This is a genomic window from Leadbetterella sp. DM7, from assembly GCF_040829825.2.
Lineage (GTDB): Bacteria > Bacteroidota > Bacteroidia > Cytophagales > Spirosomataceae > Leadbetterella.
In genome coordinates this window covers 1-115,343 of sequence record NZ_JBFOLH020000002.1, presented here as the reverse complement: position 1 = coordinate 115,343, position 115,343 = coordinate 1, and the positions used below count along the sequence as shown (strand labels likewise).

Annotated in this window: 108 protein-coding genes (1 of these 108 running past the window's edge); 43 read left to right on the top strand and 65 right to left on the bottom strand. The window is 50.0% G+C overall.

Features of this window, described 5'->3' with window-relative positions; translation table 11 throughout:
* The 6 genes from AB2U10_RS02380 to AB2U10_RS02355 form a co-directional block, all read left to right on the top strand.
* Nucleotides 1-132: the 3' portion of a hexameric tyrosine-coordinated heme protein gene (locus tag AB2U10_RS02380; RefSeq protein ID WP_367915555.1), read on the top strand. It extends 102 nt beyond the left edge of the window; only the last 132 of its 234 coding nucleotides appear in the window; its start codon lies beyond the left edge, outside the window; it ends in the stop codon at nt 130-132.
* An 89-nt stretch (nt 133-221) separates the two neighbouring features.
* Nucleotides 222-482 carry a hypothetical protein gene (locus AB2U10_RS02375; RefSeq protein WP_367915556.1) on the top strand — a complete coding sequence of 87 codons (261 nt, stop codon included), beginning with the start codon at nt 222-224 and terminating at the stop codon, nt 480-482.
* A 2-nt stretch (nt 483-484) separates the two neighbouring features.
* Nucleotides 485-907, top strand: coding sequence for a cytochrome C (locus AB2U10_RS02370; protein WP_367915557.1), 423 nt, complete (start codon nt 485-487; stop codon nt 905-907).
* Nucleotides 908-959: 52 nt separating this feature from the next.
* Nucleotides 960-1,688 carry an iron-sulfur cluster repair di-iron protein gene (ric, locus tag AB2U10_RS02365; RefSeq protein WP_367915558.1) on the top strand — a complete coding sequence of 243 codons (729 nt, stop codon included), beginning with the start codon at nt 960-962 and terminating at the stop codon, nt 1,686-1,688.
* 107 nt (nt 1,689-1,795) lie between these two features.
* On the top strand, nt 1,796-2,341 hold the full coding sequence (locus AB2U10_RS02360; protein WP_367915559.1) for a HugZ family pyridoxamine 5'-phosphate oxidase: 546 nt from the start codon (nt 1,796-1,798) through the stop codon (nt 2,339-2,341).
* Between the two features lie 158 nt (nt 2,342-2,499).
* Nucleotides 2,500-2,709, top strand: a complete 210-nt coding sequence (locus tag AB2U10_RS02355; protein ID WP_367915560.1) for a hypothetical protein — start codon at nt 2,500-2,502, stop codon at nt 2,707-2,709.
* A gap of 72 nt (nt 2,710-2,781) precedes the next feature.
* Here the strand turns inward: AB2U10_RS02355 and coaE are convergent, their stop codons facing one another.
* From coaE to AB2U10_RS02340, 3 genes are read right to left on the bottom strand one after another with little or no spacing between them, the layout of a single operon-like run.
* Nucleotides 2,782-3,372: a dephospho-CoA kinase gene (gene coaE, locus AB2U10_RS02350; RefSeq protein ID WP_367915561.1), complete on the bottom strand. Its 591-nt coding sequence runs from the start codon at nt 3,370-3,372 to the stop codon at nt 2,782-2,784.
* A complete protein-coding gene (locus tag AB2U10_RS02345; protein ID WP_367915562.1) occupies nt 3,360-4,364 on the bottom strand; it encodes a glycosyltransferase family 2 protein in 1,005 nt (334 codons plus the stop codon). The genes coaE and AB2U10_RS02345 overlap by 13 nt, the downstream gene beginning before the upstream one ends.
* A gap of 21 nt (nt 4,365-4,385) precedes the next feature.
* Nucleotides 4,386-4,721 (bottom strand): YbaB/EbfC family nucleoid-associated protein, encoded by a 336-nt coding sequence (locus AB2U10_RS02340; RefSeq protein WP_367915563.1) that lies wholly within the window; start codon nt 4,719-4,721, stop codon nt 4,386-4,388.
* Nucleotides 4,722-4,874: 153 nt separating this feature from the next.
* Between AB2U10_RS02340 and AB2U10_RS02335 the strand changes: the two genes are divergently transcribed.
* Nucleotides 4,875-6,083, top strand: a complete 1,209-nt coding sequence (locus AB2U10_RS02335; protein WP_367915564.1) for a M20/M25/M40 family metallo-hydrolase — start codon at nt 4,875-4,877, stop codon at nt 6,081-6,083.
* Nucleotides 6,084-6,100: 17 nt separating this feature from the next.
* Here AB2U10_RS02335 and AB2U10_RS02330 read toward each other — a convergent pair whose 3' ends face one another.
* Nucleotides 6,101-6,805 (bottom strand): DUF4488 domain-containing protein, encoded by a 705-nt coding sequence (locus tag AB2U10_RS02330; RefSeq protein WP_367915565.1) that lies wholly within the window; start codon nt 6,803-6,805, stop codon nt 6,101-6,103.
* 22 nt (nt 6,806-6,827) lie between these two features.
* Between AB2U10_RS02330 and hisB the strand changes: the two genes are divergently transcribed.
* Nucleotides 6,828-7,952: a bifunctional histidinol-phosphatase/imidazoleglycerol-phosphate dehydratase HisB gene (gene hisB, locus AB2U10_RS02325; RefSeq protein WP_367915566.1), complete on the top strand. Its 1,125-nt coding sequence runs from the start codon at nt 6,828-6,830 to the stop codon at nt 7,950-7,952.
* Nucleotides 7,953-8,039: 87 nt separating this feature from the next.
* Here hisB and AB2U10_RS02320 read toward each other — a convergent pair whose 3' ends face one another.
* The 3 genes from AB2U10_RS02320 to AB2U10_RS02310 are packed head-to-tail and all read right to left on the bottom strand — an operon-like array spanning nt 8,040 to nt 10,117.
* Nucleotides 8,040-9,044: a hypothetical protein gene (locus AB2U10_RS02320; protein ID WP_367915567.1), complete on the bottom strand. Its 1,005-nt coding sequence runs from the start codon at nt 9,042-9,044 to the stop codon at nt 8,040-8,042.
* Nucleotides 9,045-9,080: 36 nt separating this feature from the next.
* Complete coding sequence (locus tag AB2U10_RS02315) at nt 9,081-9,569, bottom strand: hypothetical protein (RefSeq protein WP_367915568.1); 489 nt, start codon at nt 9,567-9,569, stop codon at nt 9,081-9,083.
* On the bottom strand, nt 9,566-10,117 hold the full coding sequence (locus AB2U10_RS02310) for an RNA polymerase sigma factor (RefSeq protein WP_367915569.1): 552 nt from the start codon (nt 10,115-10,117) through the stop codon (nt 9,566-9,568). Before AB2U10_RS02310 ends, AB2U10_RS02315 begins: the two co-directional genes overlap by 4 nt.
* Before the next feature lie 133 nt (nt 10,118-10,250).
* Between AB2U10_RS02310 and cysM the strand changes: the two genes are divergently transcribed.
* Together cysM and AB2U10_RS02300 are read left to right on the top strand one after the other, a co-directional pair.
* Nucleotides 10,251-11,126 (top strand): cysteine synthase CysM, encoded by an 876-nt coding sequence (gene cysM, locus AB2U10_RS02305; protein WP_367915570.1) that lies wholly within the window; start codon nt 10,251-10,253, stop codon nt 11,124-11,126.
* Nucleotides 11,127-11,202: 76 nt separating this feature from the next.
* On the top strand, nt 11,203-12,384 hold the full coding sequence (locus AB2U10_RS02300; RefSeq protein WP_367915571.1) for a glycoside hydrolase family 88 protein: 1,182 nt from the start codon (nt 11,203-11,205) through the stop codon (nt 12,382-12,384).
* Between the two features lie 6 nt (nt 12,385-12,390).
* Here AB2U10_RS02300 and AB2U10_RS02295 read toward each other — a convergent pair whose 3' ends face one another.
* The 3 genes from AB2U10_RS02295 to AB2U10_RS02285 form a co-directional block, all read right to left on the bottom strand.
* Nucleotides 12,391-13,533 carry a hypothetical protein gene (locus AB2U10_RS02295; RefSeq protein ID WP_367915572.1) on the bottom strand — a complete coding sequence of 381 codons (1,143 nt, stop codon included), beginning with the start codon at nt 13,531-13,533 and terminating at the stop codon, nt 12,391-12,393.
* A 76-nt stretch (nt 13,534-13,609) separates the two neighbouring features.
* Nucleotides 13,610-14,233, bottom strand: a complete 624-nt coding sequence (gene pyrE, locus AB2U10_RS02290; RefSeq protein ID WP_367915573.1) for an orotate phosphoribosyltransferase — start codon at nt 14,231-14,233, stop codon at nt 13,610-13,612.
* Nucleotides 14,230-15,516 carry a hemolysin family protein gene (locus AB2U10_RS02285; protein ID WP_367915574.1) on the bottom strand — a complete coding sequence of 429 codons (1,287 nt, stop codon included), beginning with the start codon at nt 15,514-15,516 and terminating at the stop codon, nt 14,230-14,232. Before AB2U10_RS02285 ends, pyrE begins: the two co-directional genes overlap by 4 nt.
* Nucleotides 15,517-15,648: 132 nt before the next feature.
* Here AB2U10_RS02285 and AB2U10_RS02280 point away from each other — a divergent pair, with 132 nt between their 5' ends.
* On the top strand, nt 15,649-16,338 hold the full coding sequence (locus tag AB2U10_RS02280; protein ID WP_367915575.1) for an NUDIX hydrolase: 690 nt from the start codon (nt 15,649-15,651) through the stop codon (nt 16,336-16,338).
* Between the two features lie 194 nt (nt 16,339-16,532).
* The gene (locus AB2U10_RS02275; RefSeq protein ID WP_367915576.1) at nt 16,533-17,600 is read left to right on the top strand and encodes a Gfo/Idh/MocA family protein; all 1,068 of its coding nucleotides are present in this window, start codon (nt 16,533-16,535) and stop codon (nt 17,598-17,600) included.
* Nucleotides 17,601-17,660: 60 nt separating this feature from the next.
* Here AB2U10_RS02275 and AB2U10_RS02270 read toward each other — a convergent pair whose 3' ends face one another.
* Nucleotides 17,661-20,105 (bottom strand): glycosyltransferase family protein, encoded by a 2,445-nt coding sequence (locus AB2U10_RS02270; protein WP_367915577.1) that lies wholly within the window; start codon nt 20,103-20,105, stop codon nt 17,661-17,663.
* A 149-nt stretch (nt 20,106-20,254) separates the two neighbouring features.
* Here AB2U10_RS02270 and AB2U10_RS02265 point away from each other — a divergent pair, with 149 nt between their 5' ends.
* Nucleotides 20,255-20,986, top strand: coding sequence for a glycosyltransferase family 2 protein (locus AB2U10_RS02265; protein WP_367915578.1), 732 nt, complete (start codon nt 20,255-20,257; stop codon nt 20,984-20,986).
* Here AB2U10_RS02265 and bshB1 read toward each other — a convergent pair.
* Genes bshB1 through AB2U10_RS02225 form a run of 8 tightly spaced genes read right to left on the bottom strand, consistent with a single transcriptional unit; the run spans nt 20,978 to nt 30,767 of the window.
* Nucleotides 20,978-21,697, bottom strand: coding sequence for a bacillithiol biosynthesis deacetylase BshB1 (gene bshB1 / locus AB2U10_RS02260; RefSeq protein ID WP_367915579.1), 720 nt, complete (start codon nt 21,695-21,697; stop codon nt 20,978-20,980). The two genes, AB2U10_RS02265 and bshB1, sit on opposite strands and share 9 nt — an antisense overlap.
* Nucleotides 21,697-22,902 carry a peptidoglycan DD-metalloendopeptidase family protein gene (locus AB2U10_RS02255; RefSeq protein ID WP_367915580.1) on the bottom strand — a complete coding sequence of 402 codons (1,206 nt, stop codon included), beginning with the start codon at nt 22,900-22,902 and terminating at the stop codon, nt 21,697-21,699. Before AB2U10_RS02255 ends, bshB1 begins: the two co-directional genes overlap by 1 nt.
* Before the next feature lie 35 nt (nt 22,903-22,937).
* The gene (locus AB2U10_RS02250; RefSeq protein ID WP_367915594.1) at nt 22,938-24,053 is read right to left on the bottom strand and encodes a glycosyltransferase family 4 protein; all 1,116 of its coding nucleotides are present in this window, start codon (nt 24,051-24,053) and stop codon (nt 22,938-22,940) included.
* A gap of 33 nt (nt 24,054-24,086) precedes the next feature.
* Nucleotides 24,087-25,172 carry a DegT/DnrJ/EryC1/StrS family aminotransferase gene (locus tag AB2U10_RS02245; protein ID WP_367915581.1) on the bottom strand — a complete coding sequence of 362 codons (1,086 nt, stop codon included), beginning with the start codon at nt 25,170-25,172 and terminating at the stop codon, nt 24,087-24,089.
* A 6-nt stretch (nt 25,173-25,178) separates the two neighbouring features.
* Complete coding sequence (locus tag AB2U10_RS02240) at nt 25,179-26,420, bottom strand: ABC transporter ATP-binding protein (protein ID WP_367915582.1); 1,242 nt, start codon at nt 26,418-26,420, stop codon at nt 25,179-25,181.
* A 6-nt stretch (nt 26,421-26,426) separates the two neighbouring features.
* Complete coding sequence (locus AB2U10_RS02235; protein ID WP_367915583.1) at nt 26,427-27,269, bottom strand: ABC transporter permease; 843 nt, start codon at nt 27,267-27,269, stop codon at nt 26,427-26,429.
* Between the two features lie 8 nt (nt 27,270-27,277).
* Nucleotides 27,278-28,336: a hypothetical protein gene (locus AB2U10_RS02230; protein WP_367915584.1), complete on the bottom strand. Its 1,059-nt coding sequence runs from the start codon at nt 28,334-28,336 to the stop codon at nt 27,278-27,280.
* 1 nt (nt 28,337) lies between these two features.
* The gene (locus tag AB2U10_RS02225; RefSeq protein WP_367915585.1) at nt 28,338-30,767 is read right to left on the bottom strand and encodes an SLBB domain-containing protein; all 2,430 of its coding nucleotides are present in this window, start codon (nt 30,765-30,767) and stop codon (nt 28,338-28,340) included.
* Nucleotides 30,768-31,025: 258 nt separating this feature from the next.
* Here AB2U10_RS02225 and AB2U10_RS02220 point away from each other — a divergent pair, with 258 nt between their 5' ends.
* Together AB2U10_RS02220 and pheA are read left to right on the top strand one after the other, a co-directional pair.
* Nucleotides 31,026-32,903: a DNA topoisomerase IV subunit B gene (locus AB2U10_RS02220; protein WP_367915586.1), complete on the top strand. Its 1,878-nt coding sequence runs from the start codon at nt 31,026-31,028 to the stop codon at nt 32,901-32,903.
* 12 nt (nt 32,904-32,915) lie between these two features.
* Complete coding sequence (gene pheA, locus AB2U10_RS02215; protein WP_367915587.1) at nt 32,916-33,989, top strand: prephenate dehydratase; 1,074 nt, start codon at nt 32,916-32,918, stop codon at nt 33,987-33,989.
* 35 nt (nt 33,990-34,024) lie between these two features.
* On the opposite strand, the gene AB2U10_RS02210 is transcribed toward pheA, so the two are convergent.
* Genes AB2U10_RS02210 through AB2U10_RS02185 form a run of 6 tightly spaced genes read right to left on the bottom strand, consistent with a single transcriptional unit; the run spans nt 34,025 to nt 39,192 of the window.
* Nucleotides 34,025-35,695 (bottom strand): hypothetical protein, encoded by a 1,671-nt coding sequence (locus AB2U10_RS02210; RefSeq protein WP_367915588.1) that lies wholly within the window; start codon nt 35,693-35,695, stop codon nt 34,025-34,027.
* Nucleotides 35,692-36,627, bottom strand: coding sequence for a bifunctional riboflavin kinase/FAD synthetase (locus AB2U10_RS02205; protein ID WP_367915589.1), 936 nt, complete (start codon nt 36,625-36,627; stop codon nt 35,692-35,694). Before AB2U10_RS02205 ends, AB2U10_RS02210 begins: the two co-directional genes overlap by 4 nt.
* A complete protein-coding gene (truB, locus tag AB2U10_RS02200; protein ID WP_367915590.1) occupies nt 36,624-37,304 on the bottom strand; it encodes a tRNA pseudouridine(55) synthase TruB in 681 nt (226 codons plus the stop codon). The genes AB2U10_RS02205 and truB overlap by 4 nt, the downstream gene beginning before the upstream one ends.
* On the bottom strand, nt 37,304-38,098 hold the full coding sequence (locus AB2U10_RS02195) for an undecaprenyl-diphosphate phosphatase (RefSeq protein WP_367915591.1): 795 nt from the start codon (nt 38,096-38,098) through the stop codon (nt 37,304-37,306). The genes truB and AB2U10_RS02195 overlap by 1 nt, the downstream gene beginning before the upstream one ends.
* Nucleotides 38,099-38,308, bottom strand: coding sequence for a DUF3098 domain-containing protein (locus AB2U10_RS02190; RefSeq protein WP_367915592.1), 210 nt, complete (start codon nt 38,306-38,308; stop codon nt 38,099-38,101).
* Between the two features lie 5 nt (nt 38,309-38,313).
* Entirely contained in the window at nt 38,314-39,192 is an 879-nt protein-coding gene (locus AB2U10_RS02185) for a cell division protein FtsX (protein ID WP_367915593.1), read from the bottom strand.
* Nucleotides 39,193-40,416: 1,224 nt separating this feature from the next.
* On the opposite strand from AB2U10_RS02185, the gene AB2U10_RS02180 reads away from it, so the two are divergent.
* Nucleotides 40,417-41,619 (top strand): ATP-binding protein, encoded by a 1,203-nt coding sequence (locus AB2U10_RS02180; protein ID WP_367916182.1) that lies wholly within the window; start codon nt 40,417-40,419, stop codon nt 41,617-41,619.
* 76 nt (nt 41,620-41,695) lie between these two features.
* Here AB2U10_RS02180 and AB2U10_RS02175 read toward each other — a convergent pair whose 3' ends face one another.
* The 4 genes from AB2U10_RS02175 to AB2U10_RS02160 are packed head-to-tail and all read right to left on the bottom strand — an operon-like array spanning nt 41,696 to nt 44,739.
* Nucleotides 41,696-42,556: a lysophospholipid acyltransferase family protein gene (locus AB2U10_RS02175; protein WP_367916183.1), complete on the bottom strand. Its 861-nt coding sequence runs from the start codon at nt 42,554-42,556 to the stop codon at nt 41,696-41,698.
* A gap of 6 nt (nt 42,557-42,562) precedes the next feature.
* Nucleotides 42,563-43,138, bottom strand: a complete 576-nt coding sequence (locus tag AB2U10_RS02170; RefSeq protein ID WP_367916184.1) for a bifunctional nuclease family protein — start codon at nt 43,136-43,138, stop codon at nt 42,563-42,565.
* Between the two features lie 49 nt (nt 43,139-43,187).
* On the bottom strand, nt 43,188-43,973 hold the full coding sequence (locus AB2U10_RS02165; protein WP_367916185.1) for a TIGR02757 family protein: 786 nt from the start codon (nt 43,971-43,973) through the stop codon (nt 43,188-43,190).
* The gene (locus AB2U10_RS02160) at nt 43,954-44,739 is read right to left on the bottom strand and encodes a DPBB and LysM peptidoglycan-binding domain-containing protein (RefSeq protein ID WP_367916186.1); all 786 of its coding nucleotides are present in this window, start codon (nt 44,737-44,739) and stop codon (nt 43,954-43,956) included. The genes AB2U10_RS02165 and AB2U10_RS02160 overlap by 20 nt, the downstream gene beginning before the upstream one ends.
* A gap of 111 nt (nt 44,740-44,850) precedes the next feature.
* On the opposite strand from AB2U10_RS02160, the gene kdsB reads away from it, so the two are divergent.
* Both kdsB and porX read left to right on the top strand, forming a co-directional pair.
* The gene (gene kdsB, locus AB2U10_RS02155; protein WP_367916187.1) at nt 44,851-45,597 is read left to right on the top strand and encodes a 3-deoxy-manno-octulosonate cytidylyltransferase; all 747 of its coding nucleotides are present in this window, start codon (nt 44,851-44,853) and stop codon (nt 45,595-45,597) included.
* Nucleotides 45,598-45,632: 35 nt separating this feature from the next.
* A complete protein-coding gene (porX, locus tag AB2U10_RS02150; RefSeq protein WP_367916188.1) occupies nt 45,633-47,198 on the top strand; it encodes a T9SS response regulator signal transducer PorX in 1,566 nt (521 codons plus the stop codon).
* A gap of 4 nt (nt 47,199-47,202) precedes the next feature.
* Here porX and AB2U10_RS02145 read toward each other — a convergent pair whose 3' ends face one another.
* A complete protein-coding gene (locus tag AB2U10_RS02145) occupies nt 47,203-47,880 on the bottom strand; it encodes a cell division ATP-binding protein FtsE (RefSeq protein ID WP_367916189.1) in 678 nt (225 codons plus the stop codon).
* Between the two features lie 3 nt (nt 47,881-47,883).
* Nucleotides 47,884-48,540, bottom strand: coding sequence for a fructose-6-phosphate aldolase (gene fsa, locus AB2U10_RS02140; RefSeq protein WP_367916190.1), 657 nt, complete (start codon nt 48,538-48,540; stop codon nt 47,884-47,886).
* 247 nt (nt 48,541-48,787) lie between these two features.
* On the opposite strand from fsa, the gene uvrC reads away from it, so the two are divergent.
* The 3 genes from uvrC (at nt 48,788) to AB2U10_RS02125 (ending at nt 51,376) form a co-directional block, all read left to right on the top strand.
* Nucleotides 48,788-50,596, top strand: a complete 1,809-nt coding sequence (uvrC, locus tag AB2U10_RS02135; protein WP_367916191.1) for an excinuclease ABC subunit UvrC — start codon at nt 48,788-48,790, stop codon at nt 50,594-50,596.
* Nucleotides 50,597-50,705: 109 nt separating this feature from the next.
* A complete protein-coding gene (locus AB2U10_RS02130; protein ID WP_367916192.1) occupies nt 50,706-50,963 on the top strand; it encodes a DUF6364 family protein in 258 nt (85 codons plus the stop codon).
* Nucleotides 50,960-51,376 (top strand): type II toxin-antitoxin system VapC family toxin, encoded by a 417-nt coding sequence (locus AB2U10_RS02125; protein ID WP_367916193.1) that lies wholly within the window; start codon nt 50,960-50,962, stop codon nt 51,374-51,376. Before AB2U10_RS02130 ends, AB2U10_RS02125 begins: the two co-directional genes overlap by 4 nt.
* A 56-nt stretch (nt 51,377-51,432) precedes the next feature.
* Here the strand turns inward: AB2U10_RS02125 and AB2U10_RS02120 are convergent, their stop codons facing one another.
* The 3 genes from AB2U10_RS02120 to AB2U10_RS02110 form a co-directional block, all read right to left on the bottom strand.
* The gene (locus AB2U10_RS02120; RefSeq protein WP_367916194.1) at nt 51,433-52,581 is read right to left on the bottom strand and encodes a PQQ-dependent sugar dehydrogenase; all 1,149 of its coding nucleotides are present in this window, start codon (nt 52,579-52,581) and stop codon (nt 51,433-51,435) included.
* A gap of 159 nt (nt 52,582-52,740) precedes the next feature.
* Nucleotides 52,741-53,502 (bottom strand): SDR family NAD(P)-dependent oxidoreductase, encoded by a 762-nt coding sequence (locus tag AB2U10_RS02115; protein WP_367916195.1) that lies wholly within the window; start codon nt 53,500-53,502, stop codon nt 52,741-52,743.
* 113 nt (nt 53,503-53,615) lie between these two features.
* Nucleotides 53,616-54,950: an alpha-L-fucosidase gene (locus tag AB2U10_RS02110; RefSeq protein ID WP_367916196.1), complete on the bottom strand. Its 1,335-nt coding sequence runs from the start codon at nt 54,948-54,950 to the stop codon at nt 53,616-53,618.
* A gap of 264 nt (nt 54,951-55,214) precedes the next feature.
* Here AB2U10_RS02110 and AB2U10_RS02105 point away from each other — a divergent pair, with 264 nt between their 5' ends.
* Genes AB2U10_RS02105 through AB2U10_RS02065 form a run of 9 tightly spaced genes read left to right on the top strand, consistent with a single transcriptional unit; the run spans nt 55,215 to nt 60,915 of the window.
* Entirely contained in the window at nt 55,215-55,700 is a 486-nt protein-coding gene (locus AB2U10_RS02105) for a DUF2249 domain-containing protein (protein WP_367916197.1), read from the top strand.
* Between the two features lie 12 nt (nt 55,701-55,712).
* Nucleotides 55,713-56,540: a DUF2249 domain-containing protein gene (locus tag AB2U10_RS02100; RefSeq protein ID WP_367916198.1), complete on the top strand. Its 828-nt coding sequence runs from the start codon at nt 55,713-55,715 to the stop codon at nt 56,538-56,540.
* 7 nt (nt 56,541-56,547) lie between these two features.
* On the top strand, nt 56,548-57,825 hold the full coding sequence (locus AB2U10_RS02095) for a cytochrome C oxidase subunit I (RefSeq protein ID WP_367916199.1): 1,278 nt from the start codon (nt 56,548-56,550) through the stop codon (nt 57,823-57,825).
* A gap of 2 nt (nt 57,826-57,827) precedes the next feature.
* Complete coding sequence (locus tag AB2U10_RS02090) at nt 57,828-58,151, top strand: metal-sulfur cluster assembly factor (RefSeq protein WP_367916200.1); 324 nt, start codon at nt 57,828-57,830, stop codon at nt 58,149-58,151.
* Between the two features lie 10 nt (nt 58,152-58,161).
* The gene (locus AB2U10_RS02085; protein ID WP_367916201.1) at nt 58,162-58,587 is read left to right on the top strand and encodes an RrF2 family transcriptional regulator; all 426 of its coding nucleotides are present in this window, start codon (nt 58,162-58,164) and stop codon (nt 58,585-58,587) included.
* A 13-nt stretch (nt 58,588-58,600) separates the two neighbouring features.
* Nucleotides 58,601-59,356, top strand: coding sequence for a DUF2249 domain-containing protein (locus AB2U10_RS02080; protein ID WP_367916202.1), 756 nt, complete (start codon nt 58,601-58,603; stop codon nt 59,354-59,356).
* A 4-nt stretch (nt 59,357-59,360) separates the two neighbouring features.
* The gene (locus tag AB2U10_RS02075) at nt 59,361-60,134 is read left to right on the top strand and encodes a class I SAM-dependent methyltransferase (RefSeq protein WP_367916203.1); all 774 of its coding nucleotides are present in this window, start codon (nt 59,361-59,363) and stop codon (nt 60,132-60,134) included.
* 37 nt (nt 60,135-60,171) lie between these two features.
* Nucleotides 60,172-60,681: a hypothetical protein gene (locus AB2U10_RS02070; protein ID WP_367916204.1), complete on the top strand. Its 510-nt coding sequence runs from the start codon at nt 60,172-60,174 to the stop codon at nt 60,679-60,681.
* 54 nt (nt 60,682-60,735) lie between these two features.
* Nucleotides 60,736-60,915 (top strand): type II toxin-antitoxin system PemK/MazF family toxin, encoded by a 180-nt coding sequence (locus tag AB2U10_RS02065; protein ID WP_367916205.1) that lies wholly within the window; start codon nt 60,736-60,738, stop codon nt 60,913-60,915.
* Here the strand turns inward: AB2U10_RS02065 and AB2U10_RS02060 are convergent.
* The 5 genes from AB2U10_RS02060 to AB2U10_RS02040 all read right to left on the bottom strand — a co-directional run bounded on the left by AB2U10_RS02060 (nt 60,910) and on the right by AB2U10_RS02040 (nt 68,000).
* The gene (locus AB2U10_RS02060) at nt 60,910-61,278 is read right to left on the bottom strand and encodes a CoA-binding protein (protein WP_367916206.1); all 369 of its coding nucleotides are present in this window, start codon (nt 61,276-61,278) and stop codon (nt 60,910-60,912) included. The two genes, AB2U10_RS02065 and AB2U10_RS02060, sit on opposite strands and share 6 nt — an antisense overlap.
* 8 nt (nt 61,279-61,286) lie before the next feature.
* Nucleotides 61,287-62,120, bottom strand: coding sequence for a sugar phosphate isomerase/epimerase family protein (locus AB2U10_RS02055; protein WP_367916207.1), 834 nt, complete (start codon nt 62,118-62,120; stop codon nt 61,287-61,289).
* Between the two features lie 179 nt (nt 62,121-62,299).
* The gene (locus AB2U10_RS02050; RefSeq protein WP_367916208.1) at nt 62,300-62,656 is read right to left on the bottom strand and encodes a DUF4260 domain-containing protein; all 357 of its coding nucleotides are present in this window, start codon (nt 62,654-62,656) and stop codon (nt 62,300-62,302) included.
* Nucleotides 62,657-62,915: 259 nt separating this feature from the next.
* Nucleotides 62,916-65,183, bottom strand: a complete 2,268-nt coding sequence (locus tag AB2U10_RS02045; protein WP_367916209.1) for an aconitate hydratase — start codon at nt 65,181-65,183, stop codon at nt 62,916-62,918.
* A gap of 45 nt (nt 65,184-65,228) precedes the next feature.
* Nucleotides 65,229-68,000 (bottom strand): bifunctional aconitate hydratase 2/2-methylisocitrate dehydratase, encoded by a 2,772-nt coding sequence (locus AB2U10_RS02040; protein WP_367916210.1) that lies wholly within the window; start codon nt 67,998-68,000, stop codon nt 65,229-65,231.
* A 192-nt stretch (nt 68,001-68,192) separates the two neighbouring features.
* Here AB2U10_RS02040 and topA point away from each other — a divergent pair, with 192 nt between their 5' ends.
* The 3 genes from topA to AB2U10_RS02025 all read left to right on the top strand — a co-directional run bounded on the left by topA (nt 68,193) and on the right by AB2U10_RS02025 (nt 73,815).
* Complete coding sequence (gene topA / locus AB2U10_RS02035) at nt 68,193-70,658, top strand: type I DNA topoisomerase (RefSeq protein WP_367916211.1); 2,466 nt, start codon at nt 68,193-68,195, stop codon at nt 70,656-70,658.
* Nucleotides 70,659-71,357 carry an SIR2 family NAD-dependent protein deacylase gene (locus tag AB2U10_RS02030; protein ID WP_367916212.1) on the top strand — a complete coding sequence of 233 codons (699 nt, stop codon included), beginning with the start codon at nt 70,659-70,661 and terminating at the stop codon, nt 71,355-71,357. It abuts the gene before it with no gap.
* Nucleotides 71,358-71,460: 103 nt separating this feature from the next.
* On the top strand, nt 71,461-73,815 hold the full coding sequence (locus tag AB2U10_RS02025) for a TonB-dependent receptor (RefSeq protein WP_367916213.1): 2,355 nt from the start codon (nt 71,461-71,463) through the stop codon (nt 73,813-73,815).
* A 199-nt stretch (nt 73,816-74,014) separates the two neighbouring features.
* On the opposite strand, the gene AB2U10_RS02020 is transcribed toward AB2U10_RS02025, so the two are convergent.
* Together AB2U10_RS02020 and AB2U10_RS02015 are read right to left on the bottom strand one after the other, a co-directional pair.
* The gene (locus AB2U10_RS02020) at nt 74,015-74,587 is read right to left on the bottom strand and encodes a 50S ribosomal protein L25 (protein ID WP_367916214.1); all 573 of its coding nucleotides are present in this window, start codon (nt 74,585-74,587) and stop codon (nt 74,015-74,017) included.
* 2 nt (nt 74,588-74,589) lie between these two features.
* A complete protein-coding gene (locus tag AB2U10_RS02015) occupies nt 74,590-75,540 on the bottom strand; it encodes a ribose-phosphate pyrophosphokinase (RefSeq protein WP_367916215.1) in 951 nt (316 codons plus the stop codon).
* Between the two features lie 112 nt (nt 75,541-75,652).
* On the opposite strand from AB2U10_RS02015, the gene AB2U10_RS02010 reads away from it, so the two are divergent.
* Complete coding sequence (locus AB2U10_RS02010; RefSeq protein WP_367916216.1) at nt 75,653-76,051, top strand: hypothetical protein; 399 nt, start codon at nt 75,653-75,655, stop codon at nt 76,049-76,051.
* 44 nt (nt 76,052-76,095) lie between these two features.
* On the opposite strand, the gene AB2U10_RS02005 is transcribed toward AB2U10_RS02010, so the two are convergent.
* The 3 genes from AB2U10_RS02005 to AB2U10_RS01995 are packed head-to-tail and all read right to left on the bottom strand — an operon-like array spanning nt 76,096 to nt 78,640.
* Nucleotides 76,096-76,896, bottom strand: coding sequence for a DUF3822 family protein (locus AB2U10_RS02005; RefSeq protein WP_367916217.1), 801 nt, complete (start codon nt 76,894-76,896; stop codon nt 76,096-76,098).
* Entirely contained in the window at nt 76,893-77,324 is a 432-nt protein-coding gene (locus AB2U10_RS02000) for an NUDIX domain-containing protein (protein WP_367916218.1), read from the bottom strand. Before AB2U10_RS02000 ends, AB2U10_RS02005 begins: the two co-directional genes overlap by 4 nt.
* The gene (locus AB2U10_RS01995) at nt 77,324-78,640 is read right to left on the bottom strand and encodes a DEAD/DEAH box helicase (RefSeq protein WP_367916219.1); all 1,317 of its coding nucleotides are present in this window, start codon (nt 78,638-78,640) and stop codon (nt 77,324-77,326) included. Before AB2U10_RS01995 ends, AB2U10_RS02000 begins: the two co-directional genes overlap by 1 nt.
* 93 nt (nt 78,641-78,733) lie before the next feature.
* On the opposite strand from AB2U10_RS01995, the gene AB2U10_RS01990 reads away from it, so the two are divergent.
* The 5 genes from AB2U10_RS01990 (at nt 78,734) to AB2U10_RS01970 (ending at nt 83,828) form a co-directional block, all read left to right on the top strand.
* Nucleotides 78,734-79,324 (top strand): 3-keto-disaccharide hydrolase, encoded by a 591-nt coding sequence (locus AB2U10_RS01990; RefSeq protein ID WP_367916220.1) that lies wholly within the window; start codon nt 78,734-78,736, stop codon nt 79,322-79,324.
* 14 nt (nt 79,325-79,338) lie between these two features.
* A complete protein-coding gene (gene recA / locus AB2U10_RS01985) occupies nt 79,339-80,382 on the top strand; it encodes a recombinase RecA (protein WP_367916221.1) in 1,044 nt (347 codons plus the stop codon).
* Nucleotides 80,383-80,540: 158 nt separating this feature from the next.
* Nucleotides 80,541-81,308 (top strand): DUF3108 domain-containing protein, encoded by a 768-nt coding sequence (locus tag AB2U10_RS01980; RefSeq protein WP_367916222.1) that lies wholly within the window; start codon nt 80,541-80,543, stop codon nt 81,306-81,308.
* Between the two features lie 147 nt (nt 81,309-81,455).
* Nucleotides 81,456-82,775 carry a UDP-glucose dehydrogenase family protein gene (locus AB2U10_RS01975; protein ID WP_367916223.1) on the top strand — a complete coding sequence of 440 codons (1,320 nt, stop codon included), beginning with the start codon at nt 81,456-81,458 and terminating at the stop codon, nt 82,773-82,775.
* Between the two features lie 81 nt (nt 82,776-82,856).
* Complete coding sequence (locus AB2U10_RS01970; RefSeq protein ID WP_367916224.1) at nt 82,857-83,828, top strand: UDP-glucuronic acid decarboxylase family protein; 972 nt, start codon at nt 82,857-82,859, stop codon at nt 83,826-83,828.
* A gap of 77 nt (nt 83,829-83,905) precedes the next feature.
* Here AB2U10_RS01970 and AB2U10_RS01965 read toward each other — a convergent pair whose 3' ends face one another.
* Genes AB2U10_RS01965 through AB2U10_RS01950 form a run of 4 tightly spaced genes read right to left on the bottom strand, consistent with a single transcriptional unit; the run spans nt 83,906 to nt 86,814 of the window.
* On the bottom strand, nt 83,906-84,337 hold the full coding sequence (locus AB2U10_RS01965; RefSeq protein WP_367916225.1) for a PepSY-like domain-containing protein: 432 nt from the start codon (nt 84,335-84,337) through the stop codon (nt 83,906-83,908).
* A 28-nt stretch (nt 84,338-84,365) separates the two neighbouring features.
* Nucleotides 84,366-84,806, bottom strand: coding sequence for a PepSY-like domain-containing protein (locus AB2U10_RS01960; protein WP_367916226.1), 441 nt, complete (start codon nt 84,804-84,806; stop codon nt 84,366-84,368).
* Nucleotides 84,807-84,832: 26 nt separating this feature from the next.
* Entirely contained in the window at nt 84,833-86,143 is a 1,311-nt protein-coding gene (locus tag AB2U10_RS01955; RefSeq protein ID WP_367916227.1) for a sensor histidine kinase, read from the bottom strand.
* Complete coding sequence (locus AB2U10_RS01950) at nt 86,143-86,814, bottom strand: response regulator transcription factor (RefSeq protein WP_367916228.1); 672 nt, start codon at nt 86,812-86,814, stop codon at nt 86,143-86,145. Before AB2U10_RS01950 ends, AB2U10_RS01955 begins: the two co-directional genes overlap by 1 nt.
* 246 nt (nt 86,815-87,060) lie before the next feature.
* On the opposite strand from AB2U10_RS01950, the gene AB2U10_RS01945 reads away from it, so the two are divergent.
* Nucleotides 87,061-89,757, top strand: coding sequence for a DUF5695 domain-containing protein (locus tag AB2U10_RS01945; RefSeq protein ID WP_367916229.1), 2,697 nt, complete (start codon nt 87,061-87,063; stop codon nt 89,755-89,757).
* Between the two features lie 155 nt (nt 89,758-89,912).
* Nucleotides 89,913-91,811, top strand: a complete 1,899-nt coding sequence (locus AB2U10_RS01940; RefSeq protein WP_367916230.1) for a S9 family peptidase — start codon at nt 89,913-89,915, stop codon at nt 91,809-91,811.
* Nucleotides 91,812-91,935: 124 nt separating this feature from the next.
* On the opposite strand, the gene AB2U10_RS01935 is transcribed toward AB2U10_RS01940, so the two are convergent.
* The 16 genes from AB2U10_RS01935 to deoC all read right to left on the bottom strand — a co-directional run bounded on the left by AB2U10_RS01935 (nt 91,936) and on the right by deoC (nt 112,623).
* Complete coding sequence (locus tag AB2U10_RS01935) at nt 91,936-92,628, bottom strand: thioredoxin domain-containing protein (protein ID WP_367916231.1); 693 nt, start codon at nt 92,626-92,628, stop codon at nt 91,936-91,938.
* A 17-nt stretch (nt 92,629-92,645) separates the two neighbouring features.
* Nucleotides 92,646-92,852, bottom strand: a complete 207-nt coding sequence (locus AB2U10_RS01930; protein ID WP_367916232.1) for a DUF6132 family protein — start codon at nt 92,850-92,852, stop codon at nt 92,646-92,648.
* On the bottom strand, nt 92,845-93,105 hold the full coding sequence (locus AB2U10_RS01925; RefSeq protein WP_367916233.1) for a hypothetical protein: 261 nt from the start codon (nt 93,103-93,105) through the stop codon (nt 92,845-92,847). Before AB2U10_RS01925 ends, AB2U10_RS01930 begins: the two co-directional genes overlap by 8 nt.
* Nucleotides 93,106-93,123: 18 nt before the next feature.
* Nucleotides 93,124-93,321: a YgaP family membrane protein gene (locus tag AB2U10_RS01920; protein WP_367916234.1), complete on the bottom strand. Its 198-nt coding sequence runs from the start codon at nt 93,319-93,321 to the stop codon at nt 93,124-93,126.
* Nucleotides 93,322-93,333: 12 nt separating this feature from the next.
* Nucleotides 93,334-93,654: a rhodanese-like domain-containing protein gene (locus AB2U10_RS01915; protein WP_367916235.1), complete on the bottom strand. Its 321-nt coding sequence runs from the start codon at nt 93,652-93,654 to the stop codon at nt 93,334-93,336.
* Between the two features lie 12 nt (nt 93,655-93,666).
* The gene (locus tag AB2U10_RS01910; protein ID WP_367916236.1) at nt 93,667-95,076 is read right to left on the bottom strand and encodes an MBL fold metallo-hydrolase; all 1,410 of its coding nucleotides are present in this window, start codon (nt 95,074-95,076) and stop codon (nt 93,667-93,669) included.
* Between the two features lie 154 nt (nt 95,077-95,230).
* Nucleotides 95,231-95,548, bottom strand: coding sequence for a DUF202 domain-containing protein (locus AB2U10_RS01905; protein WP_367916237.1), 318 nt, complete (start codon nt 95,546-95,548; stop codon nt 95,231-95,233).
* Nucleotides 95,549-95,596: 48 nt separating this feature from the next.
* Nucleotides 95,597-96,241 (bottom strand): Crp/Fnr family transcriptional regulator, encoded by a 645-nt coding sequence (locus AB2U10_RS01900; protein WP_367916238.1) that lies wholly within the window; start codon nt 96,239-96,241, stop codon nt 95,597-95,599.
* A 174-nt stretch (nt 96,242-96,415) separates the two neighbouring features.
* Nucleotides 96,416-98,017 (bottom strand): RagB/SusD family nutrient uptake outer membrane protein, encoded by a 1,602-nt coding sequence (locus AB2U10_RS01895; protein ID WP_367916239.1) that lies wholly within the window; start codon nt 98,015-98,017, stop codon nt 96,416-96,418.
* A gap of 32 nt (nt 98,018-98,049) precedes the next feature.
* Entirely contained in the window at nt 98,050-100,998 is a 2,949-nt protein-coding gene (locus AB2U10_RS01890; protein ID WP_367916240.1) for a SusC/RagA family TonB-linked outer membrane protein, read from the bottom strand.
* Between the two features lie 177 nt (nt 100,999-101,175).
* Entirely contained in the window at nt 101,176-104,583 is a 3,408-nt protein-coding gene (locus tag AB2U10_RS01885; protein ID WP_367916241.1) for a family 43 glycosylhydrolase, read from the bottom strand.
* Between the two features lie 106 nt (nt 104,584-104,689).
* On the bottom strand, nt 104,690-106,882 hold the full coding sequence (locus AB2U10_RS01880) for an HAD family hydrolase (protein ID WP_367916242.1): 2,193 nt from the start codon (nt 106,880-106,882) through the stop codon (nt 104,690-104,692).
* Nucleotides 106,883-107,257: 375 nt separating this feature from the next.
* Complete coding sequence (locus tag AB2U10_RS01875; RefSeq protein ID WP_367916243.1) at nt 107,258-108,121, bottom strand: helix-turn-helix domain-containing protein; 864 nt, start codon at nt 108,119-108,121, stop codon at nt 107,258-107,260.
* Nucleotides 108,122-108,366: 245 nt separating this feature from the next.
* Nucleotides 108,367-109,068: a purine-nucleoside phosphorylase gene (deoD, locus tag AB2U10_RS01870; protein ID WP_367916244.1), complete on the bottom strand. Its 702-nt coding sequence runs from the start codon at nt 109,066-109,068 to the stop codon at nt 108,367-108,369.
* A gap of 131 nt (nt 109,069-109,199) precedes the next feature.
* Nucleotides 109,200-111,560, bottom strand: a complete 2,361-nt coding sequence (locus tag AB2U10_RS01865; RefSeq protein WP_367916245.1) for an aldehyde dehydrogenase family protein — start codon at nt 111,558-111,560, stop codon at nt 109,200-109,202.
* A 109-nt stretch (nt 111,561-111,669) separates the two neighbouring features.
* Nucleotides 111,670-112,623, bottom strand: a complete 954-nt coding sequence (deoC, locus tag AB2U10_RS01860; RefSeq protein WP_367916246.1) for a deoxyribose-phosphate aldolase — start codon at nt 112,621-112,623, stop codon at nt 111,670-111,672.
* A 242-nt stretch (nt 112,624-112,865) separates the two neighbouring features.
* Between deoC and AB2U10_RS01855 the strand changes: the two genes are divergently transcribed.
* Complete coding sequence (locus AB2U10_RS01855) at nt 112,866-113,393, top strand: hypothetical protein (protein WP_367916247.1); 528 nt, start codon at nt 112,866-112,868, stop codon at nt 113,391-113,393.
* Nucleotides 113,394-113,464: 71 nt separating this feature from the next.
* On the opposite strand, the gene AB2U10_RS01850 is transcribed toward AB2U10_RS01855, so the two are convergent.
* The gene (locus tag AB2U10_RS01850; RefSeq protein ID WP_367916248.1) at nt 113,465-114,637 is read right to left on the bottom strand and encodes a phosphopentomutase; all 1,173 of its coding nucleotides are present in this window, start codon (nt 114,635-114,637) and stop codon (nt 113,465-113,467) included.
* A 76-nt stretch (nt 114,638-114,713) separates the two neighbouring features.
* Between AB2U10_RS01850 and AB2U10_RS01845 the strand changes: the two genes are divergently transcribed.
* On the top strand, nt 114,714-115,046 hold the full coding sequence (locus tag AB2U10_RS01845) for a transmembrane 220 family protein (protein WP_367916249.1): 333 nt from the start codon (nt 114,714-114,716) through the stop codon (nt 115,044-115,046).
* The last annotated feature ends 297 nt before the right edge of the window (nt 115,047-115,343 follow it).

Below are 115,343 nucleotides of genomic sequence, written 5' to 3'. Positions count from 1 at the left end.
CAAACTGACCCCGAAGTCCGGAAAAAGCTGAGAAACGATTATGCGGCCGACACCGCACAGCTGATTGCTTCAGCCCAGGTCATAGCCCTTGAATTCCAGACGGTAGCCCGGGCCAATAATTACTGGAAGTAACAGGGATAAGCCTGTTAAACGGTGTACCGCCCGGCCAGGCACCGCGTCTGCCTTTGGGAAATAAAAGCTTAAAAATAATTTTTACGCGCATGAAAAAGATAATAAAAATGATGGTCCTGCTTTTAGCGTGTCTGCCTGTGTCAGGATACGCATGCGAAGTATGCAAGTCAAGGCAGCCGGCAGCGTTGAGCGGCATCACCCACGGCTCCGGTCCGCAGGGAAATGCAGACTATATGATCATCTGGGGGGCAGTGGTCATTGTGGGTATTACCCTGTTTTTAAGCATCAAATACCTGGTAAAGCCGCAGGAGTCGGCCCCTGATCATATTAAAAATATAATAATCGGGTAACTATGGAAGACAACAGGGTTGTAAAAGTATTTCTGGATGACGATCCGGTACCGTTTGCCGAATTTGCCCCGCCGGTGAAATTCGTATTGGATACCACCCGGATTCCTGACGGAAAGCACCGGCTGAAGATTGTTGCAAAATCTACAGACAATGTAGAGGGCGTCCGGACCATTCCTTTTGAAGTGAGGAACGGCCCTGCCATTGCAGTGGTCGGGCTGGAAGAGAATGAGGTGGTCAATGATCATGTGCCGCTCACCATCAATGCATACGGCAGTGAGCGCCGCGATATATTCGTGGTGACCGGCTCGGAAACACCCAAGGCTGTACCTTCGTGGGTATGGGCGCTTCTTATTGCTTTTGCAGGCTTTGCCTTGTTTTACCTCATCATGTACCTGAGTCCCGGTCTTTATAAATCGTTTGTTTGAGCGGGAATTCGTATACATGACCCATTTTACAGTAGCACTTAAAACAAATCGTATGAATATTACACATGAAACTATCGTAGGAGAGCTGGTAGCCGATGACTACCGTACCGCATCTGTCTTCAAACGGCACGGGGTAGATTTTTGCTGCAACGGCAATAAAACCATAGCGGATGCCTGTTCGCAAAAGGCCATAGAAAGCGACGGGCTGATCCGGGAACTGGAAGAGGCTGTCCGCAAAGCAGACGGAAGCGTTACCGATTACAAATCGTGGCCCCTTGACCTGCTGGCCGATTACATCGAGAAAAAGCATCACCGTTATGTAGACGCCCGTTTACTGGAAATAACGCCGTTCCTAGAAAAAATAGTGCGCGTGCACGGCGACCGGCACCCTGAGCTGGCAGAAGTGGAAGAGCTCTTTAAAGCCTCGGCCGGTGAGCTTACCGTGCACATGAAGAAGGAAGAGTTTATGCTTTTCCCTTATATCCGGAAAATGGTAAAAGCAAAAAGTGAAGGTACACCTGTGCAGGCTCCTTTCGGAACGGTACAGAATCCTATCCAGGCCATGATGGATGACCATGACGGAGAAGGAGAGCGTTTCCGGAGAATAGCAGAGCTGACCCGGGATTATACCCCTCCGGCAGATGCCTGCAGTACCTACCGGGTGACTTTATCGATGCTCAAAGAGTTTGAAGATGACCTGCATCTGCACATTCACCTGGAAAACAATATCCTGTTTCCCGGCGCTGTGCACCTGGAAGAATCTATGGCTGCGGTGGAATAAAAGCGGCCGTTTTAGCGTTTTAAAGAGAAGAAAATCGGATTTATCCGGACAGAAAGCTGGTATAGTTTAAATAATAAGATTAAATTTCCCAAAATTATTGAGTTAAAATGGAAAATACCCAATCGGAGGTGCAGAAGAGTACCCGGCAAACCAAACCTGTAACACCGCGTGTAAACGAGCTCATCAGCAGTTGTAAGTCGGTTATCCTGGCTACAGTTAATGAAGAAGGCGCCCCCAATGCCAGCTATGCACCGTTTGCCCGTATAGAAAACCGGTTTTATATTCTTGTGTCTTTCATGTCGCGCCATACCCGCAACCTGCGGGATGTGGGGAAAGTATCGGCCATGTTTATCGAAGACGAAGCCAATACCCGCCAGATCTATGCCCGTGACCGTTTGACACTCGATGTGCAGACCCGGGAGATCAAAAGAGGTACACCCGAATGGGAACAAGGAATTGAAAAGCTAAAGGAAAATCACGGTAAAGTACTGGATATCCTGGTGACCCTCGAAGATTTCATTATGATCGAGCTTACGCCGGTCACCGGTTCGTATGTTAACGGCTTCGGTAGCGCTTACTATGTCAATGGACAGCTGGAAATTATGGAGCATAGAAATGATGTAGCCCACCAGACAGCGGAAGCCGCGAATTAAGAAGGAAAAAGACAACAGGGACAGGAACTGCCGGCCGGTAGTTCCTGTTTTTGCTTTAACAGGAAGGAACTTCTTTGGTTCTGTCTTTGGAAGTGGCAGGAATTTTTATTTTATCCTGCAATAAAACATATTGTATATTTGTAATAAAACAGCGAATTATGACAACGATCACAATAAAAATAAATGAGCGAAATAATTATGGGAAAGCTCTTTTGGAACTGATCAGAATCGGAGTCAGTGAAAAGAAGGGTATTGAAGTTGTCGAAGAACCCAATGCTGAAACCTTAAGAGCTATGGAAGATGTTGAGAAGGGCAAAACTTTTAAAGTAAAAAATTCAAAAGAGTTGTTCGAAGAATTAGGCATATGAATTACCAGATTGAATTTACTGGCAAGATTAAGAAGGATATTAAATTAGCACAAAAAAGAGGCCGTAATATTCTTACCGGAAAGCCGGTGCGAGGAGACGCAACTCTGCATCCACCTTTAGCACCTGTGTGGTGATAAACTCTTCTTCATTATTGCTGATCACGAAGTCAGCCAGGGTCAGGAACTCTTCTTCGGTCTTTTGGTTCCGGATAATGTTTTCGATCTGCTCTTCTGAACGCCCGTCGCGCGTTTTTATCCGCTCTATTCGCAAAGACAGCGAGCTGCTGACCACAATGATCCTGTCCAGCCCGGAGCTTCGCGACATAATGGCCGCTTCTTTAAGCACATAGGGGGCATGTTGACGGTGTGCCCATCTTTCAAAATCCCGTCCTACGGCAGGGTGTACCGTTGCATTTAGCTTCAGCAGGAGCTCCGGGTTTCCGAAAACCTTCCCCGCTACGTATGCTCTGTTGTATTTTCCGTCGGTGAAATAGGCTTCGTTACCAAAAAGCGCCCGGATAGATCGCACGATTTCCGTATCTTCTTCCATCAGTACCTTAGCGCGTTCATCGGCTTCGTACACGGGTATTCCCAGTACTGAAAATACCCTGGCTACCGTACTTTTTCCGGTACCTATGCCCCCGGTGATCCCTACTTTGAGCATATTTCGGTATAGGTTTTCTTCTTCTTTACAAAATAGGCCCAGACCACTGAGCCGGCATACAGCTTCTTAAACCCGCCAAAGCTCTTTGAACGTTTCCCGATCAGGTAAGGTAACCACCGGTAAAAGACAAAATGCGCTTTCAGAATGGCCCACAGGTTCCTGACCGAGCCCTGAAGCAGGAAGCGCACCCCTGTAATTCCGTCGAGGGAGAGCCGCACAAACAGCAGGGGGAAAAGGTACTTCCGGGGCAGGTTTTTAAACATCATGGCCAGGTTATTCCTGAAGTTCAGGTAGGTCTTGAACGGGTTTTCGGCCGGAAGCGTGCCCCCGCCCACGTGATACACCACAGAGGCCGGCTGATAAGCCACCGTATATCCCTGGTTGTGCATGCGCCAGCAGAGGTCAATTTCTTCCATGTGGGCAAAAAAGCGGGCGTCAAATCCTTTTAACGAGCGGAAAACCTCTGCCCGTACAAAAAAGCAGGCGCCGGAAGCCCAGAAGATTTCCGAACGGGTATCGTATTGGCCTTTATCCTCTTCCTGCTCATCGAAAATTCGTCCGCGGCAAAACGCATAACCCAGGACATCCATGAATCCGCCTGCCGCGCCGGCATATTCAAAATGTGTTCTGCGGTGGTAATCGAGTATCTTGGGCTGTACGGCGGCTACATCACGCCGGGCCAGCGAAACCTGCAGGAGCGGCAGAATCCATCCGCGCGTTACTTCTACATCCGAATTAAGCAGGATGAAATAATCGTGCGTTAAAGTGGCCAGTCCGCGGTTGTACCCTTCGGCAAAGCCGTAGTTCTTATCCAGCAGCACCAGGGGCACCCCGGGAAACGCCGTTTTCAGATACTCTGCCGAAGCATCGGTAGAGGCGTTGTCTATCACCACCACTTCGGCCTCCGGGCTGTTATCGAGGGTGTTCTGAAGAAATTTTTCCAGGAAATGCTTCCCGTTGAAGTTCAGGATAACTACAGCTATATTTTTCAAGATAGGGTTCAGTGTGTCCTTTTATTTTTTAAACAGGTTATCCAGGTCAAAGCCGGGAATTTTGGGCATAAGGCCATCGGTCACTTTGGCCATTTCGTCCCGGGCCTCTTCTTCTACTTTGCGAAGAGCGTTATTGACGGCGGCCACAATGAGGTCCTGCGTTAAGCGGGCATCTTCAGGTTTGAACAGCTCAGGTTCCACGTCGATGCTCAGAAGCTCTTTCTTCCCGTTAACCATAGCTTTGACCATTCCGCCACCCGCTTCTCCTTCTGCCGTGATCTCACCGAGCTTTTCCTGGGCCTCCTGCATTTTAGCCTGCATCTCCTTTACCTTGCCCATCATATCAAATATAGACATATTTCGCTTATTTAGATTAACTTTGTAAGTAGGAATACGTTTGAATCTTATTCCCGGAAGAATAAAATCTAAACATATGCTTAAGCAATTTTAGTTGCAATTTGTTTAAGAAAAAACAGAAACTCTAGAAAACATATAAAAATATTGACATTTATGATACGTTTAACTGCCCTTTTTCTCCTGTTAAGCCTTTCTGTCTCTGCCCAGGTAATAGAAGAAGAACGTTTAAAAGCCCATGTGGAATATCTCTCGTCAGACCGGCTGGAAGGAAGAGGCACGGGTACTCCCGGGGAAAAGAAAGCGGGCGATTACATCATCAGGAGTTTTAAAAAGGCAGGCCTGAAGCCATATCCCGGCCAAAAGGGTTTCCGCCAGGAATTTATGGCTAAAAAAGGAGCTGCCGGAGAGGTGAAAGCCCACAACATCCTCGGTTATATGGATAACGGAAAACCCTATACCATTATTATCGGGGCGCACTACGACCACCTGGGCAAAGGCGACCAGGGCAGTTCCCTGAAACCCGGCTCTGTGGGTGAGATTCATAACGGGGCAGACGATAACGCCTCCGGGGTGGCCGGAATGCTGGAGCTGGCCCGGTATTACGCCACCAACAAAAAAACGGAGAATTACAATTTTCTCTTTGCCGCGTTTTCCGGTGAGGAGCTGGGGCTTCTGGGCTCTAAATACATGACGGAACATTCGGGAATTGATCCTGCAAAGATCAATCTTATGATCAATATGGACATGATCGGCCGCTACCGGGAAGACAAAGGACTGACCATCGGCGGTATCGGCACCAGTACCGTACTGGAGAAGTGGGGCCCTGAGCTGGGCATGTGCATGGAATTGAAATATACGCTTGATTCTACCGGCGTAGGCCCGAGCGATCATTCTTCGTTCTATCTCAAAGATATCCCCGTGCTTTTCCTGTTCACCGGGGCTCATGAAGACTACCACAAGCCCAGCGATGATGCCGACCTGCTGAATTACAACGGCATGAAACGCGTCACCAATTACGTGATTCAGCTGGTTTCCCACCTCGATGAATTGCCCAAAATCGACTTTAAGAAAACATCCAACCCGCATGCTAACGCTACACGAAGCTCTTTTAAAGTCACCATGGGCGTGATGCCCGATTATTCGTTTTCGGGCAACGGACTGAAAATTGACGGGGTCTCAGAAGGGCGTCCGGCTGAGAAGGCGGGTATCCTGGCCGGCGATATCCTGTTGAAGGTAGGGGAGAAAGAGATCAAAGATGTGTACGGTTACATGGAGGTGCTCAATACCGCCGAAAAAGGGCAGACGGTAACGGTGGAAGTACTGAGAAAAGGGGAGGTGGTGAGGCTGAAGCTCACTTTTTGAGTTTTTGAACCATATGGTTAATCCACCATACTCCATATCTCCTTGATCGGCTCCCCCTTCGAGCTCTTGCCCGAGTGTGTCCACTCCTTACCGCTAACAGAGGCCTCGAATTGCAACTCGGCCCCCACACGTGAATTGTCGCGGGAGAAAAATTCAATAATCTCGGTATACCTTCCGTCTTTCAGGGTGTACCTTCCGCCACCGGTTCCTGAGAATTCACCCGTTTGGGTATTGATGGCCAGCCACTGGAAATGACCGTCGGCCATCATCTTATACGTCCTCCTGGCTCCCGGTGTCATTTTGTTGATCACCCCCTGCGCGTTAGCCCGCCCGGTGATTACCCACAGCCCGGTTAAAGCATTTTGGGCATTGGCATCTACCCGGTTGAAGGTGACGCCGTTAAATTCAAGGGCTTTCTTTTTGGTTTTGTAGTTGAACGATTGCTGCGTTCCTACCTGTGAGGGATCGGCCGAGTTAAATTCTACCCGGATGTGCACGCTGCCGCCTTTTTGCATTTCATACCTCCCGCCCCAGGTTTTCAGAAACTCTTCCGGCTTGTATTCGGTGATCGAAATATAATTGCCGGTAGCCAGGATAAGCGTGGTTTGATCACCTGCCGTATTTTTCCAGCCGCCCGCCAGGGTCTGGCTTGTAGCCTGAAATGTTACCAGGCATAAAAAAGATAGGAGAATAGACTTCATGGTAGTAAGCGTTTTGAGCATTAAATTTGCCAAAAAAAGATAAATGCCGAAAGTACTGTTTATTGACCGCGACGGAACCATCATTGTTGAACCGCCGGTAGATTTCCAGGTAGATTCCCTTGAAAAACTGGAGTTTCTCCCGAAAGCTATTTCAAATTTAAGAAAAATATCGGAAGAAAAAGAATTTGAGCTGGCTATGGTCACCAACCAGGACGGACTGGGTACAGGCTCCTTCCCGGAAAATACCTTCTGGCCGGCCCACCAGAAAATGATGCGTACGCTGGAAAACGAAAATGTACACTTTGATGAGGTGTTTATCGACCGTACTTTTGAGCATGAAAACGCCCCTACCCGGAAACCCCGCACCGGGCTGCTGAGAAAGTATATCGGAAATGAGGACTACGATCTGGCCGGTTCTTTTGTGCTGGGCGACCGCCTTACCGATATGCAGCTGGCCGTAAACCTGGGTGCCAGGGGTATTTTTATCGGGAAGCAGCTGCCAGAAAACGCAACGGAAGAACAAAGGAAAGCTACGGCCCTGGTTACTGACAACTGGGATGAGATCTATGAATTCCTGAAAATGCCTGAACGCATTGCCGAAGTACAACGCACCACCAAAGAGACCGATATCTATATCCGGCTGAACCTGGACGGGCAGGGCCAAAGCGACATTTCTACCGGCCTGGGCTTCTTTGATCACATGCTGGACCAGCTGGCACGCCATTCGGGAGCCGACCTGACCATCCGGGTAAAAGGCGATCTGCATATTGATGAGCACCATACCATTGAAGATACCGCCCTGGCCCTGGGAGAGGCGTACCTGAAGGCCCTGGGCAACAAGAAAGGCATCAGCCGCTACGGGTACCTGCTGCCTATGGACGAGTGCCTGGCGCAGGTGGCCATAGATTTTTCGGGAAGGCCCTGGCTGGTGTGGGAGGCGGAGTTCCGCCGGGAGAAAATAGGAGAAATGCCCACCGAAATGTTTATGCATTTCTTCAAATCGTTTTCCGATACCTCCAAAAGCAACCTGAACATTAAAGTAGAAGGCGATAACGAGCACCATAAGATCGAATCTATCTTCAAAGCCTGGGCCAAAGCCATCAAAATGGCGGTGAAACGTGATCTGAAAGAGCTGGACAGGCTGCCGAGCACGAAAGGAACGCTGTAGGAAGTGAAAAACTAAAAACTAAAAGTTAAAAGTTATGGAAAATTCTTACTTATTATTCCGCAATTTTTAACTTTTAGTTTTTCACTTTCATCTAATCTTCACGTCTCCGTTATTCGCCTTAATAATAACCACTTTCTTCGGGGTGTCGTCTTCGCCGATCACAGCATTGAAATACCGGGTATTGTCGCTGCTTTTATCTTTCTTTACCCGTGCATCTACGCCCTGGCCTACAAAAAATTGTCCGTTGGTGGTCTGCACATCCAGGAAACCGCTGAACGAGGGCAGCTGGATATCGGAGTAATTGGTTTGGATCAGCAGCTTCTTCAGGTCCTGGTTCAGGTTGCCCAGCTTCAGGTCATTGGTGAAAGAGATGTTCAGCTCTATCTCTTCGCCCAGGTTATTTAAGAACGACTTCGAATATTTGAGGAATCCTTTGATGTTTTCCAGGTTGTCGGCCACCAGCACCCCTTTTTCGCAATTGAGATCGACATTTTTTGCGGTGGAGATCCGAACGGTAGAGTTGACCGAATTCAACGTGGCTCCTACCAGCTCCCTGATCTGGGCCGTGCTGAAACGCATGGTTATCTGGCTGTTGGTATTGTTGATTACCGGGGCTTTCAGGTTGCCGTGCTGCACGCTCACCTGTAGCGGCGCATAAAAATCAGGCAGCTCTACATCGCCGAAGCTGTTATTCACCTGCAGGTTGATGTTATCGGGCATATAGATGATGTAATCTACCGTGCAATAGCTGGTTTTGCGGTCGCGGGCCTGTATCAGGGCGGAGTTGCCCATCCAGGTCTGCAGCACCACCACCCCGTTTTTTACGTTATTTTTGATGTCGATATTGTCGAGATACCGGTCAATAAGGGTGTTGTTTACGGCATTGGCCCGTACCGTCACCTCTGCCCGGATGCTTTTTTTCTCCCAATGCACCACTTTCACATTCCCGAACTGGTTGGTCACGTTGACCTGTACGATATTCCGGGCGTCAAAGCTCAGGTTAAACTGTTTGACCTTTTCAATCCAGCCCTGCGTTTCGGCGAAGGCGAATTTTGCGGCAAGCACCAGTACTAAACAAATTACTTTTTTCATCCGTATCTATATTTTGTTGCGCCACAGGCAGCGCCTCTACAGGTAATTCTGCGAACGTTTTTCGGCTATTCTCGTTTGTTGGTTTAAGAGTTCGATCTGCCATTCCAGGTTCTGGATCATGGCCTGGATAAGAGCCTCCCGGTTCGGGTTGTTGGGCAGCTGGGCCTTCAGGTCTTCAAAATCCTGCTGCAGGTCTGAAAGATCTTTCGAGAAGGTATGTTCCAGTTCGGGCTGGTTGCTGACCAGCCGCTCCAGGCGGGCTTTCTTCTGATCCACTTTCTGGGCGTAGGTAACCAGGGCAGCGTTATCGTAAACTTCGGGATCGCCTCCTGCTTTATGGCCTGTTTTCAGACCGGCCAGGTAGCCGGCTCCCAGGAAGGTCAGCAGCACGGCCGCATAGCGGATATAGGCTCGCCAGGGCGTCTTCTTCCGGGGCAGCTGCGCTTGTATTTTCGTCCATGCTCCCGGTGGAACATCTTCTTCAAACGCAGCTTTATGGTGTCGGATATATTCTTCCAGCTTCATTTTCTTGTTTTGTATAGTTCAAGCAGCCTTTGTTTGGCCCGTATAAATTGTGAGCGTGATGTGACCTCCGATATCCCCAGTATTTCGCTGATCTCCTTGTGGTCATAGCCTTCAAAAAGATAGAGGCTCAATACCAGGCGATACCCGGAAGACAACTCATTCAGCAGCGTTTTCAAAATTTGTATCGTATGCTCATTTTCTTCAAAATCGTCGTTATCCTCATCTATAGGTTCAGCCAGAAACATATCCAGGTCTTCAAACTGTAACCGCCGGCTGCGGAGCCGGGCAATGCTCTTGTTCACCACGATCGACTTCAGCCAGGCTCCGAACGTAGAGTCGCCGCGGTAAAAGTCTATTTTCATGAAACCGTCTAAGAATGCCTCCTGCAGTATGTCTTCTGCCTCCTCCCGGTTACCTACAATCCGCAACGAGGTATTGTACATGGCTTTTGCATAAAGCCTGTACAGTTCATACTGAGCTTTTGAACTTCCCTTACGGCACAATTCTACCAGCTTAGTGGTTTCTTCATGAGTCGTAACAAATTGCAATTCTAATTGGGTTTCAGTATAAAGACAGGCATTGCCTGCCCGATGTTGCATTCCCCTTTAAAAAAAGTTAAATAAAGATACGTATTGCCCGGGAATCTTTTAGTTTTGTCATTTACATCATTCTTTTTAAAAAGTGCCGCAATTAATCGATTTAATTGGAAATACACCTTTGGCCAGGATCAGGAACCTGAATCCGAACCCGAATGTAAAGATATATGCCAAGCTGGAAGGGAATAACCCTGGCGGAAGTGTCAAAGACCGGCCGGCGCTGAATATGATCCAAAGCGCCATTGAGCGCGGTGATATCCGGCCGGGTACAAAGCTTATTGAAGCCACCAGCGGCAATACCGGCATTGCCCTGGCCATGCTGGCATCGCTCTACAAATACCCGGTAGAGCTGGTGATGCCGGCCAATTCTACCCGTGAAAGAGTGCTGACCATGGAGGCTTTCGGTGCGCAGGTAACTTTGCTGGAGTCTATAGAGGCCTGCCGCGACTATGCCGACGGGAAAGGCCGGGAAAACGGCTACTACCAGTTTAACCAGTTTGCCAATCCCGATAATTACCTGGCCCATTACAAGACCACCGGCCCGGAAATATGGCAGGATACCAAAGGACAAATCACCCATTTTGTGGCCTCTATGGGTACTACCGGCACTATTATGGGTACTTCCATGTACCTGAAAGAAAAGAACCCCGCTGTACAGGTGGTGGGCTGCCAGCCCGCTGAAGGAGCATCTATTCCTGGCATCCGCCGCTGGCCGGAGGAGTACCTGCCCCGGATCTTCGACCCGTCGCGGGTAGATATCATCCGGGATGTTTCGGAAGAAGAAGCCAAAGCCATGGCCGTGAAGCTGGCCCGGGAAGAGGGTATATTTGCCGGGGTCAGCTCGGGCGGACAGGCCCATGTGGCGCTGCGCCTTGCCGCAGAGCTGGAGTCGGGTGTCATTGTGTTTATTTGTTGCGACAGGGGCGACCGGTACCTCAGCAGCGGACTGTTCGGTGAATAAAATAGCTATGAGTAGTAAGCTATGAGAAACACGGCCAGCTCCGGCCGGGCAGCTCACAGCCAAAAAATAAATAAAGATGAAGATAAAATTTCTGTGTTTTGTGCTTTTTTTCCCGGCAATCCTGCATGCGCAGGAGGTTGACGGCCGGCTGATTGAAGAGAATTTTGCTTTTGCCGAAAAGCAATACCTGTTTATGAAGGAACAGAATCCTGCTCCTGACCGCATGCCCCAGTCGTACGATGCAAAGACCGGGAAATTCGATGCCCGCGATATTACCTGGTGGTGTTCCGGTTTTTACCCCGGGACACTCTGGTACATTTATGAGCAGACCGGCAGTGAGGCTATCCGTAAAGAAGCCGAACGGGCCCTCGCCGTCATTGAACCTAACCAGCATTTCACCGGGAATCATGACCTGGGCTTTATGATGTATTGCAGCTTCGGAAATGCCTACCGGCTCACCGGCAATGAAGCGTACAAGCCCGTTATCCTGAACGCGGCCAGGTCGCTCTCTACCCGTTACCGGCCGCAGATCTATTCCATCCAGTCGTGGAATAAGAACGACTACTTCAACTGCCCGGTGATCATTGATAACCTGATGAACCTGGAAATGCTGATCAGGGCCACGCAGATGGGAGGCGACTCCCGGTTCAGGGAAATTGCGGTGATCCATGCCAATACCACGCTGAAGAATCATTTCCGGCCCGACTACAGCTCGTACCATGTGGTAGATTATAACCTGGAAACCGGCCAGCCCCTGCGGAAAGCCACCTGGCAGGGAGCGGCCAATACCTCGGCCTGGTCACGCGGACAGGCCTGGGCGCTGTACGGCTACACCACGCTGTACGGGCTCACCCGCGATCCGGCGTATCTGAAGCAGGCCCGGGGCATTGCCGGGTTTATCCTGGATCATCCCAACCTGCCCGGAGATAAGATCCCGTACTGGGACTTTGACGCCCCGTTGCAACCCAAAGCCTACCGCGACGCTTCGGCCGGGGCCATTATTGCCTCGGCGCTGCTGGAGCTGGGGCAGTATACTTCAGGTGCTGAAAAAGACCGTTACGTGCGCGATGCCGGCCACATGATACGCTCGCTGGCATCCGATACCTACCGGGCAAAATACGGTGAGAACGGGGGCTTCCTGCTGAAGCACAGCGTGGGTGCATTACCGCTGAACTCTGAAATCGATGTTCCGCTTATCTACGCCGACTATTACTTCCTGGAAGCCCTCAAAAGATACAAAGACTGGTACCTGCGCTGAGCCATATCAGAAAGCCGAATAATAACCGGCCGCCTTGGCCAGCATATCCTTTTTGAGTAGGGCCAGGGCATCGCCCAGGATCTGCTCGTTGCCGGGAAAAGGCAGCGGCTTACCGCCGATTCTTTTCAGGCTGACATCGCTTAAGGCTCTTTTGTCGCCCTTGTACGTGGAAGCATAGTTTTCAAACCTCTGTACGGCGTTCACCTCCTGGTTGTAGAGCTCTTTCCGGCTGTTGCGGTCATAAATAACCAGGTGCCCTTTTACGGCGGCCTCTTTAAACTGGTAAACTTCTATTACGTCGGCGGTTACTTCTTTCTTGCGTGTGATCTTTTCGTTGCTGCGCGATGAAGAGCCGGCACTTTCTTCGATTTCCTTTTTGTCGCGGTACTCGCGGGTGCTCTCTTTCTCGGGTGAGATCACAAAGTCATTCAGCACCAGGGTAACTTCGTAATCGTACTTCTGACGGCGGTCGGCCGACAGGTATACCGTTTGCCAGCTCCTGCTGAGGTTGGTATTGCCCAGGTCACGGAAGGCCCCGGTAGCGGCCTTGCCCAGGCTGATCTTCGGGCTGATTTCGGTCTGGATCAGGATGTGCGTCGTGCCCAGGGTTTTGGCCTCGTCCTGCAACTTGCGGATATGGCTGGTTGAACCGTTAATGTTTTCCATTTCTTTCAGCTCGTTGTAAGCCTCACGGGCCGCCAGCTTGTTGCCCTGGGCTCCTTTTTCCAGGTTCTCCAACGCACAGGCATAGAGAAAATCGGCTGCTTTGTTCCGGTAAAGGGCCAGCTCACCGCTGAAATCTTCCAGCCGTATATCTGCTTTGTACCCGTTTTTGTCGGTAAGCGGCAGCAGCGGGCGGATAGAGGCCTGAACCCTTTCTATCTCTTCATATAGGTTCAGGATGAGAAGGTCGGCATCGTCGGCAGATTTGCGCTGGAGAGTCTCTATCTGCGCCAGCTTTTCCTGGAGATAGTATTTATAGGCGTCTTCCAGGCCCAGCACAAACCGGGGAGCTTTCTTTTTCTTTCCCTTCAGCTTGGAAACAGCCAGGCTGACCGCCTGTTTGTAGCGGCCGTTATCCAGTTCTTTTTTTACGGATGCACAGCTAAAGCAAATCCATAAGGCCAGTACGGCGATTATAGTTTTCATAGAAATAGCATTTATACGGTTTAGACCCCTTCCGGAAGAGAAGGTTAAAGGGGAACCGGGTATTAACAAATCGTTTTCAAAAGGCTTCGGGCCGGCGTCTCCATTTTTTCAGGAGGTCCAGGTCACCGGGGCTCACGTAGGCCTGCTTTACGGCTTCGTCGATCAGGTAGGTATAATTGCTCAGCGTAACCAGCTTCAGCTGCTTATCGGCGAAGTTCTTTTCTGCTGTTTTGAAGCCGTAGGTGAAAATGGCGATCATGCCCAGCACTTCTATTCCCTGCGCCTGCAAGGCTTCTGCGGCCTTGATCGAGCTGCCGCCCGTAGAAACCAGGTCTTCCAGCACTACCACCTTGCTGCCGGGTTCCAGGCGTCCTTCTATCTGGTTGCCCATGCCGTGCTCTTTGGGCTTGGGGCGTACGTACGAAAACGGCAATTGCAGGTAATCGGCTACCAGGGCCCCCTGGGCTATACCGGCCGTTGCTACCCCGGCAATAGCGGTGGCTCCGGGAAATTCTTTTCTGATGGCTTTGGCCAGCGCTTTCTTGATGAATGTGCGGGCCTCCACGTCGGAAAGCGTGATGCGGTTATCGCAATAAATGGGTGAATTCCAGCCGGAGCTCCATTTGAACGGGTTTTGCGGACTAAGTTTGACCGCCTGGGTTTTCAGGAGGATAGAGGCTATCTTTCGTGCAGTATTCATTCGCCAGGATTTGTTTTGCTTACCAGAATTTTATCTACCCGGTTTTTGTCCATATCCATAATTTCAAAGACAAAATCTTCCCAGTAAAACTTTTCACCGGTGGTAGGAATTTCTTTAAGGATGTGCAGGGCAAACCCGCCCATGGTATCAAAACCGGTGTATTCTTTGCGGTTGGGCAGGTCAATATCAAATTCAGAGAGGAAATCGTCAAAAGGCAGGGCGGCATCAATGAGGAAGCTGCCGTCTTCCCGCTCCACGATCTCGTATTCAAACTCGTTGGTTTCGGAGATATCCCCCACCAGGGCATCCAGGATGTCGTTCATGGTCACAATCCCCACCACAGAGCCGTACTCGTCTACGATCACCCCGAAGTGGATGCGCTCTTCCTGGAACTTCTCCAGCACCTGGTAGGCATGGTTGTTCTCGGCAATATAAAGGGCCGGCCGGAGAATGGGTTCCAGGTTTTCCAGCTCTTCATCCAGCGACTTGCCCAGCAGGTCTTTGATGTAGAGCAGTCCTTTGATATCGTTAATGCCGTCTTTGCAGACCGGGTAAATGGAGTGCTTCTTCTCAATGATCTTTTCCCGGTTTTCGTACAGGCTGTCGTCAATGTCGAGGTAGCTGATATCGTTAACGCTGGTCATCAGGGAAGTGATCTTCCGGTCGCCCAGCTGGAACACGTTCTGTACGATCTCGTGCTCTATCTCTTCGATAGTACCGTCAGAAGCACCTTCCTGGATAATGTTCTTGATTTCCTCTTCTGTAACCGAATTGTCGTTTTCTTTGAGCCCTATTATTTTAAATATCAGGTCGGAAGATTTGCTCAGCAGCCAGATAAAAGGCGAAGCGATCTTCGAAAGAATATTCATGGGCCGCACCACGATGATGGCGATATCTTCAGGAATGGCCATGCCTATCCGCTTGGGAACCAGCTCACCGAAGATCAGCGTAAGAAAGGTAACGATCACCGTAATCAGGGCCACAGCAACGTTATCGGCATAGGGAACAGGAAGGCCCATGCCTTCGAGGTAAGGAATCAGGTAGCCTTTGAATGTATTGCCGGAGTAAATACCGGTAAGAATGCCGATAACAGTAATTCCAATTTGTACAGTGGATAAGAAACGGGCAGGAGAATTAGCCAGTTCAAGCGCCTCGGCGGCACTCTTTTTTCCATTTTTAGCGGCTATTTCCAGTTTGGCTTTCCGGGACGAAACCAGTGCGATCTCGGACATCGAAAACATTCCATTCAGAAGAATCAGGAACAGAATTATAAATATTTCCATTTAGAAAAAGATAAGTATCTACTTACCTAACTTGTTTTATCTGCAAAGTAACAAAAAAAATATTTCATTTAAGGTTCGGCCAAACAAAATTAATCGGCGCTTACCTTTTACCTTTGCATTTTTATCCGAAGCATGATCATCTTTGTCAGTAACATTCCCGTTCATATTCTTGAAACGCCGGAGGCTGCGCTGTACTCGCAAACCATTAATCTTGAAAAAGACATTGTTAAGTTCAGCGAGATAACCGGCAACCCGCTTATCCGGAATGCCTCGCACCGGAGCATCCTGAATTTTATGGAGTTCCTCCAGGTTAACAGCAGCTCAACGCTGGCGGGGGTAACCTTTCTGGTAAAAAACCTGCGCCGCTTCAGGAAGTTCCTGAAAAAAGAGCTGCAGTTTGTGAAAGCAGCGGGTGGGGTAGTAGAGAACCATACGGGTAAGGTGCTGATGATGAAGCGGCTGGGGTTCTGGGATCTTCCCAAGGGAAAGGCTGAAAAAGGGGAAAAATCAGAAATTACGGCTATTCGTGAGGTAGAAGAAGAATGCGGCGTCACCGTATTCGCCGACCGCAGGCTGGTTAGTACCTGGCATACGTATTTTCAGAAAGGCAAGCTGGTGATCAAACGTACCCGGTGGTACAGCATGAAGCTGATCTCTGATGCCAAAATGGCGCCGCAGGTGGAAGAAGGTATTGAAGAGCTGGCCTGGATGGGCCCTGAAGAACTGGCGGAGGCCGTAAAGCAATCGTATCGCTCCATCATTTACGTGCTTGACCGTTACCGTGAAAGAGGGGTAACCGAAAAAAGTGATCCGGCCGGGTGACTTTTCCCGGTTAAGCGCGTCATAAAATAATACCCTGTTTTTTTGAGGGGAATTTATATTAGCAGCCCTTCTCTCGTTAGCTAACATACGCGACTTACGTATCCGCCTGCTTCCCTTTACCCGGAATATAAAATTACTTAAAGGAGTTTTTGACTCCTTTTTTTGTATTTTTGACTTTTAACCCGGATAAAATAGTGAAGATTAAAGTACTGGTAGCAGGCTGCGGCAATATGGGGATCTCCCATGCGCTGGCATATCATTCGATGAATGAATTTCAGATCTGTGGATTGGTTTCCAAAGGAGACAGCAAGGAAAAGCTGAATGAAAAGCTGGGCGGAGGGTATCCGCTCTACGGTGATTTCTACGAGGCCCTGCGTGACTCCCGCCCGGATGCCGTCTGTATTTCCACCTACCCCGATACCCATGAAGAATATGCCCTGGCGGCCCTGGAGGCCGGTTGTCATGTATTCCTTGAAAAACCCATTGCCGATACTGTTGAAGGTGCCGAACGCGTGGCCGCTGCGGCGCGCCGGCTGAACCGGAAGCTGGTGGTGGGGTATATCCTGCGGGTACACCCGTCGTGGATCAAATTTATTGAGGTAGCCCAGAGCCTGGGCAAGCCGCTGGTGATGCGGATGAACCTGAACCAGCAGTCGCACGGCTATATGTGGGATGTGCACCGCAACCTCATGAAAAGCCTGAGCCCTATTGTAGACTGTGGCGTGCATTACATTGACGTGATGTGCCAGATGACCCGCTCAAGGCCGGTTTGGGTGAGCGCCATCGGGGCCAGGTTAACTGACGATATCCCCGAATCCAATTACAATTACGGCCAGCTGCAGATACGCTTTGAAGACGGCTCAGTGGGCTGGTACGAGGCCGGCTGGGGCCCGATGATGAGTGAAACGGCCTATTTTGTGAAAGACGTGATCGGGCCGAAAGGCTGCGTTTCCATTGCCGGTAAAAATGCGGCTTCGGAAGGCAATTCGGATAATGTGGATGCCCACAGCAAAGCCGAATCCTTGAAAGTGCACAATGCAGCCATCAATGCGCAGAACGAATTTACCGAAGAAGACCGCTGGATAGACCTGAGCGATGAGCCGGACCATAACGAGCTTTGCCGGCGTGAACAGCAGTATTTTCTGCGGGCCATTGCTGAAGACCTGGATCTGAACGATCACCTCGATGACGCCGTATACAGCCTGAAAGTGGCTTTTGCCTGTGATGAGTCGGTGAAGACAGGAGACGTGGTGCGGCTCTGACAGCATACCATAAACGCGGATTTTTATGATTTTTACTCATAAAAATCCGCGTTACCTACATTAATCTTTATTTTTAACCCGGGTGTAAACTGCGCCCACGCCCAGAAGAACCAGCGCTACAGACGCAATCAGATCCAGCATTTTTCCTTTTTCTACCGCTGCCGGCTTAAATTCAAATACGATCTCGTGCTTACCGGCCGGTATTTCCATTCCTCTTAATACGTAATTGACCTTGTGGTGCGGGGTTTCTTTCCCGTCAATATAGCTTTTCCAGTCCTGGTTTCCCCGGTAATACATTTCAGAGAATACGGCAAACTGCGGGCTTTTTGTATCGGAGCTATACACCAGCTTATTGGGCGCATAGCTGGTAAGCCGGATAAGTTCGGTAGAATCAGGCGAGTAAGTTTTTGCAGTCAGCCCCTGGTTCTGCTGGGTCACGGCAGTGGTGGCTGCATGAAAATCAGCCAGCGCAGCCAGCTCCTCATCAGCAGCAGGCACTACTTTGAGGGTATCGATAAACCAGGCATTGCCCAATGCACCGGGGTTTCGCTGTGCCACCGGGCCGTTGGCTCCGTTGGTGATCAGGTATTTGGTATTCAGCATATCCAGTACCTGCATATTCAGCTGGTTGTCTTTGGTGATCAGCTGGTTATCGTACAGCTCCTGGGTTTTCTTCAGCTTGGCGCCGTGGTATCCGCCCAGCGACTTATGGAAATACGAGTCGCGGGCATCCTGGGTGAAAGAAGTAGTCACATTGATGACTTTGAAGTTCGGGTCGGTATCTTTGAGGATCTCCAGGTCAGCTGCGGTAGGGGTAAACTCGTTGGCTTGCCCCTTTTTGGCTGTGAAATCGTCGTTATTGAAATACCGCTTGTCCACACCGATCAGGTCATAGGCCAGTAGCAGGAAGATCACGTATGTAAACACCCTTTGGTTCAGCTTGTTATTGAAATAGGCCCAGATGCCGGTCAGCAGCAGTGCCGAGAGAATGAGCCCGCGCATCACATCGCTCCAGGCCATTCCCTGCCGGTCTGCCTGCAGCGAATACAGCAGCTTGCTGGCAAAGGCGTCTCCGGTAGACTGGGCAATGCCGGCTTTAAATTCTACGTCACGCGGGCCGGTGAAATCAACCGAGAAATAACCGATCAGCATAAGCGCTGCCAGTATGCCGGCGCTGTAATAGAGGGGTTTCCGGAGCGTGGGCCAGGTGAACCGGTCAGAGAACAGGGCAGATAGGGCATTGGCTGCACCCCATACCAGCAGGAAGTGCACGATCACCAGGGTCATGGTCACAGCCCTGAACTTGTTGTAGCCGGGTAATGCGTCAAAAATAAAGTTATTAAAGGCCGGGAAGTTGCTTCCCCACGACAAGGCAATGAAGAAAAGAGTGAGCCCCAGGTTGATCCATTTCCATCTGCCCCGGTTAATAAACAGGCCCAGGATGAACAGGAAGACCACCAGCACCCCTGAATAGGCGGGCCCGCTGGTGATAGACTGGTTTCCGAAATAAAGCGGCAGCTGCTGTATAAACTGCCCGGCCATATTCGGGTCTATCCCGTTAGAAACCATTGTTTTGTAGGTTTCCGATTTGTCGGAGAGGGCACCCACTGAACCTCCGCCCATAAGGTTAGGCACAATGAGGGTAAACGTTTCGTCAAGTCCGTAGCTCCAGCCGAAAGCATAATCGCGGGTCAGCCCCGAGTTCCCCACTGAGCTCTGCTTCAGCTCAGAGACACCGCGGGTTGATTCTTTGGAGTATACAAAGTTATTCCAGAGCCGCATGCTGTGCATGCCCACACCAATTACCACGGCTACGGCCAGGCAGCCGGTTACTTTGGCCAGGGTGCGGGTTTCTCCCGCCCGTATCATCTTAACGCCCTCGTATAGGAAATAGGCGAGGAGAATGAATATAAAGTAATAGGTTATCTGCAGGTGGTTGGCGTAAATCTCCAGCGAAAGAAACAAAGCCGTGAGGAAAGTTCCCAGCAGGTATTTTCGTTGAAAAATAAGGGAAAAACCACCCAGGATAGCAGGGGCATAGGCCAGAGCCAGTATTTTGGAGAGGTGTCCGGCCTCGGTATACAGCAGGTTATAGGTACCGAACGCATACGCAACAGCGGCAATAATGGCAACCCACAGGCTTTTGCGCAGGCTGATCATAAAGATAAAGAACCCGGTCATCAGCAGGAAGATCACATTCACGGGAGACGGGATAGCGGCATAAATGAAGCTTCCCAGCCGGCTGGTTAAGCTGTAAGGGTAGCTTCCCCAGATCATATTGGCAGGCATACCTCCGAAAACGGCGTTGGTCCACCAGGTATATTCACCGGTTTTTTTGTGATATTCCATGGCTTCGCGGGCATTCCCGGTGCTCATCACGTCGTCATGCATGGCTACGGCTTTACCGCTCAGTATAGGACTGAAGTACAGGAAAGTGATCACCAGGAAAAATAAAACGGCCAGCAGGTAGGGGAGGTATTTCTTAAACCCTGAAGTATTGTTCATAGTCTGTCTTAATTATAAGCCGGATACACCGGTTTAGTAAAATTATGCCAAATATAAGGTACGGGCGATAATAATTTAGCACTTCAGGTACCGGGTAGTTGTCTTTTAATGATTATTTTTCGGCATTATTTGTATTTCCCGGTTACCGTATGGCCCGTTTGTCAATTATCACTATCACCTATAATGCAGAAGAATTCCTGGAAAGGACCCTGGAGAGCATTGCTGTCCAGACCGACCAGGATTTTGAATACCTGCTGATCGACGGAGCCTCGCGCGACGGTACCCTGGCTATTGCCGCGCGTTACCGCGACAGGATCAACGTGCTGGTTTCGGAACCGGATAAAGGCTTGTACGATGCCATGAACAAGGGCCAGGCCCGGGCTTCGGGTACCTATGTCTGGTTTATGAATGCGGGTGATGAGATTGCCGAGCCGCATGCCGTGGCAAAGCTGAAAGGGCTGATGAGGGAGAACCCTGATGTGATCTACTCCGATACCCTGATGACAGACCATTCAGGAGCAGTTCTGGGCCTGCGTTCGGAGCTGATGCCCCATAAGATACCCGAAGCTCTGTCGTGGAAGAAATACGGCCTGGGCATGCTGGTATGCCACCAGTCGTTTATTGCCCGGAAGGCCATAGCCCCGGCTTACCGTACGGATAACCTCAGCGCAGATATCGATTGGGAGATAGAGTGCCTGAAAAGAGCATCAGGCATAGTGCAGTACCCGGGTATCCTGGCCCGGTACCTGATAGGCGGGATCTCGCACCGGCAGAAATGGAGGTCATGGAAAGACCGGTATGCGGTATTACGCCGCCACTTCGGCTTTTTTCCGAACCTGTATAACCATTTCCGGATCCTGATGCGTGCCGTATTACAGTAAATCAAACAGGCTGTTTACTCCCAGCATCCTGGAGCGGATAAACCCTTCACCGTAGCGGGCACCAATCTGGTGGCCGAACTCCGAGCCCCGGCTGTTCACAAATTCCAGGAATTCAGGTGAAGAAATGTAGCTGGCCGGCTCAGTAGATTCCGGGTCAAAAAACTGGCTCCGGAAGGCCAGGATACTGTCGGTTTTGATCTGCCAGAAATCGGAAACATCTACCACGAGGTCGGGCTTCAGGAAACGATCCTGGATATAATGAAAAGCGTTTTTGGGGCGCCAGGGCGCCTGCTCACTACCGTCGGCAGCATGGGTGACCACCTTGCGGAGGCCGCTGTAAAAGCAGGCTTCGGTACAGAGCTGCGCGGCCCGGCCGTGGTCGGGGTGGCGGTCTTCAGGCGCATTCATCAGCACAATCTCCGGCCGGTATTTCCGGATTACCCGGATAATCTCCAGCTGGTGTTCGGCATCGTTCCGGAAAAAGCCGTCTTTAAAACCCAGGTTTTCGCGGGCAGCCAGCTTCAGAATAGCTGCAGAAGCTGCGGCTTCTTCCAGGCGTAGCGGGCCACTGCCCCGGGTACCCAGCTCGCCCTGGGTGAGGTCGGCAATAACCACTTTCCGGCCGGCCGCTACTTCTTTGGCAAGGGTGCCTGAGCAACCCAGCTCCGCATCATCGGGGTGAGCGGCAAAAACCAGTATATCTGTTTTCATTATCGTACGCGGAGTCTTAGTCCGGGATAGATCTTTTTGTTTAAAGGGATTTTATTCAGCTGGGCCAGCTCCCGGGCGGTCATGTTGAACCGGCGGGCAATAGAAGAGAGGGTATCACCCCTTCTTACCGAGTGCCAGGCCTTCTGAACCGTTTTTACCGGTATTTCTTCTTCAAATTCATCCACGTCTTCGTGGTCATCCATGGCTTCGCCGGAAGCGGCATCGTTGCCGTTACGGTAGCTGGCCGGAACCGAACGTCCGCCCCGCAGGTAATCGTACAGGCGTGAAGAAAGGGTAAACTCCTGTGAACGGATCCGGATCTGGTTATTGGTATAGTCGTAGATGTTCTCGGTATCAAACTGGTTTCCTTCGTAGCGGGTTTCGTAGTGCAGGTGCGGGCCCGAGCTACGCCCTGTGCTACCGCCAAGGCCGATAACATCTCCTGCCTTTACCAGCGTGTTGGGCTCAAACGCAATCTTGGAGAGGTGCCCGTACAGGGTCTCCAGCCCGTTATAATGCCTGACCAGCACGGTTCTACCGTAACCGTTGTATGTTCCGCCGATCCGTACAATACCGTCAAAAGCCGCATAGACTTTGTCGCCGGTATCCAGGGCAAGATCGGTGCCCCGGTGCCATCGCTTGTTCCGCCAGCCGAAATGCGAGGAGAGCCGGAAGTCGTCGAGCATACGTGCCCAGTTCCGCCCTTCCTTCTCGTTATAGAGTGTAATGTTGATGACCTCATTAAAGCTTTTCGGCGCCATCCCGTAAGGGTTAAGGCTTTTGGTGTCCCAGACCGAATAATACGAGGCCACATTCACCATGTTTTCACTTCCGGCAAACTGGGCTTCCTCTTCAATCTCCACAATGAGCAGCTCACCTTCGTCAAGCGAGGAGGTATCTTCGTGCACAATGGTATTGATCTCGCGGAGCGGTTCGATCTTTATGCCTTCTTTGTAATTGGAAGCCGGGCCGGCAGGCGCAGCAGCCTTGTTGTTGTTGCTGCCTTCGTATTGGTTGGAGAACCGTAGCCGGGGCTCTTCTTCGAAAATAAAGTCAAATTCGTCTTTTTTGGTCGTCTCTTTCTTGGCCTGGGTGTTCTTGGACGATTGCGGTATTTTTGGCGCTGAGATTATTTTACCCTTTTCTTTCTGTGCATATCCTTGAAAAGCAAAACAGACAAGCAAGACAGTTATACATTTGTTCATATCCAGGTTCTTTCTTTTTTAACCCTCCAATCTTCTTAAATATTGTCGGGATTAAAAATAAAATTTTCATCCACAAGTGATTTGATTTTTCTCATGGAGTGTTCAAAACTGTAGCGCTCCAGCACTTTCTGCCGGGCGGCTTCTCCGCGGGCGGCTATTTCCGAAGCATTGACAGAGCGTATCAGGGCAGCCATTTCCTGCACGTCCAGGTAGCCGGCCTGCCACCCGGCATCCTGCTCTATGAATTCGTCGCCCCCGCCTGTATTTTTAAAAGACAGGATGGGCTTACGGCACAGGGCCGCTTCCAGCATGACCAGGGGGAACGGATCCTCCCGGCTGCAAAGTAAAAACAAATTCATGGCATTGATCAGTTCCACAGCCTTCGGAGTAGGAGGGAGCCAGGCAATTTTACCGGTAATGCCCAGCTTTGCGGCATCGTATTCCAGCTGGCTTTTCATGGGGTCATCTTCACGGATGCCGATCCAGGCAAACCTCACGGGCGCGTCGATGGTTTGGGCGGCAATCTGCACAAAAATATCCGGGGCTTTGCGCCAGTCGGCGTTTCCGCAGGCGCCTACCCACATATACCGGCTGTCGAGGCCCCATTCTTTCAATACTTCTGTCGGTTGCGACTGCCCGTGTATTTTCAGGATCTGCTCATTGTTGACAAACGAATGAATAACCCTGATCCGGGCGCTGTCTTCGTATTGGCGCAGATTGGCCGCAACAGCGTCAGAACAGGCCACAACAATATCGGAAAACCGGAACAGGAGTGCCGGCGCATCCGGCGGACCATACTGGCGAATAGAATAAGAGAGCTCGTGGATGTGCGTTATAAGCGGTACCTGCCAGGTGGCTTTCAGGTCGCTGAGCAGGTGAACACCGGCAATGGTATTGACATACACCAGCCCTATGCGATGCCGGGCCCGTATGGTTTCCAATACGGTAGGCGGATGTTCCAGCAGGCGGCGCCACCGCGACATTTCCGGGCGGTTCAGCGAGTAGGTAGTAAACCGGCTCTCGAATTCTTCCCGGAAAGTTCCCCAGTCATTGACCAGCAAAAGCACCACACCGTAACCGTTGTCCTGCAGGTAAGCCATGATATTGTACAGGAAGATCTGTGCCCCCGCACGGTTGGCATCATGACTCACAAACAATATTTCCTTCTTTTCCCGCAAGCCGGTTCAGATATGTTCGTTGATAATACGGGCTATTTTCCTCACAATCGCATGATCCAGGTCGGGGTAGAGCGGCAAAGAGATCACCCGGGGTGAAATGTCTTCACTCACCGGGCAGTCGTACTGCACCGGTACATACTTTAACGTATTAAGGGTAGGATAAAAATACCTTCTGGGGTATATATTTTCCTGTTTAAGCGCTTCAAGTACCTGTAACGTGGTGGCTACATCGGGTAAAACCACCGGGTAATAGGCGTAGTTATAAACCAGGTCGCTGGCTTTTTCGGTAGGCTTATGCAACCTGTCCCAGTTCAGCATTTCGTCATAGAGGGCAAAAACCTGTTTCCGGCCGGCAATAATGGCATCCAGGTGGCCCAGGTTAACCAGCCCCATGGCTGCATGAAACTCGGAGTTTTTACCGTTTACACCCGGCAGGAAATACTCGTCCTGAACATGCCCGAAGCTGCGCATCAGCCGGATGGTTCCGTAAAGTTCAGGATCATGGCATACCACGCACCCGCCTTCTACCGTATGAAAGACCTTGGTGGCATGGAAGCTGCAGGTAGAAACGTCGCCATAGGCCAGCAGCGAGCGGCCTTTGTATTCCACACCGAAAGCGTGGGCGGCGTCATAAATGATCTTCAGACCGTATTTTTTTCCTATGGCTTCCAGCTTTTCCACGTTGCACGGATTGCCGTATACGTGGGTGGCCAGTATGGCGGTGGTTTTTTCAGTGATAACGTTTTCTACCAGGTCGGCATTGATGTTCAGGTCTTCGCGATTAATATCCACGAAAACAGGCTTCAGGTTTTCCCACAGAATAGAAGTGGTGGTAGCGCAATAAGAAAACGGGGTGGTAATGATCTCGCCCGACAGGTTAAGCGCCTTTATGGCCAGCTGAATGGCGATGGTCCCGTTACCGGTAATGGCCAGGTAAGGCAGATCCAGCTTTTGCTGCAGCTTTTGTTCCAGCTCTACCAGCAGCGGACCGTTATTGGTCAGCCATTCCGAATCCCAGATCCTTGCCAGCATCTGTTCGTACTCCTGCCGCGGGGGAAGAAATGACTTGGTTACATTTATTCTGTCAGGCATAATTTATCAGGATAATTCGGTTTGCCAGGATTTCACCTGTATCATTTTCGGGCGGATAGCGCCCGGCCACTTGCCCACCCATTCGGTACCTTCGCGGTAGTCAATGATGTCAAAAGCAATGGCATCTTCAAAAAAGTACACCGGCGCCAGACGGTCGCGTACAATCATCACGGAAATATAATAGGAACCGTCGTTCAGGAAATCGCCGGGGATCTCGCAAACCGACTTTATAATACCCTTTCCGTAGATCTGAGCCTCATCGCCAATATTAAAAATGCACTCCCCGGTCATGCTGTAGAGAAATACGCTGACATTCAGTTCGGCATTGTCTACAAAATTCCAGTATTCCAGCTCCAGGCGAAGCGGGGTGGAGGTATCGAGGTTAGGACGGGTATGGCTTTCGTCAGGCACCAGCCGGATGCTCTTTATTTTGACAAAATCGTTTCCGGGTGCCGGGTTCGGATCGGTCCATACCTGCTCCAGCTGAAATTTGGAAACGTTTTTAACGTATTCGGTGATCACTTCGTCTATCGGACCGTTTTTGATGAGCTCACCTGAACGCAGGTAAACGCCTTTGTTGCAAAGCCCCTGAACGGCCGTCAGGTTATGCGAAACAAATAACAGGGTCCTGCCGCTGTTAGAGACGTCTTTCATCTTGCCGATACTCTTCTTCTGGAAGTCGGCATCGCCCACGGCCAATACCTCATCCACTACCAGGATTTCCGGTTCGAGGTGAGCGGCAATGGCAAAACCCAGGCGTACATACATCCCTGAGGAATACCTTTTTACCGGCGTATCAATAAATTTTTCAATGCCTGCAAAATCCACGATCGCATCAAAATGCCGGTTGATCTCCGATTTTTTCATTCCCAGTATGGCCCCGTTCAGGAAAATGTTCTCGCGGCCGGTCAGCTCGGGGTGAAAACCGGTACCTACTTCCAGCAGGCTGGCCATACGCCCCCTGATCTTGATGCTCCCGGTGGTGGGCTCGGTGATCTGGCTCAATATTTTCAGCAGGGTCGACTTACCGGCACCGTTGGCACCTACCAGGCCCAGCCTGTCGCCTTGCTTTACTTCAAAATAAATATCTTTCAGCGCCCAGAAATCCTGTTTTACCTGGTCGGGACTACCCGGATTAAGCAGCTTTTTCGACCAGCCGGTGATGGTATCCCGGAGGTCATCGTTCGATTTCCCTTTGCTGTTCAGGATATACTTCTTGGAAATATTTTCAACACTGAGTACGGTCATAGAAGGTCAGATGTGATCTACAAATGTATCTTCATGCTTTCTGAAGAACCAGATGGAATAAAAGAAAGTAACAAGAATAAATACAACCAGCGGGATAAAACTGTACCAGTTAAAGGGGGCGAAGTCGCCCAGCATGGCCCATCGCATGGCATCAATACACCCGGTAACGGGGTTCAGCAGGGCCAGGTTATAAAGGAGGTCGCCGTTAGAGGCATCCTTATAGGCGTCAGTCAGGTAAGCTACGGGTGAAAGAAAGGTACCGAACTGTACCACAAAAGAAATCAGTTGCCCTATATCACGGTATTTCACGTTCAGCACGGCGGCAATCAGCCCCACCCCGAAAGATGCCAGGAAAGTCAGGATCAGGATAAGCGGGATAAAGATGATCTTCCAGTCGGGCAGGAACTGGTAAAATATGCACAGACCGGCAAATACCGCAAGAGATACCACCACATCTACCAGTCCTATGAATATGGAAGACAGCGGGATGATCAGCCGCGGGAAATAAACTTTGGTGACCAGGTTGGAATTCAGCACCAGGCTGGTGCTGATGGTGGTGAGGCTTTGCGAAAAATAGAGCCATACCGTTACCCCGACCGATACGATCAGCATGTAGGGAATAGAGGTGTTTACCCCCAGCCGGCCCAGCCTTCCGAAAGCCAGCGCCATTACCAGGGTGGTAATGAGGGGGCGTATGGCAGCCCAGCCCACGCCCAGCACAGCCTGCTTATATTTGACAATAATATCGCGCTTGGCCAGGATCCAGAACAACTCATTATAGTCCCAGATCTCAGCGATATACTCTGAAATAGTTTTTTTATTGGTAATTACTCTGACTCTGGAATTCATAGATGGATTTATTCAGACATGATGTCCAGGTAAGATTTCCGGATCGAAATGAAGAAGATGGTGGCTATAAGCAGGATAAGCCCTGTCAGCCGGACACTTATCCCCGTTCGGAAATCAGCAACCAGGGGCAGCTTTACCGGTGTTAAGATCTGGAAAAACTGGGTCTGCTCTACCAGCAGGTTATTCAGGTTATCCAGGCTGTTCAGGCTGGTAAAGTACAGGTTAGACAAATAGGTATTGTCGCGGGTGAGCTTGGTCTGGGTCATCCCCGCCAGCGGGTTAACCACATCGGGCTGCTCAAAGGTAGCCCGGGCCAGGCGGGTGTCGTTCCCCCGTAACAGTACGCTGAGGCTGTCTACCCGCCTTTGCTGGATAGTAATCAGCTTCCGGGTTTTCCGGGTCTTCATTTCCGTATAGAAATCTTCCGTGGCCGAAAGCAGGATTTCCACCCAGGCTTTGGCCAGGAGCTCGTTGGTCAGCTTGGCAGAGAGGTTGTAGATAGAAGTTCCCTGTTGTTTTTCCATGTGGGTATCTCCTTCCAGCTTCATCACGATCTCTCCCATCACCTGGTTTTCAAAAGGTGTGAGATCGGCCGGCTTCTTTTTCTCAAATTTCACCTGGGCGTAAGAAGAGGGTGCTTTGAAGAAATTGCCGCCCCATTCTTTGGTTTTGATGTCGCTGCTGTCAATGAAGAAGTTAACAAACAGGTCTTTTTTTCCGAAAAGCTCTGTTTCGGTCATCAAGGCATTTTCAAAAACGGTTCTTGACATGATCACCATCGGGAAATTGGTGATGTCCATCAGCCCGCTGTTGTTGGAGGCATTGCCCATAAATGCCGTGGCAAGTCCGCCAAACTGGCTGTTGGCATTGCCCTCCAGGTCTATATTGAATTCAATGGCGGCTCCGTATGACTTGGTGGTGGTAAAGTAATTGTTTTTAGCCATGTCATACAGGTTACCGGCCACCAGCACAATCAGCAGGAGTTGCCAGTTACTGCCCAGAAACCGGAAGTAATTAAAGGTTGACTTTAAAAACTCTTTGGTCGAAATTCGTTCTGTGTTGTCCATACTATTTCGTAAGCCTGATTAAACCGATAATGGTTACAATAGTACCCAGTGTAGCACTGATAGTCGTTATGGTACCGGAAAGTTTGTTGAATTGCTCCGTGGTAGTTTCGGTTTTCGGAGGAATAACAATCTCGCTGCCCGGCTCTACTTTCGGGTGAAAACGCATGAACATGAACTTACGGGTACGGTCTACGTTACCGTTAGGATACCTTACGTAGGCGCTTCCCTTAGCCGATTTTTTAGTGAAACCTCCCGAAGCCGAAATGTAGTCGAGGAAGCTCTTACCGGAGTTGTATTTTACGGTGGTAGGATAAAGGATCTCCCCTTCTATCCGCACGGTTTCCAGCCTTTTGGGAATAACGATCTCGTCGCCGTCCTGAAGGATAAGATCATACGTGATGTCGTTCGGGTTGGCCAGGATCTTCTTGAGGTCTATCGGGATGTCTTCGTTGATATACGAATCAGCCACCTCACCTTCCGTGGTCGTTGTGGTAGTGGTCAGGGGGGCAGTGGTTACATCCAGTCCCTCGGTGGTTTTTATTTTGTTGCCGATATTCAGGTTGGTCAGGGTTTCTTCCCGTTTTTTCCGCTGGCGTTCGCTCAGAAGCGTTTTCCGCAGCAGCGTGGCGCCATTCATATACGCCAGGTCGGTCAGTCCGCCTGCCCGCTCAATAAGCCGCGATATCCTTTCGTCTTTGTATTCCAGTCCGTAAGGACCGGGGAACATCACTTCTCCCGATATTTTCACCAGGGTTTGCTTTTCGTAGTTGGGAGAGGTTCTGACAATGATCTCGTCAAACGGCAGAAGGTAAATGCTCTCGCGTGAATCCACCAGGCTGAGGTCAGGCCGCATATTGAACTGGATGATCTCGGCGATCTGTGCATCCGATTGTTTCGGATCAATATTCCTCTTTCTCCTCACGATCTCAATGCGGGAAAGCGAGGCCGCTTCGGTCAGTCCGCCCACCCGTACAATCACGTCCTGTACGGTCATGTCTTTTACATAGGGCAGCTCAATGCCTTCTTTGGCATCTTCGTGATTGATGGCCCCCTGGATACGGATAACCGACTGTTCGGTGAGCTCGTAAATGCTGGGAACGATGACCTCGTCGAGCCGTTTCAGCTTAAGATCTTCGGCCCGGCCTTCCAGGATATCGTTGTAGTTAACAGATATATTGGAAATGGAAAGGTCGTTGTTGGTGCGGTTGATGTTGATCCGGCCCTGGAGAGATTCTTCTTTCAGCCCGGCAGCAGAAGTGACCAGCTTGGTCAGTGTAGGATTGGAGTCGAGCGAATACTCACCCGGCCGGAAAACGGCACCGGTGATGGTCACCACGTTCTCTATCCGGTCAAGTACTTTCTCTACGACCAATGAGTCACCCATGTATACATTTTCATTGGGGAAATCAGGCTTATTGACGTTAACAATCCGGCGTTCACTGGAGGTGTTCCGGTAGATCTTCACAATATCGGAGTAGGCGTACTGGTTAAAGCCACCGGCAAATTTCAGGAGATCGCTGAGCTTTTCTCCCGGCTTCACTTCAAAAAGGCCGGTACGTTTTGTGAAACCGGAAACCGCCACGCGGGAGATAAACGGCCCTACCTGCACCACATCCTGATCCTGCAGCAGCCTGTCGCCGGAGGCATATCCTTTTACAATAAATTCATAAATGTCAAAATGAGCAATCTCCCGGTTGCCTCTTATCAGTACGATGTCGCGGTAGGTACCGATGTCATTGGGCCCGCCTGAAACGTGCAGCGCCGCCATCAGGTTGCTGAACGAGGTAAGCGTATAGGTACCCGGTGCAACCACCTCTCCGGTCACTTTTACTTTGATGGTTCTGAAGCCGGTAAGGGACACCCGTACAAAGGTGTTTCCCGTTTTGATGCCGGCATAGGTTTTGGAAAGAGCCGCTTTTATCTTTTCGGTAGCCGTGTCCATGTCGAGGTTAGCCACTGACACGACCCCGCTTTTTTCAAGCACAACGTAGCCGTCGGCATTTATCCTGGCTTTCTGAATATTCTGGGAAAATCCGTAAACTACCACTTCCAGCTCATCGCCGGGGCCCAGCACATAGTTATTGGGAGTGGCAATATTAATGGCCTGGGTAAGATCAAATTTGGAGTTGGCAAACAGTGAGCTCCCGAACGTTCTCCTGATGATGGCGGCCCGGGCTTCGTCAGCCGCTATTTCGGCTTCCCTGGCAAGGCGGTTGGTCTCTTCCGCCTGTACCGCCACCGTTTCTTCGGGTGTGAGGGCTATAGCACGTGCTTCCGTGGTGACGCCGGCAGGCAGCCGGCCTTCCCGTGTGGTGGTACGGTTGTTGGCGGGAACATTTTTCTGGGTCGGTTCTGCGGTTTTCTGAGTCGTGGCCTTGGTTTCTTTTTCCTTTTCCTGCGCAGTTACCGCCTTCTCCAGCGATAGATTCAATAATAAAATTAAAACTATCTTAACAATTAAATTTGTCTTCCTAACTTTGAACAATTTCATTTGATGCGTTTTCCCTTTGACTAAGAAACTACAAAAATACAAGAAGAAACTGAATAAATGAGAACTTTGCATTTAAAAGATAATTGAGGTGTGTAAAAGCGGCCGGGCCGGCCGGTGCCCTCAGGCAGGTTGCCGGCAGCAGATGGCCCTTTCGTCTTATTTTTTGTAAACGTTTGAATTGGTGGTTTAATATTTACTATGGCTGAGAATAATTACGACGAGAGCAGTATTCGTTCATTGGATTGGAAAGAACATATCCGGCTGCGCCCGGGGATGTATATCGGTAAGCTGGGCGACGGGTCGGCTCCGGATGACGGGATTTACGTATTGCTCAAAGAGGTGCTGGACAACTGTATTGATGAATATGCAATGGGCTTCGGGAAGTCAATTGAGGTTTCGATTGATGAAGGAAAAGTATTGGTACGCGATTACGGGCGCGGTATTCCCCTCGGTAAGGTAGTGGATGTGGTCTCCAAGATCAATACAGGGGCCAAATACGACTCCAAGGCTTTTCAGAAGGCTGTGGGACTGAACGGGGTAGGTACCAAGGCGGTAAATGCACTGTCATCTTATTTCAGTGTTACGGCTATACGCGACGGCGAGCAGAAATCGGCGGTTTTTGAAAGGGGAGAGCTGAAGTCGGAAAGCCCGGTTGAGCCTACAGAGGCCAAAAACGGTACCCTCGTGGTTTTTGAACCCGACAATACCGTTTTCAAAAATTACCACTTTATCGGGCAATACGTGGAAAACATGATCTGGAATTATTGTTACCTGAATTCCGGGCTGTCGCTGTACCTGAACAAGAAAAAGTTTTATTCGGCTAACGGGTTGCTCGACCTCCTGCTCCGTAAAACCGACGAGGCCTCGCTGCGCTACCCGATCATCCATCTCAAAGGAGAGGATATTGAGATGGCGCTCACCCACGGCAACCAGTACGGCGAGGAGTATTATTCTTTTGTGAACGGACAAAATACCACCCAGGGCGGCACCCATCTCTCTGCTTTTAAGGAAGCCGTGGTCAAAACCGTGCGTGATCATTACGGGAAAGACTATGCTTCAGAAGATGTGCGGCAGTCGATCATCGGGGCCATTGCGGTGCGGATCCAGGAGCCGGTTTTTGAGTCGCAAACCAAAACCAAGCTGGGTTCCAATAACATCAGCCTGGATGAAAACGCGCCCACCGTGCGGTCTTTTGTGAACGATTTCGTAAAAGAAAAGCTGGATAACTTCCTGCATATGAACCCGGAAGTGAAAGACGCCCTGAAACGACGGATCGAGCAGTCGGAGCGGGAAAGAAAAGAGCTGGCCGGGGTGAAGAAAATTGCCAACGAAAGGGCCAAAAAAGCCAACCTGCATAACCGCAAGCTGCGCGACTGCCGGTATCACCTGAACGACGAAAAGTTTGAAGGCAAGCAGGATACCATGCTGTTCATTACCGAGGGCGACTCGGCCAGTGGCTCCATTACCAAGGCGCGTAACCCCGAAACCCAGGCCGTGTTCAGCCTGAGAGGGAAACCCCTGAACTGCTACGGGTTAAGCAAAAAGGTGGTATACGAGAACGAGGAATTTAACCTTCTTCAGCACGCCCTTGATATTGAAAACGGTATCGAGACCCTCCGGTATAACCAGATCATTATTGCTACGGATGCTGACGTGGACGGATCGCATATCCGGCTGCTTTTGCTGACGTTCTTTTTGCAGTTTTTCCCTGAGCTGGTCCGGGAAGGACACCTCTTTATTCTTCAGACCCCGCTTTTCCGGGTGAGGAATAAAAAGGAAACCATTTATTGCTATTCAGAAGAAGAGAAGCTCAACGCTATCAGCAAGCTGGGCGGAAAACCCGAGATCACCCGCTTCAAGGGACTGGGAGAGATCTCGCCCCACGAGTTTGAAGGCTTTATTTCGAAAGACATCAAGCTGGATCCCGTGATCCTGGAGAAGGAATCGGCCATACCCAAGATCCTGAGCTATTATATGGGGAAAAACACCCCCGAAAGGCAGGTCTTCATTATCGATAACCTGATTATTGAGCAGGATATCCTGGAAGAGAAAGAAGTAGAGATTGTGGATGAATAACCAGATAGAAAAGTGACTTTAGAGAACGTAAGAAAGGAAATTGACCTCATTGATGAAAAGCTGATCGTATTGCTCAATGAGCGGATGCGCTGGGTACAGAAAGTAGGGGAGATCAAACGGGAGACCAAGGGCGCCATTTACCGGCCCGAACGGGAAAAGTGGATCGTGGAAAAGATGGTGGGCCTGTCGAAAGGCCCGCTCACCCCTTCTGCCATTGAAGCCATTTTCCTGGAAATTTTTGCGGCGGCCCGCAATATCGAGCTCCCGGAGAGGGTGGCATACCTGGGGCCGGAGGGCAGCTTTACCCACCAGGCAGCCGAGAGCCGCTTCGGTGCCATGTCAGAATACATGACCCTGCCCACCATCCGCTCGGTATTTGAAGCGGTGGAAACGGGGCGTGCCCGTTTTGGGGTCATCCCGATCGAAAATAACCAGGAGGGAATTGTTTACGAAACCATTGATCTGCTGAGCATGGCCGATGTTTCTATCGCGGCCGAACTGAAAATATCGGTGCATTTTACTCTGGCCACCGAAGCCGAAAACCCGGCCCGGATCAAACGGATCTATTCCAAAGACATTGCTTTCCGGCAATGCCGCGGTTTCCTGAACAAATACTTTGAGCAGCATAACCCCGAGGAGATCCAGGTGGAGTCTACCTCTAAGGCGGCCAAGCTGGCGGCAGGAGACCCGGAAGCCGCCGCCATCTGCAGCGAGATTGCCGCCAAGCTGTTCCGCCTTCCCGTTTTATTTCATAATATAGAAGATAACAGCAATAACCGCACACGGTTTATTATTATCAGCAAGAATTATGAAAACCAGCCCTCAGGAAACGACAAGACCACCATTGTGGCCCGGCTGCCCAAAACAGATGAGGCCGGATCACTGGCCCGTTTCCTGCAGGATTTCCGCAAGGGAAACATCAACCTGACCAAAATTGAAAGCCGGCCGTACAAAGGCAGCGAAGATTTCAATTTCTGGTTTTTTATGGAATTCCTGGGTTATTACAAGGATGAGAACTTCCAGAAGATCCTGAAAAAGCACGGCAGCTACATCAAAGTGCTGGGCAGCTACGTAAGAAACGCATAAAAGCTCAGCGCAATACAGGAAGGGTAGGCCCCAACCTATCTCTCCTGTTCCGCAGGCACATCCTTACGGTAGACGATCAGTTTCGCCGGCGTCAGAACCCGCTGAAGATAGAGTTTTTTAAACCCGTTTCCCCGGCGGGTTATTTTATAGATCCGGTAATGCTCTGCCGGCACGATATGGATAGGGAAAACCGCGCGGTAAAGATCCGAATAATAGGTGCGGTGAAGCAGGAAATCTTTGGGATTAGCGCGTATTTTGCTGACGGGAAATATGAACTGGTGCCTGTCTGATTCGAGGGTGAAAAACGTTTCCGTATCCGCCGTTCCGGAAATGATCAGGTAGTCGCCAACAATGCTGAAATCTGCCTTTTCACGACTGGTTTCGGCGCTCCACCGGCTGAAATTATCCAGTTCTGAGGAAGGGAATACATAGGCGCCGGCGGCCAGGGGCTCTTTCAGGAGCGGGTTTACCCTTGCCACATGGCTGGAATCGCTGTACCCGTTGACCCAGGTGCCGTTGACGCGGTAATTAATGGCGTCGGTGATGCAGTTATCCCGGAAATAAATCCCTTTGGCGGTGGCATTGTAATACGAGAGCAGCGCCCCGCCGAAAGTCAGCAGGGTCACCAGCCGGCTGCCTTTTTCCGAATAATTGGTCACGTAAAAGCCCCAGAGCGCTACCAGGAAAAACGAAGAGTTGATGGTATAGCGGCTGAGCACCGGGAAACCCGTGCGGGTGAGCCCCATCATAACACCGGTGGCCAGGAAGAAGGCGGCCATGCCCAGCAAAAACTGGTCTGCGGGGTTATCCTTAAGCTTTTGCAGGCTGCTTTTCTGCAAGGGATATTTTTTGAGCACCAGGTACAGCCATAACAGCACTACGGCCAGGCCGGTCAGCTGGGGCAACAGCTGTTTCAGGGAAGAGTTGGCCAGGCCCGTTGATATTTCTACCAGGTTCAGCGAATAGGCCCCTAAAAATTCAAAGCCGTAACGAATGGCGGCCACAGGGTTTTTCCAGGGCGAAATTACAGCCTCATTGGCCCATTCGGGCTTCGAGTATCCCAGGAAGTAAATGAATACGGTGAATACCGAGAGCAACGTCCAGAGAACGGTTTGCCTGTATTCCCGGCGGATAAGCAGCACCATAGCGCCCAGGATAAACACCAGTATGCCGTTGCCGTGCGAGAAAATGGCGGCCAGCGCAAAAACGAAGCCGGCGACAAAGCTTTTCCGGAAAACCAGGAAATACAGGCTCAGCAGCATGTACAGGATCACCGAAAAGTTCTGAAAGGGTACCATCAGCGATTGCAGGCCCTCATAATACTGGGCATGGAAGATCAGGAACGGTACCGGCAGCAGGGCTATCCATTGTACTTTCTGGATCCGGAGTACCCTGACCACCACCAGGAAAATGCCGATCAGGTTAACAAAGCCCAGCAGCGCCAAGGCTTTCAGCTCAAATTTTCCGGTCACCAGGTAGATGAGCAGGGTAAAAATACGGTCGTTGACCACCCGGTGCTCGTTGTTCAGCGAAACAAAGTTCAGGAATTTTTCGATAAAAGACTTTTCCGTAAAAAGATCATACACGGGCAGGATGATCCCGTGAAAATCGTCCCACCAGGGCACATTTACGGTAATGGCATTCTGAAAGCACCACAGCACCAGGATGCAGGCTGCTGAAAGGATGACAAACGTCTTCTTATTCATGATTTCAGTAGTTTCGCAGAGGTTTCCACGTCTGCCCTGATCTGGCGGATCAGCTCGTCTATGCTGTCGAATTTCTGCTCGTCGCGGATGAAATCCACGATCTCCACTTTAACGCTTTCGCCGTAAATGTCGTCAGAAAAATCAAAGATATACACTTCCTGGGTAATTCCTTTTCCTTCTACGGTAGGGCGTACGCCAATATTCATCACGCCACCGTACTTAATGTCTCTCACCCAGGTTTCTACTGCATACACCCCGTTTTTAGGGATCAGCTTGAACTCGTTGGGTGTTTTTACATTGGCGGTCGGGAAACCGATCTGGCGGCCCAGCTGCCGTCCCTTGACCACCGTACCGGAGAAGTCATACCTTCTTCCCAGCAGCTCATTGGCGGTTTGAATATCTCCTTCTTCCAGGGCCTTCCTGATCTTGGTAGAGCTGATGGTGATGTTGTCGATCTCCTGGCGGCTGATCTCCTCGATCTCAATTTTAAAGCGTTCCGAATGCTGGATAAGGTAGTCGATGCCGCCTTCGCGGTTCCTGCCGAAACGGTGATCATAACCGATCACCATGGCTTTGGTGCCGAAGCCGCTGATCAGCACGTCTTCTATATACTGCTCACAGCTGAGCTCTGAAAATTCACGGGTAAAGGGCAGGATGACCAGGTGGTCAAGACCCAGCTCTTCCAGCAATTCGATTTTTTCTTCAAGAGTGGTCAGGATACGCGTTACACGGGTATGGCTGTCGGGTGAAAGCACCAGCTTGGGGTGCGGCCAGAAGGTCAGCAGCACCGATTCGCCATTCACCTCTTTTGCTTTTTCCATCAGCCGCGATAAGATCTTGCGGTGCCCGATGTGCACCCCGTCGAAAGTTCCCGTCGTAACAATGGCGTTCCCTTTGGGTTTGAATTCGGAAAGATTATGGTAGATTTTCATAGGTTACTCTTGATTTGTTCTACAGCCTGGTCTACGGTAAGGGCCTCCGAAACACGAAAGTCGCCTATCCTTTCCCGCCGCAGGGCGGTCAGGTGCGCTCCGCTGTTGAGGGCCGTTCCGAGGTCACGGGCCAGGCTGCGGATATACGTGCCTTTTGAGCACACCACCCGGAAGCCGATTTCGGGAAAGGCCGAGAGGTCAAGGTCAAACGCTTCGATCTGGACCTCCCTTGATTTCAGCTCCAGGTCTTTGCCCTGCCTGGCCGACTCATACGCCCGTTTTCCGTCTACTTTTATAGCAGAATAAACAGGAGGTACCTGGTGTATGGTTCCCAAAAAGGAGCGGCGCGCGGCTTCGATCATTTCCGGTGTAATGTGTCCCGTAGGATATTCGGCGTCAGGCTGGGTCTCCAGATCAAAAGAGGGCGTGGTGCTGCCCACCCGGATTTTCCCCGTATATTCTTTGATCTGTGCCTGGTAAAGGTCTATTTCTTTGGTCTTTTTACCCACACAAATGACCAGCAGGCCGGTGGCCAGGGGGTCGAGCGTGCCGGCATGGCCCACTTTGATCTTATGAGGCTTAAAGGCGTAACGGATCTTATTGACCACGTCAAAGCTGGTCCATGTATAGGGTTTGTCGATCAGTAAAACCTCTCCGGCCTGAAATTCTTCGATCATCAGATAATTTGCAGACTTTTACCGCTGAGAATCATGGCAATGATCACTCCGCCTACCACGATCCGGTACCATCCGAAAGCCCGGAACCCGTGTTTGGATACGATTTCAATAAAGAATTTAATGGCCAGTATGGCCACCACGAAGCCCACCACGTTACCGATGACCAGGAGGTTGATCTCTTTGCTGCTCAGGGTAAGGCCCGAATCCAGGTATTTTTTGAGCTTCAGCACGGTAGCGCCGAGCATCATGGGGATAGCCAGGAAGAAAGAAAATTCCGCTGCGGCCTTCCGGGTCAGCTGTTGGGTCATACCGCCCACAATGGTGCTGGCCGACCGCGAAGTACCCGGAATCAGCGCCAGGCACTGGAACAGGCCGATCTTCAGGGCCTGCATATAGGTGATGTCGTCTGAGTTGTCAATAACGGGCCGGTTAAACCAGCGGTCTACAAACAGCAGGATGATACCGCCGATGACCAGGGTAATGCCCACGGTTAAGGGGCTTTCCAGCAGCGAGTCGATCTGGTCATTGAAGAGGAAGCCGAATACGGAAGCAGGAATAGCCGCCACTACCAGCTTGAAATAGAAATCAAATGACCGGAAAAAACGTTTATAGTATAAGACGAGCACCGAAAGAATGGTGCCCAGCTGGATGGCTATGGTAAAGAGCTTGACGAAAGCGTCAGACTCGAGGCCCATCAGGGATGAGGCAATGATCATGTGCCCGGTAGAGGATACCGGCAGAAATTCAGTAAGACCCTCAATGATCGCTAATATAATAGCGTGAATTAATTCCATTTATTTTTTCAGGATTGCGTAAAACTCATAGATAAACCCGGCAAAGGCAACCAGGGGCCCCAGGGTAATTCCTAAAAATCCGAAACCGAATTCCTGCTTGTCGAGGGTCATGATAATGAAACCCAGGATGATCACCCCCAGGCCGATAAGCATGTGTACATAGTTGGTCTTTTTGAAGGGCAGACCCGACTTTTCTGTTGAATTGTCCATTTTGATTAATATAATTTATCTAAATCCATTTTGTTATACCTCGCTACCGACTGGTAGGTGCTCAGGATACCGATGACCGGGCCGAGAACGAGGAGAATAAGAAACAGTATTGTTGTAAGCAGCGGATTGGCCAGGAGGGTCAGCCCTTCGACCTGTGCGGAAGCCGCATACTGGGTAAGGTAAATCAGCACAATGCTCAGCACCGCGGCCAGCAGTCCCTGGAAAAAGCCCGTGACCAGGAACGGCCTCTGGATGAACCAGTCGGTGGCGCCTACCAGCTGCATGGTACGGATAATGAACCGTTGCGAGTACAGCGCCAGCTTGATGGTGTTGTTGATGAGAAGCAGGGTGGCCACAAAAAAGATCAGCACAATGATGGCCACTACTTTATAAATTTTATTGACATTGCTGATAATTCCTTTCAGAAAGTCTTTCGGGTAATCTACTTCAGATACGCCCGGTATCTTGGCTATGCGTTCCTGCAGCTCCTGGAGGCGGCTTTCCGTAATGTTTTCTTCCTTCAGCTTGATGTTATAGGCATCACTGAAAGGGTTTTCCCCCAGCACTTCCTGGTAGTTTTCGCGGGTTTCCTGGAAAAAAACTTCAGCGGCTTTGTCTTTGGTGATTAAAGTGATGGCCGGTTTGCCTTTGACCGTTTCAGCAATATCCAGCTTCACCAGGTCGGCCCGCAGGTTTTGCACGGCCAGCGAGTCGAGAGATTTATCCATATACACCTGGACTTCCACGTTCTGGCGTACGTATTTGATCAGTTCTTTGGACGTAATGGCGATCCACCCGCAAAACCCGATCAGGAAAAGCGCTACAGTGAGGCTCACCGTGATCAGGATTCCCGGATAATTTCCCAGCTTGCTGTTGATATTCATTCCTGAAAATTTGAATATTGAAGCCCAAAGATAATTATTAATTTAGTAAGGTAGGGTATATGAGGGCTTTTTAAGGTTTTTTAGGAGTTGAAATCTCACGGATTAAAGAAATTAACTTAACGTGATTTCAAGAATCCCGAAACTGGGATTATTGATGAAATTTTCAATTTCAGTTTCTTGTGCAATCAGAGTTTTAGCAACATGCTCTGTCCTTAGATTCCTTATATAAACAAATATTTGGCAAATCGGGTTCAAGCGGAATAATACGAGACTGAACTAAGGATTTTAATTATAAACATGATGAGATAATATCACTTTTTACGTACTGCCAGCGTAACTACATAATCTTCGGGTGCGACAGGCACTTCGGGGTTGTCTATAACCGGAAGAATCTCGTAAAACGCAAGTTTATAACCCAAAAGGTAGTTCGTGCCCCACGTATTATTAAACCAAGGCTCTAAATCTGACTTGGGTATCTCCTTCTCCTTCAGAGCAGGCGAATAAACCGATTGTAAATACTAATAACAAGGAGGATGTCTTAGTTACCGTTAACATAACAAAAGATATTGTTTCAATCGTGTTAATAATTCATGTTACGCACTATTTCCAAACCACAATAGATACATAGATTTGATCTTCTTTATAAAACCTATGTGGTTAATAAATCTATTTAGTAACTCATGTTACGAACTATTTCCAAACCACAATAAATACATAGATTTGATCTTCTTTATAAAACCTATGTGGTTAATAAATCTATTTAGTAACTCATGTTACGAACTATTTCCAAACCACAATAGATACATAGATTTGATCTTCTTTATAAAATCTATGTGGTTAAATCTATTTCACGAAATGCGTAACATCAGTTAATAAATGATTGTACGATAAAGTTATATTTATCATTAAAAATATGCAATCACTTTTAGTCGAAAAATGAGTTGACGGTAAAATATTTTTCATTTTATATGTAAACCACCGCCCACTTCTATCTGTTCTTCTTTCATGACACCGTACTCAAAGAATCTAAAAACAGGCGAGGTAGGCGTTCACTTAGAAATATTTATCCAGGTAAATAATCCTTATAGTTAATTCACTTGCAGAACCATAACGAAACTAATGATTATAGCCCTAAAAAGTATATCATTTTTAAAAGTTTTTTTGGTTATAACCAAAAAAACTTTTCATTTTTAATCTATCTTTGTGGTTATAATCTGCAAAATTATGATTGTTCGAGAAGCATATTTGGAACAAATAAAACCGTTTATAGATAAACCGCTTATCAAAATCCTTACCGGAATCCGAAGAAGTGGCAAGTCTACCGTAATGCGGTTACTGAAAAACGAGCTGTTGGCCTCCGGTGTTCCGGAAGACCGGATTATATCCATTAATTTAGAGAGTTTTACGTATTCTGAACTAAGAAATGCCCGGGCATTGTATGATTATATGGCAGCAAGAAGTACAGGGAGGGTATATATTTTGCTGGATGAAATACAGGAGGTGGAAAGCTGGGAACAGGCCGTGAACTCTTTTTTGGTTGATTTTGATGCTGATATCTATCTTACAGGTTCTAATTCCCATTTGCTGTCGTCTGAACTGGCTACCTATGTGGCCGGGAGGTATGTTGAAATCTCCATTTATACCTTGTCTTATGCCGAAAGTCTGAAATTTAATTCCGAATATGAAGTAGATAATATTGCTGAGCCGTTTACTGAATATTTACGTAAGGGCGGTTTTCCGGTTTTATACACAGGCCACTATCCCGAAGAAACAGCTTATAAAATCGTATATGATATTTATTCTTCAGTGATTTTGCGGGACACGGTGCAGCGTTACAAAATCAGGGATGTGGAGCTTCTGGAGCGAGTTATAAAATATGCGTTTGATAACCTGGGCAACACATTCTCCGGGAAAAACGTAGCAGACTATTTTAAAAGTCAGCAAAGAAAAACAGATCTCAGCACAGTTTATAATTATCTTCATGCTCTGGAGGGGGCTTTTATCCTGTATAAAGTACCCCGATATGATGTGAAAGGGAAAGAAATACTAAAAACCCAGGAGAAGTTTTATGTGAGTGATGTTTCTCTGGTGTATGCCACTATGGGCTTCAGAGACCGCTCCATTTCGGGTATATTGGAAAACATCGTTTTTCTGGAGCTGAAACGACGGGGTTATAAAGTGTACATCGGAAAAGTAGACACCCGGGAGATAGACTTTATTGCCGAAAAGAAGAATGAGAAAATCTATATTCAGGTGGCGTATAAATTAGAATCGCCCGAAACCGTAGAAAGAGAATACGCCCCGTTGCTTTCTGTTGAAGACCATTATCCTAAGTATGTGGTAACGATGGATGATTTCTGGCAAGATACCATTGATGGAGTGAGGCACGTCCACATTAAAGACTTTTTATTAGCTGTTAATTTCTAAGCATATTGTATTTGTCAATAGGGTAGCAAAGAATATCCCTACATAAAACTGCGATGATAATTTAAAACGCTGAATATTATTCCCCCCGTTTCGCCATTTCCTTCAGCGCATTCCATTCGGCTATCATTTCCGGCATGTTCTGCTCAATGATCTGCTCTACTGTTTTGGTGACGCCTTCCAGGGTGCTGTTTTCGTCGATGTGAAGCGGCTTTTTGAATTTTACGGTCAGGGTGGTGTTTCTCCTCTTGTATTTCAGGCCGGTTTTATTGAAGGCCCGCCGGAAGCCATTGATCACTACAGGCACTACAATGGGCTTGTTGTCAAGGATAATATGGGCCGTACCTTTCCGGATAGGCGCATAGGGGCTGGTAGTACCCTGCGGAAAACTGATCACCCAGCCTTCTTTCAGGGCTTTTGATACGTTATCTCCGGCCGAACGGTCTACTTCCCGCTTGACATTTACGCCTTCTGCCCGCCAGCTGCGTTCTACCAGTATGGCTCCTGCCAGGCTGAAGACCTTGGGAATAATACCCGATTTCATGGTTTCTTTGGCCGCTATATAAAATATATATGCCCGCGGAGCCAGCAGGTAAACGGGAAACAGCTTTTTACCAAAGCCCCATTTCACATTGCAGAAGATATGATAGAAAGAGATTACATCGGCAAAGTAGGTCTGGTGGTTGGAGATGAAGAAGACGTTCCGGTCCGGGAGGTCTTTCAGGTATTCAATTCCTTCTATTTTGAGCTTGTTGGCTACGGCTATCCGCCAGAAAGTGGGCCAGCCGGCAACAAATATGATAATGCGTTTAAGAAACATAGAGTTTCCGAACGGATCCTTCTGGAACAGCCCGAGGATGTCCAGGTAGCTCAGGAACCGCAGGAATGGCCGCGAACTATCGCCGGGGCGGGGTAAGAAATTCCTAAGGGTTCTCAGCATTTTTTGTTAATTCCGTTTTTCGATCTCATCCCTGATTTGCGCAGCACGCTCGTATTCCTCATTGGCAATGGCCTCGCTCAGCATAGCGTTCAGCTCTTCGGTAGAAAGACCGGTCAGGCTGTTCCTGTTCCTGACCTTCACCTCTTTGGCAGGGGTTTCGGGCGGGGTTTCGTCGTCAGAAGAAATGCCGGCTACCGAAAGGACTTCCTCGGTAGTATAGATGGGTGCGTTAAACCGCAGGGCAATGGCCACGGCGTCAGACGGCCGGGCGTCAATATTTTTCTGGCGTATGCCATCGGTACAGATGATCCGGGAGTAAAAAACGCCTTCCTGGATGTCTGAAATATGAATTTCTTCTACCGAAAAGTCAAATGACTTGGCAAATGATTTGAAGAGGTCGTGGGTCAGCGGGCGGGTAGGAGAGAGTTTCTCCATTTCAATGGCTATGGCCTGCGCTTCAAACATGCCGATAATGATAGGCAGCCGCCGGTCGCCGGATACCTCACTCAGCACCAGTGTAAAAGAACCTGCCTGCAGCTGACTGGGTGACAAATTCAATATTTCTAAACGTATTCTTTCCACGGTGCAAATATAGTGTCCAATTTCAAGTTTATTCAACCCGCACGGGTGTTTATTCACTGAAATAATTTTCGATTCCCATGCCGAAAAGGGCGAAGTCGAAGCGGGCCGGATCATTTTCATCAAACGTTTTCAGCCGGAGTGTTATCTCTTCGGCCATGTCCCAGTCGGCCTTGGGCCGGGTAGTCAGGCCCAGTTTTCGGGCAATGTTCTCTACGTGCACATCGCAGGGGATGATCAGCTGGGAGGAACGGAGCTGCCGCCAGATGCCGAAGTCTACGCCTTTGTCGTCTTGCCGTACCATCCATCTCAGGAACATGTTCAGCCGCTTGCAGGCGCTGCGGTTGGCCGGGGTGGAGATGTGCTTCGAGGTGCGGACCGGCCCCCCGCTTCCGGCCAGGAAGGCCTCCCGGAAAGCGGTCAGGTTGGAACGTACGTTACCGCCCGGGTCGTTTTGCCCTAAAAAGGCAGCTTCCAGGCTGGCGTGCTTCCGGTAATGCTCTTTCAGGAAAGAAACGATGTAGAGCAGGTCGAAATCATTGAAGGTACGATGGCGGAATCCTTCCAGGGCCCGGAGCTCACTGCCGGTGGCATGTACCACAAAATCGTGGGGGGCATTGTCCATGCGGCTCATAAGCTCCGTGCATTTGGCAATAATGGTCTTACGCTGCCCCCAGGCCAGGATGGCGGCAAAGAAACCGGCTATCTCTATGTCTCCCGGCCGGGTGAACCGGTGCGGCAGGCTGACGGGGTCGTTCTCAATGAAATCCGGCCGGTTGTATTTCAGGTATTTTTCTTCCAGCAGCTCGTGCAGCGCCTCATTTGCTGACCACTTCATCCGCTCCGTCAGGTAAATAATATTCTACGGTGGCCCGCAGGCGGGCGTCTTTCGGCCGCAGCTGGTAATAGGCGTAGGGCGACAGCTTGATCATGATGTTCTCATCAGGCCCTTTTTCATTCAGGTTGCCGATCACCTTGGCCACAATGGTATGCCCGGTGGCCTCGTTGGTTATTTTGATATTGGAGCCAATGGGGGCTTTGCGGTGCAGCGCCAGGTATTTCGAAGACTTGTTCGGTGTGTTGATCACTTCAGCGATACCCGTTTCTCTCATGTTTTTACCCGTGGGCTTCAGCCTGAGCTCTTCTTCGCGGTGGGTAGTGGCGGCTATATTGGCAATGGTGGCGCCGTCTACAATGAGCTTTTCCCCCACCCGTATGGTATTGCTGGTAATTTTATTGGCTTCTACCAGGTTGGAGATATCCACATTATACATCCGCGAAATAGAGAAAACCGTTTCATTGGGCTTTACGGTGTGTACGGTGCTGGTGGTTGTCTGCTTTGCCGCTACTTCGGTTTTCTTTTCTGCGGAAACCGGGCTGTTTTTCGGAAATTTAATCACCTGGCCCACTTTGATGTCGCTATTGCCGTTGGCCAGCGAAGGGTTGAGTGTTTCGACGGTAGCAAAATTGGTATTGTACTTTTTAACCAGGCTGTACAGGGTTTCTTTCGGTGCTACCTTGTGCAGGATAAAGGCCCCTTCGTTTTGCCCGAAAGACGGTAAATACAGGACCATTGCGGTGAATGCGGCGATTAGTTGTTTCATTATTCTGAGGAAAGCTTAGTCTGCAAAGCTACTAATATTTTATGTCAAAGTCAAGAAGCTGGGATAATAAAAAATAGTGGTTAAATTTGTGGTAGAAATATACATAATCACTTGAAAATTTTAGGAATTATACCTGCACGCTATGCCTCCAGCCGTCTTCCTGCCAAGCTGCTGCTGGAGGTAAATGGCAAGAGTGTTCTGCAAATGGTTTATGAGCGCTGTCTCAAAGCCAACAGCCTTTCTGATGTGGTCATTGCCACTGACAGTACCCTCGTGGAAGAGCATGTCAGGAATTTTGGCGGTAACGTGGTGATGACCTCCGATAAGCATCCCAGCGGAACCGACCGCTGCGCAGAGGCCCTGAAAGTAATGGGAGGCACGGTCAATTATGACTTCGTGATTAATATCCAGGGCGATGAGCCGCTGATGGATCCGGAGAATATCAACCGGCTGAGCGCTTCTTTCAAGATTACTTCGGAGATTGCTTCCGTGTGTATCCGCATCAAGGAAACCGATGTGCTGCTGAACCCGAACGTGGTGAAGGTGGTCATGAACGAGCAGCAGGAAGCGCTGTATTTCAGCCGTTCGCCCATTCCGCACCTGCGGGAGGTGGCAACCGACCAGTGGGTAAGCCAGGCCGATTACTTCAAGCATATCGGCATGTACGGCTTCCGGGCCGATATCCTGGAGAAAGTGGTCAAGCTGCCCATGGCCCGCCTGGAGATCCAGGAAAGGCTGGAACAGCTGCGGTGGCTGGCTAACGGCTACAAAGTGAAGATGGTAGAGGTATTTTCAGATGGGATCGGAATTGATACCGAGGAAGATTTCCTGCGTCTGAAGCAATTTTTGAACCGGTAAAAACGTATTCCATACATAACACCAAAGAAATTTATATGCAGCGTAGTACCATATTGTGGGCTGATGACGAGATAGAACTCCTGAAACCATATATTGTTTTTTTAGAAACCAAGGGATATGACGTAACACCGGTGCCCAGCGGCGCAGATGCGCTTGACCTGGTAGAGAAACAAAACTTTGACCTGATCTTCCTCGATGAGATGATGGCTGGAATGACCGGCCTGGATACCCTTACCGAAATCAAGAAAATCAAGCCGAATATCCCGGTGGTCATGATCACCAAATCAGAAGAGGAACGGATCATGGAGGAGGCCATTGGCTCCAAAATTGCCGATTACCTCATCAAGCCCATTAATCCTAACCAGATCCTGCTTTCGGCCAAAAGGCTCCTGGAAAACAAGCGCCTGGTGGCTGAAAAGACCAATTCAAGCTATATGCAGGACTTCCGGCAGCTCACCATGCAGTACAATGAAGAGCTGGATTTCAGTGAATGGGCCGAGATTTACAGGAAGCTGGTGTTCTGGGAGCTGGAAATCGACGGTTCTACCGATAAATCGATGGAAGAGGTCTTCCAGATGCAGAAATCAGAGGCCAATACCCGCTTTGCCGAGTTTATTGAAGACAACTATGAAGACTGGATGACCAGCCCGAATGTGAAGAAGCCGGTCATGTCGCATAACCTGCTGAAGTCAAAGGTATTTCCGCACCTGCGGGAGGGAGATCCCCTGTTTTTTATACTGCTCGATAATTTCCGGCTGGATCAATGGAAGATCCTGGAAGAGATCATCAGCGATTTTTTTGTGGTGGAAGACGAAGATTCGTATTATTCTATTCTGCCTACGGCAACCGGCTATGCCCGTAATGCCATTTTCTCGGGCCTGACGCCCCTGGACATGTCAAGGCAGCATCCCGATCTCTGGATTAACGATGAGGGCGATAACGAGGAAGGGCTGAACAAGAACGAAGAAGAGTTCTTAAGGCGGCAGCTGAAGAAAAGCAATATCGGCAACAGCTTCAGCTTCCATAAAATCCTGAACAATACCCAGGCCAAAAACCTGGTAGACGGTTTCAATAACCTGTTGAAAGACGACCTGGTGGTAGTGGTTTTTAATTTCATCGATATGCTGTCGCATGCCCGCACAGACATGGCGGTCATCAAAGAGCTGGCCCCGGATGAGGCCGCTTACCGGTCTATCACCCGGTCATGGATCCTGCATTCACCTATCCTGGATTTCCTGAAGCTGATTGCTTCTAAAAACGGGCGGATGGTTATTACTACCGATCACGGCATGGTGAAGGTACGGAACCCCAAGCGCATTGTGGGCGACCGCAACGTGAATACCAACCTGCGCTATAAGCAGGGGAAAAATCTGAATCTCGACGATAAAGCAGATTTTGTGATCGAAGTGCGCCGGCCGGAAAATTATAAGCTGCCCAGTCCGAACCTGTCTACCTCGTATTTCTTCACGACCAATGATTATTTCTTCGCCTACCCGAATAATTATAATCATTATGTAAGTCATTACCGCGACACTTTCCAGCACGGAGGCGTTTCGTTGGAAGAGATGATCATCCCGGTGGTGAAGCTGAGAACGAAGTAAGCTGTTATACCGATAAGTCACGCACTTTACCGCCTTCGCAGTAAAGTGTTCTTTTCGGGTACTGCTCAATCAGGGCCAGCTCATGGGTGGCCATCAGTATGGCCGTTTTGGATACCTGGTTGATTTTGAAGAAAAGCTTCAGGATTTCAATCGATTTTTCCGGGTCAAGGTTACCGGTAGGCTCATCGGCCAGCAGGATCTCCGGGTGATTCAGCAGGGCGCGGGCAATGGCTATCCGCTGTTGCTCACCGCCCGAAAGCTGGTGGGGCATTTTCTTTAAGACATCAGGCAGGCTGACCAGCTCCAGCACTTCACGGATACGCGTATCAATTTCTGCCTGGTCTTTCCAGCCCATGGCACCCATGAAAAAGCGCAGGTTCTGGTGAACAGAGCGGTCGGTGAGAAGCTGGAAATCCTGGAAGATAATGCCGATTTTCCGGCGAAGGTACGGTACTTCTTTGTGTGCAATTTTTTCCAGCTGAAAACCGGCTACGTTTCCCGAACCTTTTTCCAGCCAGAGGTCTGCATAAAGGGTTTTCAGCAGGGAGCTTTTCCCGCTCCCTGTTTTCCCGATGAGGTATACAAATTCTCCTTCCGTTATGCTGAAGTTAACATCCGAAAGCACCAGGGTGTCTTTCTGATAAATATCTGCATGGGAGAGTGTGATGACCTCGTTTGCCATAGCTTATTGGTTTCCTTTCGCGTAATCAGCCAGGAATTTTGCCAGGCCGATGTCGGTTAACGGATGGTTAAGCAGCGCCAGGATAGCCGATAACGGACCGGTCATTACGTCGGCACCGATCTTTGCACAGTTCAGGATGTGCATCGGCGTACGTACCGAAGCGGCCAGGATCTCCGTGGCATATCCGTAATTGTCGTAAATCAGGCGAATGTCTTCGATCAGTGTCAGGCCGTCGGTGCTTACATCGTCTAAACGACCGATGAAGGGAGAAACGTATGTAGCACCGGCTTTGGCGGCTAAAAGGGCCTGTCCGGCAGAGAAAACAAGTGTACAGTTGGTTTTGATACCTCTTTCGGAGAAGTATTTGATGGCTTTTACGCCGTCTTTGGTCATCGGGATCTTCACCACGATCTGCTCATGAAGCTTTACCAGCTCCTGGCCTTCCCGGATCATCCCCTCGAAGTCGGTGGCGATGACTTCGGCACTGACGTCCCCGGTAACGATTTTACAGATTTCCTTGTAATGGTTTTTGATGTTTTCCTCCCCGGTGATACCTTCTTTGGCCATCAGTGAAGGGTTGGTAGTCACACCGTCTAAAATGCCCAGGCCCTGTGCTTCTTTGATCTCAGAAAGACTGGCCGTGTCAATAAAAAATTTCATGATTATGTATATCGATATGAGATAAGGTCAAAAAAAATGGCAAATTCACCGCTACAACCACCTACCCTTGCTACCTTCCGGTCCTGGGGGATTCAGCAGGAGCTGGTAATTTGCCGTCACAAAAGTAGCAAAAATTCTTAAAAGTGAAAAACTAAAAGTGAAAAACTAAAACTTAATGAACCGAAACTTTTCACTTTTAGTTTTTCACTTTTAACTTGATGTCCTAACTGTTCGTTGATTCTTTCGTATGATCAAATTTGATTATAAAAATGTTCTCCCCCTGCTTCCTTCTGAACCGGGTATTTATAAGTACTTTAATGAAGAAGGGCAGATCATTTATGTGGGGAAAGCGAAGAATCTCCGTAACCGGATCAGCAGCTATTTTCATAATTACGACCGTGCCGACCGCAAGACCCGAAAGCTGGTAGAAAGCATTCACCGGCTGGAATATACCATTGTGCCTACCGAATGGGATGCGCTTTTGCTGGAAAATAATCTCATCAAAGAGCATCAGCCCAGGTATAATATCCTGCTGCGCGACGACAAGACCTATCCTTACATCTGTGTAACCAACGAGCGCTTCCCGCGGGTGATCTCCACCCGGCGGATCGAAGACCGGGAGAGAGGGAAAATGTACGGGCCCTATGTGAGCGCCAAGCCCATGTATGCCCTGCTCGATATGTTTTCGCAGTTGTATACCATCCGGACCTGCAAGTACAACCTGAGCAGGGAAAATGTGGAGGCCGGGAAGTTCAAGGTGTGCCTCGAATACCATATCGGGAACTGCAAAGGGCCTTGCGAAGGCCTGCAGAGTGAGGAAGATTACATGAAGGAGATTGCCCAGGTGCACGATATCCTGAAAGGAAACCTCGGACCTGCGAGGCGGTATTTCCAGGAAAATATGGAGCATGCCGCGGCCAGAATGGCCTTTGAAGAAGCCCATAAGTACAAATTAAAGCTCGAATTCCTGGATAATTACCAGGCCAAAGCCACGGTGGTTACGCCTACCATCCGGGATGCGGATGTCTTTACCATCCAGTCGGATGAAACAGCCGCCTATGTCAACTACCTGAAGATCATCAACGGTTCGATTATCCAGACACAGACCCTGGAAGTTAAAAAGCGGCTGAATGAGCCCGACGAGGAGATCCTGAGCCTGATCATGCTGGAGCTGCGTACTACCTACGACAGCCACGCGCGGGAGATCATCAGTAATATTAAGCCGGATATCGATTTTAAGGCCAATATTATTGTGCCCCAGACCGGCGACAAGAAGAAGCTCCTGGAAATGTCGCTCAGGAATGTGATCTTTTACCGCCACGAGAAGGCGGAGAAAGAGGCCATTGCCCGGTCAGGGAACAACAACAAGCGCGACCGCGTGCTGATCAAGATGAAACAGGACCTCCGTCTGCCTACGCTTCCGCGGCATATCGAGTGTTTCGATAATTCGAATATCCAGGGTACCAACCCGGTATCGGCTATGGTTTGCTTTATTAACGGGCAGCCTTCTCCTAAAAATTACCGGCATTTTATTCCCCGTACAGTTGAAGGACCGGATGATTTTGCTACTATGCGCGAGGTGGTGGGTCGCCGGTACGCCCGCCTGGTGGAGAACGGTAACCCGCTGCCCGATCTGATCATTATTGACGGGGGCAAAGGACAGCTGTCGGCCGCGTGTGATGCGCTTAAGCAGCTGGGATTATACGGGAAGGTGCCGGTTATCGGTATTGCCAAGCGGCTGGAAGAGATCTATTTCCCGGAAGATTCCCTGCCCATTTATATTGATAAGAAGTCGGAGTCGCTTAAGCTTATTCAACGGTGCCGTGACGAAGCCCACCGTTTCGGTATTACCCATCACCGTAACCGGCGGTCAAAGAATTTCCTGATCAGCAGCCTGGAGTCTGCACCGGGTATAGGCAAAACCACCGCTACAAAAGTCCTGTCTTATTTTAAAACTATCGGGAATATCAAGGCCGCTACCGATGAAGAGCTGGTACAGGTGCTGGGCAAGGATAAGGCCCGGCGGATCCGGGAGTTCCTGGAGAATGAGAGCTAGATGTTAGTTCCGGGTGGCTGGTTCCGGCTTAGTGACGCGGTTTAAATTTGATCGTATATTTGGTGGCTTACGTATAAAATATTATTTTTACACGTAAAAGAATAATCCTATGACACAAGATGTTAAAGTTACCCTCAGCTTTGATGCGGATGTAGTAGAAAGGGCCAAGGCCTTTGCTGCATCGCAGGGCATTAGCTTATCCCGCCTCACCGAATTCCTCTTTGACAAGATCACTTCTGCACCCCGGCCCTACAAGAACCTGGAAGATATTCCTTTGGCTGATTTTATTCGTATGGTGGCGGAGCCGGAAGTCACTTATGAAAAGCCCCGGAATCTGAAAAAGGAGTATTTTGAGTCTAAGAAATGAAGCTATTTGTAGATGCTAATGTCATCGTTTCTGTTCTTAATCATGAGCTCCCGGTTTTCCCTTATTCTTCCCGGATTTTAAGCCTGTCGCAGTTTGACCGGAAATATATCCTGGCAACTACGCCCATCTGTCTGGCGATAGCCTTTTATTTCTCGGAAAAGAAATGCGGCCAGGTCAGAAGCCTGCAAAAGATCAGAATGCTTACGCAGTACCTGGAGGTGCTTACCGTGGGTTCGGAAGAAAACCAGGCGGTTTATTCCAACCCTATGATCAGGGATTATGAAGATGGCCTGCAATATTACGCTGCCCGGCATGCAGGCTGCGATTATATCATTACGGAAGATAAGAAGGGATTTTATTATTCGGAGATCCCGGTTTGTACTTCGCGGGAGTATTTGCTGAATTATATGTAGATATTGGGTTCCCGGCTACGCCCGAACGTAACCGGGAACCCAATTCATATCTGACCCTATTTCTTCTTAGGGACTACCTTCACGATCCGGCCGGGGCCTTCCAGCGAAAGATACAGGTAACCGTCGGGTCCCTGAACCACATCTCTCACACGGCCCACATCTTTCAGGATCACTTCTTCTTTGGCGGTGCCGTTTTCGAAATAGATCCTCGATACATGATTCAATGCCAGTCCGCCGGCAAAGAAGCTGCCTTTCCAGTCGCCGTATTTGTCAGAGGTCAGGTAGGCCAGTCCGCAGGCACCGATAGAGGGTGTCCACTGGAAAACCGGCTCTTTATAGCCTGCATGCTTTTTGCCCGAAATATCGGCACCGTCGTAGTTAATACCGTAAGAAACCAGGGGCCAGCCATAGTTTTCTCCTTTTTTGATCAGGTTGAGCTCATCGCCACCTCTGGGGCCGTGCTCGGTTTCCCAGATTTCGTTGGTTGAGGGGTTCAATGCCAGTCCCTGCGGGTTTCTGTGTCCGTAAGTGTATACCGTGGTAGGAGCGTTGTTTCCGGGAAGAACAGGGTTATCGGCCGGAACTTTACCGTCATCGGTCATGCGGTGCACCTTGCCCCACGATTCTTTTACGTTCTGGGCGTTCTTGTTGGGAGAATTGGCGCCGCCACGGCTTTCCGGGCCTCCTTCACCCACGCTCCAGAAAAGATAGCCGTTGTTGTCAAAGACGATCCGGCTGCCGTTATGCCCGCGCCACTTGTTGGTAGAAGAAGTGGTATGAAGGTTCTGGATATCGCTAAGGGCATTGTTTTTGACCTTAAAGCGAATGAGATTCATTCTTGAATTACCGCCTGCATTTTCGAGATAGGTGGTGTAAATCCAGCCGTTCTTTGCATAATCGGGGTGTAAAGTGATGTCGAGCAGGCCGCCCTGGCTTTCGTAAGCCACTTTGGGTACTCCGGAGAGCTCCGTCACTTTTCCGTTCGCAAGTATCCCGATCTTCCCGGATCTTTCCGTGAAGATGATAGCACCGTCAGGCAGAAATTTAAAACCCCATACCGCGCCTCTGTCGCCCAGGATAGTTTCAGTGGTCAGCTCCGGGCCGCCCGCCGATGGCCGGGTGATTTCCTCTTCCTGGGTGGCGGAAGGCTGGGCACATGACGCAAAGGTTATAAAGCCAAACAACAGCAATAATGCACTTTTCATTTTTTATCAGATTAGTTTTTATGAAGTAAAGATAAGAAATCAGCTTCATTTTCAAGAATGTTTAAATAAAAATCAGGCAGGGCTCCGGTTTAGGGAACCCCGCCTGCATTATCAAAACCCTGCATTAAGCCGTTGTTTATAACCGGGCCGTCTTTCCGTTTAAGCCATGGTCATCCCGCCGTCAATCACCAGCTTCATCCCGGTGATAAACCGGCTGTCGTCGGAAGCCAGGAACAGCACTCCCCTGGCGATATCCTCGTTGGTCGCATATTTTTTCATGGGGATACTGGCCTCAAATCCTTTCTTCACCTCTTCGCCCTGTCCGGGGGCAAATCCTTCTTCCAGCGAGCGCATCATGCGGTTGTCTACAGGTGCCGGGTGTACCGAGTTGACACGGATACCCCTGGGGGCCACTTCGTGTGCTACGGTACGGGTCAGGCCGATCACCGCATGTTTGCTGGTCACGTAAGCCGACATAGACGTGAAGCCCATAAGACCTGCTACGGAAGAGGTATTGATGATGCTCCCGCCGTCGTTCATTTCTGGGATCACGTATTTCATGCCCAGCCATACACCTTTTACGTTAACGGAAATCACCTTATCAAATACTTCCTCAGGATATTCGGTGATGGGTTTCACCACTCCCTCAATACCGGCATTATTGAAGAATATATCTATTTTTCCAAAGGTGCTTACGGTGTGCTGTACATACTTCTGCACATCTTCAGCCCGGGTTACATCGGCGGCTATATAGCTTACATTCGGGCTGTTCAGTTCGGCTACAGCCTTTTTCAGGGCTTCTTCATTGATATCCACAATCACTACCCGGGCGCCTTCCTGCAAAAACAGGCCGGCAGTGGTGGCCCCTATCGCACCGGATCCGCCGGTGATGACAGCAACTTTATTTTCTAATTTTCCCATGATACACTATATTTATTGATTACTTATTCAAAGTTAAAATGAATAAATACCAATAAATATTAGTTTCGTCATATGGGGGTATGATAAGGAACAGGATTTCCCTTTATCCAAAACTACTCGTCCGCCAGCTCAATTTTTATCTCCCGGATGGAGGAGTCGTACCTGGGGGCATCGGGCAGGGTGATCTCCAGCTGGCCGGAGCTGTTGAACGTGTAGCTTAAGGGCATCCCGGTTTCCAGGAGGTGGCAGCCGGTAACCTTACGGCCTTTCGTATCGATAATAACCCGGTTGTTTTCGGGGGGCTCAGCTACCCCGGCATACAATGTTTTTACCGGCCTCCAGGTTAAAAACACATTTGGGGTAATTGCCGTTATACCGGTCACCGGTTGAGTCTGGAAGACCGACTCCCCGTTGGTCAGCAACCAGGCTCCCATTTCGCGAAGCCGCTGAACGGCCGGCAAGGGCAAGCTGCCCTGCGCATCCGGGCCTACATTGAGCAGGTAGTTCCCGCCTTTGCTGGCATTACTGACCAGGTATCTCAGCATCTGGTTGGCCGGTTTCCAGTTGTAGTCCCCGGCATGATAGCCCCATGAGCGCTGCATAGTGGCCGGGGTTTGCCAGGGCTTGGCCTGAAGGGTTTTGGGGTAAACATTGTCCATCATTTCCAGGAAATCTATTTCATCTCCCGGGTTGTGCATGGCGATCCGCCCGTTAATGAGGCATTTGCTGCTGAGGCTTCGCACCGTTTTTATCAGCTCGTCGCGGCGTTCAGGCGTAATAAGGGGAGCCGCCTCGTTATCCCAGGTGTCAAACCACAGCATATCGGGGTCGTAACGGGTGAGCAGTTCCCTGACCTGGGGCAGCGATTTGCTTTGCCAGTATTGCTCAAACTCTTCCTGGGTGGGCTGCTTCTGGATCCAGTGCGGTTTTGCTCCGCCTTTTTGTTCCCAGTCGTGCCAGTGAGAGTAATAAAATCCGTACTTTAAGCCGTATTTCCTGCATGCGGCCACCAGCTCGCCCAGGATATCCCGGTTTTTGAAAGGGGTAGCGCCTATGTCGTAAGTAGAAACTTCAGAGTCCCACAAGGCGAAACCGTCGTGGTGCTTGGCCGTAATTACAAAATATTTCATCCCGGCATTCCGGGCTTCCCGGATCCAGGCATCAGCATCAAAAGATTCCGGGTTAAACCGGCCCGCCAGCTTCCTGTATTCTGATTCGGGCACTTCCAGGCGGGCCTGTACCCATTCGGCGTACCAGCTGTTCCCGTTGGGTAATGACTTGTCGGGCAACGTTCTTCCTTGGTAGCTGCCGCCCAGTATGCTGTAAAGTCCCCAGTGAACAAACATCCCGAACCGGGCTTCTTTGAACCAGGCGGCTTTATCTTCCTGTGCGTGACTTTTCCCGAAAATAAGAGCAAGGAGTGAAAGGGAAAGAATAATTTTTTTCATAAGGCATGTTTTATGTTTTAACCGTATCAGGTTGTCTCAATACGTCTTGCTCAAAAGCCCGGATGCGCACCGTTCAGCAGACGGGCAGCCCGGTTTCGTCCGATACAAATGTAAATTATTTTTTGATATGGCCCCATGAACCCCGGATAAGTTCTGTGCCCGGCTACCTTTTTGAAAATATAAAAGAATAAAAGTACTTTAATACTTTTATTTCTAAAAATTACCTATATTTGCCCTGAATTAAAAAACATAAATACTTTACGCATGTCAGCAGCGACCGAAAATATCATCAACGTTCAGGAGCTTGAGCCCCGGTTAAGGCACCAGACCATTTTTAATGTATTCAATACGCTCAAAGAAGGGGAGTACCTAGTGATTCACAATAATCACGACCCGATGCCTGTTCAGCACCAGCTTATGAACCTTCGTGGAAATATTTTTTCGTGGGAATATCTCCAGAAGGGACCGGAGTGGTGGGATATCAAAGTAACCCGGCAGGTTCCGCTTATCCCGACCGAAAAAGAAAACGATATTATCCTGAATATTCCCGTTCTTGAACCCCGGCAAAAGCATGCTTTGATCTTTCATCTTTTTGAAAGCCTGGAGCCGGGAGAAACGTTTATTATCCACAATGACCATGACCCCAGGCCGGTTTATTATCAATTGCAGGCGGAGCACGGTGATACTTTTACGTGGCAATACCTCCGGGAGGGACCGTTGTGGTGGGATATCCGGGTGAGCTTAAAATAATATTCCAACGATATGTTAATCAATGAACAAACTAAGATTGCGGCATTGCTGAAACATCATCCCGATGCTTTGGAAACCATTGTTACGCTCAGTCCTGATTTCAAAAAGCTGAGAAATCCTGTTTTAAGAAAGCTGATGGCCGGCAGAACCAGCATTGCCATGGCTTCAAAAATTGGCGGGTGCAGGCCTGAAGATTTCTTTAAGGCACTGGCGCCTCTGGGTTTTGAGGCCGATAGCTCGCCGGCTGCCTCCGGTGAAAATACTGCGAAAAAAGAGAAGCCGGAATACCTGCAGCATATAGCGCCTGAGCGCCTGGTTTACCTTGATGTGCGCGCCATGCTGGCCGAGGGGAATGATCCTTTGAAGTATATCCAGCAAAAGGTAAAATCATTAAACCCCGGCGAGGTACTGGTGATCATCAATAGTTTTGAGCCGGTTCCGCTGATCAAATTATTGGAAAAGCAGGGGTTTCAGGCGTTTGTTGATGGCAGAGATGCCGATACCGTTGAAACCTATTTCTATAAGCCAGACGGGGCAAACGTGTCGCAGGAGGTGGTTCTTCCCGGGGAAGAGGTGCAGGTACCGGGCGACTGGGAGAACCTGCTGAAGCACTTCGAAAATAAACGGGTGGAAATTGATGTGCGTCACCTGGAAATGCCGGGGCCCATGATGACCATCCTCGAAAACCTGGAAACCCTGCCGGAAGGCAAGGCCCTGTATGTCTACCACAAAAGAATACCTGTTTTTCTTCTTACCGAGCTGAAAGATAGAGATTTTGAATACCGGATAAAGGAAGTCCGCGACGGTGAGGTTTATCTTTTAATATTCAGAAATAAATAGTCTCCTCATGATTTCTCCTGTTATCGGCGGGCTACAGAAAACAACCAATTACAAAGTGGTTTTGCCCTTTTATATCTATGCCTCCCTGGGGTTTTTATCGGGCACGATCCTGCTTTTATTCAGTACGGATGCCGTGGGAGCCCATTATTTCAACCCGCATACCCTGGCTGTTACGCATACCATGGCATTAGCGTGGGGCACCATGATCATTTACGGGGCATCGCACCAGCTTTTGCCGGTGTTGGTAGAGGGGAAGCTGGACAGTGATCTCCTGGCCTACCTGACATTTGGCTTTTCTGCGGTGGGTATACCGGTTCTGGTTTTCGGGTTTTATGTTTTTGATATGGGCTTACCGGCACAAACGGGTGCGGTTCTGATCAATATTGGGGTTGTATTCTATGTGCTCAATGTATGGGCCAGCTCTTTTAAAAGTGACCAGAGAAACGTACATGCCTGGTTTGTGATCGCCGCCGCCCTGTGGTTGCTGGTCACCACTTTTTTCGGCTTGTTGCTGGTATGCAATTTTAGCTTGCCTGTCTTTGACCGCAACTCGGTCGAGTTCCTGTCCGTTCATGCGCACCTGGGCATTATCGGCTGGTTTGTATTCATGGTGATAGGGGTGGGGTCGAGGCTGATTCCCATGTTTTTGATCTCCAAATATACAAATGACAAGGTGTTGTGGCTGATTTTTGCCCTGATGAACCTGGCGCTAATCAGCTTTTCAGGGTTGTATCTTTGTGATTTTCCTGTGGGGCTGTTTTATATTCCCATTGCCTGCGGCCTGGTGGCTGTTTTCTTATTTGGCCGGCATTGCTACCTGGCCTACCGGGTCAGGATCCGGAAAAGTGTTGACCAGCAGGTAAAAACCTCTTTGATTTCAGTAGCCCAGATGCTTTTGCCTATCCTGGCACTCGTGATCGCATTGTTTTTCCTGCCGGGCGACAAATTCCCGCAAGCAGCACTCGTGTATGGTTTTTGTATTTTCTTCGGCTGGATAACCGCCATCATTCTGGGAATGACCTTTAAGACCATGCCGTTTATTGTCTGGAACCGGGTTTATCACAACAAAGCGCACCAGGCAAAGACACCTGCACCCAAAGAATTATTTAATGAACGTATTTATAAAGGAATGCTATACAGCTACCTGGCCGGTTTTATTATTTTTATCGCGGGCATTATCAGTTTAAACCCGGTGGTTTTAAAGACGGGTGCCCTGGCCCTGGTTCTTGCAGCGGTTTTGTATGTGTATAACGTGCTGATCATTGCCACTCATAAATCAAAATAACTATGGATATTATCACCAATAATAAGGAAAAATGCAATCATGCCCTGCTGGATCTGTACAATGTATATGACCCGGAGATCGGCTTGAATATTGTAGACCTGGGATTGGTCTATGAAATTAATTTTGATGAAACCGGCAAAAGACTGGAATGTGTCATGACCCTGACCTCCCAGTTCTGTCCTATGGGCGAAGCCATAACCACCGATGCAACCGACTCGCTGAGCGGTTCATTCCCGGGTTGGGAAGTGCATGTGAATCTCTCTTTCAATCCGCCCTGGGATATGAATAAAATTACGCCGGAAGGACGGGAATTTTTAGGACGATAAACAAAACCATATGCTGAGTTATACATGTAAAACGGCCATCAAGGCAGTTATTTATCTTTCGGGCAGAAGCGGGGATAAAATCAACATAAAAGAAATATCGGGCAGGATAAATGCAAGTGAGCACACGGTGGGTAAAATATTGCAGCTACTGGCCCGGAAAAAGATCATTAACAGCTTAAAGGGACCCACCGGGGGCTTTTACCTGAATCAGGAGCAGCAGGGGCAGGCCATTATCCATATTGTTGAAGCTATTGAGGGCGATACCGTTTTCCGGGAATGCGGGCTCGGCTTAAGCAAATGCTCTGCCACTCATCCGTGTCCCATTCACAATGAATACAAGGTGGCACGTGAATTAATGGAAAAGATATTCAGGGAAAGAAAGGTGGGCGACCTCTGCGGCTCGGTTACCAACGGATTATCTTATCTTATCGATTAAATATAGTTTAAAAATGATACTTGAAAAAAATACAGCAGGAGAGTTAGACGTGCGGGAGCTGATCCCCATTAAAAGGCACGAATTATTGATAAAGCTATTTAAAGATCTGCCGGTAGGCGATGATTTCGTGTTTATCAACGATCATGATCCGCTTCCTTTATTTTATGAGCTTCGCTCTATTTACGGTGATGTGGTGGGCTGGGAGTACCTGAACCGGGGCGGAAGGGAATGGAAAGTGGAAGTAACCCGCCTGGAAGAGTCGAAAGGGATTGAATTTGAAGATATATCTACTCTGCTCGACTTAAGAAAAGCAGACCCGAAAGACTGGAAGCAGATTGTTTTTCACCGGTACGGTATGATGGAGCAAAACACAACCATGGAGCTTATCTCGGCAGAAGATCCGGCTGAAATACACGGGATCTTCATCAGCAAATTTGAGGGGAAGCACAAATGGATCTACAAAAAGAAAACAGATGACGAATTTGTGGTTCATATCACCAAGCAGGACAACAGTGGCCTGGGTGACGACGGCTTTTCCGTAGTCAATGAATTTGACCTCCGGCCCTTTCCGCCTACCGAAAGGCATGAAATGTTTTACAGGGCATTTGCCGATATCCGGGCGGGAGAAGCCTTCGAATTTATCAACGATCACGACCCCAAGCCGTTGTATTACCAGATGGAAGCGGAAAGCAAAGAGCCCTTCCGCTGGGAGTATATAGAGAAAGGTCCGGAAGTCTGGAAGGTGAGAGTGGTCAAAGTAAAAGAGTAGGTGTATGAGCCACCAGACCATGAACACGGAACAGGGGCACTGGATATTGGCCAGGATGGGGAAACGGGTTTTGCGCCCGGGCGGAAAAGTGCTCACGCAAAAGCTGATTGACGGGCTGAATATTCGTACCGGTGATACGGTAGTAGAATTTGCCCCCGGAACTGGCTACACGGCCGATATTCTTTTGTCTAAACAACCCCTGGAATACTTCGGGATAGAACTAAACGAAGAGGCTGCCGATCGCTTAAAGAAGAAAATCAATTCGGAAAAGTACAGAATTATTAATGCAAGCGCATCTGAGACCGGCCTGGGGGAGGGTTCTGCAGACAAAGTAATCGGAGAAGCCATGCTTACCATGCAGGCAGACCACCGTAAATCGGAAATTATCAGGGAAGCCTACCGGATTCTTAAAAAAGGCGGCTATTATGGCATTCATGAGCTGGGTCTGACCCCGGATACCATGGCCGACGACGCCAAAAGAGAAGTGCAGCAGGGCCTGGCCAGGACTATTAAAGTTAACGCCAGGCCCCTGACCCGGAAAGAGTGGTGTACACTTTTGGAAAACGAGGGATTTACAATAAAAATCGTAGAGGAAAACCCAATGGACCTGTTGAAAGTATACCGGATTATTGAAGACGAGGGTATTTTAAGGACCTTAAAAATCGGGTTTAATGTGCTCACACATCCTGTGGAGAGAAAGAAAATCTTTGAAATGAGGGCTGTTTTTAATAAGTTTGAAAAAGACATGACCTCTTTCGCCATTATTGCTGAGAAATGAGGGGTATTCCGGAACTTTGAAACCAGGTCCAGCAGGTATGAATAAAGCATTGTATGATTTTTTTACGAATGACCACAGGCGTATTGAGGCCATTTTTGAAGAGGCGACCCGCAGCGGGCAGCAGGTGGATTTAGAAAAATACCATGAGTTCAGGGTGGGCTTGCTGACGCACATAAAAATGGAGGAAAAGATTCTTTTTGCCGCGGCCCAGAAAGCCAATGGCGGAGAACCGCTGCCCCTGCAGGCCAGGCTGCGCCTGGATCACGGTGCTTTAACGTCGTTAATGGTTTGTTTCCCGTCTCCTGAAGTGCTTAAAGCAATTACCTATATACTGGAACAACACGATATCCTGGAAGAAGAGCAGGGCGGCATGTATGAAGCCTGTGCAAAGCTGACCCAACACGAAACGCAGCAGATCCTGGAAAACCTGCAGAAAGTTACGCTGGTTCCGGTTCACCCTTTTAATGAAGCCGCCTATGTCATTGATGTGGCCAAACGCTCTATGGCCAGGGCCGGATTTAATTTTGACGAGATCATGTCGTTGTGAGCGGTTATAAGTGCGGTCTTTTACGGGATACAGAATAAGTTCTGAACTTTAATTGTGGTAACAATAAAGGCGTATCCTGTAAGGGTAAACTGTACGGTAGCTAACAAAAAAGGACAGATTGCCTTAGATCATATCCGGTCTGTAGATAAAGCACGACTGGGGAACAAAATTGCAGACCTGGATACGAATGCGCAAAAGAAGGTTATACAGGTACTCTCCGAAATGTTTTCATAAATTATATTGCCCCGTACTTAACATCACCAGTGTACAGCCTTCTACGGCTTCGATGCCATTTTCGGAAAGACGTGCTGCAAAAGCGGGGTTTTCGGCCCCCGGGTTAAAAATCACCCGTACCGGTTTTAACGACAGGATGAAATCTTCGTACTCTTTTTGATTCTGTTCAGACAGGTACAGGGTAACCGTATGGATATCCCGGCTGATCTCAGACGGGAGGGTTTTAATGGGCTGACCCGATACCTCTCCTTTTCTCCTGCCCAGAAGTTCTATGGCGATCCCGTGATTCAATAACCTTTCAGCGGCCAGGTACGCGTACCGCGACGGGTTCGGACTGGCGCCGATAATCAGTGTTTTCTTCATTCTTTTATTTATTGGCATATTGCATCCACCACTCCTCTGAAATAGCCTGCACTTTCAGCAATGCCGGCCAGGGGATCGTTCATGTCCTTCTCAAATTCCAGGCTGCAAACACCCGGGTATTGAACACTCTTAAGAACTTTGACAAAGGCCGGGATATCTATTACTCCCCTGCTTAGTTCGGTGGTTTTACCTGTACCTGCCGACTCGGTAATGTTTTTTAAATGAATGTCGAAAATACGGGTCGAATACCGTTTTAAATCCTTGACAGAATCATGTCCGTCACGGGCGTTATGGCCCATATCAAAGCAAATGCCCATTTTGGGGCTCAGGTTTTTGATCAGGTCATAAATGACGGTTGAGTTGGGATACAGCTTATCTTCAGGACCGTGGTTATGAATAGCATACCGGATACCGTATTCATCTGCTTTTCCGGAGATGTAGGCAAGATCTTCTTTGCGGGGAATACCGATAATTAAATCTACACCCACCCGTTTGGCATATTCAAAGGCATTATCTATCTCTTCCAGGCTCTTGGTCATGTATAGCGGGCCCACAGCATAACCTTTTACATCTGCATCTGCCAGTTTTTTATGGAAAGCCGCTATTTCAGCTTCTGTAGACTTAAGAGGAAGATGAAAATCTTTGATGCATAAATAGTGTATCTGCATCCTTTTCATCATTTTGAGTGAATCGTCCAGGTTAAAGTTAACAAAGCTATAGCCTGCAACTCCCAGTTTGGGTTTGTATTTTGAAGACGGACTGGCTTTTGTTGGAATGACAGGCAGAGAGAGTGCAGCAAACACCCCCAGGCCCTTTCTTACAAAGGTTCTACGGTTAGTCATATAGTGTAATGATAAATGGACTCAAGTATAAGAAATTTTGAGAAGAATAATAGCATATTCTGTTTGAAATAATTGATTTTCAAGAACCCTTTTAAAAGCTTTGTGATTGCACGGGTATGATAATTTAGTCCAAACCCGTTCTTTTGCAAAACCGCTTGTCATCGGCTCCGGGTATTGAGTTAATTCTTTTTTCCAATCCAACCCAAATGTGTATTTTTAAAATCATCTTTGAATTTCAGTCCGTAACCAAAAAATCTGTCCATTGCTGAATGTCCAAACAGAATTATACCTATTAACGAAATTAGCGGATTATTTAAATAGAATCCCAGAATTAGAACTGCAATGGCTACGAATTTATGATGAAAAAAATTATAGAGCCAGGCACCTGTTTTAGAACCTGCCCAATAACCAATCATTGAAAAATCGGGTAACAGGAGACAGGCAGGGAAGACCCACCATGCATAGTCTAATTGACTAAATAGAACTATTGAAAGCAAAAACTGCCCTAATTCTTCAAGTTTCAAAAGGGTATTCATCTTGTTTGGCGTAATATGTTTTAATTCCCAATCCCATTCATCTTAGTTAACACAATTTGTCTCCCGTCTGTTACAACAATAGTACGTTCGTGTTGTGCCATAAAGATACCTTTTGCATGATCGCAAATATATATCATCGATAGTCAATCCATCTGAACTCCGGATAATTAATGATACTAATTTTGCAATAAAAAACTCCCCGATCTTTCGACCAGGGAGTTATATGTTCAGACTCAATCAGCTTTGCTATTTCAATTACCTATGCTTCCTGTCCCTGCGCGATCAGATTCAACGCGGAGCCGGCTTTAAACCAGCCGATCTGGGCTTCGTTGTAGGTGTGGTTTGCCATGATCTCGTCTTTCGAGCCGTCTTTGTGGTGCGCTACCACAGTCAGTGGCTTGCCCGGTGCAAAGGTGGTCAGTCCCAGGATATCAAAGGTGTCGTCTTCCTGTATCTTGTCGTAGTCGGCCGGGTTGGCAAAGGTCAGCGCCAGCATACCCTGCTTTTTCAGGTTGGTCTCGTGGATCCTTGCAAAAGACTTCACCAGGATAGCCCGTACACCCAGGTGGCGCGGCTCCATGGCGGCGTGCTCCCGCGAGGAGCCTTCACCGTAGTTTTCGTCACCTACTACAATAGAACCGATACCCGCTGCCTTGTAGGCACGCTGGGTGGCCGGCACTTCGCCGTATTCACCGGTTAGCTGGTTCTTTACCTTGTTCGTGGCATCGTTGGCAAAGTTTACCGCACCGATCAGCAGGTTATTGGAAATATTATCCAGGTGGCCACGGTATTTTAACCACGGTCCGGCCATAGAGATATGGTCAGTGGTGCATTTCCCTTTGGCTTTGATCAGGAGCTTCAGCCCGGTCAGGTCGGTGCCTTCCCACGGCCGGAACGGATCCAGCAGCTGCAGGCGGTCAGATTTGGGACTTACCTTCACCTTCACGTTTTTACCGCTTCTTGCCGGTTTCTGGTAACCGGCGTCGATCACGTCAAAGCCCAGAGGAGGCAGCTCTATGCCCAAAGGCGGGTCCAGCTTCACCTGCTCACCCTTTTCGTTGGTCAGCATATCTTTTTGCGGGTTGAACGTCAGGTCACCGGCTATGGCGAATGCGGTCACTACCTCGGGCGATGCCACAAAGGAGTGGGTGTTCGGGTTACCGTCAGCTCTTTTGGCAAAGTTCCGGTTAAAGGAGGTGATAATGGAGTTCCGTTCCTGCTTTTCGGCACCGTGACGGGCCCACTGCCCGATACACGGCCCGCAGGCGTTGGCCAGCACTACCCCGCCGATTTTTGAGAAAGTGTCCAGCAGGCCATCTCTTTCGGCGGTAAACCGTACCATTTCAGAACCCGGTGTAATGGTATACTCAGACCTGGCTTTGATGTGCTTGTCAATGGCCTGTTGAGCCACAGATGCAGCGCGGGTCAGGTCTTCGTACGATGAGTTGGTACAAGACCCGATCAGGCCTACCGAAAGCTCCTGCGGCCATTTGTTTTTCTTCACGGCGGCGGCGAATTTCGAAAGCGGCCAGGCCAGGTCAGGCGTAAACGGACCGTTGATGCGCGGCTCCAGCTTCGAAAGGTTGATCTCGATCACCTGGTCATAGTATTCATGCGGGTTATCGATGCACTCCTGGTCCGGCCTTAAATAGTCTTTGATCCGGTTGGCACCAATGGCCACGCTTCTCCTGCCGGTTGCCATGAGGTATCTGGCCATCTTCTTGTCGTATCCGAAAATGGAAGTGGTAGCGCCGATCTCCGCACCCATGTTACAGATGGTGCCTTTACCGGTAGCTGAAAGCTTGTCGGCGCCGGTACCAAAGTACTCTACAATAGCGCCGGTACCGCCTTTTACGGTCAGCCTTCCGGCCACTTCCAGGATAATATCTTTGGGCGATGCCCATCCGCGGAGAGTACCCGTCAGCTTCACACCGATCAGCCTGGGCATTTTCAGCTCCCAGGCCAGGCCTGACATCACGTCACAGGCGTCTGCGCCGCCCACACCAATGGCCACCATGCCCAAACCGCCGGCATTGGGCGTGTGGGAGTCGGTACCGATCATCATACCGCCGGGAAAAGCGTAGTTCTCCAGCACTACCTGGTGAATGATCCCCGCGCCGGCCTTCCAGAAGCCGATACCGTATTTGTTGGAAACCGATGAAAGAAAGTCGTATACCTCCTTATTGGCTTCGGTGGCGGTCTTTAAATCGGCGGCTGCTCCAACCCGGGCCTGGATCAGGTGATCACAGTGCACCGTAGACGGCACGGCCACCTTTTCTCTTTTGGCCTGCATAAACTGCAGAAGAGCCATCTGGGCCGTAGCATCCTGCATGGCTACCCGGTCAGGGGCAAAGTCTACATAATCTACACCTCTTGCATAGGGCTTACCGGGAAGGTTCTCCCAAAGATGGGCATAAAGAATCTTCTCCGATAAGGTCATGGGTCTTCCTAAAAGCCTTTTAGCAGCTTCCACACGCTCGGGAATGCGGGCGTAAACGACTTTTATCATATCTAAGTCAAACACCATATCTGTAAAAATTTATCACTTAATCAATACTCCCAAGATCTGTAATTACCTGCTCATCTCTTTAATCGGGGGTGAAAATTTGGTCAGGTTTATGCCTTCTACCGCAGCGGTATATTCTTCCATATTCGGGATTCGTCCCAGGATAGCCGACAACACCACCACCGGTGTGGAGGCTAGCAGCGATTCACCTTTTTTGCGCTCGGAGTCTTCTACCACCCTGCCCTGGAAGAGCCGGGTGGAAGTCGCCAATACGGTATCTCCTTTTGCCGCTTTTTCCTGGTTACCCATGCAAAGGTTACACCCCGGGCGCTCCAGGTACATCATATTTTCGTATTCTGTACGGGCCGTATTTTTCGGGAAGAGGTCATTAAATTCAAACCCGGAATATTTCTGCAGCAGATCCCAGTCGCCCTCTTCTTTCAGCTCATCAATGATGTTATATGTAGGAGCTGCCACCACCAGCGGAGCATGGAATTCTACTTTACCCTGTTGCTTCTCGAGGTTCCGGAGCATCTGGGAAACCACTTTCAGGTCACCTTTGTGCACCATGCAGGAGCCTACAAACCCGAGGTCTACTTTTTTGCTTCCTTCGTAATACGAAAGAGGCCGGATGGTATCGTGTGTATACCGCTTGGAAACGTCCTGGTTGTTCACATCCGGGTCGGCAATCATGGGCTCTGCAATGAGATCCAGGTCAATGACTACTTCTGCGTAGTATTTGGCGTTGGCATCGGGGGTGAGGGCAGGCTTTATGCCCAACCGGATCTCATCGATCCGCTTGTTGGCTTTATCGATCAGTCCCTGGAGAACCTGGTTTTTATTGTCCATGCCCTTTTCGATCATGATCCGGATCCGGCCTTTGGCAATTTCCAGTGATTCGATCAGGGTATCATCCTGCGAAATACAGATAGAAGCTTTTGCTTTCATCTCCGCTGTCCAGTCAGTAAACGTAAAGGCCTGGTCAGCAGGAAGTGTACCGATATGCACCTCGATCACCCTTCCCTGGAATACATTTTCCCCGTTATACTGCGCAAGCATCTGGGCCTGGGTAGCATGCACCACATCCCGGAAATCCATGTGCTCTTTCATGTCACCTTTGAAGGTCACCTTCACCGATTCCGGAATGGGCATAGAGGCCTCGCCGGTAGCCAGCGCAAGGGCCACTGTGCCGGAGTCGGCACCAAAAGCTACCCCTTTCGACATCCGGGTATGCGAGTCGCCTCCTATGATGATGGCCCACTCGTCTACCGTAATATCGTTCAGCACCTTGTGGATCACATCGGTCATGGCGTGGTATTCGCCTCTGGGGTCACGGGCGGTGATAAGGCCGAACTCATTCATGAACTTCATCAGCTTCGGGATGTTGGCTTGTGCTTTCTTGTCCCATACCGAAGCGGTATGACAACCCGACTGGTACGCGGCATCAACACCCGATGAGATCACGGTGGCGGCCATTGATTCCAGCTCCTGCGCTGTCATCAGGCCTGTTGTATCCTGTGAGCCTACGATATTCACCTTTACACGAACATCCGAGCCGGCGTGTAAAACCTTGCCCGGTGTGGTACCTACCGCATTTTTGTTGAAGATTTTTTCTACGGCTGTGAGGCCCTGTCCTTCAATGGAGATTTCTTTTGACGGGGCAAATACGGGAGCTGCCTGCACTCCCAGGATTTCAGCGGCCACGGTCTGGATCTTTTTACCGAAGACAATAGCATAGGAGCCGCCGGCCCGGATGAATTCCATCTTTTGAGGCGTGAGCGACCTGGCAATATCGATCAGCTCCCGGTCGCCGTTATACAGCTTCTTTTTCCGGGTATTGATGGTCAGAACGGTACCTGTAGCTACAGAGTACACTTCTTCGAGGATAGGTTCATTGCTTTCATTGCGCACAACGTTACCGTCTGCATCCACTTTTTTTACCCAGTTTTTAAGGTCGATACCTATCCCGCCGGTCACGTCAACAGTGGTAAGAAAAATGGGCGAAATGCCGTTGGTACCCCCTACAATAGGAGCAATGTTCACAAACGGCACATACGGACTGGCCTGCTTACCGGTCCAGAGGGCCACGTTGTTCACCCCTGACATACGCGATGAGCCCACGCCCATGGTACCTTTCTCGGCAATCAGCATCACGCTCTTGTCGGGGTGCTGTGCCTGCAGGGCCCGGATTTCTGCCTGGGCCTGCGGAGTGATCATGCATTTGCCGTGAAGCTCCCGGTCTGAGCGGGAGTGTGCCTGGTTACCCGGAGAAAGCAGGTCAGTGGAAATATCTCCTTCACCGGCAATATAGGTCACTATTTTAATTTCTTCGGGCACTTCCGGCAATTGGGTGAAGAACTCCGCTTTGGCGTAGCTTTCAAGAATTTCTTTCGCAATTTCGTTGCCGCTGCGGAAAGCCTCCCGCAACCGCTCTATGTCTGCATCGTACAGGAAGACCTGGGTCTTAAGTACGTTGGCCGCTTCTTTGGCAATGGCGGCATCGGTACCCAGGGCAAGGTCAAGCAGCACTTCAATAGAAGGCCCCCCTTTCATATGCGATAACAGCTCAAATGCAAAAGCAGGTGTGATTTCCTCTATTGCGATCTGGCCTGAAATGATCTCCTTTAAAAATTTAGCTTTTACACCTGCAGCGCCGGTAGTTCCGGGCAATGTGTTGTAAATAAAGAAATTAAGAGAGTCTTCCCGGTGCTCGTTCTGCGGGTCCTTGATCTGTTCAATAATTTCACCCAGCAGCTCGGCGTCGTCAATGGGTTTAGGGTGAAGCCCCTGGGCTTTGCGTTCTTCAATTTCTTTAGTGTATTCCTTATAAATATTCATAAACAGATGTTACAGATGTTACTGTAATAACCCTCAAAAATACAAACTGATTTCCAATTGCTACAAGAAGTTTCTTATTTAGAAATGTTCAAAATATTTGACGTTTTTCGGCTATTTAATTCATTTTTTGCAACTTTTATAAGAAGTTAAGCTAAAGTATCCTTTATTTTGCGGCAACTTTTTAAAAAGTACATGTCAAAAAACCTCGTCATAGTAGAATCCCCTGCTAAAGCCAAAACCATTGAAGGATATCTTGGAAAAGATTTTGTTGTCAAATCCAGCTTCGGCCATATCCGCGACCTGCCTGAAAAAGAGCTGGGCGTGGATATTGAGAAAGACTTTGAACCTACCTATAAAGTATCAACCGATAAGGTAAAAGTAGTCAACGAGTTAAAAAAGGAAGCCAAAGACAAGGAGGTCTGGCTGGCTACTGACGACGACCGGGAAGGGGAGGCCATTTCGTGGCACCTGAAAGAGGCCCTGGGGCTGAAAGACGACACCAAGCGGATCGTATTCCGGGAAATTACCAAAAATGCGATAGGGAAAGCCATAGAAAACCCCAGGACCATTGACCTGGACCTGGTAAACGCCCAGCAGGCCCGTCGTATCCTCGACAGGCTGGTGGGCTTCCAGCTTTCGCCGGTGCTCTGGCGTAAGATTAGGGCCGGAGACCGCAAGAATCTCTCTGCCGGGAGGGTGCAGTCGGTGACCGTGCGGATCGTAGTGGAGCGGGAACGGGAGATCGAGAATTTCCAGGTGACCTCTTCCTATAAAATACAGGCCGATTTTAACGTAGGAAACGGCAAGCAGCTGTCTGCCGAGCTACCGAAAAACTTTGAAACCCTGCAGGAAGCCGAGAAATTCCTGAACGATTGTATCGCGGCGGTATTTTCAATAGCCAGCCTGGAGGTGAAGCCCACTACCAAGAGCCCGGCAGCTCCTTTTACCACCTCTACTTTGCAGCAGGAGGCCTCCCGGAAGCTGAGCTTTTCGGTGCAGCAGACCATGACCCTGGCCCAACGGCTCTATGAATCGGGAAAGATCACGTATATGCGTACCGACTCCACGAACCTTTCGGCAGAGGCTATAGAAGGTGCCAAAGGGCAGATCATCAGCGCTTACGGGGAAAAATTCTCGAAGCCCCGGGTTTTCAAAACCAAGGATAAATCAGCCCAGGAAGCGCACGAAGCCATTCGTCCCACCGATTTTTCGGTGAGTAGCGCCGGGGCCGACAGAAATGAAAAACGGCTGTACGACCTGATCTGGAAACGGGCTATTGCCTCGCAGATGGCTGACGCGCAGATTGAACGTACCATTGCCAAAATAGGGATCTCCACCCGGCCGGAAGAGCTTACCGCCTCGGGTGAAGTGATCAAGTTCGAAGGATTTCTCAAAGTATACCTGGAAGGAAACGACGAAGAAGACGAAGAGAGCAAAGGTATGCTGCCGCCGCTGAACATCGGGCAGGAGCTCGGGCTTATCCGGATGAAGGCCACCGAACGTTTCAGCCGGCCGCCGGCCCGTTATACCGAAGCCAGCCTGGTGAAAAAGCTCGAAGAGCTGGGCATAGGCCGTCCTTCTACCTACGCGCCTACTATTTCCACCATCATCAAACGGGAATACGTGGTGAAAGAAGACCGCCCCGGACAAACCAGGGACTACCGCGAGCTGACGCTGAAAGAAGGCGAGATCACCTCAGAGGCCAGAACAGAGACCTACGGAAGCGAGAAGGCCAAGCTTTTCCCGACCAACCTGGGCATGATTGTTAACGATTACCTGGTAGAGAACTTCGAGGAGATCCTGAACTACAAGTTTACGGCCGAGGTAGAAGATGAGTTTGATGACGTGGCCGAGGGAAAGGTTTCGTGGCAGAAGATGATCCAGAACTTTTACCAGGATTTTCATAATAAGGTGGAGCAGGCGGCTGAAGGCGCCTCATCGGCCACCAGCTCCAATGAGCTGGGCGTAGACCCGGAGAGCGGACGGAAGCTCTTTGCCAAAGTGGGCCGTTTTGGCCCTTATCTGCAGATCGGGGAAGCCACAGACGAGGAGAAGCCGGTTTTTGTTTCCCTCAAAAAAGGAACCCTCATTTCCAGCCTGACCTACGAGGAGGCACTGGCCATCCTGAAAGGACCCAAGCTGCCTTTGGAGCTGGGCCTGCATGAGGGGCACCCCGTTGTAGTGAACGAAGGCCGCTATGGCCCGTACGTGCTGTATAACGGCAAATTCTATAACCTCGACAAGGGCGAAGACCCGCTGACGGTCACCAAAGAGCGGGCCGTGGCCCTGATTGAAGCAAAGCAGGCCGGCGCAGACGGCTCGCTGCCGCGTGAGATGGCTGCGTTTGAAGGGCAGCCCGTAGTGATTGGGAAAGGCCGCTTCGGCCCTTATGTAAAATGCGGAACTACCTATTACAATATTCCGAAAACCGAAGATCCACTGACCATTGACGACGAGAAGGTGGCCGAGATCATCCGGAACGGTAAGAAAGAGGCCGCTAATAAGGTAATTAAGGAATTCCCGGAGAACGATAAAGTAAAGGTATTAAACGGCCGTTACGGCCCGTATATCCAGATCGGCAAGCGGAATGTGAAGATCCCGAAAGGAACCGTGCCGGAAGAGCTGACCCTGGAAGATTGCCTGAAGCTGGGTGAATAGATGAAAAGGAAGCTGGTAGTGCTGTCAGGGGCAGGCATAAGTGCCGAAAGCGGTCTCAGGACTTTCCGCGACATGGGCGGCCTGTGGGAAACCTACCGGCTGGAAGATGTGGCGACCCCTGAAGCCTGGGAAAGAAACCCGCAGCTTGTGCTGGATTTTTACAATGAACGGCGGCGCCAGGCTTTTACCGCAGAACCTAATGCGGGCCATAAGGCGCTGGCAGCGCTCGAAGACTGCTTTGATGTCCGGATTATCACCCAGAATGTAGACGCGCTGCACGAAAAAGCCGGCTCTTCGCGCGTGCTGCACCTGCACGGAGAGCTGTCGAAAGTAAGAAGTGTGACCAACTCCGGCCTGGTTTATGATATAGGCGGAGACGCGATTCAATGGGGTGACCGGGCGGATGATGGCGGACAGCTCCGCCCGCATATTGTGTGGTTCGGAGAAATGGTGCCCATGATTGAGCCTGCCGCTGACCTTTGCCTGAACGCCGATATCTTTGTGGTGGCAGGAACCAGCCTGCAGGTATATCCTGCCGCCGGACTGGTGGGTTACGTGGGAGAGGAGGTGCCCAAATTTGTGATAGACCCGCATAAGCCGGATTATCGTTTCAATATAAAAAATACAGAATTCATCCGGGAGAGTGCCGCTGTGGCGCTGCCCGTGCTGGCTGAACGCCTGAGAACCCTATACGCATAACCGCGTTTTCCTCCACTTATCCGGTAAAAATTCCGTTTCTTCAAAATCAGACGCAACCCATAGCCGTTCCTGTGCATCTTCGTAGAAAGAAAAGCTGTTACTTATGAAAAAAATGTTGTTTTCCTGCCTGGCAGGGCTGGTATGCTACGGCGTTATGGCCCAGGAACAATGGCCTGTCAGGGGAAATGTGAAAGATGCTTCCTCGCACGAACCCGTTGAATTTGCTACCGTGGTAGCCCGCCGGCTGCCCGATAGCACTGTAGTTCAAAGTGTTTTTACAGACAGCCTGGGGAGCTTCGCCATGACGGTTCCCGGCGGAACCTACTATCTTCAGGTTAACCTGGTGGGCTATGAACCTCTGAGCACGGCATCTTTTGCCGCGGGTACAGCCGCGCCGCAGGAGCTGCTTCTCCGGGCCAACAGCCGGGTGCTGGCGGAGGTGACCGTGCAGGGGCAGAAGCCGGCCATTGAGCGCCAGGCCGACCGCATGATCATGAATATAGCCGGTAACAGCATCTACAAAACGGCTATGAATGCCCTGGATGTCCTTAAAAAAGCGCCGGGTGTGCGGGTAAGTCCTGACGGTGCCATTTCATTAGGAAATAACATCACTCCTAAGGTGTTTATTGACGGCAAAGATGTACCTATGAGCGGTGCCGAGCTCAATACTTACCTGAATACCCTGGAGCCCGACCGTATCGAGACCATCGAGATCATCACCAGCCCTTCAGCCCGGTACGATTCGAAATACAAGGCCATTGTGAACATCCGGTTAAAGCGGGATAAAAACCTGGGCTGGACGGGAAGCTATACGCTGGCTTACCGGCAGCACCGGTTCTCTGACCTGAGTAATAACGTGAACTTAACGTATAAAACAAAAAAGGCGGCGTTTACCGCGGCCGGAAACTATAATCCGGGCAAGGGGTATTACCAATATGACGGCACCCAGAACCTCTTTGGAGGCAACAGCCTGGATACGTATACCGACGTGGTTTCCAGCTCCACCAGCGTGCCTTTACGGGCGGGAATGGATTACTTTTTCAATAAGAACCATTCGGCGGGGCTGACCTACCGCTTTTATAAACGGAACGAGACGAAAGACAATGCAACCGATAACCTGATCACGAAAAGCGGGGTGTCTGTACTCCAAAAGACAGGCCAGTACTCTGAACCCCTGGACCGGAATAATTCGCTGAATGGATACTACTCCGGAAAATTCGGGAAATCCACGCTGGATGTGCTGGGCACGGTGGCCCGCTATATCAGTAAGGAGTTCCAGGATATCGATACCCAGGAAGGCGGAGAGACGGTAGAGCGGCTGAAGTCAGGGGTGGCCAGTGGGATCGATATTTTTTCATCCCAGGCCGATTTCCGGACGCCCCTGCTGAAAGGAAATTTTGAGACCGGCGTGAAGCTGGCCTTCACCGGAACCGATAACGACGTGCATTTTGATATCCTGAAGGAGAACGGCTTTGAAAAGGACCCGCTGAGAACCAATCATTTTATCTACAAAGAGCGCATTATGGCCGGCTACCTGAACTATGCCGGAGCGTATAAAAAGATCACCTGGCAGGCCGGCCTGCGGATTGAAAACACGGATTCCGATGCGCGTTCGGAAAGTACGGATAATGTAACCCTCCGGAATTACACGCACTGGCTGCCTACGGCCATGCTGGGCTGGAAGGTGAACGAGGATCATATGCTGGGGCTCACCTTCACCAGCCGGCTGAGAAGGCCGTATTTTGAAGAGCTGAATCCCTTCCAGTTTTATGTGAGCCCGTTTACCTATGCGGAGGGTAACCCTTTCCTTTTACCGGAGAGAACAGACATGCTGGAGCTGACCTACAGCTTTAAGAATTACGGCCTTTCGGTGAGAAGCGGCAAGACCACCGACAATATACAGCAGGTGCCGTATTATAATCCGGAAACGTTCATGACCCGCTATTACCGTGAAAACCTGTCGAAATCTGTTTTTCACTCCATCGGGTTTAACGGCTCAAATAGTGTGCGGAAATGGTGGAATGTGCAGTATTACGGCCAGGTTTCAGCAGACAATGCCTATTATTTCATTAACGGTAAGCCCCTGGATAAGTATGTGGTGTCTTCTTACCTCGGGGGCTCACAAGCCTTTACCCTGAAGAATAACTGGACCATTGATAACTCACTCTTTTATTTTGTGGGCGGAGGAGATGCCATTTACAAAGTGGTGCCGTTCTGGAACCTGAATTTAGGTGTTCAGAAAGTTGTTAACAAGGTGGTTCTGAAGCTGAGCCTGGATGACGTCTTCAATACCGGTAACCAGCGGATCCGGTCAAACAGCCCCGATGTAATTGATACGCAGTTTGTGCAGTACTACGGTTCCCGGAAAGTACGGCTCCAGCTCATTTACCGCTTCGGGAAATCGACCTATAAGGCACGTCAGACGAATAAGACGGAAGAGGAGAACAGGGCAGGGTGAGGAAGTGAATAACTAACAGTGAATAACTAACAGTGAACAACTAACAGTGAACAACTAACAGTGAATAACTAACAGTGAACAACGAACAGTGAACAAATTAGATAAGGATTTCCGGACTATTCACTGTTAGTTATTCACTGTTCACTAAAAAAATCCCCGGGTTCGCCGGGGATTTTCATTCCAGATAGCAAGATCGCTCTTATTTCTCTGCATTCAGCTGCCCTCTCAGCGCACGTGGAATAGTCACGCTGGCTACAGGGTTGGCAACCGGATCAATGATGGTCAGTTCCGGAAGTTCAATTGACTTCACCCGGATCGATTTGCCCAGTCCCAGATCGGTTACATCCAGGTTCACAAACTCAGGGATCAGCTTAGCCGGTCCTTTCACACGGATTTTTCTCAGTGTCTGTACCAGCTTACCCCCTTGTTTTGCTCCTTTTGCTGTTCCGGTAAGACGGATAGGAATGGTGGTGGTAATCACCTTGTTAGGATTGATCTCCAGCAGGTCTACGTGAACAAGCGAGTCATTAACGGGGTGAAACTGCTTATCCTGGAGGATAGCGGTATACTCTTTTCCTTCAATGCTCAGCTTGATCTGATACGCATCAATGCTGTAAACCACAGGTCTGAAAAGATAAGCGGGCGCATAGAAGGAGATTTGTTCGTCTCCACCATACAAAATGCCCGGTACAAATCCTTCAGCGCGCAATTCCTGGGCTGACTGACGACCGAGATTCGCTCTTTTAAACCCTACAATCTCAGTTACTTTCATGATTAAAACTTAAGTTTTTGTTGATAATTTATGAACAATGTACTAATTGATCCGTTGTCTCGAATTCTACCGATGGCATGAGCAAAGAGCTCGGCTACCGATATCACTTTTACTTTCGGGTTATCCTGCCGCAGGGGAATGGAATCAGAAACGATCACCTCTTCAAATACCGAGTTGGCAATGATCTCGTGCGCCTTGTAGGAGAACACGGGGTGGGTAGCCACCGCCCGTACTGATTTCGCCCCTTTTTCGAGGATCAGCTCTGCAGCCTTACAGATGGTACCGCCGGTATCGATCATATCGTCTACGAGAACCACATTGGCATCGGTCACATCACCGATCAGCTGCATGCTGGCTATCTGGTTGGCCACCTTTCTCTGCTTGTCACAGATCACGATGTCTGCGTCAAAAAAGCTGGCAAACTTTCTTACCCGCGATACCCCGCCCACATCGGGAGAAGCAAAAAGCAGGTTGTCGATGTGCTTTTCTTTCAGGTAAGGCACAAATACAGAAGTTCCTTCCAGGTGATCTACCGGGATGTCAAAGAAACCCTGGATCTGGCCGGCGTGAAGGTCGAGCGTCATGATCCTGTCGGCTCCGGCTGCGGTGAGCATATTGGCCACCAGCTTGGCGCCGATGCCCACCCTCGGGCGGTCTTTCCTGTCCTGGCGGGCATATCCGTAGTACGGAATGACGGCCACTACATAGTGAGCGGAAGCTCTTCTGGCCGCATCGATCATCAGCAGAAGCTCCATCAGGTTGTCGGCATTCGGAAAAGTGCTCTGAACCAGGAAAACGTCACATCCTCTTACAGATTCTTCAAAGTTTACCGATATTTCACTGTCGGCAAAACGTTGAATGGACACTTTTCCAAGCTCTTTTCCGTAGTAATAAGCTACTTTTCCGGCTAAATACTGAGAATTAGTTCCCGAAAAGATTTTGACTTCTGCCATTGGGGTAGGTTTGTTCCGAAAAGTGCTGCAAAGGTATAAAAAATAATACGAAGTATTAAGGTAGTTTTAAAAAATTAATATTAATTTGCGGTAGGATTCTTAAAACAACGTTATGCAACTGTCACTGATAGATGAAGTTCCCGAATTCAATAAAGCGTATTTCCTGGATGTATATGCCGAAGCGCTTTATGACAGCGGGAAGGAGAAGATGCGGCTGAAAACCATTAACGGCCAGCAGGTACCTGAAGATCTGAGCATAAGCATTGCCAGCAAATTTATCTCCCGGTATCCCGAAGGTACCATTTACAAGCTGGATACCAAGCTGGTCAACAAAAACGGTAAAAAGCCGTATTTTGTAGCCCTGAAAGGAAAACAGGTAGAGCGGGCCATTGAATTTTTTGATTACAATCTCAAAGTTCAGTACGGTTTTGACCAGGAATTCTCTTTTCGCCGGGCTGCGTCGGGTCGGGTCATGCCGGTCCAGGTTACGTCACGCCGGGCGGCACGCTGATCCCGTTAGGTACTACTGGGGTGAACCGGCGCTGTACGTGAGGGTCAGTCAGCTGCCGGTCGGCCTTCCCATAATGTAAAATAGCGGTGCCCGGGGAGATCCGCAAATTTCCCGGCCGGTTCTTCCGGCAGTACATAGTCACCGATTATCACCGTTTGAAATCTTTCTTTTAACAGGGCAAAAGACGCGCTGAAGGGGGTAACTTCTCCCATCAGGGTTAAAGTGCTTCCGCTGAGCTCATCCAGGTATTTCAGGGGTATTTTCTCGGCTATCGTCAGCTTGCTTTTGGTATTCCGGTAATACAGGTCAATGAACCGGTCAGCCATTACACCGAGGGTGATATCGGGTGAAAGGCCGGCAAAATACCGCATTCCGGTGGTGATGCCGGAGAGAACAGTAAGGGTAGGGTAACGCTCCCGGAAAATACGGTTGATCTTACTGATGGTGGCGCTTACCACATGCTGGTTCAGCACCGCTTCCGATGTTACCTCAAAATCAGCCAGCCGGGCTGAAGGGTATACCAGCTGCAGATATTCTGCGGCCCTTGACGTTTCAAAAACCTCTGCCGGGATCAGCGTATGGATCTGGAAGCCGGAGATCAGCCGGATGCTCTTCCAGTAGGGGATGCGCAGCACGGGGTGCTGCTCCAGGATAGCCGAATACCGGGCTATGCATGCCTGCAGGTCATTTGAATTTCCGAGGAAGTGATCTTCCAGCCACAGGAGCTGGCTGCCCGAGCAGACCATGAACCGGAAACGGCTGAATTGTATTTCAAAGATGAGGTCGTACAGATCGGTGCGTTCGGCAGAGAAGCGTTCGTCTGTGATTTTAAAGCAGTTGTTCATTTGCGAAATGCTATTTCTTTCAGGAAGCCGGGACAATGCCCCGTTTTTAATTGTGTTAAATCGTTTTCGGTAAACCAGCGCAGTTCTGTCAGGATATTGCCTTCCGGGTCGTTGCCAAGCCGGGGATGCAGATCACCGGCCGAAACGCGGAAATACAACTCCACGCCGTGCAGCTTTCCGGCAATGTGCTGGTGGATATGAACCAGCTCATGCACGGCCACTTCCAGGTGGGTTTCCTCTCTGAATTCCCGTTGCAGTGCGCTGATGATGTTTTCGCCTTCTTCCAGTCCTCCGCCGGGGAAATTCCAGAAAATATGGTCTTCGTTCAACATAGCATGGTTCAGCAGCAGTACGCGCTGCCGGTGCCGGAGAATACCGCAAACCCGTAACCGCACCCTTTCGCCGTAAATGGTTTCAATATCGGTCATTACATGTTTTTCCTGTAGGCCTTGCCGTATTTCAGCTTTTTTTCGGCCTGGATATCCCTGCGTTTATTTATCTTTTTGTTCTTTTCCAGCTTTTCGTGGAAGGCCGGGCCCACGCTTCTGTCGTGCCTGACCACCGGCAGCTTCACTTCCTCTTTTTCTGTTTCAAAAGGCATAAGCTGGTCTTCGGTTTCAATATAGGCCGGAAGCGGAAGGCGCGTGAGCTGCAGCCGGTACATGGCTTCAATTTCAGCGAAAGCTTCTTCTTCCCGCGGACTGATTAGGCTGATGGCGGTGCCCGAGCTTTCACCGCGGCCGGTCCGGCCTATCCGGTGGATATAGTCGTTGCGCTCTTCCGGGATATCCATGTTCACTACGTGGGTGATGCCCTTGATGTCGAGTCCGCGTGAACCGATATCGGTCGAGATCAGGGTGCGCACCGTTCCTTCCGAAAACTCCCGGATGGCCCGGAAACGGTAGTTCTGCGATTTGTTGGAGTGGATGACCTCCACCTGTTCTATGCCCCGTTCTGTCAGCTCGCGGTAAAGCAGGTCGGCCGCCGGTTTCTGGGCCACAAAGACCAGGTTTTTCTTCATCTCCCCGTCGTTGGCCAGCAGCAGCTCCAGCAGGTTGATCTTGGTTCTGAAGTTGGGTACGGCGTAGGTTTTCTGCCGGATATTCTCCAGGGGAGTGCCCACATCGGCATCTTCTATGACTTCCGGCGATTTAAAAATATCGTGGATCAGCTCTTCCACTTCTTCCGAAATGGTGGCGGAGAAAAGAAGATTTTGCCTCTTTTCAGGAATTTTATTGAAAATCAGGTCCAGCTGCGGGCGAAAGCCCAGGTCGAGCATCATATCAAATTCATCAATGACCAGCTTACGGATGTTTTTTACTTTCAGAACGCCTGCTGCCGACAGGTCGGTAAAGCGGCCGGGAGTGGCCACCACCATGTCGCAGCCCTTTAGAAGCTCGGCGGCCTGGGTTTTCATATTGACACCGCCGTACACGCCGGTCACATCAAAGCTCATGTAAGGCGTAAGGGCTTTTACGCTTTCCACCACCTGCATGACCAGCTCGCGGGTCGGCACCAGCACCAGCATCTGCGGCAGCTTCTCTTTGCTGAAGGTCCACATCCGCAACAGGGGCAAAAGATAGGCAAATGTTTTCCCGGTGCCGGTCCGGGCTATCCCTGCCAGGTCTTTTCCCGACATCACAGCCGGGAAGATTTTTTCCTGGATAGAAGTAGGCGTAGTCAGCTCCAGGTCTTCCAGGGCCCGCAGCAGGGGCTTGTTAAGATTGAGGTCGGCAAATTGCATAAAGAAGTAATCTGAATAATTTTACAAAATTAGTTGATTTCATGCGTATATTAGTGACCTCATTTCAACAAAGCCTTTTGAAAGTCAATAACTATGAAAAAACTACTGTTGTTCCTTCTTCTTCCTTGTTTTATTTTTGCGCAGAAATCCAGGCCTGTTTCTCTTTTCAACGGCCGTAATCTTGACGGTTGGGTGATTTACGGAACGGAAAAATGGTACGTGGAAGATGGCCTGCTGGTGTGTGAAAGCGGCCCTGACAAGGGGTACGGTTACCTGGGTACGGAAAAATCGTACAAGGATTTTGAGCTGACCCTGCAGTTTTTGCCGGTTGATAACGGGAACAGCGGCGTGTTTTTTCATTCCAGCATTGACGGTACAAAAGTGTCTGGCTGGCAGGCTGAAGTAGCGCCTCCGGGGCATTTTTCAGGCGGTATCTACGAATCGTACAAGCGGGGCTGGCTGATCAAGCCGGATAAATCGCTGGATAACGTAAAAATGAATGCCTGGAATACCATGAAAGTGCGGGTGAAGGGCGATGAAGTGACCACCTGGGTGAACGGGGTACAGATGGTCACCCTGAAAGACCCGGTATTTGCCGATTCAGACGGGAAAATAGCCCTCCAGATCCATGACGGCGGCGGTATCAAGGTAAAATGGAAAGAATTGAAAATAAAGAATTTGTAATCTAAATATATAACATGGCAGCAGAAAACACGGAAAAGTTAAAAATCCTGCAATCCACACTTGATAAGCTGGACAAATCATTCGGTAAAGGTACGGTGATGCGCCTGAGCGACACCAAAGTGTTGGATGTTCCTGTAATTTCTACGGGATCACTGGGATTAGACCTTGCATTGGGGGTAAACGGTTTACCGAAAGGCAGGGTAGTAGAGATCTACGGTCCGGAATCGTCCGGTAAAACCACATTGGCAATGCATGCTATAGCCGAGGCCCAGAAGCAGGGCGGGATAGCCGCATTTATTGATGCAGAACATGCATTTGACAGAGTATACGCTGAAAAGCTGGGTATTGATACGAAGAACCTGCTGATCTCCCAACCCGATTACGGCGAGCAGGCCCTGGAGATCGCCGAGCACCTGATTGCTTCAGGAGCCATTGATATTTGTGTGATCGACTCGGTGGCGGCGCTGGTACCGAAGGCCGAGCTGGACGGGGAAATGGGTGACAGCAAAATGGGGCTTCAGGCCCGGCTGATGTCGCAGGCGCTCCGGAAGCTGACCGGTACCATCAATAAAACCGGCTGTACCTGCATATTCATTAACCAGCTGCGGGATAAGATCGGGGTGATGTTCGGAAGCCCCGAAACCACCACCGGCGGTAACGCCCTGAAATTCTATGCCTCTGTGCGGATCGATATCCGCCGGATAGGCCAGATCAAAGATAACGACGGCAACATCATCGGTAACCGCACACGGGTGAAGGTGGTCAAGAACAAGGTGGCTCCGCCGTTCAAGGTTATTGAATTTGATATTATGTATGGGGAAGGGGTATCGAAATCAGGTGAGGTGCTTGACCTGGCGGTAGACCTGGACATCATCAAGAAGTCGGGTTCCTGGTTCTCGTATGGTGCTGACCGTCTCGGACAGGGGCGTGACGCCGTGAAGAACCTGATCAAAGACAACCCGGAGCTGATGGCTGACCTCGAAGAGAAAATCAAAGCTACCGTGGCCGGCAATGCCGATGCGCTGATGGACAAAACAGGGGAAGAGTCAGACGAGTAGCTATAGCCGTTAAAAAAATGTTAAGGCGCCTGGGCAGGGCGCCTTTTCTTTTAACTTTTTGGTGAATATCCCGTCTAATAGGTAGAATTAATCTTTTATAATACACTACAGGTAAGTATTATTGTATTTTTATCGTTAAAAGTAAAAAAGCAACTGTTTTGAGATTACGAATTATCGCATGCCTCTTACTTCCCCTGGCGCTGCTGGGTTTCCGGAGCTCTCAGAATAACTTTCAGATGGGGGAAGAATACAACTACCGGATCAAGTACGGCATCCTGACCATTGGCTCTGCCAATGTTAACGTAGATACCCGTACCTACCAGGTGAACGGTCTGCCCTGCTACAAAATCAATATCCACGGGCGTACCGAAGGAATTACCGACCTTTTCCGGGTAAGGAATACGTATACCAGCTTTATGGATACGATCAATTACCTGCCGCAGAAATTTGAATACAGTGCCCGCGAAAACAATTACAGGCGTGACCAGGTGCTGTATTTCGATCACAATAAAAATGTGGTGGTAAAGCGGGAAAAGGAATCGGTAGACACCTACAATGTGCCGGATAATATCCACGATGTGATTTCGGGATATTACTCGCTCAGGCATGTGGATTTCTCGCAATACAGTATGGGACAGACCTATTCGGCACCCCTGTTTTTTGATGATGAATACTACCGGTTCAGGGTAAAGTATGCGGGCCGGGGAACGGTCAAAACACGCTTCGGGAAAATCAATGTGCTGAAGCTGAACCCGGTTTTGCCCGATAACAAGCTTTTTAAGGGCGAAGACGCCATCCGGGTGTGGGTCAGTGATGACCGGAACCGGGTGCCCGTGAAGATCGAAGTAGACTTCTCGTTCGGTACCGTTGTGATGGAGATCCGTAAATACAAAAAGAACCTGTTTCCTTTTAGCTGGGGAGAATAAAATGTAAAAGTTAACATAGACACTGCAAAAACATAGACTTAATGAGTTTTTTTCTCTTTAACTCTGTATTTTTTTATAGTGTATGTTAAGTTTTAAGATTTTTGCTCTACTTTTGCAGTGATATTTTTAACAAATCACCATTAACGAATGAAAATAGCTGTAGTAGGTACAGGGTATGTGGGTCTCGTAACGGGAACCTGTTTTGCGGAAACGGGTAACGAAGTGACCTGTATTGATATTGACCAGGCCAAGGTAGACAGCCTGAAAAAAGGAAAGATCACGATATATGAGCCGGGCCTGGAGCCGATCTTCGACCGGAACCGGAAAGACGGCAGGTTAAAATTTACTACCAGCCTGGAAGAAGGGATAAAAGAAGCTGAAGTAATATTCCTGGCTTTACCCACGCCTCCGGGTGAGGACGGCTCGGCAGACCTGAAATATATTCTCGGTGTAGCTGATCACATCGGCAAGGTCCTGGATCACTACGCGGTTATTGTAGATAAAAGCACGGTGCCGGTAGGAACTGCCGAAAAAGTGCATGCTAAGATAGTGGCCCATGCACAAACAGCCTTTGACGTGGTTTCCAACCCGGAATTCCTGCGGGAAGGGGTAGCGGTGGAAGACTTTATGAAACCCGACAGGGTGGTGGTGGGAACCAGTTCTGACAGGGCAAAAACCATCATGGAAAGACTCTATGCGCCCCTGGTAAGACAGGGCAACCCTATCATTTTCATGGATGAGCGTTCGGCGGAAATGACCAAATATGCAGCCAACTCTTTCCTGGCCATGAAGATCACCTTTATGAACGAAATGGCTAACCTGTGTGAGCTGGCCGGAGCCAATGTAGATAATGTAAGAAAGGGTATCGGTACCGACAGCCGGATCGGTAAGCGTTTCCTGTTTCCGGGAATCGGTTACGGGGGAAGCTGTTTCCCGAAAGATGTGCAGGCACTGGGTAAAACGGCACAGGAGTTCAATTATGATTTCCGGATCCTGAAATCGATCATGCTGGTGAATGAAAAGCAAAAAGTGCGGCTGATACCCAGGGTGAAAGAGTATTTCGGCGGAGATCTGAAAGGAAAAACCATTGCCCTGTGGGGACTGGCTTTTAAACCGTACACCGACGATATCCGTGAAGCGCCTTCGTTGTACAACATCAAGGCCCTGAAAAGAGCCGGAGCCAAAGTGGTGGTGTTTGACCCTGAGGCCATTTCCAATGTAAAACGGGAGATAGGCAAGAAAGTAAAATACGCTTCAGGCATGTACGAAGCCCTGGAAGGAGCCGATGCGCTGATGATCATGACCGAATGGCCGGAGTTCAGAACACCTGATTTTAATAAAATAGCGGAAAAACTGAAAAATAAGGTGATCTTTGACGGACGTAACCTGTATGACCTCGAAGAGATGAAAGGGCAGGGCTTTGATTATTTTTCAATAGGAAGGGAAACCATTAAAGGAACAAAATAGCTTTGAGCCGTGAGCTATGAGCCGTGAGAAATTTATGCACGACTCATAGCTGACAGCTCATAGCTCATAGCTAATTTTAAAATGAAACGAATACTAATTACCGGCGGGGCAGGATTTTTAGGGTCTCACCTTTGCGACAGATTTATAAAAGAGGGATACCATGTGGTGGCAATGGACAACCTCATCACGGGCGACCTGCGGAATATAGAGCACCTTTTTAAGCTGCCTAATTTCGAGTTTTACCACCACGATGTCAGCAAATTTATTCATGTGCCGGGCCAGCTGGATTATATCCTGCATTTTGCTTCGCCGGCCAGCCCCATCGACTACCTGAAAATCCCGATCCAGACCCTGAAAGTAGGCTCATTGGGTATTCACAATTGCCTGGGACTGGCCCGGGTGAAGAATGCCCGGGTGCTGATCGCCTCTACCTCCGAGGTATACGGTGACCCGCAGGTACATCCGCAGACCGAAGATTATTGGGGTCATGTGAACCCGGTGGGTCCGAGGGGCGTTTACGATGAGGCCAAGCGTTTCCAGGAGGCCATGACTATGGCGTACCACACCTATCACGGGCTGGAGACAAGAATCATCCGGATATTCAATACGTATGGCCCCAGGATGCGCCTGAACGACGGTCGCGTGCTGCCGGCATTTATCGGGCAGGCCCTGCGCGGTGAAGACCTGACCATTTTCGGCGACGGCTCACAGACGCGTTCGTTCTGCTATGTAGATGACCTGGTGGAAGGAATTTACCGGCTGCTGCTTTCTGACTACCCGTACCCGGTGAATATTGGTAACCCTTCAGAAATTACCATTAAAGATTTTGCCGAAGAGATTATTAAGCTGACCGGCACCGATCAGAAAGTGGTTTATAAAGACCTGCCTAAAGACGATCCCAAGCAGCGCCAGCCTGATATTACCAGGGCCCGGGAGGTTCTGGGCTGGGAGCCGAAGGTGGACCGCTCGGAGGGCCTGAAGCTTACTTACGAATATTTTAAAAGCCTGCCGAAAGAAAGACTTTTTGAAGAAGCAAGGCATCGCGAGTTTTAACAGCAGGATGCAGATAATGCAGATGGCCGGGATGCAACCTTTGTACATCCCGGCCATCTGCTTTTTACCTGCTATGTTCAGGAATCTATTCTCAGAAAATCACCGGCTTTGTTAAATTCCAGCTCCAGGTGATTGTCCAGCTCCACCTGCTGGCGGTTATCGTCGAGCTCCCATTGCAGGATAGAATGGTTCGGATAATTGGCTTTAACGTAGGCCAGGATTTTCTCCGGGATCACGGAATCGGGCAGTGCACTGCGGGATTCGATGGAAGTAATCTCATGCTTTTTGTTAAATTCCAGGCTGATGTTTCCTTCCAGGATCACGTCGTAGGATTTGGATAAGCCCTCTTTGTCTTTTACGGCCTGCAGTATTCTGGCTGCCGGAAAATGTGTGCTTACATAAGTAGTGATGGCAGAAGGTATCTCATTTTCTGCCAGTACCTTCTGGCTTTCGCAGGCAGACATAAACGCTGCAGGTATCAGCATTAAAATGAATGATAGTTTTTTCATGATATATTTGATTTAGATGATTGGTTACTTAACTGTCTATTTTTATGAATTTCCCGTCAGCGTCAAACTCCAGCTCCAGTCCGTTGGAGATCTCCACTTCATAGGATTTGCGGTCTTTTTCTATTTTGACCACTTCGTTGTTGGGAAAGCGTTTTTGAATGTAGGCCAGTATTTTTTCCGGGATAAACCGGGTGGGAATAGGATGCCGGTGACCGTCTACTTCTTTCCAGTCGCCTTTTTTATCAAATTTTATTTTAAGCTTATCCGGGAACGTTACCTTGTATTCGATATCCCGGAGATCCTCCACTTCTTTCAGGATGTCGCGGATTTTTTCTTTGCTGAAGTTTTTCTGAATAAATGCCTGTGCCTTTTCGGGCAGATCGTCCAGGTCTATTTTCCGGGTTTTCTGTGCCCCGGCAGTTCCCGCCAGCAGCAAGACCAGGAATATTGCTAAGCCTATGCGCATCATAGTTATCTGTTTTAATGATGTAAAGTTCAGAAGGGATTTGGGAAAGAAATGGGAACGGGAAACGAAGTGTTTTTACTGACCGAAAATACATGCTGACCGTCACGATAAGCATAGTCGAGGCGCACTTCGGGGTAGGTTTTAATAATGCTTTCCACGATAGACAAACCCAGGCCTGAAGAGGCGTTGTCGGAAGAATATTTATAAAACCGCTCAAAAATAATGACCGGGTTCAGGGGCGGCAACATGCTGGTGTTGGAAATGCAGAGCTCGTTTTTATCGACGCTGATCCCTATTTTTCCCTGTTCTGTATTGTACCGGATGGCATTCCGGAGCAGGTTGGAGACCAGGATTTTGATGAGATTCCGGTTGGCATAAAGGGTGAAATCTTCCCGCTTATCCCAATGAAGCGTTAAATCTTTAAAGCGGATGATCTCTTCCAGCTCGGCTGCCACTTCTTCTGTTACAGCAAGGATACTGACCGTTTCTTTTTCTTCGAACTGCCGGTTTTCTATCCGGGAGAGCATCAGCAGTGATTTGTTCAGGTTGACCATCCGGAGGAGGGATCTTTTGGTCTCCCCGATCTCCGTGCTTTGCGCTTCGTTCAGCTCCCCGTTTTCAAGGAGGAGATCCAGCTTGTTGATGGTAATGGCCAGGGGGGTCTGGAGCTCGTGCGACGCATTTTCAATAAATTGCTTCTGCCGCAGGAAAACGCTCTCGTTCCGTTCAATCATTTCCTGTATTTTCTGATCCAGGATAATGAATTCGCTGACCATGCTGTTAACGGGTTTTATGCGCAGGCCACTCCCGAATTTATAGTTCTGGAGGTCATTGATCAGGCTCTTCAACGGCTTCAGGGCCTTTTCCAGTACAAAATTATTGACCAGGAAGAGGGTGACAACGATCAGCAGGTATAAAACCACCAAGGCAATGGTCAGGTTGATCAGGAAGTCGTCTTCTTCTACCGTTGACGTACGGATCTCCAGCGAATAAGGGTGGCCGTCAGGGGCGTAAAAGCCGGTTCGGAGCACCCGGTAAGGCTCCATTTCGTCGTCGTATTCCATGTAGATCATTTGCCGCGAAAAGATGTTGGCTTTTTGCAGCGAATCCGTGGGAAGAATACGGAACTGGTTAATGCCGAATTCTCTTGTCTGTAATACGGTAGAGTCGATATAAGCCTGGCGGATGATGTTGATCTTCTGGTTTTTCAGGCCGTCATCCACGTTGTCATACACTTCGTCGAGAATAAAAGCATAGAAGAGCCCGGCCCATACCGCTACTACAATGAGCAGGATATAGGCCAGGTGCCTGAGCGTATAGTTTTTAAGCGATTTTCCCATTATACCAGTTTGTAACCCACTCCGTAAACGGCCTGGATGTCGGCTTCGGAATGATTTTCCTTTAATTTTTTCCTGAGATTTTTTACCTGGGAATAGATAAAATCCAGGCTGTCGGCCTGGTCGATATGATCTCCCCAGATAGATTCTGCCAGGGTGGTTTTCTGCAACAGCTTACCGGGCCTTACCATAAAATAGTAAAGCATGTCATATTCTTTCCGGTTCAGCAGCACCTCCTGCTCGTTGATTTTCAGAATCCGGTCTTCGGGGTAAATCTTCAGGTTTTTGTACACGATATGGCTTTCTCCCTTTTGTACCCGCCGCCGCAGGGCTGAGTTGATGCGGGAGTGTAGCTCAGCCAGGTGAAACGGTTTGGCCAGGTAGTCGTCGGCACCCAGGTCAAGGCCCGTCACCTTATCATCAACGGCATCTTTTGCAGAAAGAATGATAACTGAGGTTTCCGGGTGCAGTTTTTTTATTTCTTTCAGGATATCCAGTCCGTTGCCCCCTGGCAGCATGATGTCAAGCAGGATGCAGTCGTAGCTGTAATCTTCCACCTTGCGTAATCCTGACGGGTAATCGGCCGCATATTCTACCCGGTGGGCGGAGGCTTCCAGCGAGCGCTGAACCACTTTACGGAGCTCCGGTTCATCTTCTACGATAAGAATTTTCATGTATAAAAGCTTTTAGCCTTGTTCATCAGCAGGACAACCCTTTTCAGGCTGAGGGAGCAGGGCTATGTTTTTTTACTGCAAGAATAGTTGTAAAATTAGGAAAGAATTGGGAAGAGCACCTGACAGAGAACGGCCGGCTTCCTTATTTTATCAAAGAATGCTTTAATTTTAGCTGATCTGCGCCGGAGGCTTGACCCGGCAGAAGAAGTTCCTGATTTTTATGAAATGTATTCAAACGCCATTGCTATGAAACGGGTCTCACTATTTTTTATCGTTTTTTTATTTGGGGGGCAGATTTCGGCCCAGTCGCCCTGGGAGAGAATTGGCCGTATGCCTTCTACCCTGGGTATTGAACAGGGCAGCAGAGCTTTTACCACCCGCGATTTCAGGCTGGAAGTGCTGAATTCGTCGCAAACGGCATCGGCCCTGTCGCCGGTGAAAGACACGGTATTTGATTATACGCCGGATGAGTGGCTGAAACGACGGGATAAGGATGGCTTTTACCACCTGGGCGATATCAACATCCGGTACCGGACAGGAGATTCAGGCGACTGGACGAAATTTTCTTCGGCTAAAAAAAGGACGGCCGTAAAGGAGCTGCCGGCCGGTAAAAACGGGCTGGCGGCAGCTGACCTGTCAGGCCTGCTTGAGGCCAGTGCACCGATCAGCCTGAAGCGTTTCTGGGACTCAGACGGCAGGGATATCATCCTGCGTTTTGAAATTCGGAATACCTCGGGCTCAGCGGTGGAGATCGGCTCGCTGGGAATACCGATGATTTTCAATAATATCCTGCAGGATAAGAAGCTGGATGATGCCCATACAGACAATGTGTTTTTTGATCCCTATATAGGCAAAGATGCGGGTTATCTGCAGGTTAACCGCCTGCACGGCAAGGGGGCTTCACTGCTGGTGCTGCCGTATGAAAATGCAGCCTTTGAAGCCTACAACCCGGTGAATGACGACCCGACCCCGCGGAGCATTGTTTTTGAAGGCTTTCACGAATGGATGATCCACAGCAAGGCGCATGCAGAGACGGAATGGAAAGGGGTGCAGCAATGGAATGAGCCCACCTCCGTAACCCTGAAGCCGGGCGAAAGCCGCTCGTTTGCGCTCCGCTTTGTTTTTGCCCCTTCTATCCGGCAGATCGAATCGCAGCTGGAGAAAGAAGGGCGGCCGGTAGCCGTGGGACTTCCTGGTTATGTTTTACCGCAGGATGAAAACGGGACACTTTACCTCGATTACAGGCATAAGGTGATTTCCACAGAGGTATTCCCGGAAGGAGCTTTGCAGGTAAAAGCAACGGGCCGGAAGGGCAAATGGGAAGGGTACAGCGTTAAAGGACAGCAATGGGGCCGGGCCCGGCTTACCGTAAAATACAAAGACGGCACGGTTCAGACCATCCATTACAAAGTCATTAAACCCCAGGAAGAGGTAGTGAAAGACCTGGGGCATTTCCTGACCACCCGGCAGTGGTTTGACGATAAAAATGACCCGTTCGGCCGGGCTCCGTCGATCATCACCTACGATAACGAAGAGCAGAAGCAGGTAACGCAGGAGCAACGTGCCTGGTATGCCGGTTTGAGCGATGAAGCCGGAGCCGCCAGCTGGCTGGCCGCTTTTATGAAGCAGTCGTTGATCAGTGATAAGGAGGAAGTGGAGAAGCTGAAGCTTTTTGCGCGGGAAACACTCTGGGGAGGCCTTCAGTACAGCGAAGGAAAGAACAGGTACGGGGTAAAGAAAAGCCTGTTCTATTACGAGCCGGATTCTATGCCGAAGGGCACCTACCGCGAAGATATCAACTGGAAAGTATGGTCGGCCTGGCCTAAGAAAGAAGCGGATAACCCGGGGCGTTCGTACAATTACCCGCATGTGGCGGCGGCTCACTGGATTCTGTACCGCCTGGCGCGGAACCATGAAGGCCTGGCCGATGACGTGAACTGGCGTGAAAGCCTTCAGAATGCCTATCAAACCGCCCTGGCCATGGTACGGCTGGCACCGCATTATGCGCAGTTCGGACAGATGGAAGGTTCGGTATTCCTGTATATCCTGGAAGATCTGAAGCGTGAAGGTATAACCGATATGGCCAACGAACTGGAAGCCGCGATGAAAAAACGGGCCGATCACTGGAAAACACTGGGCTACCCGTTTGGCAGTGAAATGCCGTGGGATTCTACCGGCCAGGAAGAGGTGTACATGTGGTCAAAATATTTCGGCAATGCCGATAAGGCAGAGGTTACCCTGAATGCTATCCTGGCTTATATGCCTGCCCTGCCGCATTGGGGATATAACGGCAGCGCCCGCCGCTACTGGGATTTTGTGTACGGCGGAAAGCTGTCGCGCATTGAACGGCAGCTGCACCACTACGGCTCAGCACTGAATTCGATCCCTGTTTCTGCGGCTTACCGTGATAATCCTGATGACTTTTACCTGTTGCGTGTAGGCCATGCCGGTGCTATGGGCGCCCTGGCCAATGTAACACAGGAAGGATTTGGCCCGGCGGCTTTTCACTCGTACCCGTCTACCCTGGCCATAGACGGTATCACCGGTGATTACGGAAGCGGCTTTTACGGGTATGCGGTAAATTCAGGAACGTACATCACCGTTCACCCGGAGTTCGGACCGGTGGCCTTCAGCGGGAATCTTGTGCAGAACGGCGACTGGCTGAATACACAGATAACTTCTGCCGGGAAGTCGAGGGTGTACCTGGCACCGCGGAAATTATGGATCACCCTGGATGCCGGGAAGGTTTCATCCCTGAATTATAACCGGAAGACGGGGGAGGTGCAGGTGGTGCTGGAGCCGGCCGATGCCTATACGAAAACCGCCTATGTGCGGGCAGAAACGCCGGAGGCGTACCGCGCCGATGCCCCGAAAGACAGCCGGGGAAATTATACCGTTGCCCTGGGCAGGGAAAAGGCTGTTTTAAAGCTGGTATTGAAATAAAAAAAGTCAGGTTAAATAGTTAAAGTAAGGTTAATGTGGGTGCGGCAGCTTTGCCGTACCCACTTTTATTTCAGGCGGGGATTATTTTCTGTTTTTTAAGGGAATTGCCGTGAAAAGGTGGTAATTTTCGGTTTGAACATTGCTATTGGAATAAGATGAAAAATGTGATTATTACACTTCTGCTGGCGACATCGTGCGCATTTGCCCAAAATACGATGACTGCTGAAGCACTCTGGAAGCTGGGGCGGGTTTCAGCGCTGGGCGTCAGCAAAGACGGGAAAACGGTGGTATATCGGGTTACTACCCCTTCTGTAGCCGACAATAATTCAAGCGGTAAACTATATGCAGTGCCGGTTAACGGCGGAACCGCCACCGAAATAAAAGAAACGGCATCGTTGCTGAAAGACCCCGGCGTATCGGCTGACGGGAAGCATGTGGTGTACGATGAGAAAGTGAAGGTGAACCGGGTCTATGCAAAAGATTATTACCCGGAACTGGATAAAGCAACTGTGCAGGTGTATGACGGGCTCGACTACCGGCATTGGGATACGTACAGCGACGGAAGCTTTAACCACGTATTTTACCGGGAAAACCGGGAAGGGGCTCCGGGAACCGATATCCTGAAAGACCAGCCCTGGCACTCGCCCACCATGCCTTTTGGCGGGAGCGAAGATTATACCTGGAACACCGACGGAACAAAGATCCTGTATGTTTGCAAGAAGCTGGCCGGTACCGCTTACGCCAACAGCACCAATACCGATATTTACGAATACGATCTGGCCAGCGGAACCACCAGGAACCTGACGGAGGGTAATCCCGGCTATGATACGCACCCCTCATTTTCATCACAGGGGGTGCTGGCCTGGCTGCAGATGAAGCGCAACGGGTATGAAGCCGATAAAAATGACATCATCGTAGATGTTAAGGGCGTACATGTTAACCTGACTTCGGGCTGGGACGGTACCGTAGACAGCTTTACCTGGAGCGAAGATGGCCGGAAGATTTATTTTACAGCTCCGGTAGAAGGAACCATCCAGCTGTTTGAAGTGAATTATCCCGGCCTGACCAAAGTGGCCATACAGGTCAGGCGGCTGACCGAAGGCGATTTTGATGTAACGGGAATTGTGGGCTTTGCCGGAGATAAGGTGATCGTGACCCGGACCGACTTTAATCATGCAACCGAGATTTATTCCTACGACCTGAAGAGCAAAAGCTGGAACGCCCTCACCAACGTCAATACAGATTACTACAAAGGCATTGCTTTAAGCAAATGGGAGAAACGTTGGGTAAGCACTACTGATGGCAAAAAGATGCTGGTGTGGGTGGTTTTCCCGCCTGATTTTGATCCTGCCAGAAAATACCCGACCCTGTTGTTTTTACAGGGTGGTCCGCAGAGTGCACTGACCCAGTTTTATTCTTTCCGGTGGAATTTCCAGCTGATGGCGGCCCAGGGCTATATTGTGGTAGCGCCCAACCGGCGGGGCATGCCTGGCCATGGGGTGAAATGGAACGAGGAGATCAGTAAAGACTGGGGCGGGCAGGCCATGAAAGATTACCTGGCGGCCATTGATGACGTTTCTAAAGAGAAATATGTAGACAAAGCAAGGCTGGGTGCGGTAGGGGCCAGCTATGGCGGGTATTCCGTTTACTATATGGCCGGAATTCATGAGAACCGTTTTAAGACGTTTATTGCGCATGCCGGTGTCTTTAACCTGGAAAGCATGTACGGCACTACCGAAGAATTGTTTTTTGTTAACTGGGACCTGGGCGGCCCCTACTGGGATAAAACCAATGCGGCAGCCCGCAAAACCTATGAGCAGTTCAACCCGATGCGGCATGTGGACAAATGGAATACCCCTATGCTGGTGATGCATGGCGGGAAAGATTACCGGGTGCCGATAGGACAGGGGCAGGAGGCTTTCCAGGCTTTGCAGCAGAGGGGCATCCGTAGCCGGCTGGTGTATTTTACCGATGAAAACCACTGGATACTGAAACCGCAGAATGCTATGGTATGGCAGAATGAGTTTTTCAGGTGGTTAAAGGAAACGTTGTGATAGTTCCGAGTTCCGAGTAGAGAGTTGCGAGTAGCTGGTACTTTGCACTCTCCACTCGGAACTCGGAACTCTCCACTCGAAACTCTCCACTCTCTACTCGGAACTCTCTACTCGGAACTCTCCACTATTCTAACTGTTTACGCAACCCCTCTTCATCCACAAAACCCGTATGATTCCAGCTCTCCTTCCCGTTGCGGTAAACTTTAATAACCGGCAGGCCTGAAATGCCCAGCGCCTTGCAAAGGCGGGAGTTCTGGTCGGCGTCGATACGGATGACCGTTGCCGTTTTATCTTTTGCGATATTTTCGAGGTAGGGCTTCATCTTTTTGCAGGGGGCACACCATTCGGCATAAAAATCCACGAGCACCACTTTGCCCGACTGCAGCATGGCTTCGTATTCAGCCACTGACATGCCCTCGGAGGTTACCGTAAGCTTTACTTCGGGCAGGTTGTTGTTCCGCCATTCCATCATTCCCCCGGTCATTTCATACACTTCATTGTAGCCCTGGGAGGTCAGGTATCTGGCTGCTGAGGCGCTCCGTCCGCCGCTCAGGCAATACACAAAAACCGGCTTTGATTTATCGATCGCCGCCGCCATGTTTTTGAATTCACCGGAGCTGATGTCCACATTGCTGGCATCTTTGATATGGCCCGCCTTAAATTCAGAAGGCGTGCGTACATCTACCACCTGGGCACCGGGTGTGCTCTTGATTTTGTCAGCAAATTCTTTGGCAGAAAGCTTCACCGCAGGTGTTTGCGCCTGGCAGCACGTTGCTCCCCACACCGCTAAAATAATTATTGATAGATACCTGAACATATAGATTGGTTTTAAGATCAGCCTGCCGGCTTATTGCCTGTTTTAAAATACGATAATAATAAACCGCCCATTAATGCGCCGTAGGCGCTGCTGTTCAGGGGTTTGGATGTGATAGGGCAGGTGCCGGTAGTGCAGCCCACATACTTCCAGTACAGGTAGCCGCCCAGCGCACCCAGAATCGCACCGACGATGGTCAACAGGTTGGTTTTAAAAAAATTATTCATGAGCATCCGGGTTATGGCCGAAATTTTCAGGAGATTCAGGTCTCCCGAAAGAACTGCCGGTGTTACAGCTGCCCCCTGCACCGCACCCTGCATTCAGCAGGGGCATGAGCGAAAACAGTGCCCCTATTGTAATAAACAATTTATCGCCGACAAGAATTCCCTGAACTACTACGGCTATCCCGATAGCCAAGCGCAGGAAGCGGGCAAGAGACCAGCTGGACAGGTACTTTTTTAGTTTGGTGATGGTTTTCATCGATACATTTTTCAAACACTACCGGCGGGTACTGATTCCGAAAGGCAGGTATAAAGGACAGAAACTGATAAAAGAAGTCAGCACAAACACCAGGGCCAGAATGCCCAGAACGATCGCCCATGTGCCTGAAATGACATTCATGAAGTACAGCACCGCTATGATGGCGGCAATTGTTATACGGATGATCCTATCCGTTTTTCCCATGTTCTTTTTCATTGTATTTTTTATTTAAAGGTTATCTGCTGCACGCTGTACGTTCTCCCAGGTGCCGCCGTTGATCACATTGGTAAAGCCGTTCCTGTTCAGGAGGGCTTTGGCCTGGGCACTCCGCCCGCCGCTGCGGCAGAATACCACTACGTTATTCCTGTTTTTGAATTTACCCAGCTGGGAGGGCAACTTATCCAGCGGGATATTTACTGCGCCTTTTACACTGCCGGAGGCAAATTCACCGGGGGTACGTACGTCTACCAGGTAGGCGCCTTCTTTAATAACTGACTGGAGGTCTGCTGTATTGCTGCTGCCGAAAAGTGTTTTTAATAAATTGAACATAATTGAAAAGGGTTATAACATGGTAGTTGGACAAACGTAGTCGCTGATTTCGAATTTCCCGGAGTCTTTGAGGGCTTTAAAGCCGCCTTTTACGTCGATAAGGTGATCAAATCCCCGTGCTTTCAAAACAGATATGAAAATCATGGAACGGTAGCCGCCTGCGCAGTGCACATAATAGGTTTTGTTTTTGTCTATTTCTGCCAGGTGGTCGTTCATATAATCCAGCGGAATATTCTCTGCACCGATGAGATGCTCGGAATAGTATTCGCTCTTCCTGCGGACATCAAGGATATTCCGTTCCGTATTTTCTGCCGCCAGCTCTTCTGCCGAAACCGAGGAGATGGTGTCAAGCTCTTTTCCGGCGTTTTTCCAGGCGGCAATGCCCCCTTCCAGGTATCCTATGGCGCCGTCGTAGCCCACCCGGGCCAGGCGGGTGACCACTTCTTCCTCCTGCCCTTCTTCGGCAATGATCAGCAGGGCCTGCCGGATGTCAGGGATGAGCGTTCCCACCCAGGGCGCAAAGCTTCCGTCAATGCCAATGTTCACTGAGTTGGGAATAAAGCCCCGGGCAAAGACCTGCGCATCACGGGTATCGAGAACCAGGGCGTCGGTTTCATTGGCGGCTGCTTCAAAAGCTTCCGGGCCCAATGGCCGGAGGCCCTGGTCAAGCACGCGGTCAATGCTTTCGTATCCTTTGCTGTTCATCAACACGTTGGCGGGGAAGTAACCGGGAGGAGGCGTAAGGCCGTCGAGTACCTTTTCTATAAATTCTTCCCTGCTCATCGGCTGCAGGGCATAATTGGTTTTCTTCTGGTGACCCAGGGTATCGGTTGTTTCCCGGCTCATGTTTTTACCGCAGGCAGAACCTGCTCCGTGGGCCGGGTAAACCACGATATCGTCGGCCAGAGGAAGAATTTTGTTGCGTAATGAATCGTAAAGGTGTGCGGCCAGCTTTTCAGGAGTAAGCTCTTCCACCACTTTCTGGGCCAGGTCGGGGCGGCCCACATCATTGATAAAGAGGGTGTCGCCCGTAAAGAGGGCTTTTTCTTTCCCGGTTTCATCTTTCAGCAGGAAACAGGAGCTTTCCAGGGTATGTCCCGGCGTATGAATCACCTTCAGGGTGATGTCTCCCACTTTCAGCTCCTCGCCGTCTTCGGCAATATGGGCTTCAAAGTCAGGCCGGGCGGTAGGACCGTAAACAATGACCGCGCCGGTTTTTCTGGCGAGATCGAGGTGACCGCTTACAAAGTCGGCGTGAAAGTGGGTTTCAAGCACATATTTGATTTTTGCGCCGCTCTTTTCGGCCCGGTCTATATAGGGCTGTACTTCCCGCAGCGGATCAATCACTACGGCTTCTCCGTTGCTTTCCAGGTAATAGGCCCCCTGGGCGAGGCATCCGGTATAAATCTGTTCTATTTTCATATCTCTTTTTGTTGGGTGCAGCCCGGCCGCGGGTGAGTGGCCGGACCATTTTCTCTTACAAAGGTAGGATATGCCCCAACGCCCCACAGTAACAAGAGTTACAGAAGAGAAAAAAACAGCACCCGGTATGAAAATAAATAAATGCTTGCCTCAGCTATTCACGATCTTCGTATTCGGTCTTATAATTGCCGATGTGAATTTCACTGTTTTTAATGCGCCTCTGATTGCGGAAATAATTGATAACTCCTGTGATGAGGAGGAGAGCGGAGATGCTGAAAAGCGGAATTTCGAAGATGCCGGTCTGAGCGGGGACAACCAGGTTGGGAATGGTCAGGCCGGCTATCAGGAAATACATGGAAGACCGGAGAAACGACAGAAAGGTAGTCTGGTTAGCCAGGTGGGTGCGCTGTATGGCCAGCTTCTCGCGAAGAATAAGCTCTTTTTTTACAGCAGTATTTGGTGTATCTTTCATAAATCAGTCTTGCGTATAATGTCAGCCGGATATCGCCCGGTGCTTTGTTCAGAATTCAGGATTTAAGAGTTCAATGCTGTTCCGGTTCAGCTTTATTTTTCCTTCATTTTCAAGGGCTTTCAGCAAACGGGAAATCACTACCCTTGAGCTGTTGAGCTCGTAAGCAATTTCCTGGTGGGTTTTGTTGATCACCCTGGAACGGTTCACTTTGGCGGCTTCGCGGAGATAATTGAAGAGCCGCTCGTCCATGTGCCTGAACGCCAGGTGGTCAATGGCCGAAAGCAGCTCATTAAAGCGGTTATTGTAGCTTTCAAATACAAAAGTACGCCAGCTTTTGTATTTTCCCATCCATTCTTCCATACGGGTTACGGGTACCATGGCCACCAGGCCCCTGTTTTCAGCTACTGCGCGGATCTCACTTTTTTTATCGCCGGCACAGCAGGCCAGGGTCATGGCGCAGGTATCGCCTTTTTCAATGAAGTAGAGGAGGAGCTCGCCTTCATCGGGGTCTTCCCGCATGATCTTGATGGCCCCCGTGATGAGCAGGGGCATGGTTTTGATATAACGGCCTATCTCGATCAGCACGTCGCCTTCTTCAAAAGGCACCAGCCGGGCTGCCGAAGCCATTTCACGGATCAGCTCTGCTTCAAAAATACCACGGAAAGTTTCGTGTAACAATTCTTCTGCATTCATTGGGGCTCGGGCGTTTTTCGCTTGATACAACCGTATGCCGGTTGCAGCGCTTAAGAGGGTAACAATAATTACGGTGCCGGCCGTTCCGGGGCAGGGGTATTATAGCGAAAGGTATTCTTAAAAAGGGCCGGATAAGATTACCCGGCCCTTTTATTCCTGTGAAATATACACTGATCAGTACCCCGTGTTCTGCTTCAGGTTCGGGTTTTTCTCCAGCTCACCGATGGGGATCGGGAAGATGGTGCGGGTAGAAGCCTGGGCATGCGGACGGTGGTTGAACCAGGTTTTGGTCTGGTATACACCGAACCGGATCATATCCTGCCGGCGGTGTGCCTCAGCGGCAAACTCCCAGCCCAGCTCATCGAGGAAACGGCCGTATTTGATGTCGGCACCGCCATTGCTGACGGCTACGGTACCGTCTTTTTCCTGCCATCCGTATTGGTACACGCTGCCTTTCAGCAGGTCTGCTCCTTTAACGGTAGCCTTGGCAGGGTTGCTCTTAAAGGCTCTTTGTCTTACCTGGGTTACCAGTGCGGCGGCTTCGTCTGCATCTCCCTTCCTGAGCAGGGCTTCGGCTTTCATCATCAGCACATCACCGTACCGGAACATCGGGTAGTCGTTGTCCAGGTTGCTGGTAGCTCCCTGCTTGATCTTGTATTTTCCTATCCTGTAGCCGCTGTTGCTGGGTGCCACGGTACCGTCGCCTCCTATACCGGGCACGGCTTTAACGTAATCAATGACCAGCGCACCGGTAGTGGCATTGTACTGCGGTCCCTGTATCCAGGAGTCTTTCAGCCTTGAGTCTTCCGGATCGTACGTGTCAATGAACTGCGGAACGGCACAGTTACCTCCCCAGGGGCCGGCTGACATGTTGTATACCAGGCGGCTCAGCGGATCAAGGGTTTTCATATGGATCTGTGAGCCCTGCCCGTAGATTTCATCGTAAGGAACGGCAAAGATGATTTCTTTGGAGTTCTGGTTGGTATAGGTAAATACGTCAGAGTAGTTGGCATCCAGCACATAGCTGTTGCTGTTGATGATGTCATTGGCTTCTTTGATCACGGCATCCCATTGGGCGGTACCGGTGTATACTTCGGCATTGAGATACACTTTGGCCAGCAGGGCCTTTGCTCCCCATTTGTTCATCCGTCCGTAAGTTCCCGCCACATCGGTAGCCAGGAGAGGGATGATCTCATTGAGCTCTTTCACAACAAAGTCATAGACTTCCTTGCGGGTTTTCTGCTGCGGAAGCGAGACGTCGCGGTAGTCGGTTACGATGGGCACGTTCCCGTGGTTATCCAGCAACAGGTAGTAGGCCAGGGCCCTGGCAGCGCGAAGCTCGGCAATAGCCGCCTTACCGGTTGCATCAGGAAGCGGAATATTACCGTCTTCAATCTGGGCGATAACCCGGTTAGCTCTTGTAATGCTGGCGTAGGCCTGGTTCCAGGTGTTGGTAGGCTGCCATTGCTCGGAGTTCCAGGTATGCTGGTGCATCCGGCGGTAGGTACCGCCATCGTCCCAGCCGTTAGGCCTTACCGGTGTGATAATGGCGTCAGCCGGTTCTTCCTGGAGGTCGAAATATCCCTGCCAGCCGAACATCAGCGAACGGAAGGAGGCATACACGGGCGCCAGGATATTGGGCAGGTCGCGCTCAGTAGGCTTGAAAGAGGTAGATAATACCTCCGAAAAAACTTCTTCATCCAGGTTCGTACAGGAGCTCATTCCCCCGCCCACAAACATGCAGGCGGTAAGGGCATATACATATATCTTTTTCATTGCTTTCATCTTTTGAATTTGATTTCGGGAGATTAAAATGAAACATTTAATCCCAGGGTGTACGTACGGGTGTTGGGATATTTATCCCGGTGATCAATACCCGGTGCAAAAGTGAATTCGCCCGTATAGCTTACACCCTCCGGATCAATGCCTTTGTAGCCGGTGAACGTCAGGAAGTTCAGCACAGAGCCGTAAATTCTCAGGTTATTGATTCCTTTGATGGTTTTAGCGGGAAGCGTATAGCCGAGGGTTACGTTATCCAGCTTGAGGTAATCTCCTTTTTCAATGTAATGGGAAACATACACCAGGTCGTTTTTCAGCTCTTTGCCGTATACCGGATCATAGGCGGTTTTCAAGACGTTATAGGCTTTGTTTACCGGGTTTTCGTAGTACAGCCGCTGCATGTTCAGGATATCGTGGCCGAATGCTCCGCGGAAGTTCACCGTCATGTCAAAGCGCTGGTAGTTCAGGCTGTTATTCCATCCCAACAGGAATTTCGGAATACCGTTACCGTAATACTGGCGGTCGGCCGGAGTGGCATCAGCAATCGGGATCACCTCGCCTTTCTGGTTTTCTACCAGCCATTTGCCGTTGTCGTCCACGCCCACACTTTTCAGCACATAGAACTGGCCGATAGGCCCGTTTACCTTTACACGGTGCGTGCTTACCTGGATAGGCTCACCGGTATAGCCGGCATCAAAGTACTCGGAAGTAACCTCAAACTGGTCGTTTGACAGGTTGAGCAGCTTGTTTTTATTGGTAGAGAAGGTAAGGCCGGTGTTCCAGTTAAACGATTTGTTCTTTACCGCTTCTATATTCAGCAGGAATTCCAGGCCTGAATTTTTCATCGATCCCGCATTGAGCATCATATTGCTGGTCAGGTAGGGAGGAACCGGTACACTGAAGTTATAGAGCAGGTCGTTTACGGTACGGGTATAGTAATCTACCGAACCGCTTACCCGGTTTTTAAGGATCCCGAAGTCAAGACCCACGTTCCATTCGGTTTTCTTTTCCCACCGCAGGTCGGGGTTGAAGTTCCGGGCCGGAATGAAGCCGGGCACCCATTTTCCCCCGATAAATGCGCCCTGGCTCTGGGCAAAGTTATAGCTGATCTGTGACTGGTAAGGAGAAGAGGCTATGGTACCCGTTACCCCTACCCCTGCTCTCAGCTTAAGTTGAGAGAAGGTGGTGCCGGATTTCAGGAATTCTTCGTTAGCGATGTTCCAGCCTACGGAGAATGCGGGGAAAGTACCCCATTGGTTGTTCTCCCCGAAGGTGGAAGAGCCTTCCCGCCTTACACTGGCCATCAGCATATACTTGTCGTTAAAGACATAGTTTACCCGGGCAAAGAAACCGGCCAGCTGCCATTTGCTCTTGTAGCTGCTCATGGTGGCCAGACCTCTCTGCAGCGCCGTACCCGCTTCAATTTTGTTGTAGGAGTAGGCGTCAGTAGGGAAGTCGAAGTTATATACATTAAACGATTCACCGGTATAGTCCTGCCAGCTGTATCCGCCCAGCAGGGTAAAGCGGTGCTGGTTAAACGATTTCATGTAATTGGTGGTCAGCTCCAGCAGGTTTTCGGTTCCTGCCCCGGTAGACCGGTTGGCTGTTCCGTTCAGGTTGTTTTTGGTGGTGTTTACGTGCCGGAAGGTCGTGGAGTTCCCGTAGATATTATCCGATTGTACCCGCGAAGCCATCATCTTGAAGCTCAGGTCTTTAATGGGGCGGTAATCTACCGATCCGCTGAAACGCGATTCTTTGCTTTTGTTATCGCTGATGGTTTCATGGATAATTCCCAGGGGATTATCGTACATGTAGGCGTTGCTTTCTTTCCAGGTGCCGTCGGCATTCCGGATAACGTCTGTCGGGTTCCGGATCATCGCCTGCCGCCAGGCCCAGCCACCGGCTCCGCCCTGGTCGGATTTGGTAGAGGAGTTGATGATCTGGATATTGGTTTTTACTTTTCCGTCAAACATCTCGTGGTTCAGGTCAGCCCGGAGCGATACCCGTTGCTGGCCGGTTTTCAGCATGATCCCTTCCCAGTCGCGGTAGTTGAGCGAGGCCGTGAAGTTGGTTTTGTAGTTGCCGCCGAAGAAAGCCAGGTTATGGTTCTGGCTTACCGGGTTCTGAAGCACTTCATCGATCCAGTTGGTGCTGCCACCCAGGTCTTCATAGGCATAGCCCTGGGAAATCAGCCGCCGGTAATCTGAAGCATCCATCATTTCCGGCTTCCGGAAAATCCGTTGCTGGTTGACGTAGGTATTGTATTCTACGGTAGCTTTATTGTCCGGATTTTTGTTTTTACGGGTAGTGATCAGAATCACCCCGCCGGTAGCACGCGTACCGTAGATGGCAGCGGCCGAACCGTCTTTCAGCACGTCAATCGACTCGATGTCTTCGGGTGCCACAGTAGAAATGCTGCCGGGAACACCGTCTACAATAACCAGGGGGTTTTGTGAGCCGTTAATGGAGTTAAGCCCCCTCAGGTTGATCTGGGTGGTGGCGTTGGGGTCACCGCTGGGCGTGGTGATCCGCAGACCGGCCACTTTTCCCTGGATGAGCTGCGCCGCATCACGTACGGTACCTTTCAGGAAGTCTTCTGATTTTACGCTGGCTACCGAGCTGGTAACATCTCCTTTTCTTTGTGTACCGTAGCCCACTACTACCAGCTCATCGAGGGTGGAATTGCCCCCGGTCAGGGTAATGTCAAGGGTTCGCTGGCCGGTCAGGGCAATTTCAGTTTTGTCGTACCCGATGGCCGACACAACCAGTACGGCATTGGCGCCGTAACGGATGGAAAATTTCCCTTCCGCATCGGTGTACGTATGGGTACCGGTATTTTTGATACCTACCATAGCAACTTCAATGGGTTTCCCCTCCTGGTCTCTGACGGTACCCGTTAGGGTAGTCTCCTGTGAAAACGCCATCCACGGGAGCGCCATTAAGCACAGGAGCAGGCAGACTGTAAGGCTTTTGTTCATAAGTAAAAAATTTTTAAGGTTAATTGAATCGAACCCGAATGGTTTGAATTGAACAAAATTCTTTCAAAATGCTGAGGCTTGCTCTGCGCATTTTAACCAATGAATACCAAAATTTAACAGCAACTTAATATTGCGAAGTTGCTGTTTTATAGTAGGTTAAGATGTGCGCAGAAACGGTTAAAATCTGTGTTTTGCTCCCGGCGAGGGGGAAGTGGTCAGAAGCCGGATATTTCGGAAAACGCCATAGCCGCTGACGTTGTTATTGGAGGATTGAAAGAGGCCTACGGCAAGAGAGCCTGCAGAGAGGCTGTTGTTTGTAACGGGAGAGCCCGGCAGCTCCTGCCAGTTTTTGCCGTCATGGCTGGCCCGGAGGTAGAAGGTATTTTCTACTTTCTGAACTTGCAGAAAGCGCATGTAATTCCAGGCAGCTCCGTTGTTTTTCTGGATCCTTCTGCCGTTATGGGTGTGGGTGGTCATGTTCCCGATGTTCCAACCGGTGAGTACGGTATTCTGAATATGATTTTCCTGCTCTCCAGCCAGGCTTCGTACCATAATGCCGGCCTCGGTGGCGGTGCTGCGTTTTTCGTTTTGACCCACCAGGTCGCTGAGCTCTGCCGTGAAGGTGAAATCACCGGTTACGGTTTTATACAGGAAAGGACCTTCTTTTCCCTGGCCGCTCCACGAAGAATGCAAAGAGCCCAGCCGGATGCCGCCGTTTTCCTGCATTATCACCGCCTGAAGGGTATCTGTGTTGGAATGAACCCGGTGGCCTGTCCAGAAGGCCGGCTTGTCTTCTTTCAGCAGATCGTATGGGCCGCTGAGGTCGGGAGAGGTCTCAGTGAGTTGGGGCAGCTTCCCGTTGAAAACAGCTTCTGCACTGATGTTGCCCTGCTCATCACGGGCTTTTGCGGTAAAAGGGGCGGAAAGATCCGCCTGCTGAAACAGGTAATGCGTTTTATTGATCCATCCGCTGGAGTTCTTCCCGTTCGAGAAATAATACCGGGTACCGGGTTCGGGCTGTGCTGCAGCAGCTACCAGTACATCTCCGGGAGTGACCGGGCTTACCCGGATCGACTTCATCACAGGCGCGGGCCGGGCATTTTGCCAGGCACGGTGCAGATCCCGGTCTTCTGAAACGATCCAGCGGCTGACAGCCGTGTGATTCAGGGTAAGCGTATGCACGGCGAGCCGGCCTTTTTGCGGGATGCCGTTTACCGAGTAATTTCCCGAACCGTTCACAGTGATGGTGTACCAGCGGCCGGGCCGGACTTCTGCTATGCGGTAAAGGTCAGATGTGGCAGCAACAGGACAGGCCTGGAACGTAAGGTTACCTGCCGGGTGGGTAAGCAGCCAGGCGGCTACGATTTCACTGAGCAGGGGCTGGCCGTCAAAAATCACACTTTGTTTGCCGTTAAAGTCAACCGCCTTTACAGCTGCCGCCGTACCACCCTTTGTTCCGCGATTCGGCCAGGGCTTTTCCGTATCATACTCCGTATCGATAGCAGAGAAATACCAGGGAGGGGCGGTTGAGGTAGCAGGCAGGAAAATCTCTTCCGGCCCGAGGGCGCGGTCGTATACTTTCAGCGAGGCAATGGCCCCGTCAAAGAAGTTTTCCCGGAAAGCATCTGTTCCCAGCACGAAGTTTTCTGCGTTTCTTACAAACAGCATCTTGTTGGCCTCGCTGACCAGCCTTCCGTTTATCCATATTTTTTCCATATAGCCGTCAAATGTGATGGCTATCCGGTGCCATTTCCCGGCTTCGGGGAGCGTCTTATAGGGCATATCCGGCCAGGAACCATGGGTTACCGCTCCTTTGTAGGCGTCAGAGCCGTAACCGAATTCGGCGAGGGTGATATCCTGCCGGCCGGCTGACCACGACAGGAAAGGTTCGTACCGGTCGATCTCCGGGTTGAGAGCGTCGAGAACTACCGTATAGCTGCTGTTCCTCGACAGCGAGGCCGGAACTTTGAAATCAGAGGTAAAGCAGTTTTTATCGCTGATCACAAAACATTTTTTACCTTCCAATACATCGATATAGGCGCCTTGCTGTGAGCGGAAGGCCCCGCTGAGCTTTCCCCGGTTGGGGATGTCTTTTACCAACTCTCCCGGAAGGTGATTGTCTGCGCTGAGATCAACCAGCAAGCCTTTCTGTACCGGTTTACCGGTCTCTTTCTGCGGATCAGAGGTATAGAATTCCCGGTTTATTTTTTCTTCATAGATTTTTATGTTCCAGATGCCTTTGGGCAGGCCTGGCACCTGGGTGTCAAAAATATGAAGCCGGATATAACGCATGCGGGCATCGCCGGTGTCGGCCATCGGGCTGCCCCAGCGCCGGTTATTTCTTTTGTCGGCAAATGTTTTCCAATGGGTGCCGTCTTCCGAATAGTCAATGCGGTATTCGTAGTACCAGGTGGCGTATTCAAACTGGGTAAGGATGGTTCTGACCCGGCGCGTTTCTCCCAGGTCTATCTGCAACCAGGCCGGGTTCATGTTGTCTCCGGCCCGCCATAGGGTGCCGTTGTTATCGTCGGCAGCAAAAGCGGCCCGGAAGTCAGCATTGTATTCGGAGGAAGCCGTTGTGGCTTTTCCCAAAGCCAGGTTGGGATAGGGAAGGGTATTTTTCGCCAGGAAACCGATGCCTTCGTGGGTGGGGAGGATACGGGCAATATCCCCCTTCTCATCGAATACGATTTTGTCTGCTGCCAGCTGGCGGTGAAACCCGCCCCCTGAATGCGGGTTGTTGTGCCGGTGATATATGATATAATAATCTTCGCCCTCCTGCAAAATACTGTGGTGGCCGGGACCGTGAACGCTTCCGTCATCGTTGGTGACCAGTACCGGATTGTGTGCAGGGTATTCGTACGGTCCGAAAGGCCCGGTTGTACTTTTTAGGTATTGTACCCGGTAGGTATGGTCTTCGCAGCGGCCCGAAGAGTACATAAGGTAGTATATCCCGTTTCTTTTGAACATAAAAGGAGCCTCAAAGAAGTCTTTGGCTACGGTATTAGGAATGAGCTCTACCCGGGAAAAGGTTTTCATGTCGCGGTTCAGCAGACCTGCTGCGCAGCCGTGGCCGGGGTAGATGCCCCACGTGCCCCAGAACATGTAGATACTGCCGTCATCATCGGTAAATGTCTGGGCGTCGAGGGTGATCACACCGGGGATCCTGTAGTTCGGGATGATGGATTTTCCGTCGGGATTCAGCGGTGTCCACGGCCCCGCAGGCTGATCGGAAGAGGCGCCGAAAATTTCTACCGGCTGGCTGTAGTAAAGGTAGTAGCGGCCGTCATAGCCGCGGGTTACATCGGGTGCCCAGTACCAGTGCGTACCGGGCCAGTTCATGGGCTTAAGCGACCAGTTGACAAAGTCTTCAGACACCCATACCTGTGAAGGGCCTGCACCCCAGCCGTTGCCGTCTGTGGTGGCAAAAAGGTAGTAGGTATTCCCGATTTTTTTAACGGTGGGATCGGCAAAATAACCGGGTACCAGCGGGTTGTACAGGCCGGGTTGCTGGTAGCTTTTCAGTTCCTGGGAAAAAGCGCCGGTGCATGCTGCCAGCAGGAAGAATATAACAGCTCTTGTCATCGGGATGAGATTTGCAGATACAAATATAGAGCTGTCAGCAGAGCCGGATGGTTGTGTTTTAACCATTCCTGCGTAGATTTTGACCGGGCGGCCTGAAGCCGGGCCTTTACTTCACGGGCAGGAGCTTCCCGGTATGCAGGTAATGATGAATTCCTTCCATGACGCCTTCGGCCAGGGGGGTGGAGGCAAAGTAAACATGGGGATTTTCTTTCAGCACTTCCAGCTCCGGGCTGTGGTTGCTGACCACTATGCCGTTTGTACGCCCACCCAGCATGCCCAGGTCATTCCCGCCGTTGCCGGCAACTATGAAATTGCGGATGTCTTTTTTCCATTTATAGGCCAGGTAGTGAAGCGCTTTTCCTTTTCCGGCGCGGGGAGGAACGAGATCCAGGTGACGATTATCGGTGAGAAAAAGCCTGGCGCGCAACTGGCGGCTGTGGAGAAGATGGTGCAGATCGGCCAGCTGGTCATCGCCAAAACCGGCACCCACATAATAGCTCAGCTTGAAAGGTGTCTGGGCTTCGTCTTCCTGCAGGGTAAGGCCCGGGTAGTCGTTGAGAAGTTCTTTCAGCTTTTCCCGCTTCCACTGAAACCGGATGTGCTTTTCCCAGCCCCGGTCAGGCAGGAAGTCTTGGGTGTAGTAGATCTCCGTGCCGACAGAACAGATAAACAGGGCGGCAGCAGCAAGAACGGGGTGGTCTTCAAGGGCTTTCCGGGTCATGGCCACATTCCGGCCGGTAGAGATGCCGAAGATCATTTTCTGCCTGTTCTCCCCGAGAAAATTCATGAGACCGGCTAAGGCAGGGGCTTCTTTTTCTTCAATGAGCGTACCGTCGAGATCGGAAATAAAGAATACCGGCGTTTTCAGCAGGCGGTTGCCCCAGGCAGAGTTCTCCCTGTTTTGTGCAGCGGCTGTACTTTCTTCTTTATGGAGGGTGTCTAAGAGGTCGATATACCGGGCCGCGTGGGCTGTCCAGGAATAGGTCTCCTGGCTGGTGATGATCCCGTTTTTTGAATATTCATCCCAGGTGTTGTGATCAGAGATAACCCGTTTAAGTGCCTGCGATATCCCGGCGGGATCGTCTACATTGACCAGCAGGCCGTTTCGGGCGTTTTCTACTATTTCTTTGGGGCCGCCGGTAGGCGAGGCCACTACAGGCAGCCCGGAGGCGGCGGCTTCAACAATGGTCAGCCCGAAATTTTCACCCGGCGTGGCGTTGACAAAAACCCCTTTTTTCCGGGCCGCTACCCGGTAAATTTCGGGTACTTCATGAAAAGGATCGTTCTTTTTCGGAATAGCCATTTTCCCGTACAGGTCGTATTTGTCCATCAGCAGCAAGAGGTTGGTGAGGGTTTCCTGCTCGTCTGGCGGCATTACGCTGATGTCTTTTCTTACCCCTGCAAAAATAGCGAGGTTGGCCATGGTCTGCAGCTCTTTGTCACGGCCGTAGCTGGTAATGATGGTTTCAAAATTCTTGCGTTTGTCGGCCCGTCCTATGGAGAGGATCAACGGTTTTTCCGGGGCAAAGAGAAAACGTTCAATTTCTGAATTTATCCTTAAAAGGGCCAGCTCTTCCTCGGTGGTCATGGTAAAGCCGGGCATGGAGGCTTTGTAATAGGGATAAAAAACGGTATGGTTGATACCGGGAGGAATGACCCTGAATTTTGCCAGATGCCTGTTCCCGTAACCGCGGTATTGGGAATCCATCTCGTAACGGGTGCTTATGATTACGGCGTCAGCGGCTTTCAGCGTTTCTTCTTCTTCCCGGATACGTTTTTCCATGTTAAACCGTGCGTTTATTTTTTCGGCCGTAAGCCCTTCTTTCAGCAGGATGTCCTGCTTGTTCCTTCCCAGCGAGTGGCCCGTGGCAATGAAGCGGGTGTTAAAGACCCGGCTGAGCTCGCGTGCAATGTAGTTGCCGTCGGCATAATGCCCGTGCATGATATCCGGGATATCGTTTTGCGTTTCGGTAAAGCGTATGGTTTTGTCAACAAACTCATCGAGATAATTCCAGAGCTGCTCTTTTTCACGGTACTGGAGCCCGCCGCACTGGATTCGCACAATCCGTGCTTTTTCATTGACCACTTCTATGTCTTCTGCATAGGCGGGAGAGACACGTTTGTCCGCAATTTTCCGGGTAACCAGGTCCACTTTCCGGATAGCCGGGTGAAGAGAGAGGGCTTCCAGCAGTTCCAATACGTATTTTACCTGTCCGCCGGTGTCTTTATCGCGACCGATTTCTGCATTCTTGAAACGGATCAGGCCATGAGGGCTGAAGAGCTGTACATAGTATTTCATACGCTATGATTTTTGTAAATACCGGCCGGGAAAACGGGGAGGCGTATGCCTCAGAAATAAAAAAGGATTGAAAGAACATTTGCCCGCAGAAGGCAGAACTGACAAAGGGAACACCCCCAGCTGAATACAAAGTTAGGAAATTTTCAAGACATATACACGGAACCGAAGCGCTTTATGATGCGAAAAGGGTGTGTGAAAGTATTGTCCGGCGGCTATTTTGGCAGGGAGATGAGGAAGTTTTACCTGCTTATCAGCGAGAAGCTATTTAAGAAGTGCCTGTTTTCTTTTTTCTGCATTTAACACCTGTTTAATGTTCAGATAAGGCTCTTTGTGGTCAAAGAACTTTTGAGACGCATTATTCATTTCTTTTTCGGATTACGATATGTTTTTGATGTACCTGTTGAGGTAGTCTTTGGGCGAGGTGCCCGCCACGCTTTTGAATACCCGGTTAAAATTAGCAATGCTGTTGAAGCCGCAGCTGTAGGCTACCCCCGAAATATTATCGAAACTTCCGCTGGTGAGGCTCTTACAGGCTTCTGTAACACGAAGCTCGTTTAAAAAGGTAACAAACGTAACGCCGGTGTGCTTTTTAAAGTACCGGCAGAATGCCTGGGGCGTAAGGTGGGCGGCAGCGGCCACGTCATCCAGGGTGAGCTGGTTTTTATAATTCTTCAATACGTAGTTATAAATCCTGCTCATTCGTAAACCTTCTCCTTCAGAAATAGTCTCATTACCAAGCGAGGCCAATTGGCCTGGCCTGGGCTCCATTTTGCAGAACGCACGCAGCAGGTGAAGGAAATGAATGATCTGGTCGGTGGGGGCGGCTTTCCTGATCTTCATCATCCGCTTGGCAATAAACGGGGCATGGCGTTCAGGCACCTTAAAGCCGCCGCGGTAATCTTTCAGAAAAGAGTGAAACGATCTCAGCTCCGGCAGGCTTAAAAGGGCATTGAGCGAGCCGTCAGGATCATAGAAAACAGAAAGGGTGTGCACTTCTTCCCCGTTAGCCGGTTGGGAACGGAAAACATGCGATTGCTGGGGTGCAATCAGGAAAATGTCGTTATCTGAGAATTCGTGAAAGTGATTGTCTACAATAAGCGTTCCGCTTCCTTTGATGATCCAGATCAGCTGGGTTTCCTTATGGCGGTGAAGGTAAGGGTAGAACTGCGGAATTTTATCTTCCTGCACAAGAACCGACTTATCGGGTGTAACCGGGATAGTGAACTGTAAAGGTTTCATCTCTTCTTATTTTCAGGTTGAATTTCTAAGATAAATTTAGCGGAATTTAACCCCTGCTGCAAATTTTTCATATTAACTGGTTAATATATGCGTATAATATGTTAAAAATATTTGCTAAATTATGTCGAATTGCGTAAAATAGACACAAATAGGTCGTTTCCAAAGATAATTCCGCATTTCGTATTATTGCTGAAATAAGAATAAGGATGAAGTGAAAACCGCCTAACGATTGTTGGGCTTTGGGGTTAAGCCAACCCCAAAGCTACTTCCATCATATGGTTAAAGGTTTTTTCTCTTTCTTCCTGGCTGGAAGCCGAACCGGTAAGGATATTGTCGCTTACCGTCAGCAGGGAAAGCGCATTTACGCCGAACCGGCAGGCCATGGTATAGAGAATTTCCGTTTCCATATCGATACCCAGTATGCCGTGCCTTTTCCAGACATCCCAGCGGTCAGGCTCCACGTCGTAGAAGGTGTTGGTGCTGAAAACGGTACCGGGATGCACGGGGATGTTCAGCGTACGGGCAATTTCATACGCCCGGATCAGGAGCTTAAAGCTGGCCGTAGGAGCGAAATGCTGATTTTTAAAGAGAACACTGTTGGCATCCGAGTCGCCTGAAGCCCCGGTAACCAGCAGCACCTGGCCGAGGTCAAGGTCTTCCTGGATAGAGCCGCAGGTACCCACACGGATGAGGTTTTTGCATTGGTAGGTGTTGATGAGTTCATGGATATAGATGCCGGCACTTCCCATGCCCATGCCTGTACCCTGGATAGATACACGTTGTCCTTTGTAAAGCCCGGTAAAGCCGAACATATTGCGTACTTTGTTGTAGCAAACCACATCGGTCAGGTAGTTTTCAGCTACGAATTTTGCTCTCAGGGGGTCTCCGGGAAGGAGTACCGTTTCGGCGATATCGCCTACGCTGGCTTCTAAATGTATACTTCTCATAGTTTTTGATTAAACAGGCTTGGTTAAGTTAAAAGTGAAAAGATAAAAGTGAAAAGTTAAGGAAAATTTAGTATTTAATAAGTAAAGATATTCCTCAACTTTTAACTTTTCACTTTTAGTTTTTCACTTTCTTACGCTCCGTACGGAATCCAGATATTTTTCACTTCACTGGCTCTTCTCAGGAATTCTTTTTGCAACGGGTTGTTCAGCCAGTCGTAATGCTTGCCGTAGCTCACCCAGGTACGTTTCATGGAGTCGGCCGACAGCAGCTCCACGTTTTTGCTGCCTTCAGCGGTGCCGAAGTACCAGATTCCTTCCACATCATAGTGCCTGGCCAGCTCGGTAGTGAGCACTTCTCCGGGGCCTGTGACAATATTTACCGTTCCGCCGGGTACATCGGAGGTATCAAGCACCTGGTAGAAGTCAGTGGCTGAAAGGGGTGAGCTTTGTGACGGGATCACCACCACGCTGTTGCCCAGGGCAATGGCCGGCATTACCGTACTGACAAAGCCAAGGAGGGGGAATTCTTCCGGGCAAACAATACCCAGCACGCCTACCGGCTCATTCATGGCCAGGGTTACATTTCCCGAAGTGGTGTTATGTACCCGTCCGTCATGTTTGTCGGCATATGCTGCATAGGTAAATATCCGCTCTACTGACCGGCTTACTTCCAGGGCTGCATCTTTGGCCGAGTAGCCGCAGGCTTCCACAAGCCGCTCTTCAAATTCGTTTTTCCGGGCCGAGAGATTCTCAGCTATATAGTAGAGTACCTGTGCACGGGCATGGCCGGTATTATTGGCCCATTTGCCGTTGGCCTGTGCGGCTTCCACTGCATTCCGGATGTCTTTCCGGGAGCCTTCACCCACTTCACCTACCACTTGCCCGGCCGGGTTCAGCACCTGCAGGCTGTAGCCGTTATCAGGACGGGCCTGCTTACCGCCAATGTACATTTTTGGGGTACGGTCGAGGCTGTTCTTCACTGCTTTTGCACTTTCGGAGACTTTGAAGCCAAATGTTTTTTCGGCAAAGGCTTTGCCCGCTTTCGGCTTTACATACTCCATAAGGCCTTCCAGGCCGCCTTCACGCCCGAAACCCGACTCCCGGTATCCACCGAAACCGGAGGCAGCGTCAAAAACGTTGGTGGTATTGATCCAAACGGTTCCCGCTTTCAGCTTCGGTGCCACGTCAAGCGCCAGGTTAATGTTTTCTGTCCAGAGGCTGGCGGCCAGTCCGTAACGGGTGTTATTGGCCAGCTTTACGGCTTCCTGGTGACTGCGGAAGGTGGTCGCCACCAGTACCGGCCCGAAGATCTCTTCCTGTGCAATCACCGAAGCCGGAGATACATTCAGGAAGAGGGTAGGCGGAAAGAAGCAGCCGCCGGCCGGGATATTTTCGAGCTGCCAGATCTCGCAGCCGTCATTTTTTCCTTTTTCTACAAAGGAAGAGATGGTCTGAAGCTGTTCATTGCTGACAATGGCGCCCATGTCAATGCCTTTGTCGAGCGGATTACCCACCACCAGCTTCTGCAGGCGTACCTTCAGCTTTTCGTACAGGATTCCGGCTATGCTCTCCTGGGCCAGCAGGCGTGAGCCGGCGCAGCAGACCTGGCCCTGGTTAAACCAGATGGCGTCTACCACACCTTCCACTACCGAGTCAAGGTCGGCATCTTCAAATACAATAAACGGCGACTTGCCGCCCAGCTCGAGCGAGAGCTTTTTCCCTGATCCGGCCGTGCTTTTGCGGATGATCCGGCCCACTTCGGTAGACCCGGTAAAGGCTATTTTCTGTACGCCGGGATGGTTCACCAGGGCCTCGCCCACACTTCCATGGCCGGTGATGATGTTCACCACTCCCTTAGGTAAACCGATGTTCTGACAGATTTCGGCAAAAAGCAGGGCGGTCAGCGAGGTTTGCTCGGCCGGTTTCAGCACCAGGGTATTGCCCATGGCCAGTGCCGGTGCTATTTTCCAGGAAAGCATCAGGAGAGGGAAGTTCCAGGGAATAATCTGGCCCATTACGCCGATCTCGCCGAAATCTTTCAGCTCAGAGTCCATCAGCTGGGCCCAGCCTGCATGGTGATAAAAATGGCGTGCGACCAGCGGGATATCGATGTCACGGGTTTCGCGAATGGCTTTACCGTTATCCAGCGACTCCAGCACGGCAAACAGGCGGGAGTGCTTCTGTACCTGGCGCGCCAGGGCATACAGGTATTTTGCCCTTTCATGCCCTCCGGCACTTACCCATCCGGGCAGCGCTTTTTGGGCGGCTTTTACGGCGGCATCCACATCATCGGCGGAGGCCTCGGCCACCCGGGCCAGGGTTTCGCCGGTAGCGGGGTTCACGGCCGGGAAAGTATCTTTTTGGGTGACCCATTTCCCGTTAATGTATAGCCCGAAGGTGCGGCCGTGCTTGTCCAGGAACTCCATGGCATTCTTGTCGCTTTCGGGGGCCGGGCCGTATTCCATGGTATCGAAAATATCTTTGACTGTCATTGTTTTAATTAACTTTTATTTGCCCCGGGCGTCGTCCCCGGGTTAATTTCCTTACCCCGGACTTCGTCCAGGGGCTGATTTTATTTCGTCCCTGCGGGACGTCTGCTGTTTACGCCATGGCGTGCCGGTATCCGGCTGAATAGCGACCGGTCACATAATGTTCCAGCTGGCGTTCTATGTCGCCTAAGAGGCTGCTGGCACCGAAGCGGAAGAGCTGATTGTTCAGCCATTCGTTTCCGAGCTCTTCCCTGATCAGGATCAGGAAGTCGAGCGCCTGCTTGGCTTTCTGTATTCCGCCTGCCGGTTTATAACCTACTTTTGTGCCGGTGAGGGCGTAGTAATCGCGGATGGCCCGAACCATGACCAGGCTGACGGGCAGCGTGGCATTGACAGATTCTTTGCCGGTGCTGGTCTTAATAAAATCGGAGCCGGCCATCATGCTTACCCAGGAGGCTTTGGCTACCTTAGTGAGGGTGGGGATCTCGCCGGTGGCCAGGATGGTCTTCATGTGCGCATCTCCGCAGGCTTCGCGACAGAGCTTCACTTCGTGATACAGCTCTTCCCATTTGTTGTTGATCACCAGCTCACGGCTGATGACAATGTCAATTTCAGAGGCGCCGGCTTCTACAGATCTCCGGATCTCGTCCAGCTTCTGATCCAGGGAGATTTTCCCGGCGGGGAAACCGGTCGATACGGCGGCTATCGGCAGGCCGCTGTTTCCGAGTGCGTGCCGGGCATCGGCAATCATGTTGTGGTACACACAAACGGCACCCACCGTAAGCGGGGGGAAACCCAGGGCTTCCAGGATGTCGCGGCGTACCGGATTCAGCGCTTTGGCGCACAACCGCTGAACGTTTCCGGCGGTATCGTCTCCGGCCAGGGTGGTGAGGTCAATGCACGACACCGCCCGGAGCAACCAGGCCGCCTGGTACTCTTTCTTTACGGTTCTGCGGGCAGGGAGGGTTGCTGCCCGGCGCTCTACTGCCGAACGGTTTATATTCAGGTTATCGAAATATTCCGGACTGAAGGGCAGGCCTTCGTTCCGTTTTTCGGGTAAACGCATAGGAGGAAAATGTTAAAATAAACGGAAAGAAAGATAAATCTTTTGGGATGCCCAAAAAAACGGCGAAAAATAAGTTCACTTTTGTATGGGCGGTTTGTAGAAAGGCGAAAGACAGAGGTATTTTTGGGGGTAAAAACGGGGTTTTCTGCGGGTACCGGTTCCGTTAAATAAAAATGTGCGGGAAGAGATTTGTTAGTTCACGGAAATCTTACTTGATTTGTAAAATTAAAAATATTATGTCTATGAAAAAGATTATTTCATCACTACTTTTTTCGGTTTTGGTATTGAGCGGAGTGAGTGTATCCGCACAGTTTGAGAAAGGAGATAAATTATTGAATGCAGGTATTAACCTGGGAGGTACCTACGGCGGTGGCGGTGTGGGTGTCGGCGGTTCTTTTGAGGCTGGAGTCCACGATTTTATCAGTGTGGGTGCCCAGGCAGACTTTGTAACCTGGAATTATGGCTGGACGGGATACAAGTGGCATTATAACTTTTTTACCGTTGCGGCCAGGGGCTCTTATCACTTTGGCAAGCATTTCCTGACTATGGATAACCTGGATCTGTATGCCGGTCCGTCATTAGGCTACCGGATTTCCAGCTACAAAACTCCTAACGGCTGGGGTGGAATTTACTCGGACAGCTACGGAAGCGGTGTTTTCGTAGGAGCATTTGCCGGGGCAAGATATTACTTTAAGCCGGCTATGGGTGTATTTGCTGAAGTAGGTTACAACGCCTCTCCGTTAAAAGCAGGGATAACGTTCAAATTCTGATAAGCAGAAACGCAGGGTGACGCGGATTTCCAGGATATAATCCTGAAGATCCGCGTCATTTGCTTTTACTATCACCGGCGTTCAATCGCTGTAAGGTAGCTGTTCCCCGGCGTAGCGTATTGCAGGCCCAGGTAGTCGGCTATGGTAGCGGCAATGTCGGCAAAGCTTTCTCTCACCCCGATACGGGCTCCTTCCCGGATAGTTTTCCCCACATGCAGCACAGGAATGTATTCGCGGGTATGGTCTGTGCCCGGAGCAGTGGGATCGTTCCCGTGGTCTGCCGTAATGATGAGCAGGTCGTCTTCCTTCATATTCTCCAGGATTTCCGGTATATAGGCGTCAAATTCTTCCAGGGCTTTGGCATAGCCGGTTACGTCCCGCCGGTGGCCGTATTCCATGTCAAAATCAACCAGGTTGGTGAAAACCAGCGCTTCCGGTGCCGTTTTCAGCGCTTCAATGGTATCCAGGATGCCCTCCTTGTTGTTTTTGGTTTTTTTGTAACGGGTGATCCCTTTTTCGGCAAAGATGTCAATGATCTTACCAATGGAATATACGCCCCTTCCGCCGGCCTTCACTACATCAAGAATGGTTTCAGGAGGCAGGGTTGCGTAGTCTTTCCGGTTTTTGGTGCGGTAATACTGCCCTGAGGTGCCCAGGAACGGCCGGGCAATGACCCTGCCTACTTCCAGGTTGCCGGAAAGCATTTCGCGGGCGATCCGGCATATTTCGTACTGCCTTTCCAGGGGGATCACCTCTTCGTGCATAGCCACCTGGAACACGCTGTCGGCAGAAGTATAAACAATGGGGTAGCCGGTTCGTACGTGCTCGTCGCCCAGCTCATTGATGATGGCCGTACCGGATGCCGAAACATTCCCGATGGTTTTCAGACCAATGGCTTTTTCAAAAGCCGCCATAAATTCTTCCGGGAAACCGGTTTCCGTGAAGGTGGGGAAGGGCTTGTCGAGGATGACCCCTGAAATCTCCCAGTGTCCTGTGGTGGTATCTTTTCCGGCCGATCTTTCCGCCGCTTTTCCTATGGCTGCCCGGGGAGAGGTGGTTTGGGGCAGGGCATTTTCCGGAACAATATTTCCAAGACCCAGTGCCGTCAGGTTAGGCAGGTGCAGGCCGGGATAGCTTAAGGCAATATGGCCCAGGGTGTCTGCACCGGTGTCACCGTACAGGTGAGCATCGGGCAGCTCACCAATCCCTACCGAGTCGAGTACAATCAAAATTACACGTTTCATTTCAGTCCTGTTTAAACCTGTAAATTAATATTTTTTTGGAATATACGGTTGCTTACATTTGTAAAAAAAAGACGGTATGAAATATTTACTCTATAGCCTTATCGTGATTTATGTATTGTCGGCGGCCGTACAATACAATGACCCTGACCCGCTGGTATGGATGCTGGTTTACCTGATCCCGGCTGCGTTGTGCTACTACCGTTCGCAGGGCAGGGGCGACCGCGTATTGTATTTGAGCATCGGGCTGGTATACCTGGCCTGGGCTGTCAACCAGTTTCCGCCGCAATGGGAGGGGCTGATGTTTGAGAACCTGAGAATGAAGACCGTGAATGTGGAGCTGGGAAGGGAGTCGCTGGGCCTTGGAATGTGCGCGCTGGGGATGTGGCTTTGCGCGTGGAGATCGGTATAAATCTGCGATATCCCTTTTCTATAAACTTTTGACCACTTCGTGGTCAGGTGGCCCCAGACGGGGTACCGGGGCGAGCATGGAAAAATTTAACTTTGTCCTTCAAAAAAACAGCCGGATCAATTGATCCGGCCGTATATAAAATTTTAAGACAAAGGTCTCCCGATTACCTTGGGATATTCAGTAAATAGAATTGAAATCGGTTGTTGAATAATTTTTTGACAGCCGATTTTGTTTTTTTAAAGAAATGCTAGCCAGAGATTTTGCTGATGGGATACTATGTTGTTGTCAAGGGCCTTA

Coding starts and splice junctions, on each gene's coding strand:
- AB2U10_RS02185 (WP_367915593.1), bottom strand. CDS start 39,192: ATGAATATCAACAGCAAGCTGGGAAATTATCCGGGAATCCTGATCACG.
- AB2U10_RS02190 (WP_367915592.1), bottom strand. CDS start 38,308: ATGGACAATTCAACAGAAAAGTCGGGTCTGCCCTTCAAAAAGACCAAC.
- AB2U10_RS01960 (WP_367916226.1), bottom strand. CDS start 84,806: ATGATGCGCATAGGCTTAGCAATATTCCTGGTCTTGCTGCTGGCGGGA.
- AB2U10_RS02340 (WP_367915563.1), bottom strand. CDS start 4,721: ATGTCTATATTTGATATGATGGGCAAGGTAAAGGAGATGCAGGCTAAA.
- AB2U10_RS02205 (WP_367915589.1), bottom strand. CDS start 36,627: ATGAAAATCTACCATAATCTTTCCGAATTCAAACCCAAAGGGAACGCC.
- AB2U10_RS01970 (WP_367916224.1), top strand. CDS start 82,857: ATGAAACGAATACTAATTACCGGCGGGGCAGGATTTTTAGGGTCTCAC.
- deoD (WP_367916244.1), bottom strand. CDS start 109,068: ATGAGAAGTATACATTTAGAAGCCAGCGTAGGCGATATCGCCGAAACG.
- AB2U10_RS01875 (WP_367916243.1), bottom strand. CDS start 108,121: ATGAAACCTTTACAGTTCACTATCCCGGTTACACCCGATAAGTCGGTT.
- AB2U10_RS02015 (WP_367916215.1), bottom strand. CDS start 75,540: ATGGCAGAAGTCAAAATCTTTTCGGGAACTAATTCTCAGTATTTAGCC.
- AB2U10_RS01925 (WP_367916233.1), bottom strand. CDS start 93,105: ATGAAAACCATCACCAAACTAAAAAAGTACCTGTCCAGCTGGTCTCTT.
- AB2U10_RS02025 (WP_367916213.1), top strand. CDS start 71,461: ATGAAAAAAATGTTGTTTTCCTGCCTGGCAGGGCTGGTATGCTACGGC.
- AB2U10_RS01880 (WP_367916242.1), bottom strand. CDS start 106,882: ATGAAATACTATGTACAGCTCTTCAGCCCTCATGGCCTGATCCGTTTC.
- AB2U10_RS02005 (WP_367916217.1), bottom strand. CDS start 76,896: ATGAACAACTGCTTTAAAATCACAGACGAACGCTTCTCTGCCGAACGC.
- AB2U10_RS01935 (WP_367916231.1), bottom strand. CDS start 92,628: ATGTTCAGGTATCTATCAATAATTATTTTAGCGGTGTGGGGAGCAACG.
- AB2U10_RS01965 (WP_367916225.1), bottom strand. CDS start 84,337: ATGAAAAAACTATCATTCATTTTAATGCTGATACCTGCAGCGTTTATG.
- AB2U10_RS02090 (WP_367916200.1), top strand. CDS start 57,828: ATGGATATTATCACCAATAATAAGGAAAAATGCAATCATGCCCTGCTG.
- fsa (WP_367916190.1), bottom strand. CDS start 48,540: ATGAAATTTTTTATTGACACGGCCAGTCTTTCTGAGATCAAAGAAGCA.
- AB2U10_RS02145 (WP_367916189.1), bottom strand. CDS start 47,880: ATGGCAAACGAGGTCATCACACTCTCCCATGCAGATATTTATCAGAAA.
- AB2U10_RS02335 (WP_367915564.1), top strand. CDS start 4,875: ATGATACGTTTAACTGCCCTTTTTCTCCTGTTAAGCCTTTCTGTCTCT.
- pyrE (WP_367915573.1), bottom strand. CDS start 14,233: ATGAATACTGCACGAAAGATAGCCTCTATCCTCCTGAAAACCCAGGCG.
- AB2U10_RS02165 (WP_367916185.1), bottom strand. CDS start 43,973: ATGAAGTGGTCAGCAAATGAGGCGCTGCACGAGCTGCTGGAAGAAAAA.
- AB2U10_RS01950 (WP_367916228.1), bottom strand. CDS start 86,814: ATGAAAATTCTTATCGTAGAAGATGAACCGGAGCTCCGTAAAGTGGTT.
- recA (WP_367916221.1), top strand. CDS start 79,339: ATGGCAGCAGAAAACACGGAAAAGTTAAAAATCCTGCAATCCACACTT.
- AB2U10_RS02355 (WP_367915560.1), top strand. CDS start 2,500: ATGACAACGATCACAATAAAAATAAATGAGCGAAATAATTATGGGAAA.
- AB2U10_RS02080 (WP_367916202.1), top strand. CDS start 58,601: ATGATACTTGAAAAAAATACAGCAGGAGAGTTAGACGTGCGGGAGCTG.
- AB2U10_RS02030 (WP_367916212.1), top strand. CDS start 70,659: ATGAAAAGGAAGCTGGTAGTGCTGTCAGGGGCAGGCATAAGTGCCGAA.
- AB2U10_RS02085 (WP_367916201.1), top strand. CDS start 58,162: ATGCTGAGTTATACATGTAAAACGGCCATCAAGGCAGTTATTTATCTT.
- AB2U10_RS02060 (WP_367916206.1), bottom strand. CDS start 61,278: ATGAAGAAAACACTGATTATCGGCGCCAGTCCGAACCCGTCGCGGTAC.
- coaE (WP_367915561.1), bottom strand. CDS start 3,372: ATGCTCAAAGTAGGGATCACCGGGGGCATAGGTACCGGAAAAAGTACG.
- AB2U10_RS02180 (WP_367916182.1), top strand. CDS start 40,417: ATGATTGTTCGAGAAGCATATTTGGAACAAATAAAACCGTTTATAGAT.
- AB2U10_RS01865 (WP_367916245.1), bottom strand. CDS start 111,560: ATGACAGTCAAAGATATTTTCGATACCATGGAATACGGCCCGGCCCCC.
- AB2U10_RS02105 (WP_367916197.1), top strand. CDS start 55,215: ATGTCAGCAGCGACCGAAAATATCATCAACGTTCAGGAGCTTGAGCCC.
- porX (WP_367916188.1), top strand. CDS start 45,633: ATGCAGCGTAGTACCATATTGTGGGCTGATGACGAGATAGAACTCCTG.
- AB2U10_RS02285 (WP_367915574.1), bottom strand. CDS start 15,516: ATGGAAATATTTATAATTCTGTTCCTGATTCTTCTGAATGGAATGTTT.
- AB2U10_RS02160 (WP_367916186.1), bottom strand. CDS start 44,739: ATGAAACAACTAATCGCCGCATTCACCGCAATGGTCCTGTATTTACCG.
- hisB (WP_367915566.1), top strand. CDS start 6,828: ATGCCGAAAGTACTGTTTATTGACCGCGACGGAACCATCATTGTTGAA.
- AB2U10_RS01930 (WP_367916232.1), bottom strand. CDS start 92,852: ATGAATAATTTTTTTAAAACCAACCTGTTGACCATCGTCGGTGCGATT.
- AB2U10_RS02230 (WP_367915584.1), bottom strand. CDS start 28,336: ATGGACAACACAGAACGAATTTCGACCAAAGAGTTTTTAAAGTCAACC.
- AB2U10_RS02125 (WP_367916193.1), top strand. CDS start 50,960: ATGAAGCTATTTGTAGATGCTAATGTCATCGTTTCTGTTCTTAATCAT.
- AB2U10_RS02360 (WP_367915559.1), top strand. CDS start 1,796: ATGGAAAATACCCAATCGGAGGTGCAGAAGAGTACCCGGCAAACCAAA.
- AB2U10_RS02130 (WP_367916192.1), top strand. CDS start 50,706: ATGACACAAGATGTTAAAGTTACCCTCAGCTTTGATGCGGATGTAGTA.
- AB2U10_RS02175 (WP_367916183.1), bottom strand. CDS start 42,556: ATGCTGAGAACCCTTAGGAATTTCTTACCCCGCCCCGGCGATAGTTCG.
- AB2U10_RS02235 (WP_367915583.1), bottom strand. CDS start 27,269: ATGAATTCCAGAGTCAGAGTAATTACCAATAAAAAAACTATTTCAGAG.
- AB2U10_RS02000 (WP_367916218.1), bottom strand. CDS start 77,324: ATGACCGATATTGAAACCATTTACGGCGAAAGGGTGCGGTTACGGGTT.
- AB2U10_RS02050 (WP_367916208.1), bottom strand. CDS start 62,656: ATGAATACCCTTTTGAAACTTGAAGAATTAGGGCAGTTTTTGCTTTCA.
- AB2U10_RS01900 (WP_367916238.1), bottom strand. CDS start 96,241: ATGAATGCAGAAGAATTGTTACACGAAACTTTCCGTGGTATTTTTGAA.
- AB2U10_RS02375 (WP_367915556.1), top strand. CDS start 222: ATGAAAAAGATAATAAAAATGATGGTCCTGCTTTTAGCGTGTCTGCCT.
- AB2U10_RS02300 (WP_367915571.1), top strand. CDS start 11,203: ATGAAGATAAAATTTCTGTGTTTTGTGCTTTTTTTCCCGGCAATCCTG.
- AB2U10_RS02110 (WP_367916196.1), bottom strand. CDS start 54,950: ATGAAAAAAATTATTCTTTCCCTTTCACTCCTTGCTCTTATTTTCGGG.
- AB2U10_RS01940 (WP_367916230.1), top strand. CDS start 89,913: ATGAAAAATGTGATTATTACACTTCTGCTGGCGACATCGTGCGCATTT.
- bshB1 (WP_367915579.1), bottom strand. CDS start 21,697: ATGAAAACAGATATACTGGTTTTTGCCGCTCACCCCGATGATGCGGAG.
- AB2U10_RS02295 (WP_367915572.1), bottom strand. CDS start 13,533: ATGAAAACTATAATCGCCGTACTGGCCTTATGGATTTGCTTTAGCTGT.
- AB2U10_RS01995 (WP_367916219.1), bottom strand. CDS start 78,640: ATGCAATTTGCCGACCTCAATCTTAACAAGCCCCTGCTGCGGGCCCTG.
- AB2U10_RS01845 (WP_367916249.1), top strand. CDS start 114,714: ATGAAATATTTACTCTATAGCCTTATCGTGATTTATGTATTGTCGGCG.
- AB2U10_RS02120 (WP_367916194.1), bottom strand. CDS start 52,581: ATGAAAAGTGCATTATTGCTGTTGTTTGGCTTTATAACCTTTGCGTCA.
- AB2U10_RS02045 (WP_367916209.1), bottom strand. CDS start 65,183: ATGGTGTTTGACTTAGATATGATAAAAGTCGTTTACGCCCGCATTCCC.
- AB2U10_RS01890 (WP_367916240.1), bottom strand. CDS start 100,998: ATGAACAAAAGCCTTACAGTCTGCCTGCTCCTGTGCTTAATGGCGCTC.
- AB2U10_RS02330 (WP_367915565.1), bottom strand. CDS start 6,805: ATGCTCAAAACGCTTACTACCATGAAGTCTATTCTCCTATCTTTTTTA.
- AB2U10_RS02020 (WP_367916214.1), bottom strand. CDS start 74,587: ATGAAAGTAACTGAGATTGTAGGGTTTAAAAGAGCGAATCTCGGTCGT.
- AB2U10_RS02270 (WP_367915577.1), bottom strand. CDS start 20,105: ATGAACAATACTTCAGGGTTTAAGAAATACCTCCCCTACCTGCTGGCC.
- ric (WP_367915558.1), top strand. CDS start 960: ATGAATATTACACATGAAACTATCGTAGGAGAGCTGGTAGCCGATGAC.
- AB2U10_RS02255 (WP_367915580.1), bottom strand. CDS start 22,902: ATGAACAAATGTATAACTGTCTTGCTTGTCTGTTTTGCTTTTCAAGGA.
- AB2U10_RS02095 (WP_367916199.1), top strand. CDS start 56,548: ATGATTTCTCCTGTTATCGGCGGGCTACAGAAAACAACCAATTACAAA.
- truB (WP_367915590.1), bottom strand. CDS start 37,304: ATGATCGAAGAATTTCAGGCCGGAGAGGTTTTACTGATCGACAAACCC.
- AB2U10_RS01885 (WP_367916241.1), bottom strand. CDS start 104,583: ATGACAAGAGCTGTTATATTCTTCCTGCTGGCAGCATGCACCGGCGCT.
- AB2U10_RS02195 (WP_367915591.1), bottom strand. CDS start 38,098: ATGGAATTAATTCACGCTATTATATTAGCGATCATTGAGGGTCTTACT.
- AB2U10_RS02010 (WP_367916216.1), top strand. CDS start 75,653: ATGCAACTGTCACTGATAGATGAAGTTCCCGAATTCAATAAAGCGTAT.
- AB2U10_RS02100 (WP_367916198.1), top strand. CDS start 55,713: ATGTTAATCAATGAACAAACTAAGATTGCGGCATTGCTGAAACATCAT.
- AB2U10_RS02055 (WP_367916207.1), bottom strand. CDS start 62,120: ATGACTAACCGTAGAACCTTTGTAAGAAAGGGCCTGGGGGTGTTTGCT.
- AB2U10_RS02070 (WP_367916204.1), top strand. CDS start 60,172: ATGAATAAAGCATTGTATGATTTTTTTACGAATGACCACAGGCGTATT.
- AB2U10_RS02240 (WP_367915582.1), bottom strand. CDS start 26,420: ATGACCGTACTCAGTGTTGAAAATATTTCCAAGAAGTATATCCTGAAC.
- topA (WP_367916211.1), top strand. CDS start 68,193: ATGTCAAAAAACCTCGTCATAGTAGAATCCCCTGCTAAAGCCAAAACC.
- AB2U10_RS01895 (WP_367916239.1), bottom strand. CDS start 98,017: ATGAAAAAGATATATGTATATGCCCTTACCGCCTGCATGTTTGTGGGC.
- AB2U10_RS02115 (WP_367916195.1), bottom strand. CDS start 53,502: ATGGGAAAATTAGAAAATAAAGTTGCTGTCATCACCGGCGGATCCGGT.
- AB2U10_RS02075 (WP_367916203.1), top strand. CDS start 59,361: ATGAGCCACCAGACCATGAACACGGAACAGGGGCACTGGATATTGGCC.
- AB2U10_RS02245 (WP_367915581.1), bottom strand. CDS start 25,172: ATGCCTGACAGAATAAATGTAACCAAGTCATTTCTTCCCCCGCGGCAG.
- uvrC (WP_367916191.1), top strand. CDS start 48,788: ATGATCAAATTTGATTATAAAAATGTTCTCCCCCTGCTTCCTTCTGAA.
- AB2U10_RS01945 (WP_367916229.1), top strand. CDS start 87,061: ATGAAACGGGTCTCACTATTTTTTATCGTTTTTTTATTTGGGGGGCAG.
- AB2U10_RS02370 (WP_367915557.1), top strand. CDS start 485: ATGGAAGACAACAGGGTTGTAAAAGTATTTCTGGATGACGATCCGGTA.
- AB2U10_RS02220 (WP_367915586.1), top strand. CDS start 31,026: ATGGCTGAGAATAATTACGACGAGAGCAGTATTCGTTCATTGGATTGG.
- deoC (WP_367916246.1), bottom strand. CDS start 112,623: ATGCGTTTACCCGAAAAACGGAACGAAGGCCTGCCCTTCAGTCCGGAA.
- AB2U10_RS01850 (WP_367916248.1), bottom strand. CDS start 114,637: ATGAAACGTGTAATTTTGATTGTACTCGACTCGGTAGGGATTGGTGAG.
- AB2U10_RS01920 (WP_367916234.1), bottom strand. CDS start 93,321: ATGAAAAAGAACATGGGAAAAACGGATAGGATCATCCGTATAACAATT.
- AB2U10_RS02210 (WP_367915588.1), bottom strand. CDS start 35,695: ATGAATAAGAAGACGTTTGTCATCCTTTCAGCAGCCTGCATCCTGGTG.
- AB2U10_RS02265 (WP_367915578.1), top strand. CDS start 20,255: ATGGCCCGTTTGTCAATTATCACTATCACCTATAATGCAGAAGAATTC.
- AB2U10_RS01855 (WP_367916247.1), top strand. CDS start 112,866: ATGAAAAAGATTATTTCATCACTACTTTTTTCGGTTTTGGTATTGAGC.
- AB2U10_RS02040 (WP_367916210.1), bottom strand. CDS start 68,000: ATGAATATTTATAAGGAATACACTAAAGAAATTGAAGAACGCAAAGCC.
- AB2U10_RS02315 (WP_367915568.1), bottom strand. CDS start 9,569: ATGAAGCTGGAAGAATATATCCGACACCATAAAGCTGCGTTTGAAGAA.
- AB2U10_RS02320 (WP_367915567.1), bottom strand. CDS start 9,044: ATGAAAAAAGTAATTTGTTTAGTACTGGTGCTTGCCGCAAAATTCGCC.
- AB2U10_RS01910 (WP_367916236.1), bottom strand. CDS start 95,076: ATGAAAATAGAACAGATTTATACCGGATGCCTCGCCCAGGGGGCCTAT.
- AB2U10_RS01975 (WP_367916223.1), top strand. CDS start 81,456: ATGAAAATAGCTGTAGTAGGTACAGGGTATGTGGGTCTCGTAACGGGA.
- AB2U10_RS01955 (WP_367916227.1), bottom strand. CDS start 86,143: ATGGGAAAATCGCTTAAAAACTATACGCTCAGGCACCTGGCCTATATC.
- AB2U10_RS01990 (WP_367916220.1), top strand. CDS start 78,734: ATGAAAAAACTACTGTTGTTCCTTCTTCTTCCTTGTTTTATTTTTGCG.
- AB2U10_RS02280 (WP_367915575.1), top strand. CDS start 15,649: ATGATCATCTTTGTCAGTAACATTCCCGTTCATATTCTTGAAACGCCG.
- AB2U10_RS01905 (WP_367916237.1), bottom strand. CDS start 95,548: ATGAAAGATACACCAAATACTGCTGTAAAAAAAGAGCTTATTCTTCGC.
- AB2U10_RS01915 (WP_367916235.1), bottom strand. CDS start 93,654: ATGTTCAATTTATTAAAAACACTTTTCGGCAGCAGCAATACAGCAGAC.